Origin of the sequence: Shewanella sp. SG44-2, from assembly GCF_014164215.1 — a bacterium.
Lineage (GTDB): Bacteria > Pseudomonadota > Gammaproteobacteria > Enterobacterales > Shewanellaceae > Shewanella > Shewanella frigidimarina.
In genome coordinates, this window is record NZ_JACJEU010000001.1 from 1 (window position 1) to 115,343 (window position 115,343).

Annotated in this window: 91 protein-coding genes (1 of these 91 running past the window's edge); 36 read left to right on the forward strand and 55 right to left on the reverse strand. The window is 41.2% G+C overall.

Going from position 1 to position 115,343, the window contains the following annotated elements; all coding sequences use genetic code 11:
* Positions 1–327, forward strand: a 327-nt coding sequence (locus H5181_RS00005; RefSeq protein ID WP_182749670.1) for a hypothetical protein, incomplete at its 5' end; no start/stop codon positions are given.
* Between the two features lie 679 nt (positions 328–1,006).
* Here H5181_RS00005 and H5181_RS00010 read toward each other — a convergent pair.
* The 18 genes from H5181_RS00010 to H5181_RS00095 all read right to left on the reverse strand — a co-directional run bounded on the left by H5181_RS00010 (position 1,007) and on the right by H5181_RS00095 (position 22,570).
* The gene (locus H5181_RS00010; RefSeq protein WP_182749672.1) at positions 1,007–1,801 is read right to left on the reverse strand and encodes an SGNH/GDSL hydrolase family protein; all 795 of its coding nucleotides are present in this window, start codon (positions 1,799–1,801) and stop codon (positions 1,007–1,009) included.
* 87 nt (positions 1,802–1,888) lie between these two features.
* Positions 1,889–2,797 carry a haloalkane dehalogenase gene (locus H5181_RS00015; protein WP_182749675.1) on the reverse strand — a complete coding sequence of 303 codons (909 nt, stop codon included), beginning with the start codon at positions 2,795–2,797 and terminating at the stop codon, positions 1,889–1,891.
* Positions 2,798–2,938: 141 nt separating this feature from the next.
* Positions 2,939–4,111 (reverse strand): VWA domain-containing protein, encoded by a 1,173-nt coding sequence (locus tag H5181_RS00020; protein WP_182749677.1) that lies wholly within the window; start codon positions 4,109–4,111, stop codon positions 2,939–2,941.
* Between the two features lie 6 nt (positions 4,112–4,117).
* The gene (locus tag H5181_RS00025; RefSeq protein ID WP_011637514.1) at positions 4,118–4,951 is read right to left on the reverse strand and encodes a MoxR family ATPase; all 834 of its coding nucleotides are present in this window, start codon (positions 4,949–4,951) and stop codon (positions 4,118–4,120) included.
* Between the two features lie 73 nt (positions 4,952–5,024).
* The gene (locus H5181_RS00030; RefSeq protein WP_182749679.1) at positions 5,025–7,139 is read right to left on the reverse strand and encodes a molybdopterin-dependent oxidoreductase; all 2,115 of its coding nucleotides are present in this window, start codon (positions 7,137–7,139) and stop codon (positions 5,025–5,027) included.
* Positions 7,140–7,321: 182 nt separating this feature from the next.
* The gene (locus H5181_RS00035) at positions 7,322–8,320 is read right to left on the reverse strand and encodes an NADP-dependent oxidoreductase (RefSeq protein WP_182749681.1); all 999 of its coding nucleotides are present in this window, start codon (positions 8,318–8,320) and stop codon (positions 7,322–7,324) included.
* 84 nt (positions 8,321–8,404) lie between these two features.
* Positions 8,405–9,469: a patatin-like phospholipase family protein gene (locus tag H5181_RS00040; protein WP_182749683.1), complete on the reverse strand. Its 1,065-nt coding sequence runs from the start codon at positions 9,467–9,469 to the stop codon at positions 8,405–8,407.
* A gap of 54 nt (positions 9,470–9,523) precedes the next feature.
* A complete protein-coding gene (locus H5181_RS00045) occupies positions 9,524–11,194 on the reverse strand; it encodes an AMP-binding protein (RefSeq protein WP_182749685.1) in 1,671 nt (556 codons plus the stop codon).
* Positions 11,195–11,290: 96 nt separating this feature from the next.
* The gene (locus tag H5181_RS00050; protein WP_182749688.1) at positions 11,291–12,472 is read right to left on the reverse strand and encodes an acetyl-CoA C-acyltransferase; all 1,182 of its coding nucleotides are present in this window, start codon (positions 12,470–12,472) and stop codon (positions 11,291–11,293) included.
* Positions 12,473–12,602: 130 nt separating this feature from the next.
* Positions 12,603–13,523, reverse strand: coding sequence for an SDR family NAD(P)-dependent oxidoreductase (locus H5181_RS00055; protein WP_011637520.1), 921 nt, complete (start codon positions 13,521–13,523; stop codon positions 12,603–12,605).
* 57 nt (positions 13,524–13,580) lie between these two features.
* Complete coding sequence (locus H5181_RS00060) at positions 13,581–14,042, reverse strand: MaoC family dehydratase (RefSeq protein ID WP_059743536.1); 462 nt, start codon at positions 14,040–14,042, stop codon at positions 13,581–13,583.
* A 385-nt stretch (positions 14,043–14,427) separates the two neighbouring features.
* Positions 14,428–16,233, reverse strand: coding sequence for an acyl-CoA dehydrogenase (locus H5181_RS00065; RefSeq protein WP_182749690.1), 1,806 nt, complete (start codon positions 16,231–16,233; stop codon positions 14,428–14,430).
* A 103-nt stretch (positions 16,234–16,336) separates the two neighbouring features.
* Positions 16,337–17,098, reverse strand: coding sequence for an SDR family NAD(P)-dependent oxidoreductase (locus H5181_RS00070; protein ID WP_182749692.1), 762 nt, complete (start codon positions 17,096–17,098; stop codon positions 16,337–16,339).
* 160 nt (positions 17,099–17,258) lie between these two features.
* Positions 17,259–18,293 (reverse strand): phosphotransferase family protein, encoded by a 1,035-nt coding sequence (locus tag H5181_RS00075; protein WP_182749694.1) that lies wholly within the window; start codon positions 18,291–18,293, stop codon positions 17,259–17,261.
* A gap of 207 nt (positions 18,294–18,500) precedes the next feature.
* Entirely contained in the window at positions 18,501–19,712 is a 1,212-nt protein-coding gene (locus tag H5181_RS00080) for an acyl-CoA dehydrogenase family protein (protein ID WP_182749696.1), read from the reverse strand.
* Positions 19,713–19,802: 90 nt separating this feature from the next.
* Positions 19,803–20,927, reverse strand: coding sequence for an NADH:flavin oxidoreductase (locus tag H5181_RS00085; RefSeq protein WP_182749698.1), 1,125 nt, complete (start codon positions 20,925–20,927; stop codon positions 19,803–19,805).
* Positions 20,928–21,009: 82 nt separating this feature from the next.
* Positions 21,010–21,780, reverse strand: a complete 771-nt coding sequence (locus H5181_RS00090) for an SDR family oxidoreductase (protein ID WP_059743543.1) — start codon at positions 21,778–21,780, stop codon at positions 21,010–21,012.
* A gap of 55 nt (positions 21,781–21,835) precedes the next feature.
* Positions 21,836–22,570 (reverse strand): histidine phosphatase family protein, encoded by a 735-nt coding sequence (locus H5181_RS00095; RefSeq protein ID WP_123883783.1) that lies wholly within the window; start codon positions 22,568–22,570, stop codon positions 21,836–21,838.
* A 365-nt stretch (positions 22,571–22,935) separates the two neighbouring features.
* On the opposite strand from H5181_RS00095, the gene H5181_RS00100 reads away from it, so the two are divergent.
* Positions 22,936–23,847: a LysR family transcriptional regulator gene (locus H5181_RS00100; RefSeq protein ID WP_182749701.1), complete on the forward strand. Its 912-nt coding sequence runs from the start codon at positions 22,936–22,938 to the stop codon at positions 23,845–23,847.
* A gap of 150 nt (positions 23,848–23,997) precedes the next feature.
* On the opposite strand, the gene H5181_RS00105 is transcribed toward H5181_RS00100, so the two are convergent.
* The 3 genes from H5181_RS00105 to H5181_RS00115 all read right to left on the reverse strand — a co-directional run bounded on the left by H5181_RS00105 (position 23,998) and on the right by H5181_RS00115 (position 31,910).
* Positions 23,998–25,707: a bifunctional diguanylate cyclase/phosphodiesterase gene (locus H5181_RS00105; protein WP_220491609.1), complete on the reverse strand. Its 1,710-nt coding sequence runs from the start codon at positions 25,705–25,707 to the stop codon at positions 23,998–24,000.
* A gap of 251 nt (positions 25,708–25,958) precedes the next feature.
* Positions 25,959–28,733 (reverse strand): CHASE domain-containing protein, encoded by a 2,775-nt coding sequence (locus H5181_RS00110; protein ID WP_182749703.1) that lies wholly within the window; start codon positions 28,731–28,733, stop codon positions 25,959–25,961.
* Between the two features lie 438 nt (positions 28,734–29,171).
* Positions 29,172–31,910: an EAL domain-containing protein gene (locus tag H5181_RS00115; RefSeq protein ID WP_182749705.1), complete on the reverse strand. Its 2,739-nt coding sequence runs from the start codon at positions 31,908–31,910 to the stop codon at positions 29,172–29,174.
* Positions 31,911–32,136: 226 nt separating this feature from the next.
* Between H5181_RS00115 and H5181_RS00120 the strand changes: the two genes are divergently transcribed.
* The gene (locus tag H5181_RS00120) at positions 32,137–32,319 is read left to right on the forward strand and encodes a hypothetical protein (RefSeq protein ID WP_182749707.1); all 183 of its coding nucleotides are present in this window, start codon (positions 32,137–32,139) and stop codon (positions 32,317–32,319) included.
* A gap of 328 nt (positions 32,320–32,647) precedes the next feature.
* Here the strand turns inward: H5181_RS00120 and H5181_RS00125 are convergent, their stop codons facing one another.
* Together H5181_RS00125 and H5181_RS00130 are read right to left on the reverse strand one after the other, a co-directional pair.
* A complete protein-coding gene (locus H5181_RS00125; protein ID WP_182749709.1) occupies positions 32,648–33,424 on the reverse strand; it encodes a 2-keto-4-pentenoate hydratase in 777 nt (258 codons plus the stop codon).
* 227 nt (positions 33,425–33,651) lie between these two features.
* On the reverse strand, positions 33,652–34,794 hold the full coding sequence (locus H5181_RS00130) for a PcfJ domain-containing protein (protein WP_182749711.1): 1,143 nt from the start codon (positions 34,792–34,794) through the stop codon (positions 33,652–33,654).
* A gap of 303 nt (positions 34,795–35,097) precedes the next feature.
* On the opposite strand from H5181_RS00130, the gene H5181_RS00135 reads away from it, so the two are divergent.
* From H5181_RS00135 to H5181_RS00155, 5 genes are all read left to right on the forward strand, one after another.
* Positions 35,098–36,699 carry an ABC-F family ATPase gene (locus H5181_RS00135; RefSeq protein WP_102037000.1) on the forward strand — a complete coding sequence of 534 codons (1,602 nt, stop codon included), beginning with the start codon at positions 35,098–35,100 and terminating at the stop codon, positions 36,697–36,699.
* 382 nt (positions 36,700–37,081) lie between these two features.
* Positions 37,082–39,322: a peptidase U32 family protein gene (locus tag H5181_RS00140; RefSeq protein WP_182749713.1), complete on the forward strand. Its 2,241-nt coding sequence runs from the start codon at positions 37,082–37,084 to the stop codon at positions 39,320–39,322.
* Positions 39,323–39,994: 672 nt separating this feature from the next.
* Positions 39,995–42,979, forward strand: coding sequence for a TonB-dependent receptor (locus H5181_RS00145; protein ID WP_182749715.1), 2,985 nt, complete (start codon positions 39,995–39,997; stop codon positions 42,977–42,979).
* A gap of 596 nt (positions 42,980–43,575) precedes the next feature.
* Positions 43,576–44,454 (forward strand): NAD(P)-dependent oxidoreductase, encoded by an 879-nt coding sequence (locus H5181_RS00150; RefSeq protein WP_011637536.1) that lies wholly within the window; start codon positions 43,576–43,578, stop codon positions 44,452–44,454.
* A 288-nt stretch (positions 44,455–44,742) separates the two neighbouring features.
* Entirely contained in the window at positions 44,743–45,096 is a 354-nt protein-coding gene (locus tag H5181_RS00155; protein ID WP_011637537.1) for a YkgJ family cysteine cluster protein, read from the forward strand.
* Between the two features lie 164 nt (positions 45,097–45,260).
* On the opposite strand, the gene H5181_RS00160 is transcribed toward H5181_RS00155, so the two are convergent.
* The gene (locus H5181_RS00160; RefSeq protein WP_182749717.1) at positions 45,261–46,283 is read right to left on the reverse strand and encodes a DUF4382 domain-containing protein; all 1,023 of its coding nucleotides are present in this window, start codon (positions 46,281–46,283) and stop codon (positions 45,261–45,263) included.
* A gap of 368 nt (positions 46,284–46,651) precedes the next feature.
* On the opposite strand from H5181_RS00160, the gene H5181_RS00165 reads away from it, so the two are divergent.
* From H5181_RS00165 to H5181_RS00180, 4 genes are all read left to right on the forward strand, one after another.
* On the forward strand, positions 46,652–47,242 hold the full coding sequence (locus H5181_RS00165; RefSeq protein WP_123777555.1) for a hypothetical protein: 591 nt from the start codon (positions 46,652–46,654) through the stop codon (positions 47,240–47,242).
* A 180-nt stretch (positions 47,243–47,422) separates the two neighbouring features.
* The gene (locus tag H5181_RS00170) at positions 47,423–48,391 is read left to right on the forward strand and encodes a DUF4268 domain-containing protein (RefSeq protein ID WP_102036583.1); all 969 of its coding nucleotides are present in this window, start codon (positions 47,423–47,425) and stop codon (positions 48,389–48,391) included.
* An 80-nt stretch (positions 48,392–48,471) separates the two neighbouring features.
* Positions 48,472–49,062: a bifunctional 2-polyprenyl-6-hydroxyphenol methylase/3-demethylubiquinol 3-O-methyltransferase UbiG gene (locus H5181_RS00175; RefSeq protein WP_102036584.1), complete on the forward strand. Its 591-nt coding sequence runs from the start codon at positions 48,472–48,474 to the stop codon at positions 49,060–49,062.
* Positions 49,063–49,072: 10 nt separating this feature from the next.
* On the forward strand, positions 49,073–51,964 hold the full coding sequence (locus H5181_RS00180) for a DEAD/DEAH box helicase family protein (protein WP_182749719.1): 2,892 nt from the start codon (positions 49,073–49,075) through the stop codon (positions 51,962–51,964).
* A 57-nt stretch (positions 51,965–52,021) separates the two neighbouring features.
* On the opposite strand, the gene H5181_RS00185 is transcribed toward H5181_RS00180, so the two are convergent.
* From H5181_RS00185 to H5181_RS00260, 16 genes are all read right to left on the reverse strand, one after another.
* Complete coding sequence (locus H5181_RS00185; protein WP_182749721.1) at positions 52,022–52,363, reverse strand: hypothetical protein; 342 nt, start codon at positions 52,361–52,363, stop codon at positions 52,022–52,024.
* Between the two features lie 21 nt (positions 52,364–52,384).
* Complete coding sequence (locus H5181_RS00190; protein WP_182749723.1) at positions 52,385–53,596, reverse strand: hypothetical protein; 1,212 nt, start codon at positions 53,594–53,596, stop codon at positions 52,385–52,387.
* Between the two features lie 12 nt (positions 53,597–53,608).
* Positions 53,609–54,433 (reverse strand): type II secretion system F family protein, encoded by an 825-nt coding sequence (locus H5181_RS00195; protein ID WP_182749726.1) that lies wholly within the window; start codon positions 54,431–54,433, stop codon positions 53,609–53,611.
* A complete protein-coding gene (locus H5181_RS00200) occupies positions 54,430–55,296 on the reverse strand; it encodes a type II secretion system F family protein (protein ID WP_182749728.1) in 867 nt (288 codons plus the stop codon). The genes H5181_RS00195 and H5181_RS00200 overlap by 4 nt, the downstream gene beginning before the upstream one ends.
* Positions 55,283–56,626 carry a CpaF family protein gene (locus H5181_RS00205; protein ID WP_182749730.1) on the reverse strand — a complete coding sequence of 448 codons (1,344 nt, stop codon included), beginning with the start codon at positions 56,624–56,626 and terminating at the stop codon, positions 55,283–55,285. The genes H5181_RS00200 and H5181_RS00205 overlap by 14 nt, the downstream gene beginning before the upstream one ends.
* Before the next feature lie 38 nt (positions 56,627–56,664).
* On the reverse strand, positions 56,665–57,426 hold the full coding sequence (locus tag H5181_RS00210; protein WP_182749733.1) for an SAF domain-containing protein: 762 nt from the start codon (positions 57,424–57,426) through the stop codon (positions 56,665–56,667).
* Between the two features lie 85 nt (positions 57,427–57,511).
* A complete protein-coding gene (locus H5181_RS00215; protein WP_101087119.1) occupies positions 57,512–57,904 on the reverse strand; it encodes a hypothetical protein in 393 nt (130 codons plus the stop codon).
* Between the two features lie 960 nt (positions 57,905–58,864).
* Entirely contained in the window at positions 58,865–59,587 is a 723-nt protein-coding gene (locus tag H5181_RS00220) for a tetratricopeptide repeat protein (protein ID WP_182749735.1), read from the reverse strand.
* A gap of 14 nt (positions 59,588–59,601) precedes the next feature.
* Positions 59,602–61,554 carry a pilus assembly protein N-terminal domain-containing protein gene (locus tag H5181_RS00225; RefSeq protein ID WP_182749737.1) on the reverse strand — a complete coding sequence of 651 codons (1,953 nt, stop codon included), beginning with the start codon at positions 61,552–61,554 and terminating at the stop codon, positions 59,602–59,604.
* A gap of 271 nt (positions 61,555–61,825) precedes the next feature.
* On the reverse strand, positions 61,826–63,265 hold the full coding sequence (locus H5181_RS00230; RefSeq protein WP_182749740.1) for a sigma-54 dependent transcriptional regulator: 1,440 nt from the start codon (positions 63,263–63,265) through the stop codon (positions 61,826–61,828).
* 12 nt (positions 63,266–63,277) lie between these two features.
* Entirely contained in the window at positions 63,278–63,646 is a 369-nt protein-coding gene (locus tag H5181_RS00235; RefSeq protein ID WP_102036594.1) for an Hpt domain-containing protein, read from the reverse strand.
* Positions 63,647–63,923: 277 nt separating this feature from the next.
* Positions 63,924–64,733, reverse strand: coding sequence for a bifunctional diguanylate cyclase/phosphodiesterase (locus H5181_RS00240; RefSeq protein WP_220491610.1), 810 nt, complete (start codon positions 64,731–64,733; stop codon positions 63,924–63,926).
* Between the two features lie 197 nt (positions 64,734–64,930).
* Positions 64,931–67,264, reverse strand: a complete 2,334-nt coding sequence (locus H5181_RS00245) for an ATP-binding protein (protein ID WP_182749742.1) — start codon at positions 67,262–67,264, stop codon at positions 64,931–64,933.
* Positions 67,265–67,366: 102 nt separating this feature from the next.
* Positions 67,367–69,814: a PAS domain-containing hybrid sensor histidine kinase/response regulator gene (locus H5181_RS00250; RefSeq protein ID WP_182749745.1), complete on the reverse strand. Its 2,448-nt coding sequence runs from the start codon at positions 69,812–69,814 to the stop codon at positions 67,367–67,369.
* Between the two features lie 305 nt (positions 69,815–70,119).
* Positions 70,120–71,115 (reverse strand): response regulator, encoded by a 996-nt coding sequence (locus tag H5181_RS00255; protein WP_182749747.1) that lies wholly within the window; start codon positions 71,113–71,115, stop codon positions 70,120–70,122.
* A 502-nt stretch (positions 71,116–71,617) separates the two neighbouring features.
* Positions 71,618–72,520: a CLCA_X family protein gene (locus H5181_RS00260; protein WP_182749749.1), complete on the reverse strand. Its 903-nt coding sequence runs from the start codon at positions 72,518–72,520 to the stop codon at positions 71,618–71,620.
* A 547-nt stretch (positions 72,521–73,067) separates the two neighbouring features.
* Between H5181_RS00260 and H5181_RS00265 the strand changes: the two genes are divergently transcribed.
* From H5181_RS00265 to H5181_RS00285, 5 genes are all read left to right on the forward strand, one after another.
* Positions 73,068–73,391 (forward strand): heavy metal-binding domain-containing protein, encoded by a 324-nt coding sequence (locus H5181_RS00265; protein WP_182749751.1) that lies wholly within the window; start codon positions 73,068–73,070, stop codon positions 73,389–73,391.
* Between the two features lie 242 nt (positions 73,392–73,633).
* Positions 73,634–74,086, forward strand: coding sequence for a DUF302 domain-containing protein (locus H5181_RS00270; RefSeq protein WP_182749753.1), 453 nt, complete (start codon positions 73,634–73,636; stop codon positions 74,084–74,086).
* A 318-nt stretch (positions 74,087–74,404) separates the two neighbouring features.
* Complete coding sequence (locus tag H5181_RS00275; protein ID WP_182749755.1) at positions 74,405–75,112, forward strand: SDR family oxidoreductase; 708 nt, start codon at positions 74,405–74,407, stop codon at positions 75,110–75,112.
* Between the two features lie 278 nt (positions 75,113–75,390).
* A complete protein-coding gene (gene gloA, locus H5181_RS00280; protein ID WP_182749757.1) occupies positions 75,391–75,777 on the forward strand; it encodes a lactoylglutathione lyase in 387 nt (128 codons plus the stop codon).
* Positions 75,778–75,790: 13 nt separating this feature from the next.
* Positions 75,791–76,891: an alkene reductase gene (locus H5181_RS00285; protein ID WP_182749759.1), complete on the forward strand. Its 1,101-nt coding sequence runs from the start codon at positions 75,791–75,793 to the stop codon at positions 76,889–76,891.
* Between the two features lie 395 nt (positions 76,892–77,286).
* On the opposite strand, the gene H5181_RS00290 is transcribed toward H5181_RS00285, so the two are convergent.
* The 3 genes from H5181_RS00290 to H5181_RS00300 all read right to left on the reverse strand — a co-directional run bounded on the left by H5181_RS00290 (position 77,287) and on the right by H5181_RS00300 (position 80,164).
* Entirely contained in the window at positions 77,287–78,051 is a 765-nt protein-coding gene (locus H5181_RS00290; RefSeq protein ID WP_404948474.1) for a mechanosensitive ion channel domain-containing protein, read from the reverse strand.
* A 342-nt stretch (positions 78,052–78,393) separates the two neighbouring features.
* Positions 78,394–79,227, reverse strand: a complete 834-nt coding sequence (locus H5181_RS00295; RefSeq protein WP_123777568.1) for a hypothetical protein — start codon at positions 79,225–79,227, stop codon at positions 78,394–78,396.
* A 280-nt stretch (positions 79,228–79,507) separates the two neighbouring features.
* Positions 79,508–80,164, reverse strand: a complete 657-nt coding sequence (locus H5181_RS00300; RefSeq protein WP_220491619.1) for a Qnr family pentapeptide repeat protein — start codon at positions 80,162–80,164, stop codon at positions 79,508–79,510.
* Positions 80,165–81,012: 848 nt separating this feature from the next.
* Between H5181_RS00300 and hyaA the strand changes: the two genes are divergently transcribed.
* The 12 genes from hyaA (at position 81,013) to H5181_RS00360 (ending at position 93,546) form a co-directional block, all read left to right on the forward strand.
* Complete coding sequence (gene hyaA, locus H5181_RS00305; protein WP_123883805.1) at positions 81,013–82,149, forward strand: nickel-dependent hydrogenase small subunit; 1,137 nt, start codon at positions 81,013–81,015, stop codon at positions 82,147–82,149.
* Positions 82,150–82,151: 2 nt separating this feature from the next.
* Entirely contained in the window at positions 82,152–83,855 is a 1,704-nt protein-coding gene (gene hyaB / locus H5181_RS00310) for a nickel-dependent hydrogenase large subunit (protein ID WP_182749764.1), read from the forward strand.
* A 31-nt stretch (positions 83,856–83,886) separates the two neighbouring features.
* Entirely contained in the window at positions 83,887–84,555 is a 669-nt protein-coding gene (cybH, locus tag H5181_RS00315) for a Ni/Fe-hydrogenase, b-type cytochrome subunit (protein WP_011637561.1), read from the forward strand.
* A gap of 15 nt (positions 84,556–84,570) precedes the next feature.
* Entirely contained in the window at positions 84,571–85,125 is a 555-nt protein-coding gene (locus H5181_RS00320) for a HyaD/HybD family hydrogenase maturation endopeptidase (protein ID WP_011637562.1), read from the forward strand.
* Positions 85,112–87,127, forward strand: coding sequence for a NiFe hydrogenase (locus H5181_RS00325; RefSeq protein ID WP_220491612.1), 2,016 nt, complete (start codon positions 85,112–85,114; stop codon positions 87,125–87,127). The genes H5181_RS00320 and H5181_RS00325 overlap by 14 nt, the downstream gene beginning before the upstream one ends.
* Positions 87,128–87,182: 55 nt before the next feature.
* Entirely contained in the window at positions 87,183–89,594 is a 2,412-nt protein-coding gene (gene hypF, locus H5181_RS00330; RefSeq protein WP_182749768.1) for a carbamoyltransferase HypF, read from the forward strand.
* Between the two features lie 278 nt (positions 89,595–89,872).
* Positions 89,873–90,592, forward strand: a complete 720-nt coding sequence (hypB, locus tag H5181_RS00335) for a hydrogenase nickel incorporation protein HypB (RefSeq protein WP_011637565.1) — start codon at positions 89,873–89,875, stop codon at positions 90,590–90,592.
* Positions 90,593–90,594: 2 nt separating this feature from the next.
* On the forward strand, positions 90,595–90,837 hold the full coding sequence (locus H5181_RS00340) for a HypC/HybG/HupF family hydrogenase formation chaperone (protein WP_182749771.1): 243 nt from the start codon (positions 90,595–90,597) through the stop codon (positions 90,835–90,837).
* Entirely contained in the window at positions 90,834–91,961 is a 1,128-nt protein-coding gene (hypD, locus tag H5181_RS00345) for a hydrogenase formation protein HypD (protein ID WP_182749773.1), read from the forward strand. Before H5181_RS00340 ends, hypD begins: the two co-directional genes overlap by 4 nt.
* On the forward strand, positions 91,951–92,958 hold the full coding sequence (gene hypE, locus H5181_RS00350; protein ID WP_182749775.1) for a hydrogenase expression/formation protein HypE: 1,008 nt from the start codon (positions 91,951–91,953) through the stop codon (positions 92,956–92,958). The genes hypD and hypE overlap by 11 nt, the downstream gene beginning before the upstream one ends.
* Positions 92,958–93,302 carry a hydrogenase maturation nickel metallochaperone HypA gene (locus H5181_RS00355; RefSeq protein WP_011637569.1) on the forward strand — a complete coding sequence of 115 codons (345 nt, stop codon included), beginning with the start codon at positions 92,958–92,960 and terminating at the stop codon, positions 93,300–93,302. The genes hypE and H5181_RS00355 overlap by 1 nt, the downstream gene beginning before the upstream one ends.
* A gap of 79 nt (positions 93,303–93,381) precedes the next feature.
* Positions 93,382–93,546, forward strand: coding sequence for a hypothetical protein (locus H5181_RS00360; protein WP_182749777.1), 165 nt, complete (start codon positions 93,382–93,384; stop codon positions 93,544–93,546).
* A 170-nt stretch (positions 93,547–93,716) separates the two neighbouring features.
* Here H5181_RS00360 and H5181_RS00365 read toward each other — a convergent pair whose 3' ends face one another.
* Positions 93,717–95,474 (reverse strand): acyl-CoA dehydrogenase C-terminal domain-containing protein, encoded by a 1,758-nt coding sequence (locus H5181_RS00365; protein ID WP_123883810.1) that lies wholly within the window; start codon positions 95,472–95,474, stop codon positions 93,717–93,719.
* A gap of 345 nt (positions 95,475–95,819) precedes the next feature.
* Here H5181_RS00365 and H5181_RS00370 point away from each other — a divergent pair, with 345 nt between their 5' ends.
* Positions 95,820–96,755: a hypothetical protein gene (locus H5181_RS00370; RefSeq protein WP_182749779.1), complete on the forward strand. Its 936-nt coding sequence runs from the start codon at positions 95,820–95,822 to the stop codon at positions 96,753–96,755.
* A 78-nt stretch (positions 96,756–96,833) separates the two neighbouring features.
* Here H5181_RS00370 and H5181_RS00375 read toward each other — a convergent pair whose 3' ends face one another.
* The 9 genes from H5181_RS00375 to aroA form a co-directional block, all read right to left on the reverse strand.
* Positions 96,834–97,385 (reverse strand): DUF2058 domain-containing protein, encoded by a 552-nt coding sequence (locus H5181_RS00375; RefSeq protein WP_182749781.1) that lies wholly within the window; start codon positions 97,383–97,385, stop codon positions 96,834–96,836.
* A 27-nt stretch (positions 97,386–97,412) separates the two neighbouring features.
* A complete protein-coding gene (locus tag H5181_RS00380; protein WP_182749783.1) occupies positions 97,413–98,240 on the reverse strand; it encodes an SDR family oxidoreductase in 828 nt (275 codons plus the stop codon).
* A gap of 110 nt (positions 98,241–98,350) precedes the next feature.
* Complete coding sequence (gene pyrF, locus H5181_RS00385) at positions 98,351–99,049, reverse strand: orotidine-5'-phosphate decarboxylase (protein ID WP_182749785.1); 699 nt, start codon at positions 99,047–99,049, stop codon at positions 98,351–98,353.
* A gap of 68 nt (positions 99,050–99,117) precedes the next feature.
* Positions 99,118–100,278 (reverse strand): lipopolysaccharide assembly protein LapB, encoded by a 1,161-nt coding sequence (gene lapB, locus H5181_RS00390; protein ID WP_011637576.1) that lies wholly within the window; start codon positions 100,276–100,278, stop codon positions 99,118–99,120.
* 1 nt (position 100,279) lies between these two features.
* Positions 100,280–100,576 carry a LapA family protein gene (locus tag H5181_RS00395; protein WP_049763537.1) on the reverse strand — a complete coding sequence of 99 codons (297 nt, stop codon included), beginning with the start codon at positions 100,574–100,576 and terminating at the stop codon, positions 100,280–100,282.
* Positions 100,577–100,698: 122 nt separating this feature from the next.
* The gene (gene ihfB / locus H5181_RS00400) at positions 100,699–100,986 is read right to left on the reverse strand and encodes an integration host factor subunit beta (protein ID WP_011637578.1); all 288 of its coding nucleotides are present in this window, start codon (positions 100,984–100,986) and stop codon (positions 100,699–100,701) included.
* A gap of 77 nt (positions 100,987–101,063) precedes the next feature.
* Positions 101,064–102,731, reverse strand: a complete 1,668-nt coding sequence (rpsA, locus tag H5181_RS00405; RefSeq protein ID WP_011637579.1) for a 30S ribosomal protein S1 — start codon at positions 102,729–102,731, stop codon at positions 101,064–101,066.
* A 114-nt stretch (positions 102,732–102,845) separates the two neighbouring features.
* On the reverse strand, positions 102,846–103,535 hold the full coding sequence (cmk, locus tag H5181_RS00410) for a (d)CMP kinase (protein ID WP_102037008.1): 690 nt from the start codon (positions 103,533–103,535) through the stop codon (positions 102,846–102,848).
* A 180-nt stretch (positions 103,536–103,715) separates the two neighbouring features.
* A complete protein-coding gene (gene aroA, locus H5181_RS00415; RefSeq protein ID WP_123883812.1) occupies positions 103,716–104,996 on the reverse strand; it encodes a 3-phosphoshikimate 1-carboxyvinyltransferase in 1,281 nt (426 codons plus the stop codon).
* Between the two features lie 45 nt (positions 104,997–105,041).
* On the opposite strand from aroA, the gene H5181_RS00420 reads away from it, so the two are divergent.
* The 4 genes from H5181_RS00420 to H5181_RS00435 all read left to right on the forward strand — a co-directional run bounded on the left by H5181_RS00420 (position 105,042) and on the right by H5181_RS00435 (position 109,785).
* Entirely contained in the window at positions 105,042–105,194 is a 153-nt protein-coding gene (locus H5181_RS00420) for a hypothetical protein (protein ID WP_182749787.1), read from the forward strand.
* Positions 105,195–105,434: 240 nt separating this feature from the next.
* The gene (locus H5181_RS00425) at positions 105,435–106,625 is read left to right on the forward strand and encodes an amino acid aminotransferase (RefSeq protein ID WP_011637582.1); all 1,191 of its coding nucleotides are present in this window, start codon (positions 105,435–105,437) and stop codon (positions 106,623–106,625) included.
* Between the two features lie 505 nt (positions 106,626–107,130).
* Complete coding sequence (locus H5181_RS00430) at positions 107,131–108,492, forward strand: aromatic amino acid transport family protein (RefSeq protein ID WP_182749789.1); 1,362 nt, start codon at positions 107,131–107,133, stop codon at positions 108,490–108,492.
* 213 nt (positions 108,493–108,705) lie between these two features.
* Positions 108,706–109,785 (forward strand): methyltransferase, encoded by a 1,080-nt coding sequence (locus H5181_RS00435; RefSeq protein ID WP_182749791.1) that lies wholly within the window; start codon positions 108,706–108,708, stop codon positions 109,783–109,785.
* A 159-nt stretch (positions 109,786–109,944) separates the two neighbouring features.
* Here the strand turns inward: H5181_RS00435 and serC are convergent, their stop codons facing one another.
* Entirely contained in the window at positions 109,945–111,036 is a 1,092-nt protein-coding gene (gene serC, locus H5181_RS00440) for a 3-phosphoserine/phosphohydroxythreonine transaminase (RefSeq protein WP_182749794.1), read from the reverse strand.
* Positions 111,037–111,213: 177 nt separating this feature from the next.
* Positions 111,214–113,943: a DNA gyrase subunit A gene (gyrA, locus tag H5181_RS00445; RefSeq protein WP_011637586.1), complete on the reverse strand. Its 2,730-nt coding sequence runs from the start codon at positions 113,941–113,943 to the stop codon at positions 111,214–111,216.
* A 387-nt stretch (positions 113,944–114,330) separates the two neighbouring features.
* On the opposite strand from gyrA, the gene ubiG reads away from it, so the two are divergent.
* Both ubiG and H5181_RS00455 read left to right on the forward strand, forming a co-directional pair.
* Entirely contained in the window at positions 114,331–115,053 is a 723-nt protein-coding gene (ubiG, locus tag H5181_RS00450; RefSeq protein WP_182749796.1) for a bifunctional 2-polyprenyl-6-hydroxyphenol methylase/3-demethylubiquinol 3-O-methyltransferase UbiG, read from the forward strand.
* A 123-nt stretch (positions 115,054–115,176) separates the two neighbouring features.
* Positions 115,177–115,343 carry the beginning of an HAD family hydrolase gene (locus H5181_RS00455; RefSeq protein ID WP_102035937.1) on the forward strand. It continues 496 nt past the right edge of the window, so the window shows 167 of its 663 coding nt (coding positions 1–167); the start codon lies at positions 115,177–115,179; its stop codon lies off the right edge, out of view.

Below are 115,343 nucleotides of genomic sequence, written 5' to 3' on the forward strand. Positions count from 1 at the left end.
CATGTTAACGGCATCGACTGGCTAGTGATCACAGCTTTTGAAGAACTGAAAACTATGTTTATCGAAGAAGCCGGTACGATACCCTCTTGCTTCTCTACCGCCAGCGAATTGAACCTAGTTGATCAGGCAAAGCGAACTTATAGATATTTGCCTACTCTCAGCGGCGTAATCACCGATATCGGTACATATCAAAGACAGGGTAACGAAGAAGATTTGGACCCACAGCTTGCCTGCTTAGTTGAGGGGCATGGTCGGGTATTTATCTATCACGGCGGCTTTGTAGCTTTTGTGGATGACGAGCAAACCTTTATTACCCGAATAGACTGAAAATTATTCAGTAAGTTGAAATTGGCGAATTGGCATCCCTAGCAAGGAATGGGGCATAAATAAGTTAAATACTTTACTTTCAAAGGGTGTGAATCAACTCTGAACTTGAGGGCGTTGAAGACTCTTTATACAAGAATGCGTGATGCTCACATGGCCTTTCTCGCACATCTGACCGATAAGGATATTGGAAATGTTATTAGGATGTAGGGAACATCATTGACCATGTGCTACAAGGCATTCAGGCATCCTGCCTATCAGATGTGAGCTTAGCTTTCGAGGTACAGGTCGTTCTTTGGCATCTGACCCATATGGATATGGGGAATGTCATTATGATGTCGGGAACATCATTGACCATGCCATCACGACATTCGTGAATCCATTCACATCAGATGTACCATCGGGAGCGTTAGCATTTTCACTTCTTATTACAAGATGGGCCAAAGCAGTCTACAAACGAAGTCCAAAGCTAGATAAATCCCATGGCGATCTTTTCGCAGCTGTTGTTTTGTAAATAGAGAAAATGTTGCGGTGCGGCTGGGCCCATTCTTGAATAAAGAGTAAAGAGGGAACAGCCGTTGGTTTCCTTTTGGTCTGGTGTGGGTGAAGCGCCACGATGTTAGTGGCCACAGGCCATATATCCGACTCATAATAGGCAGCAACACATGAGAAAATACCTATTTTATTCAATACCGTCAGATTTAATACCACTAACTATTTGCTCAACAACCAAATTAGCCCACGCTGAATATATTGGTACTCCTGGGTGAAACCCATCGCTGGCCATCACTTGACGCATAAACTCCAGCATAGTGATATCGGGTTGTGGGTTTTCTAATGGTAATTTAATTAATCTGAAATCTGTCGGCTGGTCAACTTGTTGATTCAACTTAATAAGTAATTGCTGTAACTGGCGGTTAAATTGATTTGCACGCTGACCTAAACTCCAGCGAAGTGGATGGGGCAATGCAGGAAATAACCCCAAAGGCGGTAACGCTGTGACCAATATCAATCTGGGCGTGTATCGCTTTGTAATCAGCTCAAATAACGTTTTTTGTTGCAGCAACCACTTGTCGCAACTGATTGATGAGGTAATGTCATTCACCCCTAATGATGTCACGATGACGTCATAATGCGTTTGCCCGAGTATGGGATGTGCGTTATCAATCTGCTCTTGTAAGGCTTGTAAAGTGGTCGATGTAGTCGAGCCTGTTTTAGCAAACAAGCCATAACTAAACTCGAGTTGAGGACTTAATTGCTCAATAACCTGCCCTAACAATGCATGCTGTTGAAATGCCACTCCAACGCCAGCCGCCGCTGAGTCACCTAAAATTAATAAGCTCAGAGCAGGATTAGCACCAGTTTGCCCCACTCGTTCGCCTTCAGGTTCAGGCAGCCTTGGCGTAGTACGACGAACGTTAAGCCCCTGAAACACCAACAACGGGGCTAAAATGAGTGACACACCCTGATACAACATTGTTTATCCTTAATACCAATGACGATTAATCGAACCCTAATTTCGACTTACTCAACATTAGATGTTCATTAAATGCAAAATCGACTGTTAACGATTATCAGCAATAAAATTCACTACAACATCAGCTAATAATTCGCCTTTGTCCTCTTGCAAAAAGTGCCCTGCAGCAACGATAGTGGTGTGCTTTTGCCCTTTTGTTCCAGGAATGAGTTTTTGCATCAAGGCATCGCCGCCCGCAGTAATCGGGTCTGAATCACTAAAGGCTGTTAAAAATGGCTTTTGCCATTGGTTCAATACTTTCCACGCGGCGCGGTTTTTATCAGCTGCAGGATCGTCTGGGGTTATTGGCACTAATAACGGAAATTGACGCGCGCCCTCTTTATAACGCTCGTCTGGAAACGGCGCATCGTATGCGGCAATAATCTCAGGCGTTAAAGTCGATACACAGGCACTGTTAATTAAGTTGCCGGTTGGGAATATTTCAACGTCTTGTGAAAACTGACGCCACTTTTGAAACGCTTCACCGGGTTCATGGTCACCGGTTGGCAACATGGTATTAGCACAAACTATTCGTGCTAAACGCTCGCTTTCTTCGGCGGCTAAACGTAACCCAATTAACCCGCCCCAATCTTGGCAAACCAAGGTAATGTCGGTGAGATTAAGTTGCAGCATTAATGACTTTATCCAATCAACATGACGTTGATAGGTATAATCGAGACGTTTAGTCGGCTTATCTGAACGGCCAAAACCAATAAGATCAGGGGCAATAACACGATGACCAGCGTTAACAAGGATGGGGATCATTTTGCGATACAAAAAGCTCCAAGTCGGCTCACCATGCAATAACAATATTGGTGCGGCATCCTTAGGACCTTCATCAAGATAATGGACTCTCAGTTCACCACCTTCAGTGTCATCAACGGTTAAGTAATGCGCTGTAAAGTGGTAGTCAGGCAAATTGGCAAAACAACTGTCGTCGGTGCGTAAAAATTCCATATGACTTCCCTTCCTTATTATGTTTTCTATCAATATTGTCTGAGTAATTTAACCTCACGCGAACTAAACTTCATGGCTTATCTTCACTGATCCAATGAGTGTTTACGTCACTGTATCAGTCATCAATAAAACGAACTGATATTAACTAAGATCTTTAATCGCTCGGCCTATGCCATCAACGGTTAACGGATACATTTTGTTGTTCACTAACTGCTGAATAATGGAAATTGAGTGATGTATTGGCCATCGACTTTCTGGTTGTGGATTGAGCCAAGCGACTTTATTGAAATGCCCCAGCAATCGATTCATGTATTCAATGCCAGGCTTTTCATTCCAATGCTCAACACTGCCACCTTTAGCGATAATCTCGTAAGGTCCCATGGTCGCATCGCCGACAAATATGACTTTGTAATCTGCACCAAATGTTCTGATGACTTCTTCTAAATCAATCACTTTATCAAAGCGGCGGTTATTGTCTTGCCAGACTTTGTCGTACACACAGTTATGAAAATAAAAGAATTTTAAATGTTTAAACTCGCTGTGCGCCGCAGAAAAGAGTTCTTCACATGTATGAATATAATCATCCATAGAGCCGCCGATATCGAAAAACATCAACACTTTAACGGCGTTGTGACGTTCCGGTTCCATGTGCACATCTAACATGCCGCCATTTTGTGCAGTGGAACGGATAGTCGTATTGATATCAAGCTTTTCGCTGGCGCCAGTGCGGGCAAATTTTCTGAGTTTTTTAAGCGCTAATTTAATATTTCGGGTCCCAAGATCACGGTCTTGGTCGAAATTTTTAAACTCGCGTTTATCCCATACTTTCACAGCACTGTTGTTACGGTTTTTATCTTGGCCGACTCTAATCCCTTCAGGGTTATAGCCGTAGGCACCAAAGGGCGAAGTGCCACCCGTACCAACCCACTTGTTACCGCCAGCATGGCGTTTTTTCTGTTCTTCTAGACGTTCTTTTAACGCCTTCATTAATGCTTCAAGCCCGCCTAAGGATTTAAGCTTGTCTTTTTCTTCTTGTGAAAGGTGCTTTTCAAACTCTTTACGTAACCAATCCTCAGGCAGAATTTTATCAAAAATATCAATACTTTCGATGCCTTTAAAATACTCAGCAAAGGCATTGTCGTATTTGTCATAGTGGATTTCATCTTTAACCATGACAATTTTGGCAAGGTTATAAAACTCTTCCACATCTGCAAACACAACCCCAGCTTTTAATAACGCAATTAAGTCGAGTAGCTCACGTAAGCTACACGGTACTTTGTGCTTTTTTAGGGTCATAAAAAAATCAATAAACACAATGCACTACCTGTTTCTGCGGCTCATGAAAGCCAGCTTTTCAATTAATGAAACGTCTTGTTCATTTTTAAGCAATGCACCAAACAAAGGAATAATGTCTGATTTTTTATCGAGCAAAGTGTCTTGAGAGATATCGTCTGATATCAGTAGCTTAAGCCAGTCGATCAATTCTGATGTTGAGGGTTTTTTCTTAATCCCATTGACGTCACGTAAATCGAAAAACACTTCTAATGCTTGCTGTAACAAGTCCTGCTTAACATTAGGATGATGCACGTCGATGATCTTAGCCATTTCATCTTTGGTTGGAAACTTAATGTAGTGGAAAAAACAGCGTCTTAAAAATGCATCTGGCAGCTCTTTTTCGTTGTTAGAGGTAATGATGATAATAGGACGTTGTTTAGCCTTGATAACCTGTTGAGTTTCATACACATAAAACTCCATTTTATCGAGCTCTTGTAATAAGTCGTTTGGAAACTCGATGTCGGCTTTATCGATTTCATCAATCAATAAAATCGATCTTTGATCTTCTTCAAACGCCTGCCACAATTTACCTTTAACGATGTAGTTACCAATGTCATGCACACGCGCATCACCTAACTGGCTGTCGCGTAGTCGTGACACCGCATCGTATTCGTATAAGCCTTGTTGCGCCTTGGTAGTAGACTTAATGTGCCATTGATACAGTTTACAATTAAGTGACCGAGCCAGTTCTTCTGCTAACTGTGTTTTGCCCGTGCCCGGTTCGCCCTTAATTAATAACGGTTTTTCTAAGGCTATGGCCGCATTTACCGCTAAAGTAAGCTCGTTTGAGGCAATGTAGTTATCTGTACTTTTAAACATGGTCAACCTTTTCATTTATGTCACTTTGTCGTCGCAAAGCTTGTTATGTATTAGCTTGTGCAAATATTAGGCTTTAAGCCACGTTAATGGCCACTGGAGTGCCATTAAATGCTGCATTTCCCGTTAGCATATCAACTCTAGCCGCATCCGTTAAATCATTAATGCTCACACCAGGTTGGGCAGAAGCCACCGACATATTGGTGCCTTGCTGATTATGGCCCCACCCTTGCGGCATACTCACAACACCTTGTTGAATATCGTCGGTAATTGTCACTTCGATTTTGATTTGGCCAACGGTAGAACTGACTGACACGATTTGCCCCTGTGTTATCCCAATCTGTTTAGCATCTTCAGAATGCACTTCTAAAGTACACGGATTTTTACCCTTAGTTAACCGCTCAGAGTTTTGTGTCCAAGTATTATGGCTTTTCACTAATCGTCGGCCGATTAAGTCAAATGGATATCTGTTATCACGAGCAGCTTGAGTCATCACGGCATTTAAGCGTGGCAAGTCATCAACATACACTTGCGGGAATAAATTAACCTTACCATTTTCGGTTTTAATGCGTTGTTCGATACAAGGCATTAACGGGCCAAGATCAATACCATGTGGATTATCAATTAACGCTTGCAAGCTGATGCCTTGCTCGCCATAAGGGCCATTTTTGAGTTCCATATCCAGTATCATTTCTGGGGTAACGTTTTGCATTGGGTCATCGGCAGGCAGGTTTAGCATTCTGGCTGATATCTCTTTCAGAATTTGCCAATCACTACGTTGGTCAGGCTCTTTTTCAAATAATGGTGCTGAGTACTTCACCGTGTTGCGCACCGAAAATGAATTAAAGAAAATATCAAAGTTGGAGTTCTCTACTCCTGTTGTGCCAGGTAAAATAATATCAGCGTATTTAGTGGTTTCATTTAAATAGATATCAACCGACACCATGTATTCAAGCCCAGCAAAGGCTTGTGCCAGTTTATGGCCACTGGGCGCTGACAAAACAGGATTGCCCGCGACAGTGATGAGGCTTTTAATTTGCCCTTCACCCTCGGTTTGTATTTCTTCTGCTAAGGTTGCTACCGGAAACTCGCCATTAAAGAATGGCAATTGACGAACACGAGTTTGATGTTGACCAAATGAGCTTTTATGGCCACGTTTATGATTGCGTAATAAATCAAACGCAGGTTGTGGAAACATCGCCCCACCGGCACGGTCAAAATTGCCGGTAATAATATTGAGCACATTGGTGAGCCATAAACATAAGCCGCCAAACGTTTGAGTTGACGCGCCCATGCGGCTATAACACACCGCAGAGTCTGCAGCTGCCATGTCATCTGCAAGCATGCGAATACTCACAGCATCAATACCGACAAATTCTGCTATGGCTTCTGGCGAATAGGCCTTGGCAAGATTGGCTACCTCATCAAACCCTTCAACCATGTTATCTAAATGACGTAAATTAACTTTATCATTGGCAAACACACAGTGAATTAATGCCAGTAACAACAGTGCATCTTTTTCAGGTCGAATAAATAAATGCTGATCAGCAATTTTAGCGGTGCGGGTTTTACGCGGGTCCACTACAACAATTTTTCCACCACGTTTTTGAATCGCTTTCATTCGCCCTATCACATTGGGCGCGGTCATCATGCTGCCGTTTGATACCACCGGATTCGCGCCAATGATCAACATAAAGTCAGTTCTATCAATATCCGGAACCGGAATTAACATGCCTGCGCCAAACATAAAGTTAGACGCAACATGATGAGGTAATTGATCGGCTGAAGCTGAGCTAAAGCGATTGACCGTGCCCAATGACTTCATAAAAGGTTTAAGCACTAACGCATTGCCTAAGCTGTGGGCGTTAGGGTTACCTAAATACACCGCTAATGCATTTTTGCCATGTTGCTGCTGAATACTTTTGAACTTATCAGTAATTTCGCTAAATGCGTCATCCCAACTAATGGCTTTCCAGCCAGAATCGGTACGCTTAATCGGTGTTTTTAAGCGATCTTTGTCGGTATAAAAATCTTCTAAAGCCAACGCCTTAGGGCAGTTATAGCCTTGGCTGAAGGGATCGAGCTGATCGCCTTTGATCGACAAAATTTGCTTATCTTGATAGCTGATTTCCAAGCCACACATGGCTTCACAAATATTGCAATTTCTATAATGGGTTTTTATGTCGCTCATATATATCGCCTGACTTGGAAAATGAATGTAACTGAACTGCTAGCGATAACTCAGCTAATAACGCACCTAATAACACAATGCTGACTGTGCTATTAGGTTTATTTGGCGAGGTTATGTGGTGGCTAAGTTCAGTTATGCCCCATTAATAAATAAGGCATATCGATTGCTGATGGCCATAACACTTACAGTTTGACGATTAACTTGCCTTTGTTTTTACCGGTAAAAAACAAATTCAAGCCAGTCATTGCAGACTCAAGTCCATTTAATACGTGGGCACGATGCTTAATTTGCCCTTTCATGACATAAGGGGTTAATTTTTCGAGTAATGCAGGCACATCACCGAAATGATCTGGCATGGTGAAACCTTGGATAATCAAGCGCTTTTTAATCACTTGGATCCAATTCGGGCCTAAATCAGGAACCGCTTTCGGGTAATCTGCAATCATGCCGCACACCACAATACGTCCATGGGCATTCATTCTGGCAAACACATGATGTTGAATTGGGCCGCCGGTATTTTCAAAATACACATCAACACCATCTGGGGTTAACTCGGCAAGCTTTGCTGCTATATCGTCGGTTTTATAATTAACTGCGCCATCAAAACCAAGTTCGTTAACAATCCAATCTGCTTTTTCGTCGCTGCCGACAACGCCAATCACTCTTAGGCCATCTGCTTTGGCTAATTGGCCGACAATAGAGCCAACTGAACCTGCCGCGCCAGAAACCACAATGGTTTCACCTTTTTGTGGTTTACCTACGTTGAAAAGACCTTGTGTTGCTGTTAAGCCCGGTAACGCGAAAACAGACAATATCGCTTCGTCTGGTAACGGTGCCGTCACTTTATTTAAGCCTGCGCCGTTACTTAAAAAGTATTCTTGCCAGCCCATCATGCCCATTACACGGTCGCCCACGTTAAAATCTGGGTGATTGCTTTCAACAATCTCACCAATGCCAGAACTGCGCATCACATCACCTAACTCAACTGGTGGAATATAGCTTTCGGTGTCTGCGCTCATCCAACCAAACATGGCAGGATCCAGTGACATATGATTCTGTTTTACCAAAAATTGCCCTTGTGCCACTTTCGGCATGTCTTTTTGGACCACTTCGAATAATTCAGGACCGACTGGGCCACCGGTTGGACGGGCGATTAAGTTAATTGCTTTGTATGTGGTCATGTTCAAATCCTTTTTTAATGAGTTAACGTCAACATAGTAATGACGCGTTTTTAATTGATATCCAAAAATGAAATCTTATTGCCGTTAAGCCAGTAACTGCTCAATACTTTTAATGCTGTGAATATTTTGCTGTTGATAAAAATGCTTAAAATGCTCAGCTAGCTTTTCACTTTCCACAAACACCTGCTGCCAATACTGTAAGCGCTGCGCCGGTTTCATTTCGACAAAATCACTACGGTCGGGGATTTTGCTAAACGGCAATGATGCGACAAATTCAGCGGATGGGCACAGGAGCACAGTTTTGTCGTAGTGTTGCAAACGCACTTTGCGAGACAGGTTTTTATCAAACCAACCCGGCTTTAATGTAGAACTGAAATGTGGATACAGAGTTAACCCTTCATTTTGAATATTAAAATCAAAATGATAGTCAATAATCCCGCCATCGCGGTACATGCCTTGTGGGCAATCGGCAATGTCTTTTATGCCTTGCATAACGATAGGAATAGAGCCAGATGCTAATAGCGCCGCTTTAATATTACGCTGGCTCAATGCCATGGACGTGGTAGCAATATTGTCAGGGTCATAAATAGCCAAATCGCTTTGACCATGTTGAAAAATATAACGTTCATACTGACTGTTAAGCAGTGGCCTGCTGATGGTATTTCTAATAAAACTATTAAATAAGCCCGCCCCTTGCTTGAGTTTATTTTCTGATGCAACCAATCCATTGCATTTAGCCACAATAAAATGGGCTTTAAAGACCGGGTTATTAATTATTTCATCTGCACCAGTGTCACCAAATAACTCATCGAGTAACTCAACTGCTTTGGCTGTTATTTCATCTGGTTGTGGTTTAGTGTCATTAGAATAAACAGTTTCACTGTAATTTTTGGCTAAACGTTCTATCGCCGCAACCGGGTCATTTTGGGCAAAGCACGCGGCGCGAAAAGCGCCAGCACTTGATCCAATCAGGTTTAAAGGTTGTTGTCTGCCTTTAAAAAACTCACCAAAAAGGTATTTGTCTAAGCCCAGTAAGGTGAACCATTTAGGCCCACCACTGGCACCAAGAAAAGAGCTGAATAACTCTGGAGTAAACCCCTGTTGCTGTATTGTTTTTAAAGCCGTTTTACCGGCATATATTTCTAACATATGATTCTTATTATTAAACTGCCGCAATACATGCCGACAGCTGCCCTTGTTATTTTATGCTTGTGCCTGATTCCGAAGATCTTTACGCAATACTTTACCCACATTACTTTTAGGCAATTCATTCATAAACTCAATGATTTTAGGCCGTTTATAGTTAGTCAGCATTTTATTGCAGTGATCAAAAATATCTTGTTCTGTTAATGTTGGGTCCTTACGCACGATATACACTTTGACGCGCTCGCCAGTAATATCACAAGACACACCCACCGCAGCGGCTTCAAGTACGCCTTCATGAGACACTATCACTTCTTCAATTTCGTTAGGGAACACATTAAAACCAGACACGTTAATCATGTCTTTTTTACGGTCAACAATCTTAAAGAAACCATTTTCGTCCATAGTGGCAATGTCACCGGTTGCCAACCAACCGTCGATTAATACTTCATCGGTGGCTTTTTGGCGATTGTAATAGCCTTTCATTACTTGCGGGCCTTTAACCCACATTTCACCCGGTTCACCTAGTGCAACATCTTCACCATCGGCACCGACTAAACGAATATCGGTTGATGATGCCGGTAAACCAATCGAGCCGTTGTAGCTTTTTTGGTTATAAGGGCTCATTGTCACTAATGGCGCACATTCTGTTAATCCATAGCCTTCAAGTAAACGACTTTTAGTCACTCGTTCCCAATGTTCTGCAACCGGCCTTTGCACCGACATTCCGCCGCCAAAACCCATTTTTAATGCACTGAAATCAAGTTGATCAAACCCTGGAGTATTCAACAGTCCGTTAAACAAGGTGTTCACACCCGTAATCACGGTAAAGCGATATTTAGCCAGTTCTTTAACAAAGCCGGCCATGTCTCTTGGGTTGGTGATTAATAAGTTAGTGCCACCAAATGGCAAGAAGGCTAAGCAATTAGAGGTTAGTGCGTAGATATGATAAAGCGGCAATGCAGTGATAATCAGCTCTTTGCCTATTTCATAAACGTTCTTGGTAACCGCATTGGACTGCTCAAGGTTGGCAACCATATTACGATGGGTCAGCATGGCACCTTTTGAAGGGCCTGTAGTGCCGCCTGTGTATTGTAAAAAGGCTAAGTCAGAACCGATAACATGAACTGGCTTAAAGGTTTGTTTGCTGCCTTTTGCCATGGCGTCATTAAATTTAACCGCATTAGGTAAATCGAACGCTGGCACCAATTTCTTCACGTGCTTAATCGCGCCGTTAACTAATGCGCCTTTAATCAGGCCTAATCGGTCACCCACACCAGTGGTGATAACATGTTTAACATCGGTTTTATCAATGACTGCCTGCAATACATGGGCAAAGTTTTCTAAAATTAAAATGGCTTTAGTGCCTGAGTCTTTTAATTGATGTTCTAATTCACGCGGGGTATACAGTGGATTAACATTCACCACTGTTAAGCCTGCGATAAGTGCACCAAATAATGCGATAGGATATTGCAGTGTATTGGGGATCATGATGGCAAACTTATCGCCTTTCACTAGCCCTAAGTCTTGCTGTAAATAGGCTGCAAAGTCTGTCGCTTGCTGGGCAAGCTGTTGATAAGTAATGCTGACATCCATGTTGATAAACGCCGTATTAGTGGCATATAACTTGGTATATTTTAAAAACAAATCTGCCAACGAGTTGTATTTATCTGGATCAATTTCAAACTCAACCCCAGGCGGATAACTCTTTTCTAGCCAAATCCTTTCCATAATACTGTCCCCAATTATTACAATATTGTCAGCTGCCTAACTCGGCTGCTGTGATTATTATTTTTATTCTTAACAAACACTAACCTACACTCAGTTTTACAACACTTCAAATAAACCTGCAGCGCCTTGACCACCACCAATACACATACTGATCACCACGTATTTAACACCCCGACGTTTACCTTCAATTAACGCGTGCATCACCATACGAGTACCGCTCATGCCATAAGGATGACCAATAGAGATTGCGCCGCCGTCAACGTTCAAACGATCGTATGGAATACCCAGTTGTTCGGCACAGTAAATGACCTGAACCGCAAATGCTTCATTGATTTCCCACAAACCAATGTCATCAATATTCAAACTATGACGTTCAAGCAACTTAGGAATGGCAAAAATTGGACCTATGCCCATTTCATCTGGCTCACAACCTACAACCACCATGCCTCGGTAAACACCTAACGGCTTAAGACCGCGTTGCTCAGCGAGTTTTCGTTCCATTACCACAACAGCTGCAGCACCGTCAGACAATTGCGATGCGTTACCGCCAGTAATTGAGCCGTTATCTTTAACGGCTTTTAAACCCGCTAAGCCTTCAATATTGGTTGAAGGACGATTACCTTCATCTTGAGTTAAGGTGACTTGTTCTTTAGTGATATCACTGCTGGCTTTATCCATCACCAATTTTGTACACGTAACAGGCACAATTTCGTCATCAAATTTACCTGCAGCTTGTGCATCAGCAGTGCGTTGTTGCGAGATTAATGCATAAGCATCTTGTGCTTCACGCGAGATGCCATAACGATTAGCAACCACTTCGGCGGTATCAAGCATCGGCATATAAATCGCTGGACGATAAGCTTTAACGCTTGGGTCGACGGCTCGGTGCATGTTCATTTTATCGTTTTGAACCAAGCTGATTGAGTCACAACCGCCAGCCACCACTACGTTAGCGCCATCACAAACAATATGATTGGCAGCGATAGCAATAGACATTAATCCTGATGAACATTGACGATCTACCGTCATACCAGGCACAGACACTGGCAGTTTTGCCGCCATGGCCACTTGACGACCAAAGTTCATCCCCTGGTTACCTTGAGTTAACGCAGCACCAAAAATACAATCTTCAATTTCATTTGGGTCAATACCCGCACGTTCAACGGCTGCATTAACAGCAACTGCGGCTAATGTCGGTGCAGATAAATCGTTAAATGCTCCGCGGTATGCTTTACCAATAGGGGTTCTTGCTACAGATACAATGACGGCTTCTCTCATGATAATTCCTTTTTTTATCTGTCTTCAAAGACATGTATTTTTTATGTTTGCTAGTGCGAGCTTACTGTTAAAGGTTTTGCTGCTCATGCAGTATCGCCATTAATATCAAGCTCAATCTGCATCGAATAATCTATTGCTGTTGCGACTTCATAAAAGCCATCGCTTTCATCACAAATTTCTCGCCTTGTTGAGCCCCAGACTTCAATGCTTTTTGATTATCTTGCGCGGTGAGTTGCGCCCAGTTGTCACGCACCGCTTCTGGGGTTTGTGATGCTTTGGGAATAAAACAGCCTTCGGTTTCAAAAATACTGGCACTTGAATAACCGCCCGCACCAGCACATAAAATAAACCGAGTTGGCGCAAGTTCATCACACAGGGTCAGCATACCCGCAGTAACAGCCTCTGGCGCGAAGGCTTTAACGATTTCTTCTGGCATTAAATCTTCTGTCATACGCGTGCCTGCTGTTGGGGCCAACGCATTAATGTGGATGTTATTTTTGGCACCTTCAAGCACTAAGGTATTCATTAACCCAAGCACTGCCATTTTGGCTGCACCGTAGTTAGACTGACCAAAGTTACCGTACATGCCGCTTGACGATGTGGTCATCACAATGCGGCCATAATTTTGCTGCTTCATGATTTCCCATACCGCTTTAGTGCAGTTTACTGAGCCCATCACGTGTACATCCATCACTAGCTTAAAGTCATCTAAGGTCATTTTCGAAAACGATTTATCGCGTAAAATCCCAGCATTGTTAATTAAAATGTCGACACGGCCCCATTTGTCCATGGTTTGCTGCACCATGTCTTGTACTTCATCAAAGTTGGCTACGTTTGCGCCATGACTAATGGCTTCACCGCCCATTTCTTCAATTAAACGAACCACATCTTGTGATGCTGCAGAAGATGCACCGCTACCATCGCGTGCGCCACCTAAATCATTTACCACGACTTTGGCGCCACGTTTAGCGAGCTCCAATGCATGTGAGCGGCCTAAACCATTACCGGCACCTGTGACTATGGCTACTTGTCCTGCAAAACTGATCGTCATGTTGGTTCCCTCAATATACTGATAAATCATCTTGTTATAATGTAGTTATATGTCTGATTACTTGACCATTTGCACAGAAATCCACTCAGCCACTAATGCCGGAGTATCTACACCTTCAATTTCAATGGTTACTTCTGTTGATAAACGGAATTGTCCTGGTTTCTTTTCTTCAATCGAAAGGGTTTTAGCGTGTGCTCTAATGCGGCTATTAACGGTAACAGGCTGTAAAAACCTCACCTTATCGAAACCGGCATTCAAGCCCATATAAAAACCGTCAATGATGACGCTAAATTCTTCAGCAAAATGTGACAGCATCGAAAGTGACAAGAAGCCATGGGCAATGGTCGAGCCAAAAGGCGTGGCTTTGGCTTTTTCTTCATCTACGTGGATAAACTGATGATCCAGTGTGCAATCCGCAAACTGATTAATCTGATCTTGAGTGATTTGATACCAGCTTGTTGGCTCGGCTTGGAAGCCAATATAGTTTGTGATGTCGTTACGATTGATGACTGTCGGCATTGTTCCCTTTCCTTTTGTACGTTCAGGTACTGTCCATGAATGAAATTTAAGCGATATCTCATGCTAATTGGGCTGAACACATTAAACAAATGAATAGTTTTGATACCAAGACATTCGCAATATGAATAGTCTAGAGTGTTGAAAAGGAATTAACACGTCGGGGATTCATAACAAAAACGCATTACCCAATTAATGAGTAATGCGTTAATAACAATGGATTTATACTAGCTATAATTGAGAAATCACCCCGTGAATCAAAATACAACTATAGGCAAAGTCTGACTGGTAATACTCATCTAGGGAATCAACCTACCTACAAATAACTCAGCTCAGTCAGTGATAACCGATGATGACTATGACCAACTTGGACATCATTCAATTTAGGCTAAAACCAGTCGACTTGCATGTCAAAACTGGTACTGTCAGTACTCATCAACAGAGATGACCACAGCGCAATTTTGGGTAATTCAAAGCGATAGAAATACTGCGATGCCTGTAACTTACCTTTATAGAAAAACTCATCTGCTTGATGCGGTTGCTGTGCTAAGGCTTTGGTGGCAACCATACTTTGCTTAAGCCATAACCACGCAATAATCACATGGCCAAACAACTCTAAATACTTAACTGAGTTGGCTAAGGCTAAGTCGATGTTCTTCGTCGCCATGCCGTTGAGTACCGCTTCAGTTGTCAGCGTTAATGTCTCTACCGCTTCGCTTAGCTTCTGGGTATATTCGCTCAAGCTGTCGTATTGTTTGGCTTGCTCAATGGTTTGGGCAATTTCATGCAGGGTAGCTTTATAACCCTGCATCTTATTCATCGGCACTTTACGGGTGATCAAGTCTAACGATTGTATTCCCGTGGTGCCTTCATGAATCGGATTTAAACGGTTATCACGATAGAACATCTCAACTGGATGCTCATTGATGTAACCATGCCCGCCCATAACTTGAATTGCATAAGAGTTAGCTTTAGGGCCATATTCAGATGGCCAGGTTTTAATGATTGGGGTTAAAAAATCTAATAAAGTATGGGCATGTTCACGCTGCTCACTGGTGTCAGCAGTACGTTCGTCATCGCTTAATTGAGTCCCATACAACACTAACGCCATTGCCCCTTCTGCATAGGCTTTTTGCGCTAATAACATGCGTTTTACATCAGCATGCTCAATGATGTTGACCATAGGGGATTGCGGGTCTTTACACGAAGGTAGTCGACCCTGCGGGCGATTTTTAGCGTAATCGACTGAATATTGATAACCAGCCACAGCCAATACCGCACCACTAGTACCCACCATAATGCGAGCTTCATTCATCATGTGGAACATGTACTTTAAACCGCAATGTTCTTCACCGACCAAATAGCCTATTGAGCCATTTTTTTCACCAAAACTCAGAGCAGTTGAGGTTTGCGCGCGACCACCCATTTTATGAAATAGCCCAGCGAGAGCCACTTCATTGTCTTCTCCAACGGAACCATCTTCATTAAGCAAAAACTTAGGTACCACAAATAACGAAATACCTTTAACGCCTTTAGGGGCACCTTGAATTCGCGCTAACACTAAATGAACGATGTTGTCGCTTAAATCATGGTCACCGCCTGAAATATAGATTTTATTGCCAGTAATGCGATAAGTACCGTCGTCCGACTTGACTGCCTTGGTTATTAAGTCACCCAAAGCCGAGCCACTGCCAGGTTCGGTCATGGCCATGGTGCCCATAAATCGGCCTTCACGCATGGGCTTAACCCAAGTGTTAATCAGTTCTGGACTGCCATGGGCTTGTAACAAGTTGGCGTTAGCAGTGGTCAACATGTTGTAACCCATACCGACCCCGCCAGCAACACTCAAAAATGAGGCTGCTGCACTGGCGATAATCGGCGGTAATTGCATACCACCCAAATCATAATCTGCAGTAGCAGAACCAATACCAGACTCGTTAACCGCATCGATTGCGGTTTTGAGTTCTGGAATGATATGCACTTTTTTACCATCAAATGTCGGTTGGTGAGTATCCAATTTCTGACGGATAGGAAGAAAGTATTTTTCTGCGATCGCTTTAGCCGTGGTGACGACTTCATTGAAGGTCTGGCGATCGTGATCTTGATAACGCGCTCGGCTCGTTAACGCTTCACTGTCAAACAGTTCGTAAAGCATAAATTCAAGATCGCGTTCATTCATTAACGTTGCAGGCATAATAGTCTCTTCTTATCTTGTTACTGAGCAGATGCCATGACATCTGCTCACAATGTATTGTTAAATGGATAGTTACAAATATTTTCTGACTGCCCACTGAGGCTTAAAACGCTGACACGCCGCCATCAACGGCAATGCATTGTCCTGTCATATAGGTGTTGGCGGGTGATAACATCATTAACATCACCGCGACGATTTCTTTTGGCTCACCTAAACGATTCATTGGCGCGCCACGGGCCATTTTCTTTTGCTTTTCTTCGTCAGCAAAGTTGGTCACCATCGGCGTGAGAGTAAAGAATGGGCATATTGCATTAATACGAATATTCTCGCGGCCGTATTCCACTGCACCCGTTTTGGTTAAGCCAATAACAGCATGTTTTGCCATAGCATAAGCACTGCCTCGAGCTGCGCCACCTAAACCAGCCATTGAACTGACATTGAGGATCGCGCCCTCACCTTGTTTAAGCATTTGTTGTATTTGGTGACGCATGCCAAATTGCACACCTTTAACGTTAATCGCAAACTGGCTGTCCATAATGGATTCGTCAATGTGGTGCAGCGGCATAAACTCGTGCGCGATACCGGCATTATTGACACCAATATCCACTCGGCCAAAATATTCAATTGCGGTATCGACCATGGCTTTACAGGATTCATTTTTAGACACATCGCATTTCATTGCGACCACTTCTGCACCTGTCGCGGCAATGGCATCGGCCACTTGATGTACGCCAGCTTCGTTAATGTCACTGATGACTAACTTAGCACCACGTTTAGCCAACTCTTCGGCCAGTAATTTACCAAAACCTTGCGCTGCGCCAGTAATAACGGCTACTTTGCCAGTAAAGTCTAATAATGGATCCATGCGAGTAACTCCTGTAATTGATGGTCTTATTGTTATAGTGAGTGTCTTTTTTCAATTTTTTATCATTTGCTCTTAACTTCAATCTTAAGTATTAAGTATTAAAGATTAAAATGAGAGTTAACGTCGCTTTATCACGGTAAATGTCGTTGATAAATCGCTGTTATTTTTCTTGAGTGACAACCTGCAATGCCATTTGCGCCAGCGGCTCAACGAACGCCCCCACTTTATTGGCATGTTCATTTGATGCATTGCCTTCTGCAGCACGTTTTGCCACCCCTTGCGCAATCGCCGCTAAACGGAAGAAGCTAAATGCAAGGTAAAACCCCCAGTTTTCAATCCGTTCAATGCCCATACGTTGGCAATATAAATCGACATATTCTTGTTCAGTTGGAATGCCTAAGCTGCCACGGTCGATATCTTTTAAACCGTCAATACTGCCCATCCCTGCTGGCATACGCAGTTGCATGCATTGATAAGCAAGATCGGCATATGGATGGCCTAATGTTGATAATTCCCAGTCGAGCAACGCAATGACCTGCGGTTTATCTTTGGCAAACATCATGTTGTCTAATCTAAAGTCGCCGTGGACTAAACACACACGGCCATCATCTTCGGGTAAATTATCTTCAAGCCACTGACTTAGCTGGTCCATTGCAGAAATTTTCTTAAGCTCGGTTAACCGATATTGCGATGTCCAGCGAGTCAATTGGCGCTCAAAGTAGTTACCCGCTTTGCCATAATCACTTAAGCCAACGCCATCAACATCAACACTGTGCAAAGCCGCGAGTACTCGGTTCATTTCGTTGTACATCGCGGAGCGTCGTTCATTGGAGTCAATCTCAGCTAACGATGCGCTCCAGTAAACAGCGCCATCGCAATATTCCATTAAATAGAACATTGAACCGATAACTGAAATGTCTTCACACAGATGGAATACTTTTGCTACCGGCACATCGCTGTCTTTTAATGCATTAAGGACCCGATATTCGCGATCTACAGCATGAGCAGACTTTAATAACTTGCCTGAAGGTTGGCGGCGTAATACATACACACCCGATTTTGCGGACACTTTAAACGTTGGATTAGACTGACCGCCGGCAAACTTTTCTAAGGTAATCGGGCCTTTAAAACCATCGACATGATCTTGTAAGTAAGCAGTCAGCTGTTCATTATTAATTGATAATACTTGGGGCATTTAGCAATACTCTTGTTGTTATTCTTAGTCATTAGATCGCAGTCATTGGATCGCAGTCATTAAAATTAGTCAGCTTGAATCAGTGTTTACGATCCAATGTTTAGCAATCAATGCTCATAAATAATTGCGATCTGGCCAGTGACACGTATTTAGATTGAAACGCAGTAATGCGTTTCAATCTGTTGCTGATATCTGCGACTTATCGATTTATTCAATAATCTTTTTCACTAAATCACGACCTAACTGCATCATATGCACTTGGTCTGGACCATCGGCTAAACGCAAAGTACGTTGGCCTGCCCATGCGTGTGCTAAGAAAGTATCTTGACTCACACCCACAGCACCGTGACACTGAATAGCACGGTCAATCACATCAAGAGACATATTTGGCGCGACAATTTTGATCATGGCAATCAGTTCTTTGGCAGCTTTATTGCCGTCTGTATCCATTTTTTGCGCCGCTTTTAAGGTCATTAAACGGGCTTGTTCAATTTGGCAGGCAGATTTAGCAATGTCTTCACGTACTGACTGTTGCTTGATCATCGGTTGACCAAACACAATACGTTCACCAACGCGTTTACACATTAAATCTAACGCGCGCTGGGCGATACCGACTGAGCGCATACAGTGATGAATTCGTCCAGGGCCAAGACGGCCTTGAGCAATTTCAAAACCTTTGCCTTCTGCAACAATAATATTTTCAACAGGTACGCGGACATTGGTAAATGTCACTTCGCCATGACCTTCTGGCGCATCGTTGTAACCAAACACTTTCATTGGTCGCACTAAGGTCACGCCCGGGGTGTTCATTGGCACAAGCACTTGAGATTGCTGAATATAACGATTGCTGTTGGTTGGGTCTGTTTTGCCCATCACAATCATAATTTCACATTGCTTACGACACGCGCCACTGATGTAAAACTTACGGCCATTAATGACATACTCGTCACCATCACGTTCAATCCGCAGCTCAATATTAGTCGCATCACTTGAGGCAACTTCTGGCTCTGTCATGGCAAACGCGGAACGGATTTTGCCTTCTAGCAATGGCTCTAACCATTGTTTTTTCTGGGCTTCGTTACCGTATTTAGCCAATACTTCCATGTTGCCGGTATCGGGTGCGCCACAGTTAAACACTTCTGACGCCCACATTACTTTGCCCATAATTTCAGCCAGCGGTGCGTATTCTAAATTGGTCAATCCAGCACTGTATTTACCGTAAGCAACGGGCAGAAATAAATTCCACAGTCCTTCTGCTTTCGCTTTGGCTTTCAATTCTTCCATTAACGGTGGCGTTGACCAAGGATCAAGCTCTACCTGTCGGTGCATTTCTTCTTCAACCGGAAACACGTTCAAATCCATAAAATCGCTTACACGTTTGATTAATGCTTGAACTTTTTCACTGTATTCAAAATTCATGTTCTACCCTTCTATTGGTCATTACAGTGTAATAGCAGTGCTAGAGTGAGCCTTAATATTTCAATTAAGACTCAAGCAGATCAGCAAACGTTAACTGAGTGACGTTAATGATTTTTTGTTAAACGGTTTAATATCCGCGATGGCTTGGTGTTTAATTTTATTGACCCACTGCGGATCGACTAATAAGGCGCGACCGACAGCGACTAAATCAAATTCGTTATTGTTTAAACGTACTAATAACTCATCAATACCGGTTGGATTAGATGTACCCGATAAATCGGCATTACCTTCACCAATAAAGTCAGCGTCTAACCCCACATTGCCAACAGTAATAACAGGCTTATTAGTGAGTTTTTTGGTCCAACCCGCTAAGTTAAGGTCTGAACCTTCAAATTCAGGCACCCAAAAACGACGTGTACTGGCATGGAAAATATCGACGCCAGCATCGCTTAGCAAACCTAAAAATGTTGCTAACTCTGCAGGGGTTTGACACAGTTTTGCGCTGTAATCTTGTTGTTTCCACTGTGAAAAACGGAAGATAATCGTAAAGTCATCACCCACAGCGGCGCGAATCGCTTTTACTATTTCAACACCAAAGCGAGTACGATTTTCTAACGATCCACCGTATTGGTCATCACGTTGGTTCGTGCCTTCCCAAAAGAATTGATCAACTAAGTAACCGTGGGCGCCGTGTACTTCAATGGCATCAAAGCCAATGTTTTTGGCATCCAATGCGGCTTGTGCAAAAGAGGCAACTACTTCGTTGATATCATCCTGGGACATTGCAACGCCATTTTTAGCACCGGGTTTATACAAGCCTGACGGACTATAAGCTGGGGCTTCTTTGTCTGGGCCAACGCCGGGTTTTCTGACAGAACCTACATGCCAAAGCTGTGGGGCAATTTTGCCACCTGCCGCATGCACTTCATCCACTACGTGTTTCCAGCCAGCTAATGCTGCTTCGCCATAAATAGCGGGTACGTTTTCATAACCGTTAGCGGCTTTATGAGAAATAAATGTGCCTTCGGTGATAATTAATCCCACGTCACCCTCAGCACGTCTGCGGTAATATGCTGCAACTTCTTTATTAGGAATGTAATTTGGTGAAAACGCACGTGTCATTGGGGCCATAACGGTTTTGTTTTTAAGTGCTAACGATTTAGTGTTAAATGATTCAAATAACTTATCGATACTGGTGTTTTTGTCACTGTTCATGGGTGCTTCCTAGCCTGTTATATTTTTTATTCTGTCTGCAATATTGTTTTTACTGTCGGTAATGGGTTACCTCATTAGACCGTTAGCCAATCAAATAGCCACCATCAACATTAATAGCCGTACCCGTGGTGTAGCTTGATGCGTTTGAGGCGAGATACAACACTGTGCCAGCCATTTCATCTGGCTGAGCCACACGCTTCATTGGTACGTGGTGCATCATTTGTTTCAAAATGGCTGGGTTATCAACTAACGCAGAAGCAAACTTGGTATCTGTTCCGCCGGGTAATAGAGCATTCACGCGGATATTGAATTGGGCACATTCTTTAGCGAATGCTTGTGTCATTGAAATAACAGCCGCTTTAGTAATAGAGTAAATACCTTGGAAGTCGCCTGGGATGACGCCATTAACGGACGCGACATTAATGATTGAACCACCGCCACTGTCTTTCATTAATTTTGCGCCTTTGGTCGACATAAAAAAGTAACCGCGAATGTTAACGTCAACGGTTTTTTGAAAGGCGATTAAATCAGTATCAATAATGTGACCAAAATATGGGTTAGCAGCAGCGTTATTGACCAGAATATCTAGTTTGCCATGTTGCTCTGTAATGGCGGCGAAAATCGACTCTATTTGATCCATGTCGCCAATGTGACACGCAATAGCTTGTGCACTGCCACCGGCTTTAATAATTTCATCAACCACTATCTGGCATGCTTCGATTTTTCGACTTGATACAATGACATGGGCGCCATACTGAGCTAATACTTTGGCAACACTTTCGCCAATACCACGGCTTGCACCAGTCACTAAGGCAACCTTCCCTGTTAAATCAAACAAATTGACATTGTTCATGTTTTTTCCTTTATATTTTTTGATTAATGGTTCGAAGCGCTAAAGTACCCTGATATTACCTAAAGGTTACCCAGTCATCGCCAGCCTGTTCTAAGTGACTGTAGTTATTAAAATAATCAACACTCAACATGTTTTCGGAAAATAACAGTTTAGTAACAGCTGTATTTCTGGCCTGTTGATTCAAGGCTAATGTTTGTCGATCGTTCAATTGCAAAATGTGCTGCACAATTGCCGAAATTGTCCCTCCGGAGGTAAACACTAAAACGTCTTTTGATTTTGTTATGTGATTTCCGGCAGTGATAATCTCACGTTTTTTTGCTAATTCTTGTTCAATAATATTCTGCAGAGCCCGAATACAACGCGCCTTAAATTGTGGCCAACTCTCTTTGTATTCATTGTCTTTATCACCTGTTACCCAACGATCGAGCGCTTGAGAAAATTCTTTTTGTAGTGTTTTATTGGGTTCATTACGTTGACTGATTTCATGGCTCATTTCTGCGAAGTTTTGCCACTGATCATTGTACTTTTTTAAAATATCGACATGGTCAAACTCATTAAAACCAGAGTGGATAACCATTGGGGTGGTTTCACCTTGATAGCCTTTTACAAAGCTGGTTAACGTTTGCCCATGACGCAATAAATCACCACAATAAAACTTGCTAGGTATCGCTCTAGCGCGCCAATACTCCCCTAATATCGCAGCTTGCTGACTTCCTTTATCTGACAGTTGATCATAATCAGTACTTCCAAAAGATGCCTGTCCGTGTCGAATCAAATAAATTGCTGCCATATGAGGTCTCTAACTGAATGAAATGATGGTTCAATACAAAAGTAATAAATTAACTTACTGTTTAACATACTGTTTAGATTGTCGTTAATTTAGCTTTAACCGCTTTGAAAGCAACATGGCATTATTTTCGAACACCAGTACTTGCTATTAATAATGACAACGTTAGCGTTTATTTAATCCACTATTGTATTGCACCGAATCTACTTGACTATGCTAATAGCAACATCTAAATTGAACAAATGAATAGTTCTAATACCCTACTATTTATATTTTAAATAGTGGCAGTGGTACTTGATACCTAATACTAGACAGCAGATATGAGTTGAGGTGTTCTCAACATAAACAGTGAGATCACCGGAGTAAGAATGAAAATTGATTTGAATTTGTTTGTGGTTTTCGATGCGATTTATTGTGAGGGAAACATAACCAAAGCTGCGTCAGTGCTCAATTTATCGCAACCTGCGGTGAGTCATTCATTAGGTAAACTGCGGACTCACTTTGATGATGCTTTGTTCATAAGACAAGGTAATGAAATGCGCCCAACACCCGTGGCCAAGAACGTCATTGATGACGTACGTGAAGCATTACATCAGTTACAAGTGTGTTTGGTACAGTCTCGACAATTCGAACCATTAACTTCACGTAAAAGTTTTTCATTGTCATTACATGGTTCGCTAGAACCCTACTATTTACCGATACTGCAACAGAGTTTGTCTTTAGAGTCTCCGTCCATCAATTTAAGCAGTAATAAAAGAGTTAGACGCACAGAACTGGAAAACAAACTGGCCAGTGGTGATATTGACTTGGCAATTGATACACTTATACCTGTTAGCAATAACATTATGCATACTCAATTAGAGCTTGATCAACTTGTTGTTGTTGCACGTAAAAACCATCCTGCAATGAATCCTGATCTTGATTTAGCAACCTACCTAAAACTCGACCATGTGCTGGTTTCATCTCGCTCCACTGGCCCTAGCCTAGAAGATTTTGAATTATCGCGTATTGGCTTACACCGTAAAATTTCATTACGTTGCCAACATGCGTTATCAGCCTGCCGGGTCATTTTAAATAATGACATGTTGCTAACACTGCCCAAAACTGCAGCAGCGATGTATAGCAAGATGCTTGATATTGATATACACCCTATGCCGGTTGAATTACCTGATATTGGTGTGCACTTATATTGGCATGTTAACGTTGACAAAGAGCCAGCCAACAAATGGCTTAGAAACAAGATGATTATTGCCGCGACAAACACCAGAATTATTACGTAAAACTTATTGATTTAATCGAATAACGTTGGCTGATAAATTCTGGATATAGAAATGGATGATCCTGCGTGGCATAAACAATTAAGCCCTTTTTTTACCAAGGGCGGTAATGTATGCCATATAACAAGTAGCTACCAATATCGGCCTTAGCAACTACGATGACTTGTTAATATATCGATCGAAAAAGGTTTGATTATCGATTGCTTTTGAATAAAAAAAACCTTGTACCCTTTCTATATCTAGTTGTTTACAAAGTTCAACTTGATGCTCTAACTCAACTCCTTCAGCAACGATATTGAGATGTAACGAGCGGATCATACCAACTAATCCACTAATTAGCGCTTTACGCTTTTCATCATGAATATCTTTGGGAATAAGAGATTTATCAATTTTTACAATATCGATTGGGAAATTATGAAGGTGGGAAATTGAAGAGTAGCCAGTTCCAAAGTCATCTAGGGAGATCTTACAACCTAAGCTGTCTATGTTATTAATGACGGCCAAACTTATTTCATTTTGTTTTAATAGAGCCGTCTCGGTAATTTCAAGCTCAATTGATGCAGGATCAACATTGAATTCTAATAAAACAGAACCAATATATTTTGCAAAATCTGGGTCTTCTAACTGAACAGCAGAAACGTTGATCGCCATCGACATTGAACGAGCTTGGTTTTCATTCCAAATGGCTAATTGTTGAACTGTTTGTCTAATCACCCAGCGTCCAATGCTATTAATTAACCGAGTTTTCTCTGCTAATGGAATAAACTCATCGGGTGTAATGTTTTGCCCATTATATGTCCAGCGTAATAATGCTTCGGCACCAACCAAATACGCAGTGTTAGGTTCAAATACCGGTTGATAAAACACATCAAATTCTTCATTGGCCAATGCATGAGATAATCCAGCTTCCAGATTATACTGATGCATAAACTCTTTTTGCATGGCCTCTTCAAAATAACACACTTGATTTCGCCCTAGCCGTTTAGCTCGATAAAGAGCAATATCTGCATTTTTGAATAAATCTTGGCTATTAATACTATTACCTGGATGGGTGGCGATGCCAATGCTCATACTGACGCTTAACGTTACTCGTGCAAGTTCAAATGGTTCGACAAGTGTTTTAAGTAACCGAGTGGCAATAATACTAGAGTCATCGGCAGATTCTAGGTTAGTAACCATGATGGCAAATTCATCTCCACCTAGACGCGCAAACAGTTCATCACCACGTAAACATCGGCTAATTCGAGCGACTAATGTCTTTAAAAGTTCATCGCCTACATCATGACCATGAGCATCATTAACGAATTTAAACTTATCAATATCCATCAGAATAAGCGCTAATGTATGCTTACGTCTTTTGTTATTTGCCACGGCGACTTTTAGCGCTTCGTCAAATAAAAAACGATTAGCCAAACCGGTTAAAGAATCACTTTCGGCAAGCTGTTTAACTTTAATATAGCTTTGGCGCAACTCACGCTCTAAATTGAACTTTGCTTGAGAGTGGATCACTGCCCTGTATAGCCTTGATGCTGTTACTTCAGATTTGGGTATAAAGTCCTGTGCACCGGCGGTAATACATTCAATAGCCAGAGTCTCATCTTCTGAAGAACTCATCATAATGATGGCACTGCCATAATCACGCACACGGCTTCGCAGCTCCAGCACCATTTCTATTCCATCACGACAAGGCATTCTGTAGTCAAGTAAAACCACATCATATTGATTTTTATCGTAAATTACTATTCCTTCATCCACAGTGCAAGCTTCGTCGATAGTAATGTCAACTTGTCCTTGCTGTAGTGCTCTACGGATCATTTCACGATCAATTATGTCATCATCAACAATTAATACTTTCAGCGTCATTGCTTTATCCTCGTTGTGACATTTTTAACGATAAATATATGGTTGATTTATCGTAATATCGAAAAATAATTAATATTATTCAATCGATTACTAAATGCCCTTTGTGCGATCCATCAACAAAATAATGGTTATAATTAATCGATACTGCATTATGTTTATTCTGTAGAAGCAAAACATAATAACTGGTTAAACAAATAGAAAAATCGGATACCATCATCTTTTATATCAATAGCTTATGCGTTTGCAGGTTGTTATTCTATAGACTTAGTTGTCCTTTCGTTCTTAGGCCAATAAGTTGAAATACAGGTACCACGACCCTCCGAGATAATTTTGATGTCTCCTGCGTAAAACGAAATGGTTTTCTTCACTAGTGCCAAACCCATACCACTACCTTCAATTTCATCTCTGGATTTTAAAGTTTGAAACATCTCAAGTGCTTTGCCTTGGTACGCTACCGGAATACCTGGGCCATCATCACAAATAGAGATAATGTGGTAAGTGTCTGTTACTTCATATTTTAAATGAATAACGCCTGTGCTTTTGTCATGATGCTTAATCGCGTTATTGACGAGGTTCCGTAATACTAATTCTAGCGGAATTCTCGGTAATCGACAGACAACTTGGCCTGTGTCACACACTAATGAAAACCCATTATCCAAACAATTGAGCTCAAAAACATGTTGTGTTAACTGATCTAAATTGACGCTTTCCCATTGATACTCTTGGCGACCAATGCGTGAGTAAGCTAATAAATCGGCCAACAAATTTTCCATTCGTTTAATTCGTTGTTGTAACAACTGTAGGTGTTTTTGAGAGGCTTCAGGTAATAAATCTGCACAGTCGGCTTGGATCCATGAAGATATTTGCCCAATAGCTTGTAGCGGTGATTTTAAATCATGGGATGCTACATACGCATATTGATCTAGCTCTTGATTAGATTTTGACAGTTCGTCAACATAATGCTGCAATTCAATCGCTTTATCGTCAGCCTGTTTGAGTGCATTGGTGAGTGATATTTTGGCATTTTTACGATCAGTTATATCACGCACAACACCAGTGAACATACGTTGGTCGTTGAGAACCATCTCACTAATGGCTAAATCGACAGGAAATTCAGTGCCATCTTTGCGTTTGCCTGTCACCTCACGCCCTATGACTCTGTGATCCGTATTTGCTATGTCTAAAAAGGGTTCTACGTTAGCTGCGGAATTTTTATCAAATTCAGGCATTAATAGAGTCACATTTTTATCCAACACTTCATCAGCGGTATAACCAAACATTTTTACCGCTGCTGGATTAAATGTTTTTATAGTGCCTGAAACATCAATGGTAATAATGCCATCAACAACTGTTTCGAGAATAATTCTAACTTTGGTCTCGTTTTCTACTATTTTTTGCTGCGCCCTTTTGGTTTCTGTTAGCGAGATACTCAATGCTCGCGTTTTTTCGGTTACTAAATTTTCAACCATTACTTTGCGGTTAATTAGCGATAAAATAAATAGTCCCATCAGGGTACTAATAATAAAACCAGCAACAATCACAAGCCAGACTTCTTGCCCTTCAGTCATGAGCACACTTTCTAATGTTGGAGATAGTTGGATTAACCATGTGCGTTCAGCAAACTGAAGTTCACCCTGCCAGTGGATATTGGACTCACCTAAATTATTTTCGAAAAACTGCATGGGTGTGGAGCTATTAGTAACATCCAAAATTCGAATGCTGACACTGTCTAAATTGTCATTTAACGCAGATCCAAGCAGCTCTTTTGCGCGATAAACGGCAGAGATTAAGCCTAGGTTCCGTTCATCATGAGTCACGATGGGTGTCAGTAATAAAAAAGCGAATTGTTTTTCTGTTTCTTGTACCAAAGTAATAGGTTCTGTAGCGACCGAACGCCCAAGTTCAAGCGCATGATTGATGGCACTTCTACGCCCTAGGTGCGAACCTATATCGAACCCTAAGGCCGCTTTATTGGATGCTAACGGGGCAATATAATAAACCGGATAATAGCGGTCTCTTGTTGTGGCAGTAATCAAATCACCCGATGAATCACGTTGTGTAAAGTGATAATCTTTTGCCAGTTGAATGCTCATACGTTGCTCATAAACCTTCCGTTCTGAGTTATTCACCTCAGGTATCCAAGAAAGAGCATGAGTACCTAGAATATAATCATAAATACTTACTGTATATTCTTGAAATTGATTAAAACTAATTGAATCAAATAAGCTAAAGATACTTACCATGGTTTGTGAGGCATGAAGAATATTCTCAGTTTGTTTTTGAATAGCGGTCAGCATTCCTTGGGCTTTTGCGTCAAAGATAGCCTGTTGTTTTACGAGTTGATCTGTGCGAGTTAATGAAAAAAGGGTAATAACAACCGCAATCATTAATAAGTACGGCACATAAAAGGAGAATAATTTAGTCTTACGTTGTGGCAATAAATTCAAGGAAATGATGACAGGACAAAAAATAAAAACGCCAATCGTATCTGCAAACCACCAATTTAACCAATATGACGACAAAAGCTTGTCTTCTAACTGACCTGCTATCTGCAGCGCAACCACACTAATTGATGCAGAAATAATACTGGCAACGGGTGCAGATGCTAATACGAACAAGCTAATAGCCTTAAACGAAAATAAATCTTGTAGCGGTAAAACAAATCTACGCACAAGCCAGATAGCAATAGCAGCTTGAAAAACAACCCCAGATGCAATGATGCAAGGGATCCACCATACAGTGCTAGGCTCTAACCAAGCATTATTAAGAAAATTCATAGTGACAGTAAACGCGCCAAAGAAAATGCCAAGCAACGTCAAATATCCAAAACGCAAACCAACTAATAAGGCAAAGCCTGCCGCAGGCCAAATTGGACTGGCAAAGCCTGACTCAATAACAAAATAACTTGCTAAGACTCCAAAAAACCAATAACCAATGGCTGAAAAAAAGACCCTGATAGCAGATATATAGTTTGAAGCAGTGGTAGATGGGGATAACCAAGAATATACTTTATTGAGCTGCGGCATAAATTTCCCTATGAGTACCGTAAAAGTTGGTCCTAATGACATCCATTTGTTGTTATTAAATCTACTTTAAAATCGATTAAGGTGATGCTTTAACAATCAATCAACACTTTTATTTTAGCTTATAAATTACGCTACAACATCATTATTTGACCCGCTTGAATTGATATAAGCGCTAAGCAGAATATGAATAATAAATTCATTGGCAGACCCTAGTCATTTATCGTTATAACAAACGTTCTCCTCGACTCACATACAGCAAATCTTGCCTAAATCGCCCATAAAATGGCAATGATTTACTACCATTGATGGAAAATTGTCACTTGATAGCGTTTATTATCTTGAACAGCAATCAGATAATAAACCGAAATCAATAATAAAATTAAAGTGTTGATTTAAATCGGATAAACCTGCTAAGAAACGGTTAACAATTGCATTATGTTAATGCGTACCATCATCCATTGAGTTAGTGATTACAGCGTATTTATGATAAGCATCATCAGCATTCATCGGTTTTGAAAAATAATACCCTTGTGCAACATCGCAATGATGCTCAATCAAAAAGTCTAATTGGTCTTGTAATTCAACGCCCTCAGCCGTGACACATTTATCTAATGAATGCGCCATGTTTATCACCGCTTTTACCACGGCTTGATCTTCAGCTGAATGAATTAGATTACAGATAAATGACTGATCAATTTTTAACGTCGTTGCTGGCAACGACTTGAGATAGGCAAGTGATGAATAACCCGTGCCAAAGTCGTCAATAGCCACATGAATATCAGCTTGGATAAGCTTTTGTAAAATATCGATTGATTGCTCAGGAATGGCCATCAAAGCGGTTTCGGTGATTTCAAACTTAAGCCACTTAGGTTGCGCGCCAGTCGCTGCAATAACAGCCAGTAAATCGTCAGCTAAGTTTATGTTCATCAATTCTAGCGCAGACAAATTGACTGATACCCTTTTGAAATCGAAATGTTGTTCATGCCATCTAACAAGTTGTTGGGATACAGTTTGGAGCATCCAACGGCTTAACTCGAAAATTAAACCGGTATCTTCGGCAATGGGAATAAATTCAGCCGGAGAGATCATCCCAAATTCGGGGTGTTGCCAGCGCATCAACGCTTCAAATCCAGCTAATTCCTGGCTTGGTAAAATAATTAAGGGCTGATACACCGCAAACAATTGATATTGTTCAACAACATTTTCAGCTAACGCTTTGCGTAATCCTTGTTCAATAACGAGTCGACGCTTATTGTGTAGTGCTTGTTGTTTGTTACAAAATGCCACGCCGTTCGGTCTTTTCTTGGCTTCATATAACGCTGAATCTGCTTGACTTAATATCGCTTCAGCATCTTGGCCATCTTCAGGAAAAAGACTAATACCCACGCGGCATCCTAAAATAATCGTTTGTTCTAAAAATTCAAAATGATGTTGAAACACTTCAACTAATTCTGTCGCAATAACATTCGCATCATCAGCTGATGTATTGGGCAACGCAATACAAAATTTATCTCCGCCAAAACGCGACACTGTGAAGGTTCCGTTCAGCGTAGTACTAATGCGTGTAGCAGCCTGTTTGAGAATATAGTCTCCAGCACTATGGCCAAAATTATCATTAATAATTTTAAATCGAGTGAGATCTAAAAACAGTAATGCCAAGGTCTGTTGATTTTGCAAACATGTTTGAATATTTTCGTCGAGTAATATTTTAAAAAAGTAACGGTTAATTAAGCCCGTTAAGTCATCATAGTGCGATAACTGATACAACATATCTTGTTGCTGTTTACGCGATGTCACATCGTGGGCAATACCTTCACAACCAATACATTCACCTTTATCATCATACATAGGGCGTTCAAGCACCTCAAAGGTATGAATAATGCCATTAGCCGCAAATATTTCCATTTCAAATGGAGCTAATTTCTCGCCGTTAATAATGCGCTGAATATATCCTGAGATAAGTTTGTTTTTCGGATTATCCGTTAAATACTTATAGTAATACTCACCAAAACCAGAAATAGTAAGCCCCAAAATATGAGTAACCGATGGGCTAACGTATTGTATAAATCCTTCGATATCGTGTTGATAAAAAATATATTCATCTTCTAACGACTCAACCAAACCACGGTATCTATTTTCGCTAATGGTAAGCTGAAGCGTCCGTTCCAAGACGTTTTGTTCAAGATTATTTTTTAATTCGTTTAATGCCATATTGGCATTTGCAGTATTAATATTAGCAATGGTTAAGGCTTGATTATTCCGTTTAGCTTGCACAATCCACAGACTGAGCAGCAAAATTAATACACCTGCCACCGCCGCAAACTCAAACACATCTTGGTAATCTTTCGGCAGCGTGATATTTGCCCCCCAGGCTTCATTGATAGCAATTTTTTCAGCAGAGCTTAACGAGCTCAGCCCTTTCTGCATAATACCGGCTAATACAGGGAAATCTTTTCTGACTGCGATTGATTCATTAGCATTGTTTTTTTCATAGAAAGCGACGAACTTTAAATCGGAAAATGAATACTTTAACTGGTAATAATTAGCAGCAGCAAAAAAGGTAATAGCTGCATCAGCTTGATTTGCCTGAACGGCTTCCATCGCTTCGCGCATGTTATCAACAAGAAATGGGGTCACACTGGGGAATTCATCGATAATGTTATCGGTATATTGATATCCCTTAACTAAGGCAATGGTTTTATGTGCAATATCACTGCGGTTATGAATTTGATGCTTGTTTTTTTTGCCGATAATGACCAGTGATTTAAATACTATTGGGCTAGTGAATAAGAACTTTTTTTCACGATTAGGTGTGTTAACCATGGTCAACACAATATCAATGTCCTTTTTCTGCAAGTTTTTTACAATATTTGGCCAGCGATTTTCATCACTTAATTCAAATTGGATATTTAATTTTTTACCCATTAGAAATAAAGTATCAATTGCCATACCAACAATTTGACCGTTTTCATTGATATAGCTGTAAGGAGGGAAATATCCATCAACACCAACACGAATGGGTTGGTGCTCGCTCAACCACTGTAATTCGTTTTCATTAAGCGTTATTGGCTCAATAACGGCCTTCTCGACTGTATCTGCACGGGTAATACTTGTGAATGACAACAATAACAATATACAAAGTAAGACATTTGCATATGCATTTGGTTTATTTGACATTATTATTTGTTCCTGGTGTTTGTATAGCCAATGCTAAAACTAACACCGGTGAAATGTAATCAATTTGTTAATACCGATTTAAATCGTACCACATTTAAAACAATAGCTTACGTATTTAAATATTAACTAAAATTTTTCAACTGCTTAGTTGCGCACATTTAAATAACTTTGATAATTTATTTATACTAAAAAAGGTTACTGACATACAAACTTTAATGAGTTTTTTATGTCTGCAACCATTAGTGAACTGTATTTTTGTGATCAAGCGCTCAACCATACTGTTTATGTCGAGCTAGGAAGTGTAGACGGTAAGCCAAGCGGTATTAGTACTGCCATCGGTGTATTATTATCTTGTAATAGACAAGCTGCATCCATGCAGTCGTCGGTAACTGCTCCTGCGTTACTCTAACTCCTGCATCCATTGCAGTCGTCGGTAACTGCTCCTGCGTTACTCTAACTCCTGCATCCATTGCAGTCGTCGGTAACTGCTCCTGCGTTACTCTAGATCCTGCATCCATGCAGTCGTCGGTAACTGCTCCTGCGTTACTCTAGCTCCTGCATCCATGCAGTCGTCGGTAACTGCTCCTGCGTTACTCTAGCTCCTGCATCCATGCAGTCGTCGGTAACTGCTCCTGCGTTACTCTAGCTCCTGCATCCATGCAGTCGTCATGTAAGTCTACTATCAGGGTTTTGGTTGAAGTTTACCCGCTATCACTAAGTGAGAACGGCCCAGTAGATTATTGGCTCAAGCTTAACTCACTAAACGACAACGACATCTTGCCTAATCCTTGATATTCAATCTGCAGAGGTTTATCCATGTCGACTTTAAGTACACCGCAGTATGAGCCGGTAATTATCGCTTGGCCGGCTGTAATCTCAATGCCGCGAGCGGTTAAAAAATTCACTAACCAGTACAAAGGTGATGCAGGTAAATCACACGGATGACAACCGTCATAGGTATTGGTAGTTTGTTGTTGAGTGACCGTTATTTGGATTTTGCTAGCCATTAATGCCTTAGCTTTGTCAATTTCTGGGCCTAAGTACAACCCCTGATTACTGAGTCCGTCTGCCAACTTTTCAACAAATGTGGCTGAATAATCTCGGCTAAATCGTTGTTGAATTAACTCCAATGCCATATGAGTAGCGCTAATTTGTTGATCGATTTCGGTATCAGAGTAATGACGATGAGCCTCAAAGGTTTGACCAACAACAAAAGCGATTTCAGGCTCAATCAAGGCACGCTGTGCAGATGATAAAATGGCGCAATCGTGTTGATTGACAATGGCATCAGCCAAAATAGGTGCAACAATCAAATCGCCATTGTCTCGCGGCGTTAAACATTTCCACCCAGTAACATTATGTTGATTCAATGCAATCATCGCGACATGGATTTCAAGTGCCGTTTCAATACTGTCTATATGCTGTTCAGGTAGTAAATTTGACTCAGGATTAACACAATGCCTTTGTGAAAAGAGATGTTTGGCAATGTCGTTTATATTCGTTTGTTGAACCATTACGGTTTCCTATTGCGATAGTGAAATACTTTAACAAGCGAAGCATTATTCGCGAGTAAGTGATTATTATAAATAAATATTCGGTTAGTACTAACGCCACACATTAGTCACTGCAGTATCGATGTTAGTGATGTTAATGCTAGTAGCGTTAAAGTTAGTAGCGTTAGTGTTGATGACACCTCACAAACACCCACAGTATTAAAGCTAGCCTGAAGTTAACTATCAGGTTATCCGGCTTTGCGTTGTTTTAACTGTGCTTTAGTTTGCTCAAACCACTGATAAACAATCTCGCGTGTTTGCTCCGATGGCATTGCATTAGACGCGCCTCTAATCTGGTCGATTTCGCACATCAACGGCTGGGTTTTAGTGATTTTGATACCAATAGTCATTCGTTCAGGCTTAGCCATTTTAAACGCACAATAATGTCCGTTGGCAATGCTTTGATGATAAATAGCGATACAGTGACCTTGTTCCTGGCCTTCTGCGACGAGTTCATCATAACGGCTAATAGCCATAATTTGACCATTGGCTTTAAGCAATTGCGGATAGGCGATATCGGCATTTTGTGGGCGGGCATTAACTACTGAGATGTCATTGCGCTCAAGCACCCAGCGATCATGTAACTGGCGTAAATCTTCAATCGACGGCAATTGACTCACCCGTTGCAGCGGATCTAAAACCCCTAACGCAACGCCTAAATGCAAAGTGTCATTCAAGTACGCCATTAATTTGCTTCGTCCTTGTTGCTGATTAAACGCCAAATCGAGCCCAAGCGGAGTACCAGTAAAAAATGGGTACATGTGATCAACACTCAAAGCATTTAAGTTAATCTGTTGATAATGCTTAAAACGACTAAAGTGTTCAAATCGCGCATCTAATTGACGTTTAACATGCAGTAAATCGGCTTCTCGTTCATAGGTTAACGTTAACTTATCAATAAACTTAAGCGCTGCTTTACTGCTGTGATAGCCCAGCGCCGTTAAAATCTGCCGCTGTCCTAGTAAACAAAATTCAAGCGCTTGTTGATTATCGACACAGTATTGCTCGCAAATCAGTAATAACAACACCGGTCTGCTGAGTAATATCTGTAATGCGGGTTCACAATTAGCTGCCAGCCACAACATTTGGTATTGATGCTCTGCAAAAGGCTGAGTGATCTTCAACAAATGTTGCGGAATAGTCGCCAACCAGGCTCGACCAGCTTCGCTTTGAGTCACTAAATCAAGTCCTAGCCCTAACCCGCCTTCCAGTTGCTCATTAGATTGATGATTAAAGGTTCTAAATCCAGCTAAGCCATTATCCCAGCAGTGTAATTGAACATCATAATCAAAACCCAATTCGCGCATAGGGATGGATAACGCACCAGTCATGTCGACTCCTAAAACAACCAAATCAATAATGTAGCTGATATTGAAACTTATTTGGCATCAGATTCTATAGCAATCGATTCAACCGCGCAGATATCAGCCAATTTACACAGTTCGATACTTCCCTAACACAAGGTTAACGCCATTGTCTGCTATATAAGCAGATTATAAATCGACAACTTAGCGCTAACCTGTATAATCCGCGGCCTATTTACTTACATATACTTATGTCTGTCTTATTCACACTTGGCTGTTGTCTTGCCGTTTGTTGATAAATATTCAGTAGTACACAGTTGGAACATTGCTTTGATTTCTACCGCTAATATCACCATGCAGTTTGGCCCTGAGCCATTATTTGAAAACATCTCGGCTCAATTTGGTCACGGTAACCGTTACGGTTTAATCGGCGCAAATGGCTGTGGTAAATCCACGTTCATGAAAATTTTGAGTGGTGCTTTGGCTCCAACATCAGGAAACGTGTCGATTACGCCAGGCTTTAAAGTCGGTACGCTTAGTCAAGATCAGTTCGCGTTTGAACAATATAGTGTTGTCGACGCAGTGATTATGGGTGATGTCGGACTGTGGAAAGTAAAACAAGAACGTGACAGCATTTATGCCAAAGCGGAAATGACCGACGAAGACGGCATGCGAGTAGGCGACCTAGAAAGTCAGTTCGCGGAAATGGACGGCTACACAGCTGAAAGTCGCGCTGGTGAAATTCTGTTAGAAGCCGGTATTGAAGAGTCATTTCACTTTGGTTTAATGCAACAGGTTGCTCCAGGTTGGAAATTGCGCGTGCTATTAGCACAAGCTTTATTCGCTAACCCAGACATTTTGTTACTCGACGAACCTACCAACAACTTGGATATTCATACCATTAGTTGGTTGGCAACAGAGCTAAACAAACGTAAATGCACCATGATCATCATTTCGCACGACAGACACTTCTTAAACTCTGTTTGTACCCACATGGCTGACATCGATTACGGCGAATTACGTGTTTATCCTGGTAATTACGAATATTTCTTAGCTCAATCAGGCTTAATTCGTGAGCAACTATTAGCAGGCAACGCCAAGAAAAGTGCTGAAATTGACGAGCTGCAAGACTTCGTTAACCGTTTTGGTGCAAACGCATCTAAAGCAAAGCAAGCTAGCTCACGCGCTAAAAAAATGGACAAAATTAAGTTAGATGATGTTAAGTCATCTAGCCGTATAACCCCATCAATTCGTTTTGCAGAAAGCAAAAAGCTGCATCGCCAAGCACTTGTACTTGAAGAGTTGTCACACGGTTTCGACGAAGTGTTATTCGAACACGGCGACCTTATTCTTGAAGCGGGTTCTAAACTGGCGATTATTGGCGAGAACGGCGTAGGTAAAACGACCCTATTACGCTGTTTAGTAAATGAATTGCAACACAATCATGGCCGTATTAAATGGTCTGAAAATGCTGCGATTGGTTACTGCCCGCAAGACAGCACCGCTGACTTTGATAATGACATGACTTTATTTGATTGGATGTCATTATGGCGCACACCAAAGCACAATGATTTAATGGTTCGCGGTATGTTAGGTCGTCTGTTATTTTCAGATGACGACGCCAATAAAAAAGTTCGTAACTGTTCTGGTGGTGAGAAAAACCGCCTATTATTCGGTAAGTTAATGATGATGGATATTAACGTACTGGTAATGGACGAGCCAACCAACCACATGGACATGGAAGCGATTGAAGCGCTAAACCAAGCCTTGAAATTATTTGAAGGCACATTAATATTTGTCAGCCATGACCGCGAATTTGTGTCATCTTTGGCAACGCGTATTATTGATGTAAAAGGCAAAAAATTGATAAACTTCCAAGGTACATTTGATGAATACCTTGCAAGCCAAGCTGAAGCAGAAGCCCGAGGTTAACCTCTATTTGGGCATGCGATACTCAATGTCCATTAACGGATAACATCGTTAAAGTAAGGTCTTCATGTTGCATAATATTGCAAAGATGAAGACCTTTTTTGTTTAATTCATCATAGAGATAATGATTAAGCAGAAATCGCGATTGCAGATGTATGTATAAAGATTAGAAGTGTAGACATGAACAACTGTCAAACTTGTCATTTACTTTACTAACTGTGCGAATTAACACTGTTAGCAAAGCAAAGGCTGTTTGGGAGGCGTTGGTTATCACGAACTGAGGTTATTTATATTCATAAAGCCTAATCAATAGTAATCCGTTGCAGATACACGTAAAATCTACGCCTAAAATTAATAACTAACGACATAAAATAGCGAAAATATCATGAATAGAAAAATCGAATTATTGGCACCTGGTGGAGATGTCGATGCGATCAAAGCTGCGATAATAGCCGGTGCAAACGCCGTTTATTGTGGCTTAGATACCTTCAACGCCCGTAACCGTGCAGCAAACCTATCATTCGATGACTTAATTGGTGTTATCGCGCTTGCACACCAATATCAGTGTGAAGTGTTTCTTACTATGAACATCGTTATTTTAGAAAACGAAGTTCAGACATTGGTTAAATTGCTCAATCAGCTTGTGAATACGGGTATCGACGGCATTATCGTCCAGGATTTAGGCCTGTTTAATCTAGTGACTAAACATTTTCCAAGCCTAGCAATTCATGCCTCAACCCAGCTGACAACTCATAACGAAGGTCAAATTGGCTTTTTAGCCAAAATCGGCGCCACTCGCGTCAATTTATCTCGTGAGCTAAACCTTGGCGAAATTAAAAGCCTCACCACCCTCGCCCACGATCACGAAGTGCTTACCGAAGTTTTTGTTCACGGCGCATTATGTATCGCCTTCTCTGGTCAATGTTATTCAAGCTCAGTGAGTGTTGGTAATTCTGGCAACCGTGGCCGCTGTAGCCAGGCATGTCGTGACGAATATGAAGTCACAGCTGCGGGCAACAAGTTTCCGCTGAATCTAAAAGACAACTCAGCTTACTTTGATTTACCAGAATTGGTTGATGCCGGTGTTGACTCACTCAAAATTGAAGGCCGCATTAAAGGTGCACAATATGTGCATACCGTGGTGGACAGCTGGCGTAAACAGATCGACAAATTTATCGAAACAGGCAAGCTGTTAGCCGATGACTCGAACTTACATAAAGTGTTCAACCGTGATTTTACCAACTCATTTTTAAAGGGTAACCTCACCAAAGACATGTTTATCGACAATCCACGCGATAACAGCTTTAAACATGCTAACGATAAAAGTAACGCAATATCAGTGGTACAAATTCAAGAAGCACAACAAACACTGTCGTCAGAAAAAGACGCCATTGTGCAACTGGTTGCCGAAAAAATTAATCACCTGAGCATTGCCAAGCCAACGTTAGCACTGGCATTTTCAGGCCAAGTAAATCAACCATTGTCGATCACGGTGACCACACCAGACCAACACTTTGTGATTGAATCATCTATCTCTCTAACCCAAGCGACAGAGTCTCGGGTTGATGAAGCGGCCATTGAAAAACGCTTTAAAAGCTTAAAAGGCAGTGGTTACTTGTTACAAGCGTTTAATTATGACGGCTTGCAGGCTGATTTAAGTCTACCATTTAGTCAGTTAACTCAGCTTAAAAACCAACTGTTATTACAGCTAACACAAAGAGAATACATAGGTGCAGTAACCTTACCCAAGTTACCTAAGCATCCGAAAGTAACAGAAACACCGACATTATCTTTGCTTATTAGTGATGAAAAAGACGTCAACTTATGTGATGTTACCGATGCCGACATCTACTTTAAGCTGCCTGAAAGCTTTAAGAAAAACGACAACAAGTATATTGATATCTTTTTACGCAACCCAAGGTTAATTCCGTGGTTTCCGGCTGTGCTTATTGGCAAAGATTACATCGAAGCAGTAAGAGTGTTAGAAGTGGTTAAGCCTAAGCGAATTGTTACTAACAATACCGGCGTCGCGTTTAAAGCCTATGAAATGGACATCGAGTGGATTGCAGGCCCGTTTTTAAACACTACTAACTCTTATGCCTTGCTAACATTACAAGAGCAATTAAATTGTGCTGGTGCGTTTATTTCTAACGAGATTAATCGTAATCAAATTAAAAATATCGCCAGGCCGGAAAACTTCAAACTGCTTTACAGCATCTATCACCCTATTTTGATGATGACCAGCAGACAATGCTTTTTCCAACAAACGGTAGGCTGTAATAAGCCCAGCATTGAAGACGGTTGCATGCTCAAGTGTGAAAAAGCCACTACCATCACTAATGTGAAAGGTATTTCGTTTGCAGTAGACAAACAAAAAGGCGGTTACCCGAGCATCTATAACCACGAGCAGTTTTTAAACATCGAAGCCGTTGAAGATTTATCACACTTATTTGATGAGTTCTTTATCGATCTCACCAACATAGGATCTGGCTCAAAAGCAGAAATAGATAAAACTCAGCTGGTCGCCCACTTCGAAAATGTCCTTAAAGGCGTTAGCGAATCGAAAGTGGAGTTAAATCAACTGGTGACCATTTCGACTAATGCCCAGTATCAGCAAGGTTTATAATAACGCTGGATAATGACTCGCTCGACATAGAGTGTGATGATTAACTTATGACTCAATTAATTTATCAATTATCGATTATCAATTATCGATTGTGATAATAAGCGATAAGTTACCTAGTCCAACATAACAAAAACAAGGGTCGCATTAATGCGACCCTTGGTGTTTCTGATGCTAGCCGCTGTTAATTTCGCACTACAACATGCTTTATCGACGTTAATTTCAAGTTAACATCTCAACTAGCTATATCCATCTAAATACCTCCAACGACCTTATAAAAGGTACTTTTTAGACGTACTAACCACCGCAACAACATTAACTCACGCCAAATTGTAATACCAATATAAAAACTTACATTACCAATCTTCTTGGTTATTCTTAGCCCTGTAAAACCAGCATTCATCACAAATAAGCATAAATATTACACTCTTCAAGTGACGCATCTCTGTTTTAAACGCTATAGTCACAAGCCAGAGTACAATAGCATTGCTGGATAACGACTGATAGATTAAAGACATCATCGTATAAATTTGAAGAGACACAATTTGGTAAGACAAATAAATTAATTTGGTAATGATCAATTGCAATTGTTGGTAACGTGTTATATAAATGTATCTGTTGATTAAAACAACAACATTGGTAATACCAAAACAAACAATTTCTTTGGGGGGAATTATGAAGTTGAATAAAATAAGCGCCATGTTCAGTGGTGCTAAAAACAAAGCCAACAATATAACCATTTTTGGCGCGACTTTAACAGCCATGTTAACCATGCCAGCATTAGCTGCAGAACCAACAGCACAAACTGAAGCAGAAAAAGTTAAAGCAAGTGAAATTGAAGTTATTGCTGTTCGAGGCATATTTGGCAGCTTAAAAGCGGCTAACTTACTTAAACGAACTGACGAACGAATTGTCGATGTTATCGTTGCCGAAGATATTGGTAAATTACCAGACAACAACATTGCAGAAGCATTGCAACGTATAACAGGTGTTTCTATTGAATCTGATTTTGGTGTAGGCGAATCAGTCACGATCCGCGGTGTATCAGAAAACCTCATTTTGCTTAATGGCCGTTCAACAGCAGGTCCTGGGCGAGGTGGTATTAGTTTAGATGACTTCCCTGCTAGCTTCTTAAAAACAGTTGAAGTGATTAAATCTCCAACGCCTGAAATGATTGAAGGTGCCTTAGGTGGCACTGTTAACATGCAGACAGTACGCCCATTAGAACTTAGTGAGCCGCTAGTTGCGATTACCCTTGACGGTGAATACGCAGACAAAACTGAAAATGTTGCCCCAAACTTTACCGCCGCAATCGGTAATAGTTGGGATTTAGGTGATGCCGGTACTTTCGGTGCTGCTGCTAACGTATCTTACCAAGACCGTGAATTACGTCGTGACGAGTATTTTAACAAGGTTGATTTGCAAGACGATATCGATTTAGACGGTGATGGCACGGTTGACGTATCCGGCGGCCCTAACGGCAAATACCTTCGTAGAACTGAAAGTACAGTAGAACAAAAAACAGAACAACGTGAACGTACTGCATTTGGTTTATCACTACAGTGGGCACCAACTAGCGAAGAGCTTAATTTCTACGTTGACATGAACTCGACAAAACTTGATGGCGGCCAAGCGGCTTATTCAATACTCGATGTTGGCGGTACCGTAGTGCCAAGAAGTGATTCATACTTCGACGGCAATGGACAACTGCAAAATTACGACCTAAGTGGCGTATTGGTTATCCCTAAAACCTGGAGTGATTTTACAACATCAGAAACGACTTCTCATGCTATCGGTGGTGAGTGGAATATTACTGATAACATCGAAATCTCGGGTGAATATTCAATCTCTAAATCAGAAGAACGTCAAACAGCTTCTGAATTTAACTTGCGCCCAATTGAACGTACGGACCCTACCCTTGATCTAGTAACACATACCAGCACAGCAAGCATGACTAATGGTGGTGGCATTCCATCTTATGTCTTTGAAGACACAGGTATGTTAACTAATCCAGACAACCTGGTATTCCGTGAGTTTTACCACAAAACGTTAGACACAGATAATGAAGAACAAGCATTACGCTTTGACTTCAAAATCCACGATGTGGGTGTAGATTTTATCTCTGCAATCAAAACGGGTGTACGCTTTACCGATAGAGATTACAGTTCAAATCGCTTTGATCTTAAACCTAATGGCAACACGCTTAAAGATTCGTATAAAAAAGCTAAAAATGAAGACGGCTTATATAGCCCAACCTGGATTGATAACCCAATTATCAGCGACAGCTTTACCACTATCAATGCCAGCAACTCGTTCGACCAAACCGGTATGTCTGGTCAAAATGACCTACTAACCTACAACGTGTATGACGCTGAAAAACTGCAAGATGCTGAAGCGACTTATTTACTAGCCCAACAAATGCTAGCAGGTACCACTTATGCAATGAACGGTACTTTAGCTGACAACATGGTTGAAGACACTGGCGCATATAAGTTCATCAACGAAAAAACTCGTGCTATTTATGCACAGTTTCATTTAGATTTTGATGACATTACTGCAGTGGTTGGTGGGCGTTATATTCAAACAGAATTAGAATCAAGCATTGTCGATTCTGTAGACGGTAACGGTAACAAAATCCTCAATACTGGTAGTAACGATTATTCAGACTTTTTACCTAGCTTGAATGTCACTTATACTTTATCTGAAGAAACCTTAATGCGTTTTGCAGCAGCTAAAGTGATGCGCCGTGCTGATTTTGATGAATTAAGTCCTGCATTATCAATCGATAACTCTTTAGTTACCGGTACTCAAGGTTCATATCAATTAGAACCGTACCGTGTTACTCAATATGACCTTTCTGTAGAACATTACTTCGGCGACGGTGGTTTACTTTCTGCGGCAATTTTCTATAAAGACGTTAACTCGTTTACACAAACCGACAGCAGCTGTTTAGCTGACTCAGGCACGATAAGCGGACAAAATACCACTCAGTGGAACAATATTTGTTTACTTAACACCGCTGGTCAAAGCCAAGGAGACATTGTTAATGCCACTCAAGACCAAGGTTTAGCGTATGTTGATGCTCAAAAAGCCGCAGGTCGCACCGGTATCGTCATAGACACTGATGTAAATGGTGGTAGCGGTGAAGTCAGAGGTTTGGAATTAGGTTACCAGCAACAGTTCAGCTTTTTACCCGGCATTTGGGCAGGTTTAGGTGTTAACGCAAACTATACCTATGCAGATAGTGAGCAACCCGATGGCAATCCATTACTGAATATTTCTAAGCATACCGCTAACACTCAGGTTTACTGGGAAGGTGAAGAAGTTCAGTTACGTTTAGCCTACAACTGGCGCGACCGTTATTTAGACGACCAAAGCACCAAGCGTGTACAAACTGTTGGCGCTTTAGGTTATAACGTTTTCAACCAGAATGACCCTTCTGCTGACAACTACGACCCTACCGTGGGTAACAGCTACCGAGAAGATAGAGGCCAACTTGATTTTTCAGTTAGCTGGGATATCAACGAAAACTTCACTGTCGTAGCCAATGCGGTAAACCTAACGGGTGAGCCAATTGTTTACACCACCGAGCTAGATTCTATCTGGGCTTACAGTGAAGCAGACCGTCGCTACACTCTTGGTGTTCGAGCTAAGTTTTAATCAACTGATGTCTTAACCTAGAGCCTATCAAATTGATAGGCTCTACTATTAACCACATCAATATTATTGACCGTCACTACAAACGATATTAGAGCGTTAAATGGATCTGACACTAGCAGCGTCTTAACGCATTACGGATGTTCTGAGCCAGCTAACACAATTGTCTTGTTTGATTAAAATGTCGAATAAATAGCGATACCTTGCTACCAAACCATCATTAATTCTAGTTTTAGTTAACAACCAACAGCACTATGCTTACCAATCACATTTTTGGTATAACCTTGGCAAGATAATTGGTTGACAATAATTCTAGTATTACTTACAATTTTGTAATACCACTTGATAACCAATTCAAGCGAAAGTAAACATTATTGTTAACGATATTTTCAGTCCGGCAATACTAAATGATAAATAATGAGTCGTTTTCTACAGAGTAAAAAGGAATACACCATTTGAAAGGCATTAATCCACTCAATTGGCTTATAACGATCCTGAACTCAACATGACTCTTTATACAAATTACATAGCGCATCGGTACATTCGGTGAGCTGAATAAAATTGAAATACGCATTTACCAATATATTTAGGAGTTAGACATGACAAAACCAGTCATCGGTTTTATCGGCCTTGGCCTTATGGGCGGCAACATGGTTGAGAACTTACAAAACAGAGGTTACCAGCTAAATGTAATGGACCTTAATAAAGAAGCAGTTGCAACATGCGTTGCTCGCGGTGCAAAAACCGTAACAACAGCAAAAGAACTTGCAGCATCTAGCGACATCGTAATGCTTTGCTTAACCACATCAGCCGTGGTTGAAAAACTGGTTTATGGTGACGACGGTATTCTCGCGGGTATTAAAGAAGGTTCTGTACTGGTTGATTTTGGTACATCAATTCCTTCATCTACGCGTAAAATTGGTGCAGACCTTGCGGCAAAAGGCGCAGGTATGATTGACGCCCCACTCGGCCGTACTCCTGCTCACGCTAAAGACGGTTTATTAAACATCATGGCAGCTGGCGATCTTGAAACCTTTAATAAGGTTAAGCCAGTATTAGACGAGCAAGGCGAAAACGTCTTCCATTTAGGTGCATTAGGCGCAGGTCACACAACTAAGTTAATCAACAACTTTATGGGTATGACCACTGTTTGTGCTATGTCTCAAGCCTTTGCTGTTGCAGATCTTGCAGGTGTTGACCGTGCGCAACTGTTCGACATTATGTCAGCGGGTCCATCTAACTCACCGTTCATGAAATTCTGTAAAAACTATGCAGTAGACGGTGTAAGCGATTTAGGCTTCTCTATTGCTAACGCAAACAAAGATCTTGGCTACTTCTTAAAAATGGTAGAAGACTTAGGCACAGAATCTAAAATTGCTGAAGGTTCATCTGCTAATCTACAAGCTGCATTTGACGCAGGCTTAGGTAACGGCAACGTACCAGAAATTTTCGACTACTTTTTGAAGCTCGCTAAGTAAGCCGTTAATTTCCACACATCAAACCTTTTTATCTGTATTAATCGCAGGTAAAAAGGTTTTTTTATGGGTGAATCGTTCAACACACAACTCTTACTTTTTCACATTTACCGTCAATCAGTAAATTGGTTTATCCGCTTATTCATCGTCACAATATCTTGTATCGCTAAAAGACTATCCCAAATAAACCCTCTCACACATCCGTTGTAGTCGCCCTTACCTGCTTAACGACTTTTAGTCAGGCCACTATCGACGTATAATATGCACGAATTCTTCAAACGTTAGGCATTAATGAAAAATAACATAGAGATAGTCGATCTACTGCGCGAGCGCATTCCTTCATTTAAATGCAAACCAGGCTGTCATGACTGCTGCGGCCCAGTGACAACATCATCTGCAGAAATGGCGCGTCTACCGGTAAAAACAGATGCCGAACATGAAGCCGCGTTAAAAGAATGGAACTGCGTGTATCTTGGCCCTAATGGTTGCGAAGTGTATGAAGAACGCCCATTGATTTGCCGCTTATTTGGCACAACGCCGCGTATGCCTTGTCCTGAAGATCGCCGCCCAGATGAGATGATTGATACTAGAACCGAGGCTCAAATCCATCACTACATTGCCAACACGCGCCAAGTGTTAGTGTAGCCATAGAATCGGTATTAAATATGGCGGTGTAGAGTGCTGAGGTTCCTGCTCGCCATTACAGATATTCGTTATCTCACTAGGTGTGCAAGATACCACTGCGACATACAAAATATGGCTAAACTAAGTAAAGGCATTTTCGCATTCACGAAAATGCCAACATAAGACTAAATAGTAGATGAACTAACAAACTCACCATTCGCGACAGTACCATTTGTCACTTCAACATCTTGTAAGTCCGCATGTAAAAAGAAAGGGCTTTCTACATCATCAAGCGTATTTGTTACATCAGGATCATCGTTCTGTGCAACACAGGTGTAACCCAGACTATAATTACCCGCGACCACAAAACCAAATTCATAGCCCTGGCCTATCACTTGATCATTTTGATCTAAAATAGCGTTAACTCTTGCAGAAGCAATTGGGGCAATGTCTGGGGCAACCACTGCATCAATGTTAAAATCAGTCATATTTTCTAAGGCAGCAGTATCTTGATATAAATAAACCGCATGGCTAAATTCACTTCCGCCAGCAGCAACTTCACATTGAGTCATAACGTCGACAGGAATACTTCCCTCAATCGCACCAACTTCAGAAATATTGTGTAATTGCACCGACGTAGGTTTTAAAGTCCAGTAGTCTTTATTGCCATGGGGGTCTTGTAATCCACTAGACAGATCAAACTCAGCAACAAAGCTATTTGTGCCTGCTGCAATCGTAAATGCCTTATTAAAAAATAGCCGACCAGTATCGGTATCCGTAGCTCCAACGCCACCACATGAGCCATTACTGTTTGTTGTTAAACCAAATAAATTATCGTCATTGGTTAAGACATACGAACTGTCCGCATTCGATGTTTCACTTCTTTGCATATAAATGCACATTTGGTATTCGCCAACAGGAATACTTTGCCCGCTCACAAGAGTATCAACTGCTTGCCCTTGAAATTCGAGTAAATTAACTTGTTTCAAAGCACCATCATCTGACACATCAAACGAAATACTCCCCGAGTCATTTTTTAACACAACTTGTTTAAAAGCGATCGTTACGTCTTTGGCATCACTAGGGTTATCTGATACACCTAAACTAAATACGCCCATTTGAGGAGAGTCTGTTTTATCGTCACTACCCCCACAAGCTACCAGTAAAGTCGATATCGAAACGGCAAGTAAAGTATTAAGCTTTTTCATAATAAACCTCATTAATGGTGCATTTTTTACTGTTTGTTTTACAACTGTATAAAGTATTGATCACCAAACAACTCTTGATCGATTTTATACAACCAAAATTTAAGAACTCTATAAGTATTCAATTCAGCAATCGCGGGACTGTTAATTGAGCATTACAATAAAGCACTGAACAAAGCCCTGTAAGGATTAAAGAAATATTGTCTGCATAGACATGAAAATTAACAAACAATTAAACGCCTATTTCACTTCAAAAAATATGATATTAAACGATATTTAATCAATCTCACGTTCAACCCACTGTTCCATCTAGCCAGCTTGAGCAATCCGCGGTATTGTTACCCCAAATGAACGTACACGATGGATTTTGATTGTTTACCTATAATATCAACGGTAAAGCCAGCCGCTTTTTTACCTACGCAGATCTCATTAATTGTGGTGCAACTGCGCTCGAACATAATATTGAAAACCTGCCTTTACAGCCTGACACCTGGCGCGCCCTGAGTTTATTGGCCACCCAAATACTTGATCCAATCGTTGACCAATTTGGCCCTATCTCGCTCACCTATGGTTTTTGTTCACCCGAGCTTGTTAGAAAAATAGCTAAAAACCGTAATCCGCATATTGCGCCAAAGCTTGATCAACATTGCTCGCACGAACTCAATCAAAATCAAAAAATCATCTGCGATCGCCTAGGTGCCGCCTGTGACTTCACCCTAGTGAGCAGCAACGATGACCAACCGATTGACATGCAGCAAGTTGCATTATGGATGTGTGAAAATCTGAAATTTGATCGCCTGTACTATTACGGTAAAAATCGACCGATACACATCAGCATTGGCCCGCAAATGAATCAATTTATACAAACTATGAAAACCAATGCCGACACCGGCCATCGCGTACCGTCTAAAAAAGGCCGTGATGAAACGGCAATCGCGGTGATAAACCAGGTAGATTATTAACCGATCTTAAATATTAATATGTCTTAAAAACTCTTGGTTACAATCGCCTCAACATAATTAAAAAAGCAATGTCTCATGTAGAATATTGTTAAAAAACATATACATTTTCAATATTAATGAGTATAAACTTGTTTATTGATTTTGTTATTTAACAGCATTTTTAATAAAGGAATATTTATAATGTTTGGTTCATTAAAAAAAGTCCCTCTTCGTAATATGTGGCCACATGAAGCGCTAGATTTTACACCGTGGCTTGCAGAAAATATTGATTCATTAGGCCTAGCATTAGGTCTTGAATTAGAGCTTATAAAAGAAGAAGCATGTGTCGGTGATTTCTCACTGGATTTACTAGCAAAAGATCTAAGTACATCCAAAGTTGCAATTATTGAAAACCAACTAACACAAACAGATCATGACCATTTAGGGAAATTATTAACATATGCAGCAGGATTTGATGCGTCATTTGTTATTTGGGTAGCTGAAAGTATAAGAGAAGAACATCGTCAAGCTTTGGAATGGCTAAATAACAGAACTGATACGGAAACACAGTTCTTTGCTGTGGTGGTTGAGGTTTTAAAAATTGATGATTCTAAGCCTGCTTATAATTTTAAACCGATTGTTTTCCCAAATGAATGGCATAAAAGTAAAACAAAGCACACGGCCTCTAATCAAGCTAGCCCAAAAGGCGAAAAGTATCGTAATTATTTCCAATACTTAATTGACGAATTGCGTGAAAAATATCATTTCACTTCAGCTCGAGCTGGCCAACCACAAAATTGGTATACATTTTCTTCAGGTATAAGCGGTTCATCATTTGGTGCAAATTTCTGCCAGGGAAGTAAAGTTAGGACTGAATTATATATTGATAGAGGTGATGCTGATGAGAATATGCAATTGCTTCAATATCTAGAGCAACACAAAACAACTATTGAAACTGAATTCGGTTGCGCACTTTCCTGGGAAAGTATCGACGGTAAAAGAGCAACAAGAGTGGCTATTTATCAAGATGGGTCAATTGAAAAGAGTTCTGCTGCTGAATTGGAACTAATCACCGAATGGCATATTAAAAATCTATTAAAATTCAAGTCTGTCTTTACCAAACATTTGAAGTCATTTAATCATGTAAGTATAAATACGTTGGTGGACTAATTACCTTTTTAAGTCATCTTAACAACTTGAGTCATTGATGTGAATTGAGAGACTTAATACAACAAATCATAGGGTTAGTTATGCCTTCTATCGAGTTCTACGACACAAATTCACAAGATTTTTTTGACTCAACTGTGAATGCTGATGTGAGTGAATTATATCAACCATTTGTTACCCAATTACCCTCAAAAGCACGTGTTTTAGATGCAGGTTGTGGATCTGGTCGTGACAGTAAAGCTTTTATCAATATGGGCTATAAAGTCACCGCCATTGATGCCAGTGTTGAATTAGCCAAAGCGGCAACAACGTATTTAGGTCAAAAAGTACATGTTTGTACGTTTGAGCATATTGATACGCTTAAACAGCAATTTGACGGTATTTGGGCCTGTGCGTCATTGCTGCATGTTGATGCTTCTAATTTACCTAATACCTTTACTAAATTGGCAGACACGCTAGTGGATAACGGCGTGCTTTATTGCTCATTCAAATATGGCGATCAAGAACGCATTCATAATGGCCGATTCTTTACCGATGCCAACGAACTACGATTACAACAATGGCTCAGCCAAACCCCTTTAGACATTGAACGCACTTGGATAACAACTGATGTTCGTCCTGGGCGTGATCATGAGCAATGGCTCAATGCAATATTAATTAACACCACCAAATAGAGATGTGAAAATGAAGCTAGCAGAAGGACCTGTATTAATCAGCGGTGGTTTGGATGACCCTTTTTTACCAAAATTAACACAAGCCATTAACCGTGCGACTAGCATTGAAATGTCGGTGTCGTTTATTCAACGATCTGGGCTAGATTTAATTTTTGAAGCTCTATCTGATGCATTAGAACGCAATGCAAAAATTTCAATTATCACCTCAGACTATCTTTTGATTACCGACCCAGTCGCATTGCGACACTTAATGATTTTGCAATCTCGTGGTGCAAAAACCAAAATATTTATCTGTAACAGCAATCAAAGCTTTCATATGAAAAGCTATATTTTCGTCCAACAACAAACTGGGCTAGCAGATATAGGTAGCGCATTTATTGGTTCAAATAACATTAGTAAAGCGGCATTCACACACGCATTTGAATGGTGCTTACGCCATGACTTATTGCCGAATCAAGATCCAAAAGAGTTTAACCATATCCGCCAACAATTCTTGCAGATTCACAATCATTCACAAGCAATCGATCTAAGCGATGCCTTCATCAACGACTATGCCCAAAAACGTAAATTGTTTAAACCGCCTTTAGCAATCGTTCATGAAACAGAGCCAGAAGAACCAGTACCTAATTCGGCCCAAGCAGAGGCCTTAATCGCATTAGCGGATACACGTTTAGTTAAGCAATCCAAGGGACTTGTTGTATTAGCCACGGGCATGGGTAAAACATGGTTAGCTGCATTTGATGTATTACAATTCAACGCTAAAAAAGTCCTATTTGTTGCTCATAGAGAAGAGATATTAATTCAAGCAGAACGGACTTTTAGAACCTTATTACCTCAAAGTACAACTGGCCACTTTAATGCCAAAACTAAAGTCATTGATGCGGACATTGTATTTGCATCGATTCAAACATTAGGCAAACCGGAATATCTTAATCAACTTGATCAGACTCACTTCGACTACGTCATTGTTGATGAGTTTCATCATGCTGGCGCCGTCAGTTATCGGTTATTACTCAACCACTTTACCCCGCAATTTTTACTCGGTTTAACCGCCACGCCAGAGCGTACCGATCAAGCTGATATTCTATCGTTATGTGATAATAATTTGGTATTTGAGCGAAACATAATCGACGGGGTTGAATCGGGAATTCTGGTACCGTTTCATTACCAAGGTATTAAAGATGAAACGGTTGATTACCGAGAGTTGCCATGGCGAAATGGAAAGTTTGATCCACAACAATTAATGAATCTATTTGCTACACAGAAGCGTGCTAAACACGTGTTTGGCCATTGGAAAACCCACAAACAGCAACGCACCTTAGCATTTTGTGTCTCTAAAGCTCATGCCGACTTTATGGCTCAATGGTTTTCTGCTCGAGGTATTAAAGCGGTGTCGGTGCATAGCGGCTCAGAAGTTAGACGCGGCGAAGCACTTAGCCAATTAAACTCGGGTGAAATAGAGGTGATATTTTCAGTCGATTTGTTTAATGAAGGTACTGATTTACCCTCAATAGACACTATCTTAATCTTACGTCCGACTGAATCCAAAATTCTATTTTTACAACAGTTAGGCCGTGGATTACGCACATCTCCCGAAACCAATAAAACCTTTGTCTCTGTTATCGATTTCATCGGTAATCACATCAGCTTTTTAAATCGTCCAATGGCGTTATTGCAAGCAGCGAATGCCAATGAAGCGATTAAGCGTCTTAACAATCCTAAAATCGATTCTAAGTGCTTAATCAATATCGATCCCGAATTGATCGACTTTTGGCAACAGCTAAAACTTGATTACACTAAAGCAGATCAACAATACCAATTACTCAAAGATGATTCAGGTCACCGCCCTACTGCCACTGAGTTTTATCATAGTGGTTATGTTTGGAGTAAAATGACCAAGCAAAATGGTAGTTGGTTTGAACTGGTATTAAGCCTAGAACGTGAAGACAAAACATTACTTTCGTTAACGCCCTATTTGCCATTTCTGAGTCGTGGCGTTGAAAAAGTCACAATGACGAAATGCTTTAAAGCCATTTTACTCGAAGCATTTGTTGAACTGAGTGGATTAAGTCATCCACCCACAATTGAAGCAGTATGCCTCAAGAGTTGGCAGGTATTTAAACGTTATCCGAAATTGTGGACCCAAGATGTTAAAGCCGACTTGCAGCAAGTTACTGCTCAGTCTCCTCAGTGGCGCAAGTATTGGCTAGACAACCCGATTACTTTTTTATGCAAACAAGATAAATCAGACACTCAGTCTTGGTTTGTTGTAAAAGAAAATCGGTTACATGCGAATGTCGATGTAAAAGTTGATGATATTGAAGTCATGTCGAGCGCAATGACAGAGTTAAGCGAATTGTTGTTAGCGCGTTATAGCCAACGCCAATCAGCATCGACACTCACACCAATAAGCAAAACTGTACAATCGAATGTGGTTACACTTCCAATTGAAGTGACTCACTATGAACAGGCATCCATTAGTTATTACCCAGATCTAAAAATTGCCTGCGGTCATTTCAAAACGGGTACTGACGACAATAGTGAAACACTGACGTTAAACACGACTTTTAGTAAACTCGATCCATCGATTTTCTTTATTGCCCCAGCAAGTGGTGATTCTATGAACGGTGGTAAAAATCCCATTGAAAATGGTGACTTGCTGTTATTAGAACGGATAACTTCAATTAACGCGGGTTCGATTACGGGTAAAATTATGGCGATTGAAATCCAAGATGATGCAGGTAATAACCAATACTTATTGCGTAAAGTGAGTAAACTCACCAATGGTCAGTATCAACTTAATGCCCATAATCCTGAGTACACTGCACTACTCGCAAATGACTCAATGCAGACCTTTGCACGCTTAAAGCAGGTGTTAAATGAATCTGATTTTATTAAATAAACCCACTTGAACCTTTGTTTAGGTCTGGCAATATTGCAGTTTGATTAAGTACGATACTTAATCAAACTGCTTGTTTATAAAATCAATTTCATCATCAACCAGTGCAGGTTTTTGTTCATCTTCAAGTGGGCATGTTGTCACAATATCAACGTGTTCTAAATTGGCGCGTATTACATTAAATTCAGACTGCTTAGACAAGCAATTTAGTACATCTCGGCTAAATTCGAGCATGTATTGTTGAGACACCTTTAATCTGTTTTTTTGTGAAAGCAGTAATAACGTTGCATCACGTTTTAGCTTAGACAGTTGCTTGTCTTTTTTATCTTCATGATGTGACGCAATCACTAATAAAGAAGATACATACATTTGCTGTAACACATCATCATTTAGCTGTCTCATGGTAATTACCTCGCGGTTTTTTTACAAACCAGTATTGATCCCTTCACCGTCCGGTGCGACATAGAGCCACTCATCGTCTGCATTGTTATTGGTTGGCAAGTTAATCGTAAATGGTGGAGTGAAACGATCAAGTACATTGAAATTATCGTTGTAAGGATCAACAACCGGCTCAGCACTTAATAAGTTTATGTTAGCGACACAGTTGAGTGTGCCTTGTTGTATGCCTAATCGAGACAGTAGGTTATTGACGAATCGGTTATCAATTAAATCTAGGCCTAAGATATCGAATGTTTTCGTTATTACCGTGTATGTAATAGAGCTCACTAAATCATCATTATCTTCAAGTTGGGTACCAATTGGGCAACAAATATCCCCAACCGTAACATCTACATTTGGCGTTAGCCCTGTTCGAGATAACAGACCAAACACAGTATCAATTAAAGGCTCAATCCCAGGAAGAAAACGGTCTAAAATATCCCCTTGAGATTCAGTGCCAGCAGGACAGCTTTCACATAAAGGATTATCTACCGGTGGTTCAACATTAATGACAGACAAGCCAACTTCAACCCCGACTAAACAACTGACATCAGCTTCGGCATTATTGACCTCAAACGATTCACATGGAGTACCCGTTACAACCCTTTGCGACATGTAGCGCGATTGAATATCGCTAATATCAACTGGGCATTGTAACGGCGTTGAACGATATAAATGGCCAATAATACCGTCATCCGATCGGCCAATGGCATAATTTGGCCCACCTTGAAGCGCATGCAAATAACTCACGGCACCGGAAGCATCAATGTTATCAACGCCTCGATTGTCTGAGGTTTCATCGCTAATGCCTTTAATACAAGGGTTACCAGTACAGTTGGGAGAATCGTAATAAACTGGTTCGCGTGAGGTAAAACGGTCATCCCTTACCCCTAAAATTGCACGGTAGTTTTTGTGTGCTGGATCGGGCGCTAATGGTGCAACGCCGCCATCAATAAACGGTACAATTGGGGTTTCGTGCTCATTTAGGCTCAGCATTTTACCTAACTTAACCCCATTACTGTCGGCCACGGTTATGTCTCTGTTTTGCTGTGCCACTTGAGATTTAACCAGCGCGTTTCTTACCGCCGATATACCCACAAAACTGCCAATGATTAAAATGGTTGTGATTAATATAAGCTCAATGGTCAACACAAAACCAGCCTGCTTACTTAACCTTGTTGATATGTTATTTATCATGTTGGCTGCCTCTTATAATGAATCGGCTAAAACGCTAAGCAAATCCATAAACTGAATTGCGGCGGGGAAAAAAACCAGAACCAGAAACATCGGAAAACACACCAATAACATCGGCAATAATACTTCTAGCGACTTTCGATTAATTTTACTGTTTACCAATTGCTGGCGTTGCTGCTGTATTGCACTGAGTTGTGATTGCAGACAATTGATTAATGGTGAGCCAATTTGCAAACCAATGTTAATAATAGCCGCCAATTTATTCAGATTTTGCACCCCGGTTCGTTTGGCTAAATCCGCAAAAGCGCGTTGTCTATCACGACCAGACTCTAATTCTAAAGACAGCAGTAATAACTCATCTGCTAATGGGTGTTCTTTGGTTAAGCCATATTTTGCCGACAGCCTAAATGCCTGGCTTAAAGGCGTTCCTGATTGTAAATACACCACTAATAAACTGATAAAAAATTCTAATGATGCATCGATGCGCTGTTTTCTCATTTGGCGTTTTAACAGTAACCAGCCATCTAACATGAAAAAGGCAATAACGCTGACCAGAATGTGAAGCCATACCGGCATTGTTGGCATAAATTCAAGTGCCATGATAACGGCTGTAATCGCTAAACTGAGTTTAATAGACCAATACAGCAACCGATTACGAAATACCGATAAACCCGCTTGTCTAATCAGGTTTGCAGGATATATGTTGTCTAATGGCAGTAAATCACCAAAAGAAGTAATGTCTTTATCGTCGACGCGGGTGTTATGGAATAAGTAAAATAACCAACAAGTTATAACCAATAACACGCCTAGAATAAGATCGGTAAAAAGTGATGTATTCATAAGTTGGCCTTTAATACTTTACGTAACCAAAAGAAGCCAATAATTTGTAATAACAACGCAGTGCTTAAGAAGTTAGCGCCATTAGGGTGCTCTAGTAATGGTGCAAACCAATGCTGCTCCTGCGACACAAACAATGGAATAAGTGCATAAGGCATAAGCCCACAAAAGAACGCCGCATAACGTGTGCCTGACATTTGGCTATTAATAAATTGATACTGCTGAATACGTTGACGCATAAGCTTCGTTACTGCTTGTAACATGGCATTAAAGTCGCTGCCAGTTTGATGCCTTGCTACCAATGCTTGAGCAAATAATCGTGTGCCTTCGGTGTTGTAGCGATTGACTAATCGATTAACCGATTGACTGGCGTCATAACCCGATGACAAACGCGTGACAATTTCAGTCAGCTCTGCTTTTAATGGCCCTTTGGCTAAACTGGCTGCGGTTGAAATAGCTTGTAATGGTGACAACCCCGCTTGTAGCGATGAATGCATGGTATCCATTGCATCTACTAATTCAGTTTCTACCCGTTTGATACGCCATGTGACTAAGTCATCTAATACAAAATAACTACTGACTAATATGGCTAATGCCATGATCACCGCGATGCTTTGATGTTGAGGAAACGCAGTGTGAATCGCCATATAGGCACATATGGATAGAGTTAAAATACCAATCAGCACACTAATGGGCGCTAAGTTAATGTCTAATAAACGTAACTTTTGGCGTATTCCGCTAGTTAATTTAGTTTGTGGTTCAAGCTCTTGCTGCTTAGGTTGGGCATCGGCAAACCACCAAGCCCTGGCACACACAAGCATCACAGCTAATAACACCACCAATACAATCACTTCATACCAAGGCATAATCTACCTCCGAAAATAGCGAGTTAAGCTCGGTAACATCAAAGCCTTTGGCTGCAATTTGTTCGCTTAACTGGCATTGTGTTGCGCTGCAAACATGTTGGCCTACGATATGGTTATGATCTGTTTGCGGTTGTTGTTGAAACTCAAAAAGTGGTTTTACCTCCGTTATAGCTGCGGTTTGTATCACTTCACATACACTCACTACTCGACGGCTACCGTCTCTAAAACGTCTAACTTGAACAATGACTTGTATTGATGAGCTGATCATATGATCAATGGTGTCACGGCATATTGCCGCTTCTTCCATTTGGGCCAATGAGCGTAGACGGTTGATCACATCTTGCGGGTTATTGGCATGCACAGTGGTTAGGCTTCCATCGTGGCCACAGTTCATGGCTTGGAGCATATCAAATACTTCACCGCCCCTGACTTCGCCAACAATAATGCGGTCGGCACGCATTCGTAGTGCCGTTTTCACTAAGTCTCGTAATGACACTTCGCCATTACCTTCGCCGTTTGTTCCACGACTTTCCAGTGGAATAACATGCGGATGATGTAGTTGCAGCTCGCCCGTTTCTTCAATGGTGATAACGCGTTCGCTGTTAGGGATAAAGCCGGAAATCACATTAAGTAAGCTGGTTTTACCTGAGCCCGCACTGCCAGCAATAACAATATTTATGCCTGCGATAACGGCTTTTTCTAAAAAGGTTAGAATGTCTTGGCTGATAAACCCACTAGACACTAATGTCTCTGCGCTAATGGTTTCATGATGAAAACGGCGAATTGATACTACAGCGCCAATAGTACATAACGGTGGTATAACCGCATGTAAACGACTGCCGTCGGCCAATCTTGCATCTACCATAGGATTATTAGCATCTAACTGACGACCTTGTGCACTCACGATACGCTCTAGAAATCGTCTTAGGTGCGAGTCGTTATCGAACGCTTGAGTTGTTTTGCGCAATGCTCCGTGACGCTCAACCCAAATCGAAAAAGGACCATTAATTAAAATGTCGGTGACGGCTGGGTCTAACATTAATTCAGAAATTGGCCCAAGCCCTTGTAGTTCTTCGATAACTTGCTGGATAAGGAGTGCCTTATCTGAAGCATTTAATGGCTGTTGTTGTTGCCCTGGTAATAAATCGATTAGTTGCTCAAGCTGCTGCTTAAGCTGAATAGGTTTCTTTAAATGCAATGAGTCGTCGTTGTCCATATCATCAATTAAGCTGTTATGGAGCAGTTGCTTAAGTCGACGCATTTCATCGTTGGGAATTGATGAGACGTTCAATGTTGTCGGGGAAAAAATATTATGTTCGGAATTAAACATATCTCACCTCACTGCATTGTTACTTCCATTTGTGCGGATTATTCACGTTCAATACTGACCGTTTTGCGGCTATTACCACTGTGAATAATGATGTCTCTGTGCGTTTGGGCCATTCCCAGTAACGGCTGGGTTCCGTTGGCAATATCGTAGGCGCTGTGTAATACAATAGACACAATATCGCTGGCACCAATACTGGCTAGTGGATAAACATCTCCTGGTCTAACGGCCATAACTAGCGCTAATGCGCCATTGGATGAACTGGTACTTTGGTCATTTAAACGGTCGATTGCCCCTTTACTGTTATTGGCCTTTTTGGGCGGCTTAAGTACACCAATTAATTGCACGTTGCGAGCAACGGTTCTGACACTTTTACGTCCGCGAACTAAAATATCGAATCGGTCGCCTTGATTAAGCTTGGCAAACGGCAGGCCTGTAGGTAATTGTGAAAGTGTGAATAACACCCGGCCCTCTGGTACTGCATACGATAACGATTTAACTGTGGGTAAAATGAGTTCGTTAGCAAAAACCACATCACCTTTGCGTTTGGCAACATTAAGTACTTTGCCAAGTAACTGCTGTGGATTTTGTACACTTTGTTCTGTATCCGATTTATCTGTTTTGCTCCTTGTTAGTGTTGATAAAGTAATAGTGTCACCGGCTTTCAAATCTTGGCTTAACACTACCGCAGTGGTTGTAGATAAACGGTCTACTTGACGAATACCCAGTGCTGAAGCCAATACGCCGGAGGTGACGAATAGTGCAATGGCTATTGTCGTACTACCTGTGAATTTGCGTTTCATGATGCACCTCTGCGTTATGTTGTTAATCTAAAGATTAGGCGCCGATTGCCTCTGTGTGAGACAACCGACGTAGACTTAGATTAAATTAGTTATCTAAACTACCGTCAGCCTGAGAGGCCGAAGCAGCACCTGCACTAGGCGAATTAGAAATCAACACAGCAGATTCTGCGAAGTCGGTTGCAACAAACTGGAAGGTTGCACCATCACCAGCATTCACATCCACAGCATCGATAAAGCCTGAGCCACTGATTTCTGCGGTATTTTCAGCATTAATGATGCCGTCAAATGCGTAGCTTTGGTCTAGCGAACCAATCGCTTCTGCAACATCTTCTAGTTCTGCAGTAACCGAATCTCGCATTGTAGTAAGTCCTACTACTAAGCCTGCTGCCATGACAGTTGATAGTAAAATCAACTCAGATGTCATAACAAAACCGCCTTGCTTCTTATTGTTTTTAATCATTGATTTAATAGATTTCATAATGTTTACCTCATGTTATTAACTATCATGTTCACAGCCATCAAATGTTGTACTGTGAAATTGGGTAGAGAATTAACTTGCTCTGTTACATTAAGAGGAATCTAAATACTGCTATAAATTGCCTCTGTATAAGTAATTGCGAACAACATGCCAATATAGGATATTCATAAAATAAATTTTAAACTTGTTATTTGTCATGCACTTACATATTTTAAGTTAATTTTACATACAATGAGATTATCAACAGTATCGGATTGAAAATGGATATGAATTGCAGAGTGAATGGCAAAATGCGAAAAGTTGCAATTCTACTGTTAATCCAATTTTTGCGCAGTCCATTAATTTAATAGCGTGACTCATGAACACTGGTTTTGTGAGTGCTATCAGTACGGTTATCAGTACGTTTGCATTCCATGCTTAACGCCTGAATCATCAATCGGATCTACATTCACCTGTCATTAGTAATTACATTGTTAGATAACTGAGGCCCTTATTGGCGGCTATTGTCGACGGCTTTAGCAGCTCCATTGGTTCGCGGTTAGTGTTGCTGCATTTCTAAATGTTTGGCTCAAGGTAATAAGTGATTAAGGCCAATGTCATCCGTTATTACCGTGTTGCTGTTGGTGCCAGGAATAACGGCTTGGGCATATTCTCTTAATGTGATTTTTTGCAGCCTATTGCGACAACTGAGGTGTTAATCAATTCCATGCTGTAATCACTTAACTGATACTGAGTTGCTGAGTATATGAATGTTGAGCTGTTGAGCTGTTGAGCTGTTGAGTAAAATTTTTATAAATACTCTTACACAGAACAAATCAATACGATATTTACTGGCTTATCGTTACCAACTACAACGTTTTGGCTTAAGCGAATCGTTAGTCAGCTCTGTATTACAGATAAGAGCATTGGCCTAAAGCAAAAAGTCCCCATTTGGGGACTTTTACAAGCTGAATAATGACATTACAGACTACTTAACTGGACTCGACACTCAGGATGGTCACTTAAATACAGCAGTCTCGACAAACTTTGTCGGTGTGCCGGCTGGTAACTCAGGGTGTCGGCGTAAAAATGGCATGCTTGCGACCAATGCGATTGTGCCTCATGAATTAGCCCTAAGTGGTAACTGGTTCGCCATACTGGAGCGCCTAATCGGTCGGCGGTAGCAATTACGGCTTCGGCTTTTTCATAACGACCTTCTAAATAATAACTTGCCGCTAATGTTGCATGCAGTTCTGGGTGATCTGGTTGTAACTGCACTTGTCGTTGTAATACGGTTCTTGCCAGGTTGATATTACCCTCTTGCATGGCCAGTTTACTGCGCAAAATGGCCACTTCAGATACTGGTTGTTGTTGCGATAACAACCTATCTAACACCATTTGGCTATCAACATCACGACCAATTTGATGGTAAACAATCGCGGCTGTAAAACCAATTTGTTGGTGCTGTGGATAGGTCATTGATAATGCACCTAGGTCGTTCGACAAGCGTTCACAGTCACTAATAGCAGACTGATAACCTTGGCAATTAACACCATCGGTTTGATTTACATTGTATTGTTTTAACATCGCTGTTAACTGATCGTCTGGCTGATATTCACGCTTAGTTTGGCTGGTACTACATGCACTGCTGACTAAGGCAACCACAATCACGGTACTGAGGCGGAAATGAGTTAAGGTCTTCATAATTAATGTCCTCTTTATAGTGACGAGTCAGCTAATGGAAATTGCATGCTTTGTAGCATTTCAGCTGATGTTTGGAATTGCCATAAGGCAACATCATGACGTGGCTCTCTTACCAGTGTTGGCGTCACAATAATAATTAACTCGCGGGCGGTATCGGCGTCAGACGATGACTCTGTTAACTTACCCAGCAACGGAACATCGTTAATACCCGGTACAAAGTCACGTGAGTCACTAATGTCACGACTGACTAAACCACCGATGATTAATGGCTGTCCATCACGTAAACGCGTACTGGTAGTTAGGTTTCTGACATTAAATGCACTAGTGGTTAATGATGACCCTGTGCTCGACGAAATTTGTTGAGTTAACAAAGTGTCTGGTGTTGAAATACTAGGGCTTAAATCTAAAGTGATTAAGTCGTTTTCGTCCACCATTGCTCGTACTTCAAGCTGGATACCAAACGATTTAAACTCGGTGCCACTAAATACCCCTTGGCTATTACCCCCATTGGCACTACTAATTCCATTGGGTGAAAATGACGTTGGGACAGGCACTTCACCACCGGCTCGGAATACGGCTTTTTCTCCTGCTAAGACGGTTAACGTCGGACGAGATAATGTGCGTGAAATGCCATCTTTTTCTAACAATGAAAACAGTAAATCAAATGCAATCTCGCTGCCGCCAACTTGGAAGTTGTTCACCAGTGCGCCACCTAACACTTGCAATGCATTTTCAACTTGTCCTGAGCCCAGTGCTTGATTGGTTGCGCCATCTAAACCGAAATTACCGTCGGTTTTGTTGTAGCCTTGAGTGATCAATGAAAAGTCAGGACGCCATTGGGTTAAACTGCGACGATTAACTTCATACATTTGTATCGCTACACGAACCTGGGGTAAATCGCGGACTTCAATGGTCGACAACAACCTACCATTCGCCATAGACAACAACTTAGCTCTGGCAATATTTGACTTCACATTGTTACTGCTAGATTTTGCATTACCACCTCGATTTGACGAGCTATTACTGCTTACCTGTTGGCTTGAGCTGATTAACCCACCCGACTCATTGGCGATAACGGTAATGTCATTACTGCCTGCTTCTATTTTTCCGGTAATGGCATTAATACGATCTCCGGTGAAAAGGCGCGATGCTAAATTTAATACTCTGACGAGGTCAACTTGGGTTTCAACCTGACCGCCTAGTAATAATGTATCGGCTTGATCGTCAGGCATATCACCTTTTTGAATACGACTTACCGTGACTGATTCACCCCCCAATTGCACAATCGCTTTTTTCACTTTTTCGATCATGTTCATTGGTAATACATCTACTTGAATTAAGTTAATAATAGCGGCGTGACCTACTTTCCCCCTATTAGACTGACGCAGTTGTTGTGACGGCAGACGAATATTAGGGCTTAAATCGGCCAAAAAATCGGTAGGTGATTTCATGACTAAGCTATTGTTATCGCTGATACGGTTTTTACCTGCATCTAAGTAATGACGAGCGGCAGTTTCAGCGGCTAATTTATATTTTACCGTTGGCACTCGGCCCCTAAGTACCAGAGCGGCTCGATCGGGTGCTAATGTTAGGCGAATTTTAGGATGAATATCACTTAGCGCTTGCCTCAACACACTCAAGTCTTCTGTGACACTGAATAGAAACGTTTCCGAGGTGTCGTCGGTATACCAAACAATAAGGCTGGTACGGCCCACTTTTTTTGCCAGTGCTAGTACTTCATTTTTATCGAGTACTTCAACTTGCATAATGGCGTCTTGGCCAATGGCTACGCGTGAAATGCTTTTTTTAAACACCAAACGTGAATGAGTCCACTGGACCATTTCTCGGATCATACTGGACTGGCGGCCATCTGCTGTTTCAATAAAATCTAGCCCTTTAGTGCCAGCAAATACTGACATGCTCACTAGCAACAAACAGATTGACGTTACACAGAGAGATTGTTTCATGGTTCACCCCTTAACATTTATCGCGTCATTTCAGACAGTACAATGATTAATGCAGGAAGCTGGCCACAAAATTAAGAATATATTAGTTGTATAAAAACAGCAGGTTAGATAGTTATTTCTCGTTTCTATATGTTCTGATTTACATTACTCTCAAATCGATTCGCATTTTGCAACGCACTTAGGGAGATGAGCCTAGCAATTTGAAGTGCTTTTCAAATTGCAAAAAAAAGTTACCAATTAAGGTAACTTTTATCTATTCAGAAAGTAATAACTAACTCTCGGTCCAGCTTTTCATTTTGCGATAAATAGTTGATGCGCTAATGCCTAAATAAGCTGCTGCAAGTGGAATATTACCGTCGCATTGTCCTATAGCCGCTTCAATAGCATTTTTCTCTACAATCCAAAGCTGAACAATATTATGCGGTGATGGTTGCTGGCTAGCAATGGTATGGGTGGATGATTTAGCCGTATTATTAGTGGTTGTTTGACTCGACTGGACACTATGGTTATTTACAGAATGGCTGACGATTGAATGACCAAAATTGCTTGGTAACATGTTCGGCTGAACTGTCTGACCATCATAGATCACCACTATATTTTCGATGACATTTTGCAGTTCACGAATATTACCAGGCCAATCGTATTGCATAAAGGTATGCTTAACGTCAGCACTAAAGTCGGTAAACTGTTTGTTATTCTCAGCCGTTTTAGACTGCAAAATATGATTTGCTAGCAATAAAATATCATCGCCACGCTCACGTAATGGCGGCAACATAACAGGGATAACATTGAGTCGATAGTACAGATCTTCACGAAAACGCCCTTCACCGACTTCTTCAGCTGGATTACGGTTCGTTGCACAAACAATGCGGACATCACTTTGTTGCAGATCGTTACTGCCTACCTTGCAAAATGTACCCGTTTGTAAAAAACGCAGTAATTTTGCTTGCAAATTTAATTGCATTTCACAAATTTCATCTAAAAATAGCGTACCGCCATTGGCAACTTCGACAGCACCTTTACGATCAGTTAATGCACCACTAAATGCGCCTTTAACATGGCCAAAAAACTCTGACTCAAATAGCTCTGCAGGAATAGCCGCACAGTTGATGGCAATAAAAGGACCTTGCTCGCGCGCACTGGCCTGATGCAAACCAAGGGCACACACCTCTTTACCTGTACCGCTTTCACCGGTTACAAACACACTGGCTTTACTGCGTGCGGCACTTTCTAATAAGCGAAACACGGTATGCATTGATAACGATTCACCAATAAAATTCATTCGCTCGAGCGAGGTTGCTTCTGGCTCTACAGTAATAGTTTTTATGTCTTGATGTTGTTGCTTAACGGCATTACCTACTGATGTAGTTAGACGTTCTGAAGTAAACGGTTTTTCAATAAAGTCGTAACCACCTAAACGCATTGCATCAACGGCAACATCAATTGAACTGTTTGACGTGATAATGATCACTTTGGCAGAGGTGTCTTGATTATTAACGTATTTCAATACTTCTAAGCCACTGATGTCGGGTAAACAAACATCTTGCACCAATACAGCAGGCATTTTTTCTTTAATCGCCACGAGCGCAGAATAACCATCGACAAAATGTTGCGTATCAAAACCGGCCTTTTTCAATTGGCTGCAATATAAGGCTCCACTAGAAAGACTATCTTCAACTACGTATACGAGCGGTTTATTGTCTATATTCATTACCGACCTTCCCTACTCGACTAACGAGTGAATATGCACGTTAAATACGCTAAGCGTTTCAACCAAAATAGCCATTAACTGCTGGGTTTGTGGGATAAACGCTTGCCCGATTTCAATTTGATATACCAGACAGGCACTTTTCGATAAACGTTCTGCTCCATATAATGCCGCAGTGTTCTTCAGGATATGCGTCACGTCATTAATGTCTTGGTATTGTTGTTGTTCAACAGCTGTTTGCAGATTTAAATGCAATTGAATTAATTCTTGTTCAAATAAATTAAGCAAATGTTGATAAGTTTCAAAACCTAAATCGGACAATAAATTGTCTAAGGTACTTCGCTGCATGATTGGATATGCTGTTATTGCTGTGGGCTCTGACATTATTCACCTCATGTTGGTTTATACAACAAATGCGCTAAAAGTATTGCGAGCAAAAAACACTAAAGGTTGTGTTTTAGCTTGTCTTATAGGATAAACGCAAGAGTCACGCCAAGATAAAGGTGGCAGTTTAACCGTTATTATTCAGATATTTAATTAGCATTACTTTATAAACAATTACTCACTAATATAAAGTCGCATATTGACTCGCATTTTGCAAATCAATATGTGGCTTCGGTATTAATAGAATGGTTTGAGTTATAAGCTGTTGCAAAATGTGTTAACTCCATAGGCTGAGGGTTTTTTCTAATGCTTGTGGTTTACCCAATAAGTAGCCTTGGACGACATCGCACCCAAGCTGACTTAAAATTTGCAGCTGGCTTTCTGTCTCGACTCCTTCAGCGACAATATGTAATCCAAGTCGTTGCGCCATGGCGATAACGGCGCTGCATAAAGTAAAATCTTCATTATTGTCTGCAATGCCACTGACAAAACTTCGGTCTATTTTTAATCCATCAATATTGAATTTGCGCAATAAACTCAATGAGGCGAACCCAGTACCAAAATCGTCTAGCCACACTTGTACGTCTTCTTGTTTGAAGGCATTAAACACTTTACAAATGGTTTGCGGGTCGTGAATTAGCGCGGTTTCGGTTAATTCTAATTTAACTGCAGACGGTGGGATTTGGAGTTCAACAATAAGAGACATGAGTTGTTCATAAACATTAGTATGCAGTAACTGAACTGGGGATACATTCAATGATAAACAAATGTTTTGCATGCCCTGGTTACGCATGCGCTTTAAATCCAGCAATGCTTGTTGAAATATCCAACTTCCTAACTCTAAGATTTGTCCACTTTGCTCAGCACATGGAATAAAGTCACATGGTGAAATAACCCCAAATGTTGGCGAGTCACATCGAACCAAGGATTCAAAGCCGACGATTCTACCTGTTTGCACTGAAATAAGCGGTTGATACACCATGCTGAAACAATGTTGCTTTAATGCCTCATCGATAACGTCGGTAAGGTCATTCCAATTTGAGTTACTTGCATCTTCATTTATCACGGTTTGTTTTTGGGGATACATGTCTGACTCCAAAACGATTAATTCCTATGTGGTAATTAATAGACAGCAAGAGTCGAGCCAATAAAATAATTAATAATCATCCGGTAAGGCACTGATAAATAATGTAATAATTGCAGTAAAATTGATTAAGTTTTTTTAGGTAGCAACTTGCCATTCTGTTTGCAAAATGCAATTCAAATTACAAAGCAAACAGATGACTACCGTAAGAATTTAGACAGGGTTTGTAAGAAGTGAACTTTGTTGATGGGTTTTGAAACATAATCGTCCATACCGGCATCCATAAAGCGTTTTTTATCCCCTTCCATAGCATTGGCAGTAAAAGCAATGATTGGCGTTGTTTGGCATAAAGAGTCTGCTCGAATGAGTGTAGATGCTGTAATGCCATCCATTCTTGGCATATATATATCCATTAAAATAACGTCGTATTTTAGCTTTTTAGCCGCTTCAACGGCCTCTATGCCATCATTAACAATATCAATATTACATTGCAGTTTATCGCACATCGCTTGCATCACTAGTTGATTAGTCTTGTCATCATCGGCTAGCAATATTTTGACATTTCTATCGCGAAGATTGAGATTGCTAATTAATGTTGCAGAGTTATATTCAGCTGGTTTAGCCAGGGTAAACGGTATACCAATAATAATTTCGGTACCGCTTTGTTCTTGGCTGTTTATCGTTAATGTACCTTGCATTAACTTAACTAAATTATTACTGATGGCTAGGCCTAACCCAGTACCTGAGCTGTGTTTTATTGCGCTATTATCGACTTGAGTAAAGGGTTCTAAGATGTGATTCAACATTGTTTCAGGAATACCAATCCCCGTGTCGGTAATGGTAATCGTCACGTTCACTTGAGTATCTGAGACCACATCGTATGTCGCGGTTAAGTTTATACTTCCCACTTTGGTGAATTTGATCGCATTTGATAATAAATTCAGCACGAGTTGGCGTATGCGGCCTGGATCACCGAGCAAACTTAACTCTTGTTCAGGTAATGATAAACTAAGCGATAAACCACTCGCCTCAGCATTGGTATTCATCAAGCTGCAGGCAGATTGCAGTGTCGTCGTTAAATTAAAGGGTTCAGAGACTAAGGTTAACTTACCTGCTTCCATTTTGCTGACATCTAAAATGTCGTTCAATATTTGCAGTAGGCTATTAGATGAATCTTGCATTGTGGTTAAATAAAATTGTTGCTGCGAATTAAGCTCTTCATCGTCAACCAATACATCCAAAAGGCCAATAATACCATTTAATGGTGTTCTGACTTCGTGACTGACATTGGCTAAAAATTTTGATTTAACTACGTTAGCCGTTTCTGCTTTTTGGCGCGCTTCAATCAGTTGTAATTCTTTGCGTTTCAACTCAGTTATATCGGTATGGAACCCGACAATTCCGCCATCTCGCATTGGCCGTTCAACCATTTTAATCCAACGGCCATCATTGAACTCAATAACCCGCCCTGGTTGTAGGTTGCGTAGGTCATCTACATCTAGAAAATCAGATTGTTTAACTAAACTGCGTACTGTAGAGTTTTTTCGTAACTCTTGATAACTAATGCCTTCGCGAACAATATCGGCCAGTTCAGGATAAAGCGAAATAAAATTTTGATTATACACCGCCACTTTTTGCTCATTATCAAAAATGATAAATCCATCAGCTAGTGCTTCAATCGCATCACGAAAACGTCTTTCATTCCTCACTTGATTAACCGATAGAATATGCAACATTTTACGTAAGTTAGCCGGTAATCGAAGCAAAAAATACATCAATGTGGCCAGACAGCCACCAGCAAAAATGTATAGCGTATAATGCCACCAAGCATCGTTAGTTGACTCGTCGGGAGTTAAATGTTCAATAATATCAGCTTGCGTAATTACATGTTGATTGTCTGTTTGTATCGCGAGAAACATGCTGGATGCCAGTACAATCAAACTGATTGAAAAAGCAACTGTTCTGCGGGTCCATAGTGGCGATGGTTTCGTGAGTAAGCTGATTAATCTTTGAGTAAATGAGCTTTGTTTGTCGGTTGCTATTTCTGCACTACGTTGGCGGATCAGGCCTTCAATTACTTTGCCAAAATCTTGCAGATGCTGTTTGTCGCTATAACTAAATTGTCTTGGTTTGGTGTCGATAATGCACAAGGTGCCAATACGATGACCACCTGCAGTTTGTAACGGAAATCCTGCATAAAAACGAATTTTAGGGCCATCTAAAACTAAGGGATTATCAGCAAAGCGTTGGTCTTCTAGGGTATCTTCAACAACAAATACATCACTGGAATGAATGGCATGGCCACAAAAGGACTCCGCCCTACCTGTTTCGCAGGCTTCTAAACCTTGTTTGGATTTGAACCATTGTCTATTTTTATCAACCAAACTGACCAAACAAATTGATACATTGAAGTAGGCTTGGACAAAACGAGTCATGTGATCAAACTGCTCTTCTGGAGACGTGTCCAGCAAATTCAACTCAAGTAATGCCTTAAGCCTGTTTGCTTCATCAATTGTCGGTTGTGGTTTATCCATATTAGGTCCCTAGAATTATCAAACATCAATACCACTCTATATTACTATCAGTGCTATCGCTATATAGAGTTGATTTGTATGCACAAATCATTGAGGCAACCGTTATAAGCCATTTAATTGATCTAAAGTATATTGGAGTTTACCTAACTTACTATGCTTAACAGTATTGCTTGAATTTAAATAGCGTTGGAGTAACTCATACAAGCTGTCTCGATTGATGGGTTTTGCTAAGTAATCATTCATTCCTGCTTGAATAAAACGCTTTTTATCACCATGAATAGCGTTAGCCGTAACGGCAATAATCGGTGTTTGACTGAATATTTCTCGACCAGAACGAATCTTTTCTGTCGCGGTAATGCCATCCATAACAGGCATTTGAATATCCATAAGGATTAAGTCGGTTTTGTGTTCAGCTAAGTAATCCAATGCTGCTTGGCCATTTTCAGCACAATGAACTTCACACCCCACTTGAGCGAGTAATTGACTTAACACAGCCTGATTGTTGATGTTATCTTCGACGATTAATACATGCTTATCAGTAAATTGCAGTGCCAGCGAAGGTGGAAATCCACTCTCACATGAATGAGTTAATTCTAGATTAACTAAAGGATCGTCTAATAACTCTAATGCCCAACTCAAATGTGATAATTTAAATGGGCCATTAAGCTGAATTTCGTTTTGATTGTTATACACAAAACTACTCTCTTGGCCGAGTAAGTCTATAGAAAGAAAACACACTTTGGTTGATTTAATGTTATTGATGGCTTGCAAATAATCACGACAAGACTGCAATTGATTTGGTTCTGTTAACACAATAATATCGACATTATCTGCCAGCTGTTGTGGTAAATCAGTCGGGCTATTAAACGCACTATAAGTGAGACTGTAATGCTGCAACATATTGTAAACGGCTGGATTTAAGCTGTTATTTTGACCGACAACCCAACAATGGGAATATTTATTATTATTAATAATCTTGGCGGTTGAATCACAAATTTTAGGCTCAACAATTAGCGGTATTTCAACAATAAAACGACTGCCGACATCAATGCTAGACTCAACACGTATATCGCCGCTCATCGCTTCACAAATTTGTCGACAAATGGCTAACCCTAAGCCACTACCACCATAAACACGAGTTGATGAAGTGTCTGATTGCATAAACGCTTCAAACATTTGTTCAATTTTATCTGCTTCAATACCGATCCCCGTATCTTGAACAATTATTTGCAAGGTGAGTTGGTCATCATTATTCATGTAATTAACCGATACCACGACCTCCCCTTGGAGGGTAAATTTAATGGCATTGGCCAATAAATTAATTAATATCTGCCTGATACGTGCCTTATCACCAATGATAGCTAGCGGCACTGTTGGCATAATATTTAAGATAACTGATAAGCCTTTTTCTAAAGCTGGGCCAGATACGATATCAATCGCTTCTTCAAGGCAACGATCAAGTTTAAAAGGTTCATTAATAATATTTATTTTACCAGCTTCAAAACGTGAATAGGTCAGCACATCATCTAAGATACTCAACAATGCATCACTACTGGTTCTGATCATGTCCGTAAAGCGTGTTTGCTCGCGGGTTAAGCCGCTTTCGAGCAGGATATCAGCAGAACCAATCACCGCATTCAGTGGTGTACGAATTTCATGGCTTATATTGGCCATAAAACGACTTTTAGCTTCGGATAATTGCTCTGCTTGATATTTAGCTTCTTGTAAAACCTTTAAAGCTGCTCGGTTTTCGCTAATGTCGGTTTGTACCGCTATAAAGTGACTAATGTTGCCAGTGCTATCAATAACCGGACTGGTATTAATGTTGACCCAATAAGATTCTCCATGACAATTATAATTAATAATGTCGGTTTGAAAGCTTCTACCATGACGCAATGCCTCTGACATTAAGGTGATAGTTTGAGGATCGCTGTCTTTACCTTGCAATAGATAACCCGGTTTTTTACCCAGAATATTTTTTAAGATATAACCGGTTCTTTCTTCGAAACTTTTATTCACCCACTCAATACATCCCTCGCGATTGGTTATCACCACTAAATTTTTGGTATGGCTGGCCACTAACGATAAACGCTTAACATAATTTTGTTGATGAAGTAGTTGTGCTTGTATGTCTTTATGCTGCTGAATTTCAAACAGCGAACCGATGTAACCACCGCTACCATCTTGCACTAACTTTAATTCAAACCAGTGATGCTGACCGTTGATTAACTTAAGCTGAACTTCAATAATGGTTGGGGCAGTGTTACGGCTATCGGCTAATTTATGCAGACACACTTCAAGTAATGCCAGTTGCGTTGACGAACTGATTAACGTACACAAATTCATTTTCTCTAACGACTCACGCTCATAACCTAATCGCTTTTTCCAAGCGGGATTGGTATACGTTAACTCAAGTTTGTCATTACATTCAAAAATGCATTCATCTAAGAGTTCGAGTAATTTAGTTTGACGTTTTTGTGCATGAGAGAGTTTTTCAACAAGTGCATGTTGAATTTGAACCTGTAGCTCATCTTGACATTCATCAGCCATTTTTAGCCGCCTTTATTGGTTAGCTTAAGTCGTTCGAATGACACTATTGGGTATATTGTGGCAACACATCTTCGCTATAAACTGACGAAACAGACGGCTTATTAACGACATTGGATAATCAATTCCTACGGTGTCGTATTAGCGTTAAAGTATTTTTTAGTAGGTTGGTAATCGGTGACGATTGTTCAATGACGCTATGTAAAATGCCGTCCATAAAAAGTCGTCATATAGGTTCCAATCAATACCAACACTATATTTGAAAATGCCGTCATCCCCTCAATTGTATATAAAGTAGAACAAGGCTTTTATTGTGGCTGCCATTGAACTAAAAATTTCTCTAATGCCAACTTAGTGACTGGTTTCTCTAAATAGTGGGTAATGCCTTTGCTAAACAGATGCTGGATTTCATCGGGTTCTGTGAGTCCGGTTAACGCCACTTTAGGGGTTAATCGATTAATGGCGTCATCGCTAACCAGTCTTTGAGCTACATCGCTGCCGTACAATCCTGGCATACGCTCATCGAGCAGAATTAAATCAAAAGGTTGTTGTTGTGCTAGTGCTAGGGCTGAATTGCCGTCATTAGCCGACACGACTTTACAGCCGAGCTTTTCAAGCATGGCTTGGGTGGCAACTTGACTAGGAATACTGTCGTCGGCAACAAGTATAGATAATGGTTCTGGTGAAGCTTGCTTGTTAATCATGTTAATAATATCCGTATCATAAAATGGCCAAAACAAAGATGAGGCTTGGCTAACATCGGTATTTGGATCATTCACAATGTTATATAACGTCAGCTTGATAACGTCATTGTTATTATCACTATCATTGGTGGTTTTAGAGTCGCCGTCAATTAAGTCTACACTCAACGCAGACTTCATTTTCAAATGAGTAAAATTAACCGACGAAAGTTTAATGTATGGCGCTAAAACGGCTTTAATCTTGCTCGATTCACTTTGTAATTCGATGAATTGATGAGGAATCGACACTGCCTGAGAAAAAAAGGCTTTCTCTGGCGTTGTGCAAATGGCCGCAACGTCGGTGTTATCATCAGCATAAATGGCAAGCTCTAAATGCTTACTTTTAGCAGCAACAATAAGCACAATTTTTTCATCTGCGACTTGTAGCACTTGTTTTATCAGTTCACTCAATTGTTGATGCATTAACGCCGGATCTGACTGATATACCGCACTGTAATAACCTGTGTTATTGATTAAACATGGTTGGATAGTTTTCCCATGCGCGGCTAATTCTTTAGCAAGAACACATTGAATAAATTCAAGTAATTCTATTTTTATACTCATAACGACCAGCCTCTTTGTTCATTGTTCACAACTAAGAAGAGGAAAGCAATTTATACGCCACTCGCACCAAAATCACCTAATGCATTGTTATTTAAAGATATTATACAATAACAAGCAACAATAATTAGTGAGTGGATATTTGATTTGCATCATGAGACGCAATTTGAGTCGCAAAATGCAAATCAAATTGCATAAGACAAGTCACCCAGTAAAACTGAAGAGATAAAAATAAGACACTCAGAGGCAATGCCGATAACGAAGAGTACTCACAAATGCTAACGAAAAATTCAATGTAAAACTTTGCCAGGTAAAAGCAAGCCTTGGATAATGCTGATTATCGATGAATAAACATAAAAGAAAAAGCCGCGTTGAGTGACCTGTGTGTTTGGCATTGAAAATAACATGTAAAGTAACATTGATAGTGACATTGATAGTGACACTACCATCAAGCGAACTCATAAAATCCATTAACCTACATCGTTAATCCATCGCAATCAGTTACCTACTTCGCACCTTGTTGTTTATCAAACGCTAGCCCCAAAGGTTCAAAATATTCCATCATGGCTTGATATATTTCACGGCAGTGTTGTGCATCGGGATAAGCGCCATGCTTAGCAAGTGGTGAGTCGATAGTACTGTTAACCAAGTATGGATTAGAAATTTCGGCATGATCCTGTGAATATAATTCAATGCAGGATTCAAACGCACGCGCCATCATTTCGGTCGGTTTGGCAAAGTAATGGCAGCGTTGCTGCTTATCGAGTGCGATGGAGCGACGCACATAGTCATGTGGCTCTTGGCCGTTGGCACTCAGCAAGGTCACTTTAAATAAGCTAGAGAGTTTTTTATTCAGCGGGTGGGCGATTATGGATTTATCGGCCAGCCAATTGTCGCTGGCACAAGCAAATAAATTGGCACGACTTAAGTTAGTCCGACTTGTATTGGTAGTTTGCTCTGATAATACAAGCGACGACAAATACGGGTCTAATAGACTGTCGTCGATAAACATTTTATCAGCAATATAGTGATCGAATGCATGCCAAAACTCATGAGCCAACGCCCCTGCTCCGGCATTTTTGGCTAAGGCCAGTTCTCGGTATGCTGGCGAATAATGAGCTTGCACACCTTTTTGGCCGCCATGGCCAAAGGCAAAGCGTAAGCTACCGCGTAAACCAATCAATTCTGGTGGTACCGCTAATATGTTGGCTAAGTCTGCTAGCGAATCAAAAATTAAATTGGCCGCCAGCGCCGATTCCTCACGGTTAACCCATTTGCCAACACGGATATGCTGCAAACCAAAAGTGTGCTTAATGTCGAGAAAACTGACCGAATCGCCATTACGATAGTCGGGGCCAATACGTTCAAAATGACGTTGATGATTTAATAATGAATGATGTGAAGCCAAACATACCTCTGTTGTCACTAAAGCGATTACTAAAACGTTTACACAAAAACGAATGCTGAACATAGTGGTTAATTATGCCATGTTTAACGCCATACACAGTCTTATAAAAACAAACTGATAGTAAAAAATACCGCTAACGCCGCCTAATGCCACCAGCGCGCCATAAGAATATCTATTCACGATTATGCAAAAATAAAAGTATTACCCTCGGTAAATTTTTAACCTTTATTCAGTTTAATGCTTATTTACTCAAAATAAGGCTAAGCAGGTTAACTAATAAACGATCTATAAACATAGAGTTTATTTTACCCTTCATTTAAGTGACTTATTTTGTCAGCTATTACGTCCACCAGCACTTAATGGATCGTATACATTACGATTCAGTATTAAGACTCTACATTACAGCTATTGATCACGGCTCTTTATTGCGAGATGCGCCTAAAGCGTAAACAACAGTATTGAGGGTCATTTAAGTATTACTAATTGGATTCCTATTTAAGCGTGTTAGCAGTACGATGGTTTAAGCTTAATTCTTCATGGAGTATGTATGATTTATACCACGACTGAAACGATTCCTGGTCGGGACATTATCGAGATTGTCGGCGTTGTAACAGGTAATGTTGTTCAATCTAAACATATTGGCCGAGATATCATGGCAGGCTTAAAGAGTATTGTCGGTGGCGAGATCCACGGTTACACCGAAATGTTAAGTGACGCCAGAGATGTCGCAATTAATCGTTTAGTTGCCAGCGCGGCCCAAAAAGGGGCTGATGCGATTGCGGGGATCCGCTTTACGACAAGTGCCATTATGGATGGGTCGTCTGAAATTATGGCTTTTGGTACTGCAGTGAAATTAGGGCCAAGCAGATAAATCAGCCTGAAACTAAACTCATTAATTTATCGATAACTTATTTATATGAGTCTCGCTCGCCTAGAGCAAATACGCAGCTAAGTGTTTATCAGCTCTTATCTACATGTTTAGCTTAGTGTTAAACACGATTATTTTAATCTTGATGTTGCCCGAGCTTAACGCCGAAATACCTCTATTGATCAAACATAACTAATATGACCAAGCATAACGAGTATGACCAAACATAACGAATAGGTGATTTTATGATTAACAATATTTCTTTAGCTGTTGCCGTGTTATTCGCCTCTACTAATGTATATGCGGTAGAAAGCCTTATCACTGTTGAAAGCCATTACTCGGCCAAAGAAACGGCAGATAGGTTTGAGTCAATTATAAAAGACAAAGGGTTTACGGTTTTTGCGCGGATTGATCATCAAAAAAATGCCGCCGGAGTGAATTTAACTCTGAAGCCAACTGAAGTGATCATTTTCGGTAATCCTAACATTGGCACCCAATTAATGCAGTGTAACAAATTTGTCGCGATTGACTTGCCACAAAAAGTTTTGGTTAGCGAGGATGCTGATAACAAGGTTTGGCTGTCGTATAACAATCCGCAGTACATTAAACAGCGTCATAGTATTACAGGTTGCGATGAGGTCATTAATAAAATTTCTGGTGCTCTTAATACGTTAAGCATTGCTGCAACGTCTAAGTAATCTGAACTAGGGTAACTTGGACAAGAATGACCTGAACTAGGATGGCCTAAACAAGGAATAGTAAACGACGCTCAACAGCCCTTTGCCTTGCTAACTGCCTTATTCATTACACAGTTAGCAAGGCAAATGACAAGCTTAGTTATGGTTATGGTTATGGTGTTTCAGAGAATAAACGCATCCCTTTACTGCCACAGTGGCACGATTAACCTACAGAACTACGGAACTACGGAACTACGGAACTACGGCAAGGTGATAATCATTAACGATGTACAGTTGTATATATCAGCAGTATTGGATAGATAAATTTAGAGGTTTTTAATGAATAGTGAAGTGGTATTAATTTCCGGTGCGAATAGAGGCATTGGTTTAGCGTTAACTGAGCAATATCTTATCAACGGTTGCAGCGTCATAGCGACCTGTAGAAATACCACTACAGCGACTGAGCTTATGTCGTTAAAGGCTCAGTTTGCTGACAAATTATTGATTGAGTCACTGGATATAACGAACTCTGAATCAATCCAGCGCTTAGCGAATAATCTCAGCCAGCAAAATATTAGTCTCGATTTAATTGTTAATAATGCGGGCTTTTTAGATCGAGATAATCACAGTATTCATGCGATCGATTATGCTGACGCTGAAATGTGTTTTAAAGTGAACGCGCTCGGGCCATTATTTTTAACCCATTGTTTAATAAACCTGCTGAATAAAACACGTTTATGCAAAATAGCGATTATCTCTTCTTCAAAGGGAGCGCTATCACAAGAACAAGGTGTCGATTGGTATGGTTACCGAATGTCTAAAGCCGCAGCCAATATGTTAACTGTGAATTTAGCGACTGAACTGGTTAATGCTAACGTCGCGGTGGTATCTGTTCATCCTGGCTGGGTGCAAACTGATATGGGCGGCAGCTCTGCAAGTGTTAGCGTTAACGATTCCGCACTTGGAATTATCAAAGTGATCAACAATTTGTCGATCCACAATACCGGTCAGTTTTATGATGTTAGCGGTGAGCAACTGCCGTTCTAATCAGCGTATCTTCGCGCAACACTCTTTGGACAACTGAAACTCACTATTTTCGAGTGTTAATGCTTAAACACTCAATCCATAACATTAAATTATCAAAAGGATAAGTTTTAATAATTTAATGTTTAAGCATGCTCGCTGTATATTACTCTTATCGAACATAGTTCATCATTAATACGTATAATTCACTTGGCAATGTAACCAATTGTTTATCCGACTTTTTACCCGAGTGCTTGCACATTTAATGATGCGATTCAAAGATATTGCCAAAAGAGAAATAGATGAAATTTTTACACACCATGTTGAGAGTTGTTGACCTAGCGAAATCAATCGAGTTTTACACCAATGTACTGGGCATGAAAGTGTTAGAAATAACCGAAAACAAAGAGTATCGCTACACCTTAGTCTTTGTCGGTTATGGCACTCAAGCAGACAGCACCACAATTGAATTAACCTATAACTGGGATACCAATGAGTATGATCAAGGTAATGCTTTTGGTCATATTGCGCTGGGTGTAGAGGATATTTATAGTGCCTGTAATGACATTAAGGCACGCGGTGGCAAAGTCACCCGTGAACCAGGACCGGTAAAAGGTGGTACAACCCACATCGCCTTTATCGTCGATCCTGATGGATACCAAATTGAACTCATCCAAATTAGTCAGTAAAGAGGAATACACAATGAAAGATTCACTATTTCAACCGATACAACTCGGTAAACTTTCTTTAAAAAATCGTATTGTTATGCCTCCAATGACGCGATCGCGCGCCTCTCAGCCAGGTAATGTTGCCAACGATATGATGGCTGAATATTATGCTCAACGCGCTTCAGCGGGCCTTATTGTGAGTGAAGGTACCCAGATTTCAGCCATGGGCCAAGGTTATGCTTGGACGCCAGGTATTTATTCTCCAGAACAAATAGCCGGATGGCAAAAAGTCACCAACGCTGTGCATGCAAAAGGCGGCACGATCTTCGCCCAACTTTGGCATGTTGGCCGCGTGACTCACCCAGATAATATCAATGGCAAGCAACCTATTTCGTCTTCGGCATTAAAAGCACAAAATGTAAAAGTGTTTGTGGATAATGGTACTGACGAACCTGGTTTTGTTGACGTGGTTGTGGCGCGTGAAATGTCTAAAGCTGACATTGAACATGTTATTGGTGAATATCGCCAAGCGGCGATAAATGCTATTGAAGCAGGTTTTGATGGCATAGAATTGCATGCTGCGAACGGTTATTTAATTAACCAGTTTATCGATTCTGAAGCGAATAATCGTATTGACGAATATGGTGGTAGTATCGAAAACCGTCTGCGTTTCTTAGGTGAAGTGGTTGGTGCAATGACAGATGCCATCGGTGCTGATCGTGTTGGTGTTCGTCTTGCGCCATTTACATCTTTAAATGGTACTGTTGATGCAACCCCCATTGAAACCTACACCGCAGCGGCAGTATTACTGAACAGCTTAAATGTGGTTTACATTCATTTTGCTGAAGTCGATTGGGATGATGCCCCGGAGACTCCTGCAGCGTTTAAAGATGCAGTTCGAGCGGCCTATAAAGGGATACTCATTTATGCTGGTCGTTACGACGGTGAAAAAGGCACACAGGCAATTAACGATGGCCTAGCTGATATGATTGGTTTTGGTCGACCATTTGTATCTAATCCTGATTTGCCAAACCGCATTAAGCATGGTTATCCATTAGCGGTGCACACACCAGAGACATTATTTGGCGGCTCTGAAAAAGGCTTAACTGATTACCCACAATACAGCCCAAGTTAATAGCAATCGTGCTATTTAACTACGTGCTATTTAACTAAGTGAATATTTGAGCGATTCTGACGTAACGTTAGGATCGCTTTGTGCGTATAGACCACTTATCAATCTTCATCTGTCTTTATGTGATGCTGTATCATTCAGCGTTGCCAAAACCTTACTCCCTTAGCCCTGCCATAAGCTGAAAAAACGTTGAATGAAAAACCAATGAGTTGCGCGGCAAACTATTCTTATACTGGCCACTATGCTTGGTGCTGTGGGTTGGATAGCCTCCAAACTTGTTATTTAGAGATGCACGGTGAAGTGTTTATTGATGCTAAAACTAAGTGAAGCTATTGATGTTAAAGCGGAGTGGCGATTTGATTAATCTCAGCATTAAACTGAGATTAATCATAATTGAATTAACTAAAGTTTTCGTGGTAAGCAATCATAAAGTCTTCTCTTATTAACTGCTCTAAATGTATGGCGCGTTCTGTGGGGCAAAAAATCATGATATGCACATTTTGCTCGCCGTTAATGCCGCTAGTGATATGAATATGCGGTTCGCTGCCAGGTAAATCGACACCAGCATGTTTTTCTATTACGCCGTTGTAACGTTTAGCCACTTCAATAAAGTCTTCACAGTGCTGTTCTATTTGACGGGTTAACGCCGGAAACAATGTATAGAGATTAACAAACTGGACTACGGTAATCGTTATGTTGTGGTAAACATAACGTTTCATAAAGTTGAGGTTTTTAACCGCATAGGTAAAAAACATACTGTTAGGTAACGTCGCGGTTTTTCCTGTGTAATGGTATTGACCTTGATCGAGGTCGATCTCTTGGATCACTGTGGCCATTAAGTTATGTTCAATCACTTCGCCATATATTTTTCCCACTTCAATCCAATCACCAATCACAAATGAACGTGAACTCGCGCGTTGTATTGAGCCGGTAAAGCAAAGAATGATTTCTTTTGATGCTATCACTATGGCAATGGCAATGGCGGTAACTGACAGGGCAAATTTGCTAACTTCGGATTGCCAAAGTATGAACAAAATAACCAGTATTAAAATGAAGGTGCCATTTTTAGTGCGTGACATCCATTTGCGCTGCACATCAGAAAGAAAAGCGACGTCGCCACGAATACTTGAAATGATAAAACGTTTTATCACTGAGATAAGCATTATTATTAACACCGTTAATAATAATTTGTGTTCAAGAAAGAAATCGACGATCAAAGTTATATTATCTATCAAACCTGTTACCTACTTTGTTTGTGTTTTCACACTGATGGTGCTGAATTACGGACATTCCGGCCGTCACTCTATTGGCAATAGCAGCAGAAGACAAGGTAATTAGGCCATAACAGCATGAGGTCTAACCTGGTGCAGCATTTAACACTTAGTCAACTTCGGTAAACTTGCCCCTTAATAAACACGATAAAACCATTAATGTGGCTGACATTAATGGTTTTAAGCGTATCGACATGCGGAATAAAGAAATGAATATGTTAGCTGGTGATCATTTTAGTTAGATTGGTAGTAAATAACCGTTGGTGTTATTGCTATAACATCATCATATGGATACCCCAAAGCATTTGGCTGCCCTTTTACTGGCTTAACATCTGAGTTGTCGCTTAACTTAACTCCCCAATGATTATTACTAATACCTTCGAAAATAATATTAATTACCCCGTCACTTTCTTTAACCATCGCGGCAACGTGGTACTTGGCCATAATGTCCCTTACCCTAGCTGAGCGTGTTGAGCACATATTACACGCTTCTATATTGGTGACATTTTTAAAAAAAGTGGCATCGCCTGAAGGTACAAACCCAGCTACCGCTGACGGTTGATATTGAATAATACCTGCGGGGGTGAAAAATGCGTTATTGACTCTAAATACATTATCATCTGACTGCTGCACGATAGTGATATCGACATTGTCCTTAAAAAAAACACGGATTACGTCTTGCTGTATCAGCAATTTGTTGATGGCCTTAACCCTTTGGTTTCGACATGATTTTTCATTGCACAGTACTCGATTGGGCAAACTGGTGACAAAGTTGGGGTCGGCTTTAAATATCGCGTTACTCATTACACCTAAGTTGAAATTAGCAAAATCATTTTTATCCTCTGCTGAGGTAAATTTTGTAGGGTGCACATCAAGCAAACCATACGGTGAGGCTAATCCGGGCAATATTTCTGCAATGCCATTTTTGGGTAATAAACCCCGTAAATGATTTATTGTTGCACGGTACTCTTTATCAGAATCTGCGGTGAGGAAATTTGGTAAGTTGTTAGCGCAGACAACTATAGGCACTAGCAATGAGCATAACAAAAATAGATAAGTGGCTCTCATAGGTGAGTAACATCCTTTTAATGTCATCGTTAACGTCATTGTTGCTTAAGCAAAACACAATTTTGTTGTCATGATGTTATAAAAACAAGCAAAGTGAAAGCTGTACGTTGTCATTATTAGTACTCTTTACTCAATAATGTCGACTCGGTTAGAGTGCAGACTTCACAATAAACCGAGCACTCTGCACATGTATATTACTTAGCGCTAAACACGTGAACAATTATTGATGACAAGTTCACTCAGAATAAGCAGAGCCACTATCGTTCTGCCTCATTTGGCGTTAACTAGGTAACACGATAACGCCGAGTTGCTCTAATAATTGCTCTTGTTGCCAGTCGCAGATTTTGACCCCCGTTAAGTTAACTCGACGAGGATCCAAACCGGTTAATTCACAATGTGATAAATCACAATATTGCATATCAAATTGTTGCCAGCTATTGGATGAAAATTCACCGCGACTTAAATCTGAACCTTTAAAAGAGGCCTTTTGTAAATTGGCGCCCGTCCAACGGTTTTCGAACAAGTCACATTTTTCAATGCATTGCTTTTCAAAGTCGGTATAAGACAAATTACAGCCGGTAATATACACCAAGCAAAAATAACTTTTGTGTGAAATCTGGTTTACAAAGCTGGTTTTTAAAAAACTGGCTCCTTGTAAATCACATTCTCTAAACTCGGCTCCAAAACCATTAGCACCTTGAAAGTTGGCCATGCCTAGCTTGCAATGTTTGAAACTGGCATCACGCAAATCGGCGTACATAAATTGGCAACCTATACTGTCTCCTGCTTCAATAAACTTACAGTTGATGAATGTTGCATCCCTTAAGTCTGCACGACTGAAGTCGCAATGATAGAAAAGACAATTTTCAAATGTGGTTTCAGGTAAAAGTTGTTGTGAGAAATCATGTTCACGAAAAGTTTGGTTGTTACTCATCAGGGCCTCCAAATTGACTATTGGCCAAGGTTAACATTGTAAAACAGCAAAAAACCAATTTATTAACACCATTAAAATCAACACATTAAAAACCCCTCAAATAGCGATTTTAAGGGGCGAAAGAGACGTTTTGAAAGACTTTATATAGCATCACCCTAGTCGCTTCCCTCGAAAAAACTTTTAACCACTTCACCAGCGACTGAACTAAATGTGCTTTTGGCTGAAAATCACTCAGTTTGATAACACATTTTGTCTGTTTTCTGAGTAAGCGTATAAATTCATTTAAACCGAAATGTTGGTATTAGCTTCAGTATTTTGGCTTAATTTGACAGCGAAAAACCATTAATGCTTAGGGGATAAGTTTCACGCGCTAGCATTTCTGTTAACAAGCAATTTATTTAAAACCTGATTCTTACGCTTAATGGTCGATTGAGAGTTGGCAAGTCTGCTTTGATAAAAAGCAAAGAAAGAGAGCGCATAATCTCAATACTGCTTATCTATATTTATCTGTTCTCGCAAATAAGTTGTGTCGTATTTATTGTTGCCAATATTGGGTACAGCCGATATTGCAATGGCTGTTAAAAACAACAACATCATGTTTCTACAAAATCCCCAAGTGAAGTGCTTGATCACCTTCTCTATGAATTAGTGATCTGCGACAATTTGTCCAATTTCATTTTTGTTAACTTGATCAACATCATAAATACTGCGATATAGCCCTACATATGTTATGGGAATATCTCACAAATTGATTTATATCAAAGACGATTTTTAGCCAAGTTCTAAAATTGATACCGATGGATTGCAACTAATTATTAGCCACTGAGCTAACTTAAGCAGAAGGTATCAACATGGACACACATGCAGCCCTTTATAAACAGGGTCAAGATCGCCTTGATTATTTACGCCAATTTGCCCAACGTCAGCCCGTATCACTACAACAAAAAATGGCCAACATTGGGATATCTCGTCGAGACTTCATTAAGTGGACCGCATCGGTCTCCGCAATGTTCGCCTTGCCCCTACCCTTTAGTAATCTGGTTGCCGAAGCGGCTGAATTAGCCGACCGAGTACCGTTAATTTGGTTACATTTAGCCGAATGTACCGGGTGCTCTGAGTCATTAATTCGTACCGATTCGCCCAATTTAGACACATTGATTTTTGATCATATCTCGCTTGAATATCATGAAACCTTAATGGCAGCCTCTGGTTGGCAAGCCGAAGAGAACCTAGAGCATGCACTAGAAACTTACAAAGGTCGGTATTTACTGGCCGTTGAAGGTGCCGTCCCTACCGCCAATAACGGCACCTTTTTAACCGTAGGCTGTAAAGGTCACACAGGTTTACACATTGTTAAAGAAGCGGCTGAAAATGCTGCTGCAATTATCTCTGTCGGGACTTGCGCTGCCTTTGGTGGTGTACAAGCCGCTGCACCCAATCCTACTGGTGCAAAAGGCGTTTACGAAGTGGTCAATAAGCCAGTGATTAACTTAGGCGGTTGTCCTCCGAGTGAAAAGAACATTGTTGGCACGTTAATGTATTTCATTATGTTCGGTAAATTACCTGCGCTGGACATGTTTAATCGTCCTAAATGGGCATACGGCGCACGGGTACATGATAACTGTGAACGTCGTGGTCGCTTTGATGCTGGTGAGTTTGTTGAAGAGTTTGGCGATGAAGGTGCTAAAGAAGGTTACTGCCTTTATAAGGTCGGCTGTAAAGGCCCTTATACCTACAACAACTGCCCAACTGAGCGCTTTAACCACCACACCAGTTGGCCGGTGTTAGCAGGTCATGGCTGTATGGGTTGCTCTGAACCGAATTTTTGGGATGACATGGCGGACTTTGAAAAACCGCTAGGACGCCAACTTTTACATGGCATTGATGCCACCGCTGACACCATTGGTGCGGTCATTTTAGGCGCTACCGTTGTTGGTATTGGCGCCCATGCAGTTGCTAGCGTATTTGCTAAGCCTTTGGAGGAATAATCATGAGTAAACGTGTCGTTATCGACCCTATCACCCGTATCGAAGGCCATTTACGTGTCGAAGTTGAAGTTGATGACAATAATGTCATTACCAAGGCTTGGTCTTCGTCGACCTTATGGCGGGGCATTGAGGTTATTTTAAAAGGCCGAACTCCAATGGATGTGGGCTTAATTGTGCAGCGTATTTGTGGCGTATGTACCTATTCGCACTATCGTTGTGGTACTGAGGCCGTTGAGAATGCCCTCGGAGTTAAGATCCCTCTTAATGCAAAATACTTACGCAGCTTAATGCAGTCGTCACTCTACATGCATGATCATATTGTGCATTTTTATCATTTACATGGTCTTGATTGGGTAGATGTTGTATCGGCATTAAGTGCCGACCCAGCCTTAGCCGCTAAAGTGGCAATGAATTACTCTGATGCACCGATTGCTGCCGGTGAAGGTGAATTAAAAGCGGTACAGGCACGCGTAAAAGGCTTGGTCGAAACCGGAAAACTAGGACCGTTTGCCAATGCCTATTGGGGTAATGGTACTTATCGTTTTACCCCTGAGCAAAACCTCATTGCGTTATCGCATTATTTAAAAGCACTTGAAGTACAACGTGTTGCGGCTGAAATGCTGGCTATTTTTGGTGGTAAATCGCCACACCCACAGTCTATTGTTGTGGGCGGCGTAACCTCAGTGCGAGACATGTTAAGCCCTGCCCGTTTACAAGAATGGAAACAAAAGCACGCCATCGTGCAAGACTTTATTGAGCGAGCTTACCAAGCCGATATTGTGATGGCAGCAGAAGCATTTGGCACTGAAGCCAGTGTACTTGGCGGTGTAAATGTTAACAGCTTCTTGTGCGGTGAAGATTTTATCACAGCCAATGGCGAGTATTTATTTAACCAAGGAGTCATTTTAAACGGTGATTTAGCCAATGTATTGGATATCGATCCGAGCTTGATTAAAGAAGACGTGACTCACGCTTGGTATAAAGCCGATGGTCCGCAACATCCATATCAAGGCACCACCATTCCTGATTACACCGGGTTTATTGAGCGCGACACTGTGTATGGCAAATTGCCGACCATTAATGGCGATGGTAAATACTCGTGGGTTAAGTCTCCGCGTTACCAGGATGAACCGATTGAAGTGGGTCCACTAGCCTGTTTATTAGTTAACTATGCTCGCGGAAACCAAGTTGTGGTCAATGCGGTTGATGGTTTGTTAGCTCGCACTGGCTTGCCTCTTGAGGCGTTGTTTACCACTTTAGGCCGTACTGCTGCACGTATGTTGCAAACCGTATTGGTTGGCCAAGCCAGTTTGCAAACCTTTGATTCTTTACTGATTAACATACAGTCGGATCAGTCTACTTACGTTAAACCTGAGATAGACCCAGACCGCGTTTACGAAGGTTATTCGATGATTGAAGCTCCTCGCGGCATGTTAAGTCATTGGATCCGGATTAAAGATGCCAAAGTCGAAAACTACCAAGCTGTGGTTCCTACTACCTGGAACGCAGGCCCTGTGGATGCTAACGGTAAAATGGGCCCATACGAAGCTTCGTTGATTGGTTTGAAACTTGAAGACCCAACTAAGCCTTTAGAAGTCATTCGCATTATTCATTCCTTTGATCCTTGTATGGCGTGTTCCGTTCACGTGATGGATTACAAGAAACATACCCTAGGTCAATTTAAAATTGATCCAAATGGGTTTTAATCAGAGGTCATGGAGTAGGAGGGATAAAAGTATGGAACATATTGCAACCCATAATCGGCAGCTGATATTTACTCCAGCGATTCGAATATTTCACTGGTTACGCGCTCTGGCCATTTTGGTATTAGTGATCACCGGATTTTATATCTCGTGGCCATTTTTAGTGGCGCCTGCCAGCACTGATGTACTGGTACAAGGTTGGATCCGATTTGCGCATATCATTTTTGGATTTGTGCTCACCAGTATCACTTTGGTGCGTTTTTATTTGTTTTTCTTCAGTCGCAACAACATTGAAAGACGTTCGTTTAAAGATGTGCTGAGTGTGAAAAGCTGGATAACACAATTAAAATCCTATTTATGGATGGGTAATTTGCATAAAGCTGGGGTTTACGGACCGTTACAGTTTATGACTTATGTGGCGATTTCGTTTGTTGCCTTGATTGTGTGTATTACAGGCTTAGTGCTGTACGCCAATGTGTACCACTTAGGCTTGGGCGGGTTACTTGGCGATGTATCTGCATGGTTAACAGCACTTTGTGGCGGCTTAGCATCACTTAGAACCTTCCACCATTATTTAACTTGGGCCTTCATTATTTTTGTGGTGATCCATGTGTATATGGCGGTGTGGTCAGGTATTCGTTTTAAACATAATTCAGTCGACTCAATAGTGTCTGGCTATGACTATCACAAAGATCATAAATAAGGTGAATCTATTATTGTGAAAAAAATATTGCTGTTAGGTATAGGCAATGTATTGTACGCCGATGAAGGAGTCGGCGTGCATTTTGTCAATTATATCAAAGAGAAATACCAATTTAGCCACCAAACTGACAGCATAGATATTGTCGACGGTGGCACCTTAGCTCAAGGCCTTATTCCGATGATAAGCCAGTACGACCATTTAATTGTGGTCGATACGGTGAACAGTGTTGGCGTGGAGCCTGGTGAAGTGTACTTTTTCGATTTTGATCACGCCCCTGCTGAAATCGATTGGCAAGGTAGTGCTCATGAAGTGGAAATGCTGCAAACACTCAACATGATGGACATTGTGGGTGATAGGCCACACACGTTTGTATTAGGTGTTACCCCTACCGTGATTGAGCCAATGACTTTGGGGCTTACGCCACATTTACATGCCGCCATTCCGCTAATGGAACACGCCCTGTTAACCCATTTAACCGACTTAGGGTTTAGCCAGCAGATTGTGAATGAAATAACGGTTGATCAGGTGATTCCTGACGCTTATAAGCGAGGTTGCTATGTCGATGCATAACATTCGATTTGATTTTGTATGCCAACGCCATGTGCCGTTATATGAGCACTTGTGCAATCAATACCTTGAACGCAGCGAATTTAATATCAGTATTGGTGCTGAATCCGAGCCTCAAACCAGTAAAATACGTTACTTTATTGAGGCCTTTGCTCCTCAAGCGCAGCTTGAATCGTTAGCCGATGACATCGCCAGTGATTTCTTGTTATCTGTTTGGTTGCTTGACACCCACATTCAGCGTATAGAGCAGCACAGCGGGCAGCGAAAACCATTTAACATTAAGCCGCTTCACTCTGGTTTACCGCTGAATTTTTGCCAACATTGCCAGCCAAAATTTGGCGATAATCAACATCCTTCTTTTGGTAATATTAATCTACAATGTCATCATTGTATGGGGCATGAAAAACTCAGTCGTGATGAAAAATCGTTAACTCAAACCGATATCGCCGCAATGGCAAACCGCTTACTCAGCCATAAGTCTCTGCCCTTACCTATTCTTGGGATCACGTTATGGTTAACCCCACCAGCGGCCATATTGTCCTCAACCAGACAATCCTCAACCATATCGCCAAATGCAGATAAACAACTGACAAACTCATCACAGACCAATACGCCAATGACCAAAACAATAAAATATCAACGGCCTCGAATATTAGTCTGTAATCCCAATTCTTTAAATAGTCATTTTATTGTTAATGACAGCCAAGTGTTGGCATTATCTAGCATCGAAAAACCCTTGCTAAGAGTACGACCAAGTAGCGAGCATCCCAGCTTATTAGCGCCGCTGTATGATATTCAATTTGCTGAAAATCGTTTATTAGTGATACTCACCGAAGTACTGCGCCAAAAAGGCATTAATTGGTTGCATGTCACTAGTGATATTGAACCACATACTAGCCAAGAAGCCCTGCTCAATAAGCCGTTGCGTTTAGCCAGTATTAATCAACATTGGTTACCGATCACCACCCTAAGCGATGGCAGCATACCGTTACCGACTAATGTGACCTGTTTGCATGGTGAGCATCATTACCAGGATGACCAACATACGTTCAAGGTTCAAAGCACTAAAACTGATATTAATTGGCAAGTGAGTGACAACGGTGCTAAATCGTCTACTTCAGCGTCAGCTTCACCGTTAACTTTGCCACCTGTTTTAGCCAGTTCTTGTGCAGAAGACTCAAACACAATAACTAACGATATTACTACCAGCTTATGTGCATTGAATGCAGCGGTATTACGTTGTGATCCCAATAAAAATCACCATAAAGCGCAATTTGTTAAACATGCTGCGGTATTGTATTTCAGCCAACAAAATGCTTGCCAAATTGTCACACTCGACAGCCAAAGTAACCCTGAATTATTTTTCCAATTACCGACGTTGCCGACATCAGGTTATGAGATTTGTCATAGTTTGTCTGAGTCGCCGCAAAAATGTCTGTTAGATAAGTTTAAACAGTTATTTCCAGCCGAATATAATCAATTATTGGATCTTCACATTCAAGCCGACGATGGTGCATTGTCTCAGCTAATGGCTGTTGCAACCCTAATTATTGGCGCCTATCCGGTAGAAACTGCTCAACGAGTGACCGTAACCGAACTTGCCGATAAATTTATTGCTTTGGCGATGTCTCATCATGGCAATAATGCACCACGCATTGATTTTCCTCTCACCAAAGGCGCCGCGCATCGTAGCCTCAATTGGTGTAAAACCTTGGGCACATTAATGAGTTTCAAGTTGGCAGGCGAGACTAACTTAGCAAAACTTGCTTTTGCATTTCATGACTCGTTTGCCGACTACTTAAGCCATTGGGTAGAACATTTAGATCAAAATATTGGCGTAAAACAATTAGTGATAGCTGGAAGCGAATTTGCTAATCCGGTGCTAACTGAACGGGTGCAATTACGTATTGGTAAAAACTTTCCACTGGTGGTCAATCCATTATTGGATTTAGATGGCGTTAATATCGCAATTGGTGGGCTATATCTCAAACAAAGACGTAGATAAAAGGTATCTTAAAGTATATCAGTTATCGCTTATCCTTGTATGAGATTGAGTCCTTATGAAACCATTACAGCAAGTTACCATTATTGTTAAAGGTATTGTGCAAGGGGTTGGTTTTCGCCCCTTTGTTTTTCGTTTGGCACATCAGTTAAATTTAGTCGGTAGCGTGCTAAATAATCACCTTGGGGTGACGATTGTTTTACAAGGTAATAGCGAACTGATTGAACAGTTTATCGATAAATTAGCTAAATCTCCGCCGCCATTAGCGCGCATTGATGCCATTGAGGTTACTCATCAAGCTCAATTAAGTTTATTTGACCAATTTAGTATTATTGATAGCCATGCCGCTACTGACGAACATGCAAATGTTGCTATTTCGGCCGACATGAGTATTTGCCGAGATTGTCTTAACGACATTAATGACCCTCAAAACCGCCACTATCAATACCCATTTACCAATTGCACCAATTGCGGTCCACGCTACACCATTATCAACGCCCTGCCTTATGACCGATGCAACACTGCAATGGCTGATTTTGAAATGTGCGATGATTGCCACGCCGCTTATATCAATCCAATGAATCGACGCTACCACGCACAACCAGTGAGTTGCCCACATTGTGGTCCACAATTAACCTTTAGCGTTATCAATGCTCGTGCTGAATGTCTTTATGATTCATCGATGTTGATGGCATTAGAGCAAGCCGTTGAAATGATAAACCGTGGTGGCATCGTGGCCATTAAAGGTTTAGGCGGTTTTCATTTGGTGTGTGATGCTACCAATAACGATGCGGTTGCAGCCCTGCGTCAACGTAAACAACGCCTCGCCAAGCCATTGGCGATAATGGTGACTAACTTGGCCCAGGCGAAATTATGTGTCAGCGGTACTGAAACGGAATGGCAAGTATTAACCAGCCCTGAGAAGCCGATTACCTTGATGACCAAACGTGTTGCTAGTGTTGATGGTAAAGATAATGGTAGAGATAATTGCGGAAATATTCACCCTATCGCACTGAGTCCATTGCTAGCGCCGGGTATTGATCGCCTTGGAGTATTTTTACCCTACACACCATTACATCATTTATTGATGCAGCGATTACACAAACCCATTGTGGCTACCAGTGCCAATCGCAGCGGAGAACCAATTATTGGTAATCAAGCTGAGATTGAGCAGCATTTAAGCCATGTCGTCGATGGGATCCTCGACCATAATCGGCCGATTATTAACGCTTGCGATGACAGCGTGGTACAAGTGATTGACGGGCAGCTGCAAGTCCTTCGATTAGCTCGCGGTTATGCGCCGTTAACCATTAATTTGCACTCACCGATGCTATCAAACAGTAAAAATAGCGTGTTGGCTGTTGGCGCACAACAGAAAAATACGGTCGCATTCGGTTTTGCCGATAATCTGATCGTATCGCCGCACATTGGGGATTTATTCACTCTAGAAACAGAGCAATATTTTAGCCGAAGCTTAGCAACATTTAAGCGTTTGTATGACTTTATCCCGAGTCATATAGTGCACGATAATCACCCGCAATATGCGCCGACACAATGGGCAGTAAACTACCAATCTGAACATCGCCTTTTGCCATCTCATTGCATTGGCATACAACACCACTTCGCCCATGTTTTGTCTGTTATGGCGATGCACCAACGCACTGAGCAAGTATTAGGATTCAGTTTTGATGGCACAGGCCTAGGTGATGACGGCACATTATGGGGCAGCGAAGTAATGCTGGCTGATGTGCACGGTTTTACCACGGTGGCCCACTTTAGTTCGTTTAAGTTAATTGGCGGTGAGCAAGCGATTAAACACCCAGTTAGAATTCTGCTGGCATTATTGTTTGAACAAATGTCGCTTGAACAAGTACTTTCACTCCCCATTGCCGCTATCGCCGACTTAGGCAGCAAAACTGTCACAAATTTATATCAGCTGTGGCGTAACAATAGCCATTGTATTGAATGTCGATCTGTTGGGCGTTTATTTGATGCTCTTGCTGTAGCGTTAGGTTTTATTGGTAGCTCGCAGTACGAAGGTCAAGCGGGCATGATGATTGAAACAGCAGCCAATGCCTATTATAGCGAATCAAATATTGAGCCTTTATCTGTAACGCTCAACACCTTAAGCGACCCCGAGTCGTTACCTATTCAATGGCATAGTAGCGGCTTTATTACTCAATTGGTTAACTGCGCGGTGGAATGCTCACATAACCCTTTAATTAAACAACAAGTATGTTGGCATTTTATTAATATGATTAGTCAGCAATTGGATAGCGTTGGGCAACAATATCCCCAATTACCACAAGTATTTTGTGGTGGTGTATTTCAAAACAAAACCTTACTCAGCCAGTGTATTGATGATTGTAAACGTGGCCAACGGCAAATTTTACCCAGTGGCCATATTCCCATTAATGACGGTGGTATTGCATTAGGCCAATTGTGGTATGGCATACATCACATGGCGTAAGTGTATCGAGTACTCTCAACTTCTTAACCAATGTAAGTCACTTAAGTAACTTTAATATATGCATTTTTTATCGTAATCGAGCTAACAACCAGAATCGCTAAAGCTGTCATGCAGCATCAAAATTGACCTTCAGATAATTGTGGCATCTGTCACATAATTAACGCAATAACACTGTTGTTCACAGTGTTTATTGCAAAAGCTGATGTGTATCAAAGAATCCTTTATCCACTTAACCGACACTAGTTAATAAGAATAACAACAAGGTTAAGGAACATAACATGTGTAAAGATTGCGGCTGTTCAATTACCCATGATCATGACCATACTCTTCATAGTAATCCTCAGCTTAACGATAAAAAGACCTTAGCGGTTATCCATAAAATATTGGATAAAAATGATGTCGAAGCACAGCATAATCGTGATCATTTTGCGGCTCATCAGGTCAGCGCCTTTAATCTAATGAGTAGCCCTGGCAGCGGTAAAACCAGTCTTTTAGAATGTTTACATGAATACCTTGATGCTCGCTATGCCGTGATCGAAGGCGACCTTGAAACCTCACGCGATGCCGATCGTTTAATTGCCAAGGGTATAAACGCCTATCAAATCCAAACTGGCTCTGCCTGTCACCTTGATGCATTTATGGTTCACGGCGCACTGCATCACATTAATTTAGATAATGTTGATATTTGCTTCGTTGAGAACGTGGGAAATCTTGTGTGTCCTGCCAGTTATGATGTTGGCACCCATAAAAATATTGTGTTGTTATCTGTGCCTGAAGGTGACGATAAAATTGAGAAGTATCCGGTGATGTTTCGCCGAGCTGACTTAGTGGTTATCACTAAATCTGACCTACTTCCTTACTTTGACTTTAGTATTGACGAAGCCAAAGCACAGTTAAGTAAATTGAATCCAGATGTCGAATTGCTCGTCGTGTCAGTGAAAAATCCTGATTCAATGAAAGTATTGGCAACATGGTTTGATGAACATAAGGAATATTAACTATGTGCTTATCAGTACCATCAAAAGTAGTTGAAATTCATGATGATGCAACAGTCACTGTTGATACGCTTGGTGTGAAACGTCGGGTAAGTTGTCATTTGATATGCGATCCGTTGGTGTTAGGCGACTTCGTATTGATTCATATTGGCTTTGTGATGAATAAAATTGACCACAATGATGCACAAGAAAGCCTCGATTTATATCAACAAATTGTCGCTGAGATGGAATTGGAGTCTGAGCAATGATTAGCCTCAATGACTTTTATCAAGGATTTCGAGATCCTCAGACAATTCGTCATTTAGCGCAATTGATTGCTCAACAAGCGGCTAAAACGACTGAGCAAATTAACATTATGGAAGTGTGTGGTGGCCATACCCATACCATTATGAAGTACGGTTTATTACAGCTATTACCCGACAATATTCACTTTATTCATGGCCCAGGCTGTCCAGTGTGCGTTATGCCTAAAGAACGAATTGACCATGCAGCCACCCTTGCCTCACAAGCCGATACCATTTTAGTCACCCTAGGCGATATGATTAGAGTGCCGGGTTCAATGGGTAGCTTGGCGCAGTTTCGGGCTAATGGCAGCGATATTAGGCCAATATATGACCCATTAGATACCTTGAAAATTGCCCAGGATAATCCTGACAAAACAGTGATTTTTTTCGCTATCGGTTTTGAAACCTCTACGCCCATGACTGCCGCTTTACTGGCGCAGGCTGAAGCGCTGAAAATAGATAATATCTTGTTTCATATAAACCATGTGCTGGTTCCACCCGCCATTGATGCTGTGATGTCTGATAGTCGCAGTAAAGTAAACGCTTTTATCGGTCCGGCCCACGTAAGCGTGATTAGTGGTGCTCAAATCTACCAATCTACAGTCGACCAATACAAAACACCTGTTGTGGTGTCTGGGTTTGAACCGGTAGATGTGATGGAATCTATTTTACGTATTACACGTCAAAAAGTGGCAGGCAAAGCAGAGCTAGATAACCAATACAGCCGCTCAGTAAGTTACGAGGGCAACATTGCCGCTCAACAGCTGGTCGACAAATATTTTATGGTCCGCGACAGCTTTCGCTGGCGCGGACTAGGCCCTATTGCCAAGTCAGCTCTAACATTACGCCCTGAATATCATCATCGCGATGCTGAACGCATTTATGCAAAAGTATTACCGACAACCGAAATTGACGACCATAAAGCCTGTATGTGTGGCGATATTTTGCGAGGCTTAGCCAATCCTAAAGACTGCAAAGTGTTTGGCAGAGGTTGCTCACCACAAACACCGCTAGGCAGCTGCATGGTTAGCTCAGAAGGCGCATGTAATGCTTATTACCGCTATGGAGAAGTTAATCATGACATCTAAAAAGACGATTCAACTTAGCCACGGTGGTGGCGGTAAAGAAATGGATCAATTGATCCACGATTTGTTTTTTAAAGCCTTTGATAATCCTATTTTAACTTCGCAAGAAGACGCGGCCAAATTGAATATGTGTGGCCATATTGCTTTTACCACCGACTCTTTTACCGTCTCACCGTTATTTTTCGCTGGTGGCGATATCGGTAAACTCGCGATTGCAGGCACAGTAAACGATTTAGCCATGATGGCTGCACAACCCGAATATTTAAGCTGTAGTTTTATTATTGAAGAAGGTTTTCCACTGGATGACTTAACCACTATTGTGAATAGCATGGCAGCTGAATTACACAAATCAGGCGCGCGGATAGTTTGCGGCGACACTAAAGTGGTGCCCAAAGGCTGTGCTGATGGGCTATTTATTAATACCTCTGGTGTAGGGCGTATTTTGCATCCTGATATTTCAGTGCGTAATTTACAAGTGGGTGATGCCATTATTGTCTCTCGTGACATTGGTTGTCATGGTGCGGCAATTTTAATGGCCCGTGATGGCTTAACGCTGGAATCTGAGTTACGCAGTGACTGCGATACGCTATGGCCGATTATTGAACAACTGCTGGTGGCAAATATCGATATTCATGCCATGCGAGATGCGACCCGCGGTGGCTTATCTGCAGTACTCAATGAGTGGGCGAAAGCATCGAACATTGGCATTGATGTCGAAGAAGCCAACATTCCAATTTGTGATGAAGTAAAAGGCTTATGTGAGTTATTTGGCTTTGAGCCTTTTGATTTAGCCAATGAAGGCACCTTTATTATGGCATTGCCTATGGATTTAGCCGAAGGTGCAATTGAGGTGATGCAGCGCTATGGACATTGTGAACACGCAGCAATTATTGGCCACGTTACCGAGCGTCACCCTGGCAAAGTGGTGCTACAAACGCCTTGGGGCAGCAGTCGCTATTTAGATTTACCACAAGGTGAATTATTACCAAGGATTTGTTAATGCACGAATACTCGATTGTAATGTCATTAATGGAACAATGTGAAGCGCTTGCACAGCTGCATAAAGCCACACGAATTGAGCAAGTTGAACTGAAAATTGGGGTGTTAAGTGGCGTTGAGCCTGCCCTACTGTCGAAAGCGTTTGAAACCTTTAAATTAGACAGTGTTTGTCATGAGGCAAGATTAGTTATTAATGTGCAGCCATTAGTGTTGCAGTGCAATCACTGCGAACAACAATCGCAAGTAGATGAACGAACCATTGTTTGCCCTATTTGCCAGTCTAATAAAACCACCGTGATTGACGGTGAAGACATGATGTTAATGCAGCTTGTGATGGATACGTAGCACGAGTTTTTATCAAAGCGTTATATTGAAATACCCTAACCTAATAACCAGAGTAACCTTAAAATAGAAGGACAACACCATGAAATACTTATTAATTGCCTTTATCCTTGCCACTATTCCATCTATTGCTATGGCACATGAGGGCCATGGTGGTGTTGGACTGTTTCACCATTTTATTCAATTAACACCCGCCATTGCTCTTGTGGCCATTGTGGCGTTTATCTATTGGAAGCGCACTAAGTAATTGCCTAACCTGTAGTCAACACGTACTGTGGAGCAAAGCTAAAATGGTTTGCTAGATCAACGCGATTAAACATTGGTTAACACATTGCTTTAAACGTTGAGAATATGATGCTCCCAAACAAATAAGCCTTCCATCGGAAGGCTTATTATCTTGTTGCATTACAAACAGGCTTAGAACATTTCAGCAGGCATTGCCATTATCGATTTATCACCTTGATTAACTTGTGATAAATGATACTGAGATTTTGATAACAGCTTATCCATATAGAAGTCAGCCACAAACTGCTTTTGGGCAGCAAAGGTTTTATCTTCATGGCTTGACGCTTTGTCGGCCATCAATAACCAGAAGTAACCGTATAGGGCATAACCAAAGGCATCTAAGAAGTCGACCGCACAAGAATTGACTAATGCTGGTTGAGTTTTCTTGTTGTCATTGACGTAGTTAGCTGTCGTGAGCAACTCAGCAAACACTTGGCTTACCATGGCTTTATGTTCAGCATTAGCTTGAGTTAATTGTGCAAGACTTGCATTCACTTCAGCAACAAATTCGGTCAAAGTGACCACATTGTCGTAAGTAATTTTACGGCCTAAAAAGTCGATTGCTTGAATACCGTTAGTGCCTTCGTATATTTGTGCAATACGGGTATCACGAACAAACTGCTCGATTCCGGTTTCACGAATATAACCATGACCGCCAAATACTTGTTGACCCATAACCGTAGCATCTAAACCGCGATCGGTTAAAAATGCTTTTGAAACAGGTGTAAGTAAACCAACGTACCTAGCCGCTTTAGCTTGCACATCGCCGCTGGCATATTTTGCTAAATCTAGCTGCTTACCGGTATAAACTGATAATGCACGGCCTGCTTCTGTCATCGCACGGATAGTTAATAACATGCGACGTACATCGCCATGCACAATAATCGGATCAGACGTTGCACCCGTTGCAGAACCTGCTGCGGCAACACCCTGTAGGCGTTCTTTAGCATAATCACTGGCCATTTGATAAGCCGCTTGTGCGTTACCTAAACCTTGTAAACCAATGGCTAAACGTTCGTAGTTCATCATAGTGAACATACACACTAAACCGCGGTCAGGCTCACCAACTAAAAAGCCTTTGGCATTATCGTAGTTCATCACACAGGTAGCAGACGCTTTAAGACCCATTTTGTGTTCAATAGAACCCACCGTAACACCATTAGATTCGCCTAAGCTACCATCGGCATTGACGCTGATTTTAGGTACGATAAACAATGATATGCCTTTCGAACCGGGCAGTTTTGCTAATACTAAATGAATCACGTTTTCAGTTAAGTCATGATCGCCGCCAGTAATAAAAATCTTGTTACCGGTTATAGAATAACTGCCATCATCAAGTGGTTCAGCTTTAGTACGAATACCTTTTAAGTCAGAACCTGCGTGTGGCTCGGTCATGTCCATTGCTCCGGCCCATTGGCCAGAATATAAATTAGGTAAATAAGTTTGTTTTAATTCGTCATTGGCATGTGCATTAATACATAACGCTGCACCAGCGGTCAGGGAGTTGTATAACGTAAACGAGTTACACGCGCTGTAACTCATTTCATCGACTAACACGCCAAGCATTTTCGGCATCCCCATGCCACCAAAATCTGACTCGCCGCAAAGCCCTACCCAGCCACCTTCAGAAAACTGTTGATACACTTCTTTAAAGCCATCTGGAGTAATAATGTCATTACCTTTATGAACCACACCTTGCTCATCACCACTGCGATTTAAAGGGTGAAGCAGATCACGGCTGATCTTATTCGCTTCATCTAGAATGGCTAATGCGGTATCCATGTCGACAACATCTGCCATAGCAGGAAGTTGTTCCCACGTAGCTTGGGCATCAAATACCTGTTCCAACAAGAATTGCATGTCCTTCAACGGGGCTTGGTATGGGTTCATAAGAGTCTCTTAAACAAATAATTAAAACAGTTGTTTTAATTTATACTAAAGCGTCACAAAAAGAAAAGCTTTTTAGCAATTATCTAACCATAATTTGACGAATGTCGACTCATACCAGCCTTTATCTCGATAGTTTATGTTTCTCAGCCCAATAGGGTTCCAATGAGTTACAATTACCCGTACGATCCTTGAGTTAGCAGCTTATTTGATTGAGATCTGTGGTCTTTTTGAACTTTACTTTATGACCCAATAGTTCCAAACCCAAGTATTAAACCTTAGTATTAAGCCCGAGTATTAAACACGAATATTAAACTCTAGTAATAAACCATAGCGAACGGCACTTTTATGCATACACGTACTGAGCAGATCCCTTCATCATCTTCCCTATCTGGGCACTATCAGCAGATCACCGTCATTGGCAATGCACATGGCGATTGGCAACCTGCCGACATTGGACATACTTTCATTTTTAATGGGACTGAACATGATGCCGATAACGTTATTAACATTTGTAATGGCCCTTATGCCGGTTCGCATCAAGCCTTCGTTGTCAGTAATAGTCTAGATGACAATCAGTTAGTTTCATTGCTAACCGAAGTGGGTGAAAAACTCGAAGGACAACTTAACTGCTGGCCATCTTCGGGATTGGCGACCATTCTATTGATGTCGTTGATGGCAAAACAGGTCAATGTACAACGTATGTCTTTATTACCATCTTTAGCTAGACCCAACGATATGCCCGCTTCAGAGCATTTGCCTTGCATGGTGCATAATTGGTTAGGTGAGCGCCGTATTGCATTAGGTTTACAACTCACCAATGATAATATTCAGTGGCCCGAATTGTTTGTAGATGATGCATCTACCCTATTGCTACACGATGTTGAACCTGTTGATATTAATCCGTTTGAAGTACTGTTGAGCGATGCGGTTCGTCGACGCCAACATGATATATTGACCCCAGACAACGCTGATCCGCAATTTAAAATCGCCCAGCGTTTAGCCTTGCAAGTAACGACCGAACAACCTGATAATCTTGAAGTACAATATGCGTTGTTAGCCGCCTTGAGTAACTTACCAAGCGTGCAATGGTTAACCTATGCTAACCAAAGCGACTTAATTATGGCCGAGTCGTTGTTTTACAATCAGTATCCACAAACAGCCAGTTATTGGTACCTTATGGATAATCAAGCATCACAATACTTAGACACAATCCGCCATCACCTTGCTTATTGTCAGCAAGTCATTGCGTTAACGGCAAAACAGGCTAATGCAGACTCGTAAAATATTGGTTAACACCAAACAAAAACGCCTCTATTTAGAGGCGTTTTTTGTTAATGATTAACGGTTAATGGTAACCACTTACCACATTAAATCATCTGGAATTGCATAATCTGCATATGGGTCATCGGCTCCGCTCACTTGCGCAACAGAATCTTTAGCGGCTTTATCCCACAAGTACCCACACCATTGTGGAACAAGTAACTTCACTCGCTCTGCGAGCTTATGCGGTACAATGTAGGTTTTATCTTCATAACGGACGATACCTAAACTGCCATTGAGTAAATCAGCTTGGATTTTATCGGTAATATAAACCGAATAAATCTTGTTTTCTAACGTGAAATTAAACTTAAGCTCAGCATCACGCGCTACGATAATAGCAAACTTAGAAAACTCGCTGATTAAACCGCGCACTTGACCTTTTTCAGCAGCTTCAGCAAAGCGCTTTTCATTCAATGCTTTATCTTTTTTCGCTTGCAATAATTTTTGCTCAGCAATTTGTTGCTTAAGCTCTGAGCTGCCGTCGTCAACTTTAGCTTTTTTGTCACGACGCTTTTGTGTTTTTGCGTCACGTACTTTTTGTTTACTGGCAAGACCTGCTTTAAGCAGTTGGTCTTGTAATGCGTTAGCCATGGAATTTACCTTTAAATTTATCGATTTTTATAAACCGTGCTTGGCGGCTATGTCGCCTAATTCTGTCATTGCAATACTGGCACCACCCAATGACCAACCACCGTCTACTGGTAATACAACACCGGTAATGTATGACGCCATGTCGGATGCAAGGAATAAGGCTGCGTTGGCAATATCTTTACCTTTGCCATTGCGTTTTAGCGGCACACTATTGGCCACTCGCTGTTGCATTTCATCACTTGGCGCTAAGCGGTTAAAGCCCTCGGTATCTGCAATTGGACCTGGGACAATAGAGTTAATTCGTATCCCCTCAACACCCCACTCCAGTGCTAATGTACGAGTTAACATATCGACGCCAGCTTTAGCGGCGCAAACATGCACTTGTAATGGCATAGCGATATACGCTTGCGGTGCTGAAATTTGAATAATGCTGGCATTCGGACGTGATAATAATGGGTAAGCTTGTTTTAATACTTGAAAACTGCCAATTAAATCAATATCAATAACCGATTTAAAACCATTGTTCGAAAGCTTTGCCGCACTGGCCGGAAAATTACCCGCAGCCCCACTCACTAACACATCGATATGACCGTAGAGATCTGCAATTTTTGCAAAACCAACCGTTAATGCATCATTGTCACGTACATCAAAACTGACGCCTAAATGCTTGGCGTTTGGGTTAGCTTGGTTCAGTAATTCTACCGCGGCATTAACCTTATCAATACTGCGACTCGCGACCGCAACATTGGCTCCAGCGCTAGCAAATTGAATCGCAACTTGAAGGTTTATTCCAGATGTACCGCCAACCACAACCACATTTTTACCGGTGTAATCAAATCCTTTGCCATCAAACATAGTCATCCCTTATTTCTGTGTGATTTGGTTAATGTAGATAAGGTATCTTTACCCACTAGATTGACTAAATACAGTGACGCAGTCAACCTAACCGTTAGCGTGATAACAAATCAAACATGCAGTGATTGATAAATAGCTTTAAGTGCTGCTAATGGGTCGGCAGCTTGAGTAATTGGTCGACCGATCACTAAATAATCTGACCCTGCCGCAATGGCCTGGGGTGGAGTCATGACACGATGTTGATCACCGGCATCACTTCCTGCTGGTCTAATACCCGGTGTAACTAGGGTGAAGTCTTGTCCAAATGATGATTTAAGCAATTTAGCTTCTTGAGCCGAACACACAACCCCGTCTAATCCTGCTTGATGAGTCAATTTGGCTAAGCGCAGCACATGTTCAAACGCAGGCACATTAATACCAAGCAACACTAAATCTTCATCTGACATCGATGTTAATACGGTGACGGCAATCAATAATGGTGCATCTTCACCAAAGGGAATCAATGCTTTTTTGGCTGCCTGCATCATGGCTAAGCCGCCACTGGCATGCACGTTAGTCATCCACACACCTAAATCAGCGGCGGCGGCAACGGCTTTTGCAACGGTATTGGGAATATCATGAAATTTCAAATCGAGAAATAAATCAAAATTACGACTGTGGATGTCTTTAACCAGATCGGGTCCGAATAACGTAAACATCTCTTTGCCGATTTTTAAACGACACATCTCTGGGTCAAGTTTATCAATAAAGGTTAATGCGTCGTTTTTATTGTCATAGTCGAGGGCGACTACAATGGATTTATCAGTCATTAGGACTCCAGCGGCAATAGCTTGTGTTAATGCATTTATTATAAGGATTCTATCTTGTGATGGCGACGTTATTCACCATCGAGGCCTTTGATACGCTTGATACTGCCCCACTGTTTACACGATGGACAATGCCAATATAAACCGTGAGAGGGGAAACCACAGGCGGTACAGCGATAACTAGGGCGGAATTTAATTTGTTGTTCAACAAGTTGTTCAAGCATAGACAAACTTTGTTTGGCTTGACCATCTTCAGCTTGTTTAATGTGTAATTTCATTAAATGCTGAAAGCCTTTCATGGTCGGATGACGATATAAATTATCGAGCATCATGGTTTCAGCACTTTGATGCTGGCCGAGGCTAATTTTGTGTTCGGCTAATGCAACAACCACACTGGCACCCGCGCCATCAGCAATCGCTTTGGCAAGCAACTCATGAAAACCGTTTGGATCTTGGGTGTCTCGATAAACTTGCTTTGCAATTGAAACACCATCGGCAAATAAATTAATATCTGCCACTTTTAGCTCTTGTAGCGCCTGCTTACATAACTCAAATTGGCCAGCATCAAGATACATTTTTGCTAAGGTTAACCAAGCTCGACCGCATTGGGCGTCTTGTTTAATGGCTTGTTGTAATTTTTTGATTTTATCAGCGTCATTATTGGCTTCATCAGCTAACTGACAATAAAAATGGGCCGTGGTGCATTTAAGCACTTGTTGACGTTTACGAGGTAAGCGTTTAGTGATGTCGATGGCATTTTGCCACTCTTTGGTAACTTGGTAGATTAACAGCAGCTGAGTTTCAGCTTCTTCACTGTGGTCATCTTGGCTGACTAAGTTTATGAAGATTTCTTCAGCGCGGTCATAAAAACCTGCAGCCATATAATCTTTACCTAACTCCATCATCGCAATGTCACGCTGCTCATTAGTTAAGCTGGGCCTAGCAATCAAATTTTGATGGATGCGAATGGAACGATCCACTTCACCACGTTTACGAAATAACGAACCTAACGATAAATGGGTGTCGATAGTTTCGTCATCAACATCGAGCATACTGATAAATAAATCAACCGCTTTGTCAGACTCGTTAGACAGTAAAAAGTTAAGCCCAGTAAAGTAATCTCGGCTTAGTTTTTTAGTCTGCTGGCTATCGCTATGACGAATACTGCGTCGTCCCATGTACCATCCATAACCGGCAGCGATAGGCAATAACAAGAACAAGATTTCTAGCATACTAGGCGGCTTGATCCTTAGGCGTTACAACAACACTGATTGCATCCGCAGCGGCGAACTTTTTAAGCGCTTTGTTACTTTTACGTAACGCGAGTTTTAACTTCACGATGTGGTAACTTGCAAATATCCAGCTGATGATAAAGCCGCTGAAAAATACCACAGCAAGCACCATAGGCAATCGATATTGCCCTTCAGCAATAAAGTAACTTAAGGTTACGACTTGTTCATTTTTAGCGCCAAATAATAATGCTAGAACAAACATCAATCCAACCAGTACAACAATAATAAATGATCTCACGCTATTCTCCATGAAGGTGCATCAATATAATGATTATCCAAGAAATTTACTGGGCTGACCAGCATTGACTGCCATTAGATACAAAAAAGCCTCCAATAGGAGGCTTTTTATTCAAGCGTTAATCAAGGATTAACAGCATCGACACGTTCGCGCAGCTCTTTTCCCGGCTTAAAGTGCGGTACATACTTGCCTTCCAAGTCAACAGAGGTTCCTGTTTTTGGATTACGACCCGTACGAGGCGCACGATAGTGAAGTGAAAAACTACCAAATCCACGGATTTCTATACGATCACCGGTTTCTAATGTTGTTGCCATTTGCTCCAACATTTCTTTGATTGCACTTTCCACTTCTTTCGCCGACAGTTGCGACTGCCTAGTGGCGAGTTTTTCGATAAGTTCAGATTTTGTCATCTTAGCTATCCCATATTATCAAGCCAAACACAGTCGCCTAATGGGGACAAAGTCCCCATACAACAGACGATTTTCGATTACTTACGAGCTGCTTTGAAGGCTTCAGCCATTGCGCTGCTCATTACAACATCGTCTTGCTTGTTCAAAGTAGCGATCGCTTCTTTCTGTTCAGCTTCATCTTTCGCTTTGATAGATAAGCTGATAGAACGGTTCTTACGATCTACACCCATGAACTTAGCTTCGATTGCATCACCAACTGAGTATACAGTAGATGCGTCTTCGATGCGGTCTGCAGAGATGTCAGCTACACGAATGTAACCTTCAACTGTTTCTGCTAATTCAACTGTAACACCTTTTGCGTCAACAGCAGAAACAGTACCGTGAACTACGGTGCCTTTCTTCTTGTCAGCTAAGTATGCGTTGAATGGATCATCTTCAGTTTGCTTAACACCTAGGCTGATGCGCTCACGCTCTGGGTCTACTGAAAGAACTACAGCGTGGATCTCATCGCCTTTCTTGTATTCAGAAACTGCGTCTTCGCCAGTACCGTTCCAAGAAATGTCAGATAAGTGAACAAGACCATCGATTCCACCGTCAAGACCGATAAAGATACCGAAGTCAGTGATTGACTTGATCTTACCAGATACTTTGTCGCCTTTGTTGTAACGAGTTGCGAAGTCATCCCATGGGTTAACTTTACACTGTTTAAGGCCTAGAGAAATACGACGACGTTCTTCATCGATGTCTAATACTAACACTTCAACTTCATCACCTAAGTTAACAACTTTAGATGGGTGAATGTTCTTGTTAGTCCAATCCATTTCAGAAACGTGTACTAAACCTTCAACGCCTTCTTCGATTTCGACGAAGCAACCGTAGTCAGTTAAGTTAGTTACGCGACCAGTAAGCTTAGTGCTTTCTGGGTAGCGCTTGCTGATTTCTAACCATGGATCTTCGCCAAGTTGCTTAAGACCTAGTGATACGCGAGTACGCTCACGGTCATACTTAAGAACTTTAACGTTGATTTCGTCACCAACATTAACGATTTCAGATGGGTGCTTAACACGTTTCCAAGCCATATCAGTGATATGTAAAAGACCGTCAACACCACCTAAGTCTACGAATGCACCGTAGTCAGTAAGGTTTTTAACGATACCTTTAACAGCTTGACCTTCTTGTAGATTCTCAAGAAGAGTATCACGTTCAGCACTGCTTTCAGATTCGATAACTGCACGACGAGAAACAACAACGTTGTTGCGCTTCTGGTCAAGCTTGATAACTTTGAATTCTAATTCTTTGTACTCTAAGTGAGCAGTGTCGCGAACTGGGCGCACGTCAACTAGAGAACCTGGTAAGAAGGCACGGATACCGTTTAATTCAACAGTGAAACCACCTTTAACTTTACCATTGATGATACCGATTACAGTTTCAGCATCTTCGTACGCTTTTTCTAGAACGATCCAAGCTTCATGACGCTTAGCTTTTTCGCGAGACAATTGAGTCTCACCGAAACCATCTTCAACAGAGTCAAGGGCTACGTCAACTTCATCACCTACTTGGATTTCTAAAACGCCTTGTGCGTTTTTGAATTCGTCAGCATTGATTGGGCTTTCAGACTTAAGACCAGCGTCAACAAGTACCATACCGTTTTCGATGGCAACAACTGTACCACGGACGATAGAACCTGGACGGAACTCTAGGGTTTGAAGGGATTGTTCAAATAGATCAGCAAAAGATTCAGTCATGTTTTAGGTTACTTTCATTAAATAAACCACCATCCATCCTAGATGTGGAGTCTAGTAATATTATTCGTGTCATCCTTAACACGAATACCTACTGCACAATAATCGACCATTCGATTATGTAACAGTAATTTTTTGTCCAACATATTCAAGCACTTGCTTCAATACATCTTCAATGCCTATGCCGCTTGTATCAATAACAAGTGCATCATCAGCTGGGACTAGTGGCGAAGCGGCGCGATTGATGTCGCGGTCGTCTCGTTCAATAATTTCAGCTAAAAGGCGATCGATTTTAACATCGAAGCCCTTGTCCTGCAACTGATTATAGCGTCTTTGCGCACGTTCTTCAGCAGACGCAGTTAAAAATATTTTTACTGGTGCTTTAGAAAAAACCACTGTGCCCATATCGCGTCCATCGGCAACAAGTCCTGGAGCGGCGCTAAATGCACGTTGACGACGTAATAATGCCTCACGTACGCGTGGTAATGCCGCCACTTTTGAGGCAGCATTTGAGCATTCTTGTGTGCGAATGGTGGTGGTAACATCTTCACCTTCGAGAATCACTTTAATGGCATCGGCCTCGGTGCCCGTTAAAAATTGAACATCAAGGTGTGCAGCCAATAAGGTCAGTGCTTCTTCGTTTTCTAGCTCAACATCATGATGAATAGCGGCTAAGGCTAAAACACGATAAATCGCACCACTGTCTAACAAATGCCACCCTAAATGTTGTGCCAACAATTGGCATATAGTCCCTTTCCCTGCACCGCTTGGGCCATCTACTGTGATCACTGGAGATCGTTCAGACATAATTTCCTCCGAAAATAATCTATCTTCCTTGAAAAGATAAAGGGTTCATCAAAATAAGCGCGCGCATTGTATAACAAAAAAATGTTAATTACTGATGAATTTTCGGTTATTAAAACCAAGATCGCCCTTTAGTGCATACCTGATGCACTAAAGGGTTCGTTTTAATTTCACGATATAAGATTATTTTGCCAATTGTGTAAATTGTGCAAAGTAATCTGGAAAGGTCTTAGATGTGCAGTCTGGATCGTTAATGGTGATCCCACAATCAGCAAAGGCCATCATTGAAAAACACATTGCCATACGATGATCATTATAGGTATCAATTGCTGCAGTATTGAGTTCTGCAGGTGGTGTGATCGTAATATAGTCATGACCTTCTTCAACTATAGCGCCCACTTTACGTAACTCGGTGGCCATTGCGGCTAAGCGGTCTGTTTCTTTAATGCGCCAGTTGTAGATGTTAGTCAGTTTTGTGGTGCCTGTTGCAAATAAAGCAGCTGTAGCAATGGTCATTGCAGCATCGGGAATATGATTCATGTCCATTTCGATGGCTGTTAACGTAGACTTTCTGGCAATAATGTAATCATCGCCCCACTCTATGTCTGCGCCCATTTGGGCTAATGCATCAGCAAATTTTACATCGCCTTGAATACTTAAGCGGCCAACACCAGTGACTTTAACTTCACCACCTTTAATGGCACCCGCGGCTAAAAAGTACGATGCAGATGAAGCGTCACCTTCAACTAATACTTTACCCGGAGAGACATAGTGCTGACCGGCTTTAATTTCGAAACGTTGATATTGGTGGTTAATCACCTCAACACCGAATTGTTTCATCAGTGCGATGGTAATATCGATATAAGGTTTTGAAACTAACTCACCTTTAATTTTAATATTAACGCTGTCTTTAGTCAGCGGTGCGACCATAAGCAAAGCCGTCAAAAACTGGCTTGATAAATCACCGGCAATTTCAACATCGCCGCCGTTTAGCCCTGTGGCATTTATCGTTAACGGTGGAAAACCATCGTTTTTAAGGTAAGTGACATCTGCACCGAGCTGACGCAGCGCATCAACTAAATCACCAATTGGTCGCTCTTCCATTCGTGGCTCACCCGTTAAGGTAAACTCGCCTTGGCCTAATGTTAATGCTGCGCATAAAGGACGCATTGCCGTACCAGCATTACCTAAAAAGAGGCTTTGAGCGCTAGCGGATGAAATTGGACCTTCGTTTCCTTCAACAACGCATTCGGTTTTGTCTTCACTTAATGTGTATTGAATACCCAATTGTTTAAGCGATGCCAGCATATAGCGAATGTCGTCAGAATCTAACAAGTTTGTAAGTGTAGTGCTACCTCTGGCAAGCGTGGCTAAAAGTAATACACGGTTTGAAATACTTTTAGACCCTGGAATATTAATTTCGCCGTTGATGCAATTAATAGGATTAAGACGCAGTTGCTTCATTCGCTTTCTTCTTTTTTGCTAAAGATTAAGTTCAAGTTAATCTTGATGGAAAACATCACTCATTTATTGCCAGACAGCGTAAATCAAGTGGAACAAATTCATTACAGAATGAAAGGGTTTATCCTCACTAAACAAAAACCATTACAAGCTGATAAAATACGGATTACAGCGCTAATATCAACAACTCACGACCATTAATTGGCCTTTAAATACGGCAACAGTCTAACGAGATTGCCAACAATAACACTTAACACTGTAATGGAGGTCCATTACATCAGATAATCTTACGATATGACAGTATTATTTGCTTGTTACGTTAACTTTCCAAATGAAAAAATCTCAATAAGATATTAATTGAGATTGGGAGCAATTATGGCTTTAACTCTTAGTTTAAAGCGCGTTATGCTTAGTGCAAATAGCTAATATAAGGTTCTATTCATGTTCGATACCCTAAAAGCCTTACCAGCAGATCCTATTTTAGGCCTGCTAACTCAATACCGCGAAGACAGCCACGCAAATAAAGTTGACTTAGGTGTGGGCGTTTATAAAGACCCTGTAGGTCATACGCCAATTTTAGATTGTGTTAAAGCCGCCGAAAAAATTCGTTTAGACACCGAAACAACCAAGGTGTACATCGGCCCGACTGGCTCAGCGTCATTCAACCAACTTATGGGTGAATTAGCTTTTGGTGCTAGCCACAGTGCATTACTGGCTAACCGAGTTCGTACAGTGTCAACCCCTGGCGGAACTGGCGCCCTGCGCGTGGCGGCAGACTTTATTAAACGTTGTAATCCTAATGCGGTGCTATGGGTAAGTGACCCAACATGGGCAAACCACACAGGGTTATTTGAAGCTGCAGGTATTACGGTTAAAACCTATCCGTATTATGACTATGACAGCAAAACACTTAAGTTTGACCAAATGCTGGCAACCTTAAATACCATTGGTAAAGATGACGTAGTGCTTTTACATGCTTGTTGTCATAACCCAAGCGGTATGGATTTAACCACTGAGCAATGGGATGAAGTGGTTAAGGTTACGGTGAAGCAAGGCTTTACACCATTAATTGATATGGCTTACCAAGGTTTTGGTGACGGCGTAGATGAAGATGCTTATGGCGTTCGTCAGATGGCTGCTGCAGTTGAAAGCATGATTTTATGCAGCTCTTGCTCGAAAAACTTTGGTTTATACCGCGAACGTATTGGCGCTTGCTCAATTGTTGCTAAAGATAGCGCAACTGTTGATGTTGCCCAATCGGTATTGTTATACGTAGTGCGCTGCATTTATTCTATGCCGCCAGCACACGGTGCTGCGATTGTTGAGACCATTTTAGGTACCCCAGCCCTCAAACAACAATGGTTAGACGAGCTTAAAGTGATGCGTGACCGAATTAATGGTAACCGGGCAATGTTGGTCAATCAATTAACAGCCAATGGTGTTGACCGTGACTTTAGTTTTATCGCCCGTCAAAAAGGGATGTTCTCATTTTTAGGTGTTAACCCAGAACAAGTGGCAATCCTTAAACAGCAATACAGTGTGTACATGGTCGGCTCAAGCCGTATCAGTATTGCCGGTATTAGTGAAACTAATGTTGATTATTTAGCTAAATCAATTGCGGCAGTGCTATAACCGATACCATTTTGATTTATGGGTAGCTGGTAATATTACGCTATAAACAAGGTCGCTTAATGCGGCCTTGTTTATGTTAAGTCTAAAAAATTGTCTACTTAGCCCCCCTCAAAATAACATAATAATCAGTTATCAAAAATAGCCGTTTGTTATTCCATCTTAACGCCCAAATACCACAATTCGAGTTAGGTGAACTTATCTGCCTTTGCAAATAACAGCGTTAAGTGCAGCCAAATCTAAGCGATGCAATTTATCGAATTGAGCCAATATTGCTAATGCATAATACTGTTATTTCTCGGGTATCTATTAAAGTAATCGCACTGTTAAATATATAGGTGATGGTTGTATACGAATTGAAGCCGCTTGTAGTTTTTAATTTACGCTCATCGGGATACAGCTCCCATAGCATGAACATTATTAACATAATGGCTATGTAGCTGTTTAAATTTTCATAAAAAGAGATAGCCTGACGCTGAAATTAATATATCAACAAAGTGAATCAGCCATGCAAAATGAAGCCATAAGTGTACAAGAGGTCCCCGAGTCAATCGTTGTTTCAGCTACTGGCTGGACACGTCAGGATACCACCTGGATGTTGAGCTTGTTTGGAACCGCAGTTGGCGCTGGAATTTTATTTTTACCGATCAATGCCGGAATGGGAGGTTTTTGGCCATTAGTGTTAATGGCACTCATGATAGGCCCAATGACCTATCTCGCTCACCGTGGATTATCTCGCTTCCTATGCTCATCTGCTATTCCTGGCAGTGACATCACTCAGGTAGTTGAAGAACATTTTGGTGCTGGAGCCGGTAAAGCGATTACTTGGCTGTATTTTTTAGCCATATATCCCATTGTATTAATCTATGGCGTTGGGATAACCAATACCGTCGACAGTTTCATTATTAATCAATTAGGCATGTTTACCGACGTCCCAAGAATGTTACTCGACGGTACGCCTGCACTGACAGAAGCTGGCGGGCAAATCATCGATAAAGTCAGTGGTATTCCACGTTGGCTACTTTCGGGTATGTTAATTTTAGGCATGATGTCGGTGATGGTTGCGGGTGAAAAATTTATGCTCTCCGTGACGCGGTTATTAGTTTATCCGCTCGTCGCAATCCTTGCTTTTATGTCCTTGTACCTTATACCAGACTGGAAGTTTGATGCGCTAATGGTTGTGCCTTCAACAACCAATTTTCTTGGTACTGTTTGGTTAACCATTCCAGTGTTGGTATTTGCCTTTAACCATTCACCCGCTATCTCACAATTCTCGGTTTCTCTCAAAAAAGAACATGGCGCTAATGCTTCCCATAAAGCCGATGTCATCCTCCGCAATACAGCCATTATGTTAGTCGGATTTGTGATGTTGTTTGTGTTCTCCTGTGTTCTGTCACTAACACCGGCGCAGTTATTAGAAGCTAAAGCCGATAACTTACCGATATTGTCTTATCTAGCCAACGTGCATGAAAGTGGCTTTATCAGCTACTTTGCCCCTGTCATTGCTTTCATCGCCATTATTTCATCTTTCTTCGGTCACTACATGGGGGCAACAGAAGGTTTGAAAGGCATCATTATCAAGCAATTACCCGACAGCAGTAAGCCAGAAAATAGCAAAAAACTGGAAAAATTTATCTTAGGATTTATGTTTATGACTACTTGGGGCGTGGCGGTTATGAACCCAAGTATTCTGGGTATGATTGAGGCGCTTGGTGGCCCGGTGATTGCGGCTATTTTATATCTCATGCCAATGTATGCGATATACAAAGTACCGGCACTGAAAGCCTACCGCGGTCGAGTCAGTAACATATTCGTCGTCATTACTGGTTTATTATCTATGACAGCCATTCTATTCGGCTTACTGAGTTAAATAAGATAATTCGAGCGGGCTCACACCCGCTCGAATGATTCATTGAGGCAGAGTTTTGTATAAAGAACTCATTCAAAATGTAGTGTTATGCTTCAACTTCTACAGTTATACATTTATCAAAAAACAAAAACTAGAAGTAGCTCAAAACCTTACTAGTATTATCTTGTTACTATTGAAGCTATATCACCTCCTTCCTTTGAGTTAATTCAGTTAATGTCTTTTTACCAATCCCCAAAAAAAATGTCTGCATTTGATGCTAAGTTTGAAGCACAAAAAATAGCCTTCGCACCGGTAAGCTTTCAAGTCGCTCGTTGCTTAAGTCAATTTAGCATACTCACAAAGGTTGATGACGCCGGAGACGAAGGTATTAGCTTAATTCAACTGATTCAACATGTTGAATTGTCTGAATATGCCATTCACGTATTGCTCGATATGGGATTAAGTATGGGCATTTTTTGGTGTAAAGATGATCGTTATCGACTCGATAAAACGGGTTATTTCTTACTCCATGATGATATGGCCGCAAAAAATCTAAACTTCATCCATGATGTTTGCTATCAAGGCTTGTTTGACCTTGACGATTCACTTAAGCAAGGCAAAGCAATAGGACTTAAACACTTTGGCGATTGGGACACAATTTACCCTGGGCTAAGTCAGCTACCTGAACAAACTAAAAAGAGCTGGTTTGAGTTTGATCATTACTATTCAGATCATGCCTTTGACAGTTTATTACCTTTGATTTTCAAGTCAGATCCGGCTCATATTATTGATGTAGGTGGTAATACCGGTAAATGGGCATTTGCCTGCACCCGCTATAATAAAAACGTCAACGTCACCATTATGGATTTACCCGGTCAACTTGCTGTGGCAATGAAAAATGCCCAAGCATGTTTGGTTGCGGACCGAGTTCATCCGTTTGAAACAGACTTACTTGATAGCAACAAACCTTTTTACCAAGGAGGTGATTTGTATTGGATGAGTCAATTTTTAGATTGTTTTTCTAAACAACAAATCATCACTATTCTCCAGCGCACAGTGGCTGCGATGAAACCTGACAGTGAACTGTGTATTTTAGAGACGTATTGGGACCGACAGCCTCACGAAGCTGGTGCCTATTGCGTTAACGCAACCTCTTTGTATTTTACCGCGATTGCCAATGGCAATAGCCGGATGTATCACAGTAAAGATATGCTTAAAATGATCAATGAGACAGGCTTGTATGTTGATGAAGACATCGACAACATTGGCCTAGGCCATACTTTACTGCGCTGTAAATTAAAGCCGATGAATTAACAGAACGGCAATTCCGTAATAACCAGTGGCATGAGATGTGCGATCAGAAATATAGCGATGAAATACACATTTATTGATGACATAAAAAAGCGAATGCTGCTCGGCATTCGCTTTGTTTTTATTAAGCCGATCTTACGTTAAATAAATAAGCTTTTTAAATTAACTGTGCTTTACGGCAAAGTTATTCATAAAGTCTACTAACGCTTGTACACCCGCAAGTGGCATGGCGTTATAAATACTGGCACGCATTCCACCGACAATACGATGACCTTTTAACGCGACTAAACCCGCCTGCTCTGCTTGTGCTAAAAACTCACTGTCTAGGGCATCATTCACTAGTTGAAAGGTGACATTCATGCGTGAGCGGTTATGAGGAGCCACACCGTTTTTATAAAACGGATTACTGTCGATACAATCATACAGTAACGCAGCTTTTTGTTGGTTCACTTCAGCCATCGCACTTACCCCCCCCTTTGCGGCTAACCATGCAAACACTTCCGAGGCTAGATACCAAGCAAACGTTGGCGGTGTATTAAACATAGAGCCATGCTCAACGGCAACGCGATAATCCATTACTGATGATTGCGGCAGACTTGGTAGTTTAAGCATATCGTCACGCACAATGACAATCGACAAGCCTGACGGGCCAATGTTCTTTTGTGCGCCGGCATAAATAAGACCGTATTTGCTGACATCAATTTCGTGCGACATGATGGTCGATGATAAATCAGCAACAATTGGCCATGGACTGTCTAGCTCTTCAAAAATCTCGATGCCATCTACGGTTTCATTTGAACAGTAATGCACATAACGATAATCTTTATCGATTGCCGTTAAGTCTGGTAATTTAACTTGATAAAGCCCATTGATCTGCTCAACAATATTGATACTGTCAATATTGTGCTCGCTTACCAATTTCTTCGCTTCAGTTACTGCAGCCGATGACCACTGACCACTGACCAAATAAAGTGCCTGACCATTATCGCCAAGAAAGTTATTCACCACGTTAGAAAATTGAGCCCGGCCACCACCGTGCATAAATAACACGTGGTAATTAGCAGGAATGTTCATCAACTTGCGTAATGTCACCTCTGCTTGATCGGTCAACGCAATAAACTCTTTACTGCGATGACTGATTTCCATCACGGAGACGCCTAGGCCATTCCAATCAATTAATTCCTGTTGTGCTTTTTGCATTACAGCTTGAGGTAACATGGCAGGTCCAGCACAGAAATTATAAATCGCGCTCACAGACAACTCCTTTGACAAATAATCAATATAGACAATAACAATTTAACCGTAATAGTAAGTATTTTACGGGTTGATGAATAGGCCTTTATTTACCTATTTTGATGAAATTTATTCCGTAAAATAAAACGGGCGCCATTAAGGCGCCCGTTCGAGGATATCGACAACAAAAGTAATCTACTACTCTTGTTCGTCATCTCCGGTTTTGGCTTCATCTGGATCTGTTGCTTCAACATCGTCAGTTGACTCAGCATCTGTCACTTCAGCATCGATAACATCGCTTACTGGAATAACATTGCCTTCTTCGTCTAACAGCTCTTCAGTTTGAATTTCTTCAATACGTTGCAAACCAACGACTTTCTCGTCTTCTGCGGTACGGATGATGGTCACACCTTGAGTGTTACGACCAATAATGGATACGCCTTCAGCAGGAGTACGCACTAAGGTGCCTTTATTACTGATCAACATGATTTCGTCAAAAGTACCCACTTGAACAGCACCGACTACTTCACCGTTACGTTCACTGACTTTAATCGACACAACACCTTTAGTACCGCGGCTCTTCGCTGGGTATTCACTTAGCTCTGTACGTTTACCGTAACCATTTTCAGTTACGGTTAAAATTGCACCGTCACCTTTAGGCACAATTAACGACACCACTTTTTGGCCCGCATCAAGCTTAATACCACGAACACCGGTAGCAGTACGACCCATAGGGCGCAGTGCAATGATTTCTTCGCCAGTTTCAGCATCTATCTTCACTTCACCGGTTTCAGAATCACGCGCTTTCTCATTAAAGCGAACCACTTTACCTTCGTTAGAGAACAACATAATGTCGTCACTACCTTCAGTAATATCAACGCCAATTAATTGGTCGCCGTCTTTTAGGTTCACAGCAATAATGCCGTTTGCACGAGGGTTACTATATGCTGTTAATGCTGTTTTCTTCACGGTACCGTGTGCTGTTGCCATGATGATATATTTATCATCTGCATACTCACGTACCGGTAGAATGGCAGTAATGTGCTCACCGTCAGATAGTGGTAATAAGTTAACAATTGGACGACCACGGGCAGTACGACTTGCCAATGGTAATTGATACACTTTTAGCCAGTACATCTTACCAAAGTCAGAGAAACACAAGATGGTGTCATGGGTGTTTGCCACCAATAACTTTTCTACAAAGTCTTCATCTTTTACTTTAGTTGCGGCTTTACCTTTACCACCACGACGCTGCGCTTGGTAATCAGACAGTACTTGGTATTTCGCATAACCTAAGTGAGACAAGGTCACTACAACGTCTTCTTCATTGATTAAGTCTTCAAGACTCATATCAATTTCATTAGCGTTAATAATGGTGCGACGTTCATCACCGTATTGCTCAAGTATTTCTTCAAGTTCTTCTTTAATCACTTCCATCAAACGAGATGGAGTACGAAGAATGAATAACAAACCTGCAATCAGAACTAAAAGCTCTTCATATTCAGCTAAAATCTTGTCATGTTCTAGACCGGTTAAACGGTGCAGACGTAATTCCAAAATCGCTTGTGCTTGTTGCTCAGTTAAATAGTACTGACCGTCACGGATACCGAACTCAGGCTCTAACCATTCAGGGCGTGCAGCGTCATCACCAGCTTTTTCAAGCATGCCTTGTACATGACCTAATTCCCAACCTTGTGCAACCAATTTTGCTTTGGCTTCAGCAGGTGTAGGAGAGGCTTTAATAAGCGCAATAATAGGGTCGATGTTAGCCAATGCAATGGCAAGTGCTTCAAGAACATGAGCACGTTCGCGGGCTTTACGCAGTTCAAATACAGTACGGCGCGTGACCACTTCACGACGGTGAAGAATAAAACACTCCAGCATTTCTTTAAGGTTAAACAATTTAGGCTGACCGTTAGTCAATGCCACCATGTTGATACCAAAAGAACACTGCATTTGTGTTTGAGAATATAAGTTGTTTAGTACAACCTCACCCACTTCACCACGTTTGATTTCAATAACAATACGCATACCGTCTTTGTCAGACTCATCGCGTAGGCCACTGATACCTTCTAATTTTTTATCTTTAACAAGCTCAGCAATTTTTTCAATCAAACGGGCTTTGTTAACTTGATATGGAATTTCATGAACAATAATACGTTCACGACCATTCTCTTCAGTTTCAATTTCCGCTTTAGAGCGCATGATAGCGCGTCCACGGCCAGTGTTATAAGCATCGATAATGCCTTTGCGACCGTTTATTGAAGCTGCCGTTGGAAAATCTGGACCTGGAATGTATTCCATTAACTGTTCAATCGATAAACTTGGATCTTCGATTAACGCCAAACAGCCTTTCACTACTTCTGTTAAGTTGTGAGGTGGAATGTTAGTGGCCATACCAACCGCAATACCTGATGAACCATTGATTAATAGGTTCGGTACACGTGTTGGTAACACCGCAGGGATCATTTCGGTGCCATCGTAGTTAGGCACAAAATCCACAGTTTCTTTTTCAAGGTCGGCTAATAATGAATGCGCCAACTTTTGCATGCGGATTTCGGTATAACGCATCGCCGCTGCCGAGTCACCGTCGACCGAACCAAAGTTTCCTTGTCCGTCAATCAATGTGTAGCGTAGCGAGAACGGTTGCGCCATACGTACAATTGTATCGTATACAGCTGTATCACCGTGTGGGTGATATTTACCAATTACGTCACCAACGACACGAGCGGATTTCTTATATGGTTTGTTCCAATCGTTTTTTAATTCGCTCATTGCGAACAATACTCGACGGTGAACTGGTTTTAAACCGTCACGGACGTCAGGTAAAGCACGACCTACAATTACACTCATTGCGTAATCAAGGTAAGAATTCTTAAGTTCGTCTTCGATGTTAATTGGCGAAATAGATGATGCCAGATCAGTCATAAACTGCGCGTTCCCCTAAAGTGAGCTGACAATAAAACTTCCATATTATTATCTAGCTTAAAAACGTGATTTGGCATTCTAACACAGATATTTAATGTCGCCAGAGCAAAGACCAGCCAAATGCTCTATCACTCTTAAAAATTATAAAAAAGCTAATATTTTCAGCTAATTTAGTTTATTCATTGGCTAATATATGACTAAATTTAAGCAACAATAACCGTTAACTTGCTGATGCTTTAAGCAGTTGATAGCACAAAATGACAATTCACCTCGCTTAAATGGATGTTTTATGAGCAAGCGTGAACCGCAAAAGCCATTGTTAACTACTATTCGCAAAGGTTATCGCTATAATAGCGACCATACTTTATTACACACTTAGGTTAAGTTATGTCACACGCTGAACAATCGACACCCAATGTTGATCCGCTAGAGATCGCAAAATTTGAAGCCATGGCGCAAACTTGGTGGGATCTCAATGGCGAGTTCAAGCCATTACATTTACTTAATCCACTGCGCTTAAACTACATTGACCAAACCGCTGATGGTATTTTTGACAAGAAAGTACTTGATGTTGGCTGTGGTGGCGGCATTTTGTCAGAAAGTATGGCGCGCCTTGGCGCCCACGTTGACGGTATTGATATGGGCAACGAACCGCTTGAAGTAGCAAAACTACATGCCTTAGAGTCTGGTGTTACGGTTAATTATCTCAAAACAACAGCCGAAGCACATCGCGATAACCACCGTGAATATTATGATGTGGTTACTTGCATGGAAATGCTCGAACATGTACCCGATCCACAATCGGTGATTCAAGCCTGTTGTGACATGGTTAAACCTAACGGTTTTGTGTTTTTCTCAACCATAAACCGTAATATGATGTCTTATTTACAGACGATTATCGGCGCAGAGTATTTATTAAAAATGCTGCCAGTTGGCACTCACGATCACAGCAAATTTATTCGCCCATCGGAACTGATGGCATTGGTCGATAACACCGACTTATTGTGTAAAGATGCGCTGGGAATTACCTACAATCCATTGTCAGGTGTGTTTAAGTACACTAAAAGTGTCGATGTAAACTATATGATAGCCACTCAAAAAATTGATTGATCATCCAGGTGATTCTTTTCAACATTTCAACGTGAATGCAGCACAATAGCGTTATGTTGTACTAATAACGCTATAAAGGGCTTGCACTGTCTATTGTTATTTTATCTCGTTAGGAGCTAGCCCTTGCATAAACAAGATATAAAAGGAGTGCTGTTCGATTTAGACGGTACCTTAGCCGATACAGCCCCAGATTTAGTGCAGGCATTGAACCTCAGCTTGGATGAAGCCGGTTTTAACGTCCAACCGCTTGATTTGATGCGCCATGCAGCATCACATGGCAGCTTATATTT

Bases quoted from the DNA above. Each gene is read 5' to 3' on its own strand.
- H5181_RS00375 (WP_182749781.1), bottom strand. From the start codon at position 97,385: ATGGCTAACGCATTACAAGACCAACTGCTTAAAGCAGGTCTTGCCAGT.
- H5181_RS00420 (WP_182749787.1), top strand. From the start codon at position 105,042: ATGGAAAACATCACTCATTTATTGCCAGACAGCGTAAATCAAGTGGAA.
- H5181_RS00185 (WP_182749721.1), bottom strand. From the start codon at position 52,363: ATGAGACAGCTAAATGATGATGTGTTACAGCAAATGTATGTATCTTCT.
- H5181_RS00075 (WP_182749694.1), bottom strand. From the start codon at position 18,293: ATGCCCCAAGTATTATCAATTAATAATGAACAGCTGACTGCTTACTTA.
- H5181_RS00050 (WP_182749688.1), bottom strand. From the start codon at position 12,472: ATGAGAGAAGCCGTCATTGTATCTGTAGCAAGAACCCCTATTGGTAAA.
- H5181_RS00010 (WP_182749672.1), bottom strand. From the start codon at position 1,801: ATGTTGTATCAGGGTGTGTCACTCATTTTAGCCCCGTTGTTGGTGTTT.
- H5181_RS00255 (WP_182749747.1), bottom strand. From the start codon at position 71,115: ATGAGTATAAAAATAGAATTACTTGAATTTATTCAATGTGTTCTTGCT.
- H5181_RS00060 (WP_059743536.1), bottom strand. From the start codon at position 14,042: ATGCCGACAGTCATCAATCGTAACGACATCACAAACTATATTGGCTTC.
- gyrA (WP_011637586.1), bottom strand. From the start codon at position 113,943: ATGACTGATCTGGCATCATCTATTTCGCCAATTAACATCGAAGACGAA.
- hyaA (WP_123883805.1), top strand. From the start codon at position 81,013: ATGGACACACATGCAGCCCTTTATAAACAGGGTCAAGATCGCCTTGAT.
- H5181_RS00190 (WP_182749723.1), bottom strand. From the start codon at position 53,596: ATGATAAATAACATATCAACAAGGTTAAGTAAGCAGGCTGGTTTTGTG.
- hyaB (WP_182749764.1), top strand. From the start codon at position 82,152: ATGAGTAAACGTGTCGTTATCGACCCTATCACCCGTATCGAAGGCCAT.
- H5181_RS00155 (WP_011637537.1), top strand. From the start codon at position 44,743: ATGAAAAATAACATAGAGATAGTCGATCTACTGCGCGAGCGCATTCCT.
- hypE (WP_182749775.1), top strand. From the start codon at position 91,951: ATGACATCTAAAAAGACGATTCAACTTAGCCACGGTGGTGGCGGTAAA.
- H5181_RS00030 (WP_182749679.1), bottom strand. From the start codon at position 7,139: ATGAGCGACATAAAAACCCATTATAGAAATTGCAATATTTGTGAAGCC.
- H5181_RS00205 (WP_182749730.1), bottom strand. From the start codon at position 56,626: ATGTTTAATTCCGAACATAATATTTTTTCCCCGACAACATTGAACGTC.
- H5181_RS00125 (WP_182749709.1), bottom strand. From the start codon at position 33,424: ATGGTTCAACAAACGAATATAAACGACATTGCCAAACATCTCTTTTCA.
- H5181_RS00095 (WP_123883783.1), bottom strand. From the start codon at position 22,570: ATGGCAGCAATTTATTTGATTCGACACGGACAGGCATCTTTTGGAAGT.
- H5181_RS00110 (WP_182749703.1), bottom strand. From the start codon at position 28,733: ATGCCGCAGCTCAATAAAGTATATTCTTGGTTATCCCCATCTACCACT.
- H5181_RS00435 (WP_182749791.1), top strand. From the start codon at position 108,706: ATGTCTTTTTACCAATCCCCAAAAAAAATGTCTGCATTTGATGCTAAG.
- H5181_RS00115 (WP_182749705.1), bottom strand. From the start codon at position 31,910: ATGTCAAATAAACCAAATGCATATGCAAATGTCTTACTTTGTATATTG.
- H5181_RS00180 (WP_182749719.1), top strand. From the start codon at position 49,073: ATGAAGCTAGCAGAAGGACCTGTATTAATCAGCGGTGGTTTGGATGAC.
- aroA (WP_123883812.1), bottom strand. From the start codon at position 104,996: ATGAAGCAACTGCGTCTTAATCCTATTAATTGCATCAACGGCGAAATT.
- H5181_RS00275 (WP_182749755.1), top strand. From the start codon at position 74,405: ATGAATAGTGAAGTGGTATTAATTTCCGGTGCGAATAGAGGCATTGGT.
- H5181_RS00265 (WP_182749751.1), top strand. From the start codon at position 73,068: ATGATTTATACCACGACTGAAACGATTCCTGGTCGGGACATTATCGAG.
- H5181_RS00360 (WP_182749777.1), top strand. From the start codon at position 93,382: ATGAAATACTTATTAATTGCCTTTATCCTTGCCACTATTCCATCTATT.
- H5181_RS00215 (WP_101087119.1), bottom strand. From the start codon at position 57,904: ATGAAATCTATTAAATCAATGATTAAAAACAATAAGAAGCAAGGCGGT.
- H5181_RS00090 (WP_059743543.1), bottom strand. From the start codon at position 21,780: ATGAACAATGTCAATTTGTTTGATTTAACAGGGAAGGTTGCCTTAGTG.
- H5181_RS00270 (WP_182749753.1), top strand. From the start codon at position 73,634: ATGATTAACAATATTTCTTTAGCTGTTGCCGTGTTATTCGCCTCTACT.
- H5181_RS00340 (WP_182749771.1), top strand. From the start codon at position 90,595: ATGTGCTTATCAGTACCATCAAAAGTAGTTGAAATTCATGATGATGCA.
- hypF (WP_182749768.1), top strand. From the start codon at position 87,183: ATGAAACCATTACAGCAAGTTACCATTATTGTTAAAGGTATTGTGCAA.
- H5181_RS00105 (WP_220491609.1), bottom strand. From the start codon at position 25,707: ATGACGCTGAAAGTATTAATTGTTGATGATGACATAATTGATCGTGAA.
- H5181_RS00290 (WP_404948474.1), bottom strand. From the start codon at position 78,051: ATGCTTATCTCAGTGATAAAACGTTTTATCATTTCAAGTATTCGTGGC.
- ihfB (WP_011637578.1), bottom strand. From the start codon at position 100,986: ATGACAAAATCTGAACTTATCGAAAAACTCGCCACTAGGCAGTCGCAA.
- H5181_RS00080 (WP_182749696.1), bottom strand. From the start codon at position 19,712: ATGAATTTTGAATACAGTGAAAAAGTTCAAGCATTAATCAAACGTGTA.
- H5181_RS00230 (WP_182749740.1), bottom strand. From the start codon at position 63,265: ATGAATATAGACAATAAACCGCTCGTATACGTAGTTGAAGATAGTCTT.
- H5181_RS00055 (WP_011637520.1), bottom strand. From the start codon at position 13,523: ATGACGATCAGTTTTGCAGGACAAGTAGCCATAGTCACAGGTGCCGGT.
- H5181_RS00040 (WP_182749683.1), bottom strand. From the start codon at position 9,469: ATGTTAGAAATATATGCCGGTAAAACGGCTTTAAAAACAATACAGCAA.
- H5181_RS00070 (WP_182749692.1), bottom strand. From the start codon at position 17,098: ATGGATCCATTATTAGACTTTACTGGCAAAGTAGCCGTTATTACTGGC.
- H5181_RS00425 (WP_011637582.1), top strand. From the start codon at position 105,435: ATGTTCGATACCCTAAAAGCCTTACCAGCAGATCCTATTTTAGGCCTG.
- H5181_RS00225 (WP_182749737.1), bottom strand. From the start codon at position 61,554: ATGAAACAATCTCTCTGTGTAACGTCAATCTGTTTGTTGCTAGTGAGC.
- H5181_RS00120 (WP_182749707.1), top strand. From the start codon at position 32,137: ATGTCTGCAACCATTAGTGAACTGTATTTTTGTGATCAAGCGCTCAAC.
- H5181_RS00140 (WP_182749713.1), top strand. From the start codon at position 37,082: ATGAATAGAAAAATCGAATTATTGGCACCTGGTGGAGATGTCGATGCG.
- H5181_RS00240 (WP_220491610.1), bottom strand. From the start codon at position 64,733: ATGTATCCCCAAAAACAAACCGTGATAAATGAAGATGCAAGTAACTCA.
- H5181_RS00100 (WP_182749701.1), top strand. From the start codon at position 22,936: ATGAAAATTGATTTGAATTTGTTTGTGGTTTTCGATGCGATTTATTGT.
- gloA (WP_182749757.1), top strand. From the start codon at position 75,391: ATGAAATTTTTACACACCATGTTGAGAGTTGTTGACCTAGCGAAATCA.
- lapB (WP_011637576.1), bottom strand. From the start codon at position 100,278: ATGCTAGAAATCTTGTTCTTGTTATTGCCTATCGCTGCCGGTTATGGA.
- H5181_RS00085 (WP_182749698.1), bottom strand. From the start codon at position 20,927: ATGAACAGTGACAAAAACACCAGTATCGATAAGTTATTTGAATCATTT.
- H5181_RS00175 (WP_102036584.1), top strand. From the start codon at position 48,472: ATGCCTTCTATCGAGTTCTACGACACAAATTCACAAGATTTTTTTGAC.
- H5181_RS00145 (WP_182749715.1), top strand. From the start codon at position 39,995: ATGAAGTTGAATAAAATAAGCGCCATGTTCAGTGGTGCTAAAAACAAA.
- H5181_RS00250 (WP_182749745.1), bottom strand. From the start codon at position 69,814: ATGGCTGATGAATGTCAAGATGAGCTACAGGTTCAAATTCAACATGCA.
- H5181_RS00015 (WP_182749675.1), bottom strand. From the start codon at position 2,797: ATGGAATTTTTACGCACCGACGACAGTTGTTTTGCCAATTTGCCTGAC.
- cmk (WP_102037008.1), bottom strand. From the start codon at position 103,535: ATGTCTGAACGATCTCCAGTGATCACAGTAGATGGCCCAAGCGGTGCA.
- pyrF (WP_182749785.1), bottom strand. From the start codon at position 99,049: ATGACTGATAAATCCATTGTAGTCGCCCTCGACTATGACAATAAAAAC.
- ubiG (WP_182749796.1), top strand. From the start codon at position 114,331: ATGTCACACGCTGAACAATCGACACCCAATGTTGATCCGCTAGAGATC.
- cybH (WP_011637561.1), top strand. From the start codon at position 83,887: ATGGAACATATTGCAACCCATAATCGGCAGCTGATATTTACTCCAGCG.
- H5181_RS00025 (WP_011637514.1), bottom strand. From the start codon at position 4,951: ATGTTTAAAAGTACAGATAACTACATTGCCTCAAACGAGCTTACTTTA.
- H5181_RS00035 (WP_182749681.1), bottom strand. From the start codon at position 8,320: ATGACCACATACAAAGCAATTAACTTAATCGCCCGTCCAACCGGTGGC.
- H5181_RS00195 (WP_182749726.1), bottom strand. From the start codon at position 54,433: ATGAATACATCACTTTTTACCGATCTTATTCTAGGCGTGTTATTGGTT.
- H5181_RS00430 (WP_182749789.1), top strand. From the start codon at position 107,131: ATGCAAAATGAAGCCATAAGTGTACAAGAGGTCCCCGAGTCAATCGTT.
- rpsA (WP_011637579.1), bottom strand. From the start codon at position 102,731: ATGACTGAATCTTTTGCTGATCTATTTGAACAATCCCTTCAAACCCTA.
- H5181_RS00045 (WP_182749685.1), bottom strand. From the start codon at position 11,194: ATGGAAAGGATTTGGCTAGAAAAGAGTTATCCGCCTGGGGTTGAGTTT.
- H5181_RS00210 (WP_182749733.1), bottom strand. From the start codon at position 57,426: ATGAAACGCAAATTCACAGGTAGTACGACAATAGCCATTGCACTATTC.
- H5181_RS00380 (WP_182749783.1), bottom strand. From the start codon at position 98,240: ATGTTTGATGGCAAAGGATTTGATTACACCGGTAAAAATGTGGTTGTG.
- H5181_RS00220 (WP_182749735.1), bottom strand. From the start codon at position 59,587: ATGAAGACCTTAACTCATTTCCGCCTCAGTACCGTGATTGTGGTTGCC.
- H5181_RS00065 (WP_182749690.1), bottom strand. From the start codon at position 16,233: ATGCCTGCAACGTTAATGAATGAACGCGATCTTGAATTTATGCTTTAC.
- H5181_RS00170 (WP_102036583.1), top strand. From the start codon at position 47,423: ATGTTTGGTTCATTAAAAAAAGTCCCTCTTCGTAATATGTGGCCACAT.
- H5181_RS00355 (WP_011637569.1), top strand. From the start codon at position 92,958: ATGCACGAATACTCGATTGTAATGTCATTAATGGAACAATGTGAAGCG.
- H5181_RS00370 (WP_182749779.1), top strand. From the start codon at position 95,820: ATGCATACACGTACTGAGCAGATCCCTTCATCATCTTCCCTATCTGGG.
- H5181_RS00295 (WP_123777568.1), bottom strand. From the start codon at position 79,227: ATGAGAGCCACTTATCTATTTTTGTTATGCTCATTGCTAGTGCCTATA.
- H5181_RS00150 (WP_011637536.1), top strand. From the start codon at position 43,576: ATGACAAAACCAGTCATCGGTTTTATCGGCCTTGGCCTTATGGGCGGC.
- hypB (WP_011637565.1), top strand. From the start codon at position 89,873: ATGTGTAAAGATTGCGGCTGTTCAATTACCCATGATCATGACCATACT.
- H5181_RS00245 (WP_182749742.1), bottom strand. From the start codon at position 67,264: ATGGATAAACCACAACCGACAATTGATGAAGCAAACAGGCTTAAGGCA.
- H5181_RS00160 (WP_182749717.1), bottom strand. From the start codon at position 46,283: ATGAAAAAGCTTAATACTTTACTTGCCGTTTCGATATCGACTTTACTG.
- H5181_RS00285 (WP_182749759.1), top strand. From the start codon at position 75,791: ATGAAAGATTCACTATTTCAACCGATACAACTCGGTAAACTTTCTTTA.
- H5181_RS00235 (WP_102036594.1), bottom strand. From the start codon at position 63,646: ATGTCAGAGCCCACAGCAATAACAGCATATCCAATCATGCAGCGAAGT.
- H5181_RS00130 (WP_182749711.1), bottom strand. From the start codon at position 34,794: ATGACTGGTGCGTTATCCATCCCTATGCGCGAATTGGGTTTTGATTAT.
- hypD (WP_182749773.1), top strand. From the start codon at position 90,834: ATGATTAGCCTCAATGACTTTTATCAAGGATTTCGAGATCCTCAGACA.
- H5181_RS00365 (WP_123883810.1), bottom strand. From the start codon at position 95,474: ATGAACCCATACCAAGCCCCGTTGAAGGACATGCAATTCTTGTTGGAA.
- H5181_RS00325 (WP_220491612.1), top strand. From the start codon at position 85,112: ATGTCGATGCATAACATTCGATTTGATTTTGTATGCCAACGCCATGTG.
- H5181_RS00200 (WP_182749728.1), bottom strand. From the start codon at position 55,296: ATGCCTTGGTATGAAGTGATTGTATTGGTGGTGTTATTAGCTGTGATG.